This window comes from Paraburkholderia fungorum (genome assembly GCF_046027215.1).
In the GTDB taxonomy this organism is placed as follows: Bacteria; Pseudomonadota; Gammaproteobacteria; order Burkholderiales; family Burkholderiaceae; genus Paraburkholderia; species Paraburkholderia fungorum_D.
Genome location: NZ_JAQQEN010000001.1, coordinates 3,045,791 through 3,161,133, shown reverse-complemented (window position 1 = coordinate 3,161,133; position 115,343 = coordinate 3,045,791). Strand labels below are relative to the sequence as shown.

The window sequence follows — 115,343 nt, the reverse complement described above, 5'->3', positions numbered from 1 at the left end:
TTCGTGCAGGCCGTCGTGGTCGCCGCGCTCGGGATACCATACTTCAGACTATCCCGGCGCGTACGCGCGACTTTTGTCGCCGATTGAAGCGGCCGCATCAGCCGTCGATCAGTCGATCAGATCGCCCTCAGGCTCGTAAAACGGATACGGCCCATCCGCGGCGTCGACATACGCATGATGCGTGACGATGCCCGTGGCCGGATCGTAGCGATGCAGCGCATACGCGGGCGGTTCCATCACGAACGCGGACGGCGCATCCTCACGCAGATCGAGCGCGACCTGATGCGCGGGCGCCGGCACCGCTGACGCGATCGTGCCGCCAAAGCGTACGAACATCGGCCGGTGCACATGTCCGCAGATCACCCGCTCCACATTCGGATAGCGCGCAATCAGCGCCGCGAGTTTTTCGGCCGCAGCCGGGTCGAGCCGCAATTCATCCATATGCCCGATTCCGCAGACGAACGGCGGATGATGCAACGCGACCACCGTCGGCTTGCCCTGCGCGGCATCGAGTTGCGTGGCGAGCCACGCGAGCCGCGGCTCGCACAGATTGCCGGCGCTTTCGCCGGGCACCAGCGAATCCAGCGCGATGACGCGAAGCGGACCGATATCGACCGCGTAGTGCACGAACTCGCCGCCGCTACGCAATTCCGCGCGATCGGGAAACGCCGCGCGCAAGGCGGCACGTTCGTCGTGATTGCCTACCAGCAGGAAGTAGGGAATCTCGAGCGGCGCGAGGAGCGTCTTGAGATGCTCGTATTGTTCCGGATCGCCCTGATCGACCAGATCGCCGGTCATGATCACCGCGTCGGGGCGTGGCTCCAGCGCGTTGAGCGCGGCAATGCAGCGTGCGAGGTAGGCGCCGGTGTCGACACGCCGGTAAGCGAGCGCGCCGGGCCGTTTGATATGCAGGTCGCTAATTTGAGCCAGCAGCATGGGGAAGTCCTTTTTTTGTGGCGCGCAAAAAGCCGGGCGCAGCCTTATTACGATAGCGCAATCAGCGCATCCTGCGCGATCGAAATACCGACCGGCGTGCCGCGCGCCAGTTCGACACGGCCCGCCACGTCGATCAGCAACGGGTCTGGCGCGGCGCCGCCAATCGTCAAGCGGGTACGCTCGCCGAGAAACGCCGTGCTTTCGACGTTACCGCGCAGTTGCGCGTTGGCCGGGTCGGCGAGATAGGCGTCCTCGGGACGGAAGAAGAATTCGTGCGCGTCGCTCGCGTTGGCACGGCCGGAAGGCAGCGGCACAGCGCCGCCCGTCGTCGTCAGAAGGCCATCGCGCCGCTCGCCGGCCAGCCGGTTGATCGTGCCGATAAACTGCGCGACGGTGCGATTCGCGGGGCGGTAGTAGATGTCGCGCGGCGTGCCGCTCTGCTCGATACGCCCGGCGCTCATCACGACAATGCGGTCGCCCAGTTCCATCGCTTCAGCCTGATCGTGCGTCACATAGACGGTCGTGATGCCGAGTTCGCGCAGCAGCGTGTTCATCTCGCTGCGCAAGGTGTCGCGCAAACGCGCATCGAGCGCGGTGAGCGGTTCGTCGAGTAGCAGCACGCGGGGTTGGACCGCGAGGGCGCGAGCCAGTGCAACGCGTTGGCGCTGGCCGCCGGAAAGTTGCTCGATCGGTTTGTCGGCATGAGCGCTCAGCCGCATCATCGCGAGCAATTCGTCGACGCGTTGCCGCGCGGTGTCGGCCGGCACGCGTTTGATTTTCAGTCCGTAACCGATGTTGCCGCGTACCGTGAGATTCGGAAACAGCGCATAACTCTGGAACACCATGCCGACCTGGCGCTTCTCGATCGGCAGTGTGGTGACGTCTTCGTCGCCAAATGCAATACGTCCACCCGCATCGGGTGTTTCGAGTCCCGCGATCATGCGCAGCGTGGTGGTCTTGCCGCAACCGGACGGGCCGAGCAGCACCAGCGTTTCGCCGGCGCCGATCTGCAGATCAAGCGGTTCGAGTACGCGGGTGCCGCGAAACGTCTTCGCGCACTGTGTGAGCGTGATGGGAATGGAAGCGAGTTTCATGGCTTGGGCGTGGCCTGTGAGCGAGAAGCATCGACGCGTTTCTTTGCCGCGCTGCGCTGGCCGGTTGCATCGACGCCGAGCCATTGCATGGCGACGAGTAACGGCATCGTCATGATAAAAAACAGAATCGTGTATGCGCTGCCGATTTCGATGCGCAACGACGCGTAAGTATCGGCAAGGCCGACCGGCAGCGTTTTGGTATCGGGCGTATGCAGCATCCACGTGAGGTTGAATTCGCCGATGGAAAGCGTCAGCACCGCCAATGCGCCGGCCACGATGCCAGGCCGCGCATTCGGCAATACCACGGTCATGAAGCGCTGCAAGAAGCTCGCGCCGAGGCTCGCCGCACCTTCTTCGAGCGTACGCAGATCGCTGCTCGCGCACACCGCGGCGACCGCGCGGACCATGAAGGGCAGCGTGAACACCACATGCCCGACCACAATAAACGCGACGCTCATGCGAAACATCGTGAAACCGCCGTAGACCACCAGCAGTGCGAGTGCCGAAGCGAGACCGGGCAGCGCGATCGGCAGCACCAGAAATTCTTCGATGATGCGCGACAGGCGTGTCTTGCTGCGTGCGAGGACGTAACCGGCCGGCACACCCGTCAGCAAGGTAATCAGCAGGGTCGCCGCCGCCACTTCGAGCGAAAGAAAAACCGAGTCGTGATATTGCGTCCACACTTCGGCGAGCCAGCGCAACGTGAGTCCGCTCGATACGCCCTTGAAGTAATTGACGGTCAGTCCGGCCACGATCGACATCGCGACCGGCACGATCAGAAACGCGCACAACAGTAGCGTCACGAGCCACTGGCCCGCTGCGAGCCACGTCCTCGCGTTTGACAAGCTGAGCCACCAGCGCGGCTTCGCAGCCGGCTCGATGGAGGCAATGACGGCGTTCATCGAGGTCCTGTCGTCTGGTTTGGAAACACCGCTTATGCGCTGGCCGCCACCGCCGAGCCGCTCACGCTGCGCGCGAACGCCAGCACGAGCCAGGTGACGATGCCGAGCACGATCGACAGGCCCGCTGCCGTCACCATGTTCGCGTTCAGCGTGAACTCGGTATAGATGGTCATCGGCAGCACGTCGATGTCGGTGGCGAGCGTGAAGGCCGTGCCGAATGCACCCATTGCGGTTGCGAAGCACACAGCGCCCGCCGCGATCAAACCGGGTGACAGCGCGGGCAACACGATATCGCGCGTAATGCGCCACGGCGACGCACCCAGCGAGCGCGCCGCTTCTTCAAGCGAGGCGTCGAGTCTGGTTGCCGACGCCATCACGGTGACGATCACGCGCGGAATCGAGAAGTACAGGTAGCCGAGAAAGAGGCCGCTCATCGAGTACGCGAACACCCAGCGTTCGCCGGTGAGCTTGAGCGACAGCGCACCGATCAAACCCTGGCGTCCCGCCAGCATGATCACCATAAAGCCGACCACGACACCTGGGAATGCCAACGGAAAAGTCAGCAAGGCGAGCAAGGTGCGTTTAAGCGGAAACTCGCGGCGCGCCAGCAGCAATCCGGCAATAACAGAAAGCACCAGCGTCACCGCGGTGACCATGGCGGATAACACCACCGTCGCGCCGAGGCTCGACATGTAGCGCGGGTTCGTCAGCATCGCGCGGTAGGTTGCAAATGCGTGGCCGTCGCCGCTGATCTGTGCGAGCGCGCCCATCGGCAGCAGCCAGAACGCGATGAAAACCGCCAGCGCCGGCGCGATCAAGGCGATGCGCCAGCGTAGCGGAAACGTGATGTCGTTCAATGCATCACCTGTAGATAACGCTCGCCGAAGCTCGACTGCTTCTCGGCCATCTTGCCGAAGTCGACCGGCCTGGCGCGCGCGTATTCGCTTGCAGGCAGGAATTTCGCGGCGGTTTCCGGGCTCATCGCATTCGCGCGTACCGGGCGCAGATAGGCTTCGGCCCATAGTTTCTGGCCTTCGTCGGAGAGCACGAAATCCAGCACCTTCTTGCCGTTCGCATCGTGCGGGGCGCCCTTGACGAGGCTCATCACGTACGGCACCGAGATCGTGCCTTCCTTCGGAATCACGAATTCGACGTTCGCATGGTCCTTGTATTTTGCACGGTAGGCGTCGAAATCGTAGTCGAGCAGGATGGGAATTTCACCGGACATCACGCGCGCGTAGGCGGTCTGCTTCGGCACGATTGGCGCGTTGGCTTTCAGCTTGCGGAACCAGTCGAGGCCCGGCTCGAAGTTGTCGAGCGTGCCGCCGAGCGCCTGATTCACCGCGACCGCCCCGGCATAGCCGACAAACGCGCTCGACGGGTCGAGGTAGCCGATCATGCCTTTGTATTCGGGTTTCAGCAGGTCGGCCCACGAGCGCGGCACCGGCTTGCCTTCGAGTGCGTCCTTGTTGACGAAAAAGCCCAGCGTGCCCGAGTGGATCGTGAACCAGTAGCCTTGCGGGTCCTTCAGGTTCGCCGGAATGTCGTCCCAATGCGCGGGCTTGTATGGCTGGATCACGCCTTTGTCTTTTGCCTGGAAGGCTGACGACACACCGAGATACACGACGTCGGCGACCGGGCTCTTCTGCTCGGCCATCAGTTGCGCGATCGACTGGCCGGAGTTCTTGTTGTCGAACGGCACGCGAATCCCCGTCTTTTGCTGGATCGCCTTGATCTGGCTGGCCCAGTCGGCCCATTCTGGCGGGCAGTTGTAGCAGATCGCGGTTTCTTCGGCGTGGGCCGTTTGCGGCAGGGTGAAGCTGGTCAGCGCAACGGCGACGGCAGCCGTGGCCGACAGGGCGGCCGCGGTCGTGCGGACGAGTTTGCGCAGGTCGGATGCGAGGCGTGAGCTAGGGTGGATCACTGCGGGTCTCCAGATGAGCAAGTGCAGGTGGTTCAGATTGGAATGTGGGTCAGGTAACGTGCTTCGCCGCGGCCACGCTGGAATGCGCCGGGACGGCCTCGTCGTGATTCGAAATCGCCGCGATGGTGGCGCCTTCGCGCAAGCTGTGCGGCAGCGTCAGGGCAAGCGATGGTTCGCCGAACGCATCGTAGGTGCCATTCACGCGGGTCAGCAGACGCTGCCACGCCGCGCAGCCGATCTCGCGGTTCGGCGCACGGACGCTGGACAGAGGCGGCGATAGCAATTCACCCATGCCAAGGCCGTCGAAGCCGAGAATCGACATGTCGCGCGGAATCTGCAGACGCGCGCGGCGCAGGCCGCGCATCACGACCATGGCGAGCAGATCGTTGCTGCAGAAGAGGGCGGTCGGGCGGTTCGGGCCGTTCGTCAGATGCGCGAGCACGGACGGCGCCAGTTCCTCGGCATTGAAATCGACTTCGAGCGCCGGCGCGGGCGTGAGGCCGGCTTGCTGCATCGCCTGGGCGTAGCCGAGATGGCGCTGCCGGGCGCGGTCCGAGGCGGCCAGCGTTCCGGCCAGCATCAGGATGCGGCGATGGCCGTGGGCGATCAGCATGCGTACGCCATCGAACGCGGCGAGGCGGTTGTCGACCGAGACTGACGGGCGCCGCACCGTGTCGTTGTGCATCAGCACGTAGAGCAGGCCGGCGCGGTCGAGGTCGTCGAGCAGCGGGTGCGTGTCGGCATCGGCAACGGTCAGGATCAGGCCTTCCACGCGATGTTCGCGCAGGGTTTCGATCGCATGGCGTTCGCGATCGGCGTCGTATTGGGTGGTCATCAGCATCAGCCGGTAGCCTTGCGCTGACGCGAGTTCGTCGATGCCTTGCAGGCATTCGGCGAACACCGGGTTGGCGAGCGTCGGCAGGATTACGCCGATAAGGCGCGTGCGCTCGCCGCGCAATTGCCGGCCTAGCGGGCTTGGGCGGAAGTTGAGGGCGTCGATGGATTGACGCACCTTTTCGAGCGTGACGGGATTCACGGTGTGGGGCGCGTTGATGGCGCGCGAGACCGTGGCGATGGAGAAGCCCGCGTGGGCGGCGACATCCTTGATCGTTGGGATCATTGTTTCCGCTTTGGGTGTAAACGTTTTCGTGAGCGGATTATCGGGAAGGTTTGTGACTGCCGAATGACGTTGGATTTTGTTCCGGGGCGGGCAGGGGACCGGGGTGGGGGCGCCGCTGCGGGGTTGATTTTCGCGCGTTTGGTGCGGGTGCCGGGCAGTGGTAGAATTCGCGTCCACACGCGGTTCTGACCCCTGCCGGGGTGATGAAATTGGTAAACATAGCGGACTTAAAATCCGCCGCCTCACGGCTTGCCGGTTCAAGTCCGGTCCCCGGCACCACGCTGCTACCCGAGCTCTCCCATCATTTTGGCAACAGCCGCCAGGCATGCCTCTGTCGGCCGATGCCGGCACTGGCGTCCAATTAAGGTAGATTGGGTGTTCATGCGATCGCTACAGAGCGGAGAGACCAATGAAAAATGGAAAGCCGAAGCTCACCCGTCAGAATGCGGACGGACTGTTCCCCGACTTGAAGCCTAGTGGCGCCCACGTCGGCAGCCGGCCTGATAACCCGTTCGGAGACGCGCCATTCGAGGCCGTGGAGCGGCGCGATCGTGGCGAAAAAGCGCTCTGGAAAGAGAACCTCGTCAGCCTGCCCATGGGAATCGAAGTGCCACCCGGATATGAGTCGGCCGCACGCGTGCGCGAGGCGATGGAGCGAGCCTGGCGTATGAAATGGGTCAGGGAAGCCAAAAACGAGCTCGTCGCGGAGTTTCCGGAGGGCTGGTCGGCCGTCAGGCCCGCAAGCGGTCCGGTGGAGTTGCGGGACGCGACCGGGGTGGTCCGTGGGTTGTACGGTTGGGCGGAAGATGCCGAGTTCAGGATCATGCCGCGCTATCGGGTGGAATCGCAGGAAAACAGTTCGAACGGTCTCGGCAGCCTGCTTATACGTGATCGCGAGAACGGCCACATTCTCGAGCGATCGTCGATCTGGTCTGCGCAAACCGGTACCCATCATCCGGATTGGGTCAAACTTTCGGCGTGGCTCGACAGGCAGTATCCGCTTCATCGGGATCCGCTGCGGCTCTGGACGGATTGCGAGAACAACCTGCGCTGACCGGGGCGCCTCGCCGCCAGCAGGCGAACTGATAACGTCGTCGCCCAAGCGGCAAGAATCCCATCATGCACCACCTGAAATATCTGACCGGCTATCCATCCCCTCTGCAAGAGAAGGTGAAAAAGCTGATCGCCGACGAGCAACTGGGCTCCTACCTGGCGCGCCGCTATCCCAACACGCACGAGATACAAACAGACAAAGCCCTGTACGCCTACTGCGCTGAGCTCAAACGTGAACATCTCCGCAGTGCGGAGCAGATCGACAAAGTCACCTACGACAGCAAGCTCGACGTGTTGCGCCACGCGTTAGGCCTGCACACGAGCATTTCCCGCGTGCAGGGCGGCAAGCTGAAAGCGAAGAAAGAAATCCGGATTGCCTCGCTGTTCAAATCGGCTGCACCGGAATTTCTGAAAATGATCGTGGTGCATGAGCTCGCGCACCTGAAGGAAAGCGATCACAACAAGGCCTTCTACCGCCTCTGCGAATTCATGCAACCGGGCTATCACCAGATCGAATTCGATCTGCGTCTGTACCTGACGCATCGCGATCTGTCGAAGCACCAGGCCTGAGCGTCAAGCGGCAGGCCTGAAACCCCAACCGTCGGACAGCCAGCCTCAGGCCGCAACCGCCTCAGCGACCGACGCCGTCAACAGCACCGGAATCGACTTCGAAGTCGGCGTCCCCGCGCCGTCGGCAACCGACGACAACGGCACCAGCGGATTCGTCTCGGGATAATAAGCACCCAGACAGCCGCGCGGAATGTCGTACTCGACCAGCAGGAAACCATTGGCGCGACGCTCGACTCCGTCCGCCCACACGCTCGTGATATCCACGCGCTGCCCCGCAACGAAACCCAGCATCGCCAGATCGTCCCGGTTGGCGAACAGGACACGCCGCTGGCCGTACACGCCGCGATAACGGTCGTCGAGGCCGTAAATCGTCGTGTTGTACTGGTCGTGCGAACGGGTCGTCATCAAGGTCATCAAGCGCTCGCCATGTTCCGCGCGCGCGCGATGAATCGGCGTGTCGAGGGCAATCGCGTGAACCATGAACTGCGCCTTGCCGCTCGGCGTTTTCCAGATTCGCTCGCGCGAGGCCACGCCGAGATGGAAGCCGCCTGGGTTCTTCAGGCGCTCGTTGTAGTCCTGGAAGCCGTCGATCACCTTCGCGATGCCGTCGCGGATCAGCGCGTAGTCGGCCGCCTGCGCGAGCCAATCGACCTTGCCGCTGCCCAGCGTGGCGTGCGCCATCCTCGCGACAATCGCAATCTCCGACAACAGATTCTCCGAGGCCGGTTTGTTCATGCCGTACGAGATGTGCACCATGCTCATCGAATCTTCAACGGTCACCCCCTGCGCCACGCCATTCTGCAAATCGATTTCGGTGCACCCGAGCGTCGGCAGAATCAATGCGTCGCGGCCGTGCACGAGGTGGCTGCGATTCAGCTTGGTGGTGATATGCACCGTCAGATCGCACGAGCGCATCGCGTCCCACGTGCGCGGCGTGTCCGGCGTCGCGATCGAGAAGTTGCCGCCGAGTCCGATGAACACCTTCACGCGCCCGTCGAGCATCGCCTGGATCGCATTGACGACGTCCAGACCGTGTTCGCGCGGCGGCTCGAAATCGTAGACTTCACCGAGGCGGTCGAGAAACGCCTGAGTCGGCTTTTCTTCGATGCCGACCGTGCGGTCGCCCTGCACATTCGAATGTCCGCGCACCGGGCACAAGCCCGCGCCGCGCCGGCCGATATTGCCGCGCATCATCATCAGGTTCGACAGCAGCTGGACCGTCGGCACCGAATTCTTGTGTTGCGTGAGGCCCATGCCCCAGGTCGAAATCACCGCGCGACCCTTCACATAGATGTCGGCGAGCTTCAGCACCGCTTCGAACGGTACACCCGCTTCGGCGACGATGGTGTCCCAGCTTTCGGCGCGCAGATCGTCGGCAAACGCTTCGAAGCCGACCGTGTGTGCGGCGATGAACGCGACATCCAGCACGCGCTCGAGACCGGAGAGCTGCGCTTCGTCATCGAGCTCGATCACGCGTTTGGCGACACCCTTGATGAGCGCGAAATCGCCGCCGACCTTCGGCCGGATGAACACCGAACTGATCTTCGTGCTGCCCATGGTCAGCATTTCCACCGGATGCTGCGGGCTCGCAAAACGCTCCAGGCCACGTTCCTTCAGCGGATTGATCGACACGATGGTCGCGCCGCGTTTGGCGCACTCGCGCAGTTCGCCGAGCATGCGCGGGTGATTGGTCGCCGGATTCTGGCCGAAGATCAGCAGCGTGTCGGCGTGTTCGAAGTCGTCGAGCGTAACCGTGCCCTTGCCGATGCCGACCGTATGCGGCAAGCCGCGGCTAGTCGCTTCGTGGCACATGTTCGAACAGTCGGGGAAATTGTTGGTGCCGTACATGCGCACGAACAACTGATACAGGAACGCGGCTTCGTTGCTGGCGCGGCCCGACGTGTAGAAGGCGGCGCGGTCCGGATCGTCGAGGCGCTTCAGGTGGTTCGCAATCAGGTCGAAGGCTTCGTTCCAGCCGATCGGCACGTAACGGTCGCGCATCGCGTCGTAGACGAGCGGGTCGGTCAGGCGGCCGTGTTGTTCCAGCTCGAAATCCGACTGGTCCATCAGTTCGGCGACCGTGTGCTCTTCGAAGAATGCCGGCGTCACGCGTTTGCTGGTCGCCTCGGCGGCGACTGCCTTGACGCCGTTTTCGCAGAACTCGAAAGTCGACGCATGTTCGCGATCCGGCCACGCGCAGCCTGGGCAATCGAAGCCGTCCGGCTGATTCTGCTTGAGCAGCGTGCGATAGTTGCCGCCCGTGACCTTTTCCTTGATCAGGTTGATCGCGACGTATTTGAGCGCGCCCCAGCCTGCGGCCGGGTGCGTGTACGGTTCGATGCGAGCTTCGGGTTTCTTCATGATGGTGCCGCCGGAGTGGCCAGGACAAGGCGTATGCGCCGATAAACCCAAGCCTACTGTGTTCCAAAAGCCGCGCAGCATACAGAAAATCGGAAAGAAGAGGGGTACAGTTGCTCCATATGTGTCATAGACTGATGCCCCGCCCACGCTTACGTCTGAGCCAGGTCCTTGAAACTGTACGAAAAACTTGCCGATGAAATGACCGAAGCCGTGCGCCGCGGCGTCTTTGCGGCGGGCGAGCGGATTGCGTCGGTGCGGCAGGCGAGCCAGCAGCACGGCGTCAGCATCAAGACGGTGCTGCATGCGTACGCGCTGCTGGAAAGCCGCGGGATCGTGGAGAGCCGGCCGCAGTCAGGCTATTTCGTGCGCGACACCGTGGCTGCCGCAACGGCGCCCGACGAGCCGCACAAGGGCCGCAAGGGCGCGGCGCACACACCGCCGGTGGCGGCCGCCGTCGACGTGAGCCGGCTCGTGCTGTCGACCCTGCGCAGCATTCGGGCGCACGACGCGATGCCGCTTGGCTCGCCGTATCCCGATCCTTCGCTGTTCCCGTGGCGGCGTATCAACCAGTACGCCAATGCGATCGCGCGGCGGCACGCGAGCTGGAATCTCATCGACGACCTGCCGCCGGGCAATCCCGAACTGATCCGGCAGATCGCGCGACGCTATGCGGAAAACGGCGTGCCGGTCGATCCGGACGAAATCATTATCACGCTCGGCGCGACGGAGGCGATCAACCTGAGCTTGCAGGCGGTCGCCAAACCCGGCGACACGGTGGCGGTCGAATCGCCGACCTATTACGCGATGCTGCACGCCATCGAGCGGCTGGGCATGCGCGCGATCGAGGTGGCGACGCATCCGGTTCACGGCATCGACATCGAGGCGCTGGCCGAGGTGATCGCCAAACAGAGGATTGCCGCGTGCATGGTGATGCCGAATTTCCAGAATCCAATGGGCTTCCAGATGCCGGACGCGCGCAAGCGGCAACTGGTCGAACTGCTTGCCGCGCACGAGATTCCCGTGATCGAAAACGACGTCTATCAGGAGCTTTATTTCGGTGACGCGCGGCCGTCGACGCTGAAGAATTTCGACGCCCAAGGCCTCGTGCTGCACTGCGCATCGTTCTCGAAGAGCCTGACCGCGTCGTACCGGATCGGCTGGGCGATGCCAGGGCGCTATCGTGCGCAAGTCGAGAAGCTGAAGTTTCTCAACACGCTGACCACGCCGTCGGTGCCGCAAGTCGCCGTCGCCGATTACCTCAGGCAGGACGGCTACGACCGCCATCTGCGACATGTGCGCAAGGTCTACCGGCAGCAGGCGAGCATCATGACGGCAATGGTGCAGCGGTTTTTTCCGGCCGGCACGCGCACCTCGACACCGCAGGGCGGCTACGTGCTATGGGTGGAATTGCCCGAACGCGTCGATTCGATGCGGCTCTATCAGGCCGCACTCGCGCGCGGCATCACGATCGGGCCGGGCATGATGTTTTCGACGCGCAACGATTTTCGCCACTTCATCCGGCTCAATTACAGCTACCCGTGGACGGCCCAGACCGAAGCGGCATTGAAGACCCTGGGCGAACTGGTGGCGCAGATGGCTTGAAAGGAGATGCCTATGAACGAAGATGAAATTGATCCGGTGCTGGTGGCCGTATTGGCACAACTGTGGCGCGCGCATCGGGAGACGCCAGGCGGCGCGTGGTCGCTCGCCAAACTGTCGAAGCAGGCGGGCGTGCCGATGAGCGGCTTGCGGCGGCAGCTGACGGCGCTGGTCGACGGCGGTCTGGTCGAGACCACCTTCAACGAGGAAGGGGCAGGTACCGCGCGGCTGAGCCAGGTCGGCCAGGGTCTATGCGCGGAACTGTTCGGCGCTGACGACGGGCCGCCCGACGATCATCAGGCGGACCCGCCGACACGGATTCATTGAACCGCGGCCGCGGCCACTGTTACCGTGCGGGCACCAGGAACTTCAGCAAGGTTTAAAGCTGGCTCATGCCCCCGTCGACGATGATTTCCGTGCCGACGATAAACGCCGATTCCGGCGCGCTGAGATGCAGCACGGTCGAGGCGATTTCCTCTGGCGTGCCGAAGCGGCCGGCCGGGATCTGACCGAGGATGTGCGCGGCGGTCGCTTCGAGCGTGGCGGCGTCGAGGCCGAGTTTGCCGTAGAGCGGCGTTTGCACCGGGCCGGGGCTCACGACATTGACGCGCACGCCTTGCGGCAGCAATTCAGCGGACAGGGTCCTGGCAAGGGAGATCACGGCCGCCTTGCTGGCTGCATACACCGAGGAGGCAGGCATGCCGATGTGCGCGTTGATCGAGCCATTGATGACGATCGACGCGCCACGATTGAGCAGCGGCAACAGTGACTGGATCTGGAAGTAGGCGCCTTTGACATTGGTATTGAAGGTTGCGTCCCAGAGGGCTTCGTCTACGTCCGCGAAGGGTGCGAATTTTGCGGTGCCGGCATTCACAAAGACGGCGTCAAGATGGATGTCGGCGGCGCTAAGGGTGGCCGCCAGGTCGCGGGCCGAGGCGATGGAGCCCGCGTCATTGCGTATGGCAATAGCGTTTGGGCCGAGTGTGGCTTTGGCGGATTCGAGCGCGGTGGCGTCGCGGCCTGTGATGATGACGCGGGCGCCTTCGTTTGCGAAGGCTTGGGCAGCGGCGAAGCCGATGCCGCTGCTGCCGCCAGTGATGAGTACGGATTTACCTTGGAAGCGGGTCATTGTGTTTCTCCGAATGTGTGGTGCGGGTTGATGTGGTGGATTGTGCGCTTGTGGAGTGGGGGTGCCGTGCCATGTTGGCGATGTACTTGTTCGATGTTTTCGAATATCTTTTTTTGCCTTTGGCGGCGGCATTGTCTGTGCGCCTGCGGTGTTGGCCTTTCCTTGTTTTGTTATTGGTCTATTAGCGTCGCCCCTGTGCGGGGCACGCACTTACTTTCTTTGCCGCCGCAAAGAAAGTAAGCAAAGAAAGCGGCTCACACCGCCAACATTTAAGTGGGTCTCCTGGCTTGGAGGGGCTGGTGGTCCGATTAACGGATCACACCTCGGTCGGTAACCGTCAGTGACACAGCCGTCATTCGCTCCCACTCCGCACTACGTGCGTCGCGGACGGGTTCACCAGGGAAACCAGTGGTTTCGTCTGTTTGCGGCGGGGCCATCGGCTTCGCCTCGGCGAGGCGCCGGAAACTGCGGGGGCTTTGGAAGTGTTGATATAGTTGGATGCCGGTGCGCTCACATAGAAAGTCGGCGCGTTGCACCAGCGTATGTAATTACAAGCCGCCGCGGCGGGCAAACCGCACGCGCAAAACCCGGCGGTCGGTTTTATGAAGGACCGCTTCGGCGTGCGTAGCGCCGCCGCGCATGACAGTCTGGTCAGGCAGACAAGGTGCGCAGGCCCAATCTCCACGGAGGCACGATCTCCTTCAGGTCAGGGGATCGCTAACAATGTGCGGTTCGAGCCGCTTTCTTTGCCTTTTCTTTGCGGCGACAAAATGCTTTCAGGTACACGCTGTGCGTGCGCTCCAAGACCAACGCTTTGCGAAACGAGCCGGCCTGGAGGGGTTGCAAAACCTGATGCGCGCGACGTGTGCTCGCAAACAGCAGGGCGTAAAACGGGAGAAAGAATGAAACAACAACTCGTTCGATGGATGTGTGTCTCGGCCGGCTTGCTGGCGCTGCCTGCCGCGGCCCTGGCGCAGTCGCAGGCTTATACGAACGGCACGGTCAACGTACGCGCGGGCCCGGCTCCTGACTATCCAGTCGTGACGCAATTGCCCGGCGGCGTGCCAGTCACCGTGATGGGCTGCATCAGCAACTATCAATGGTGCGACGTTGCCGCGCCCAACCTGCGCGGCTGGGTCTATGCGGCACGGCTCAGCTATCCTTATCAGGGCAGCAATGTGCCAGTGATGAACTACGGCACAGTGATCGGCCTGCCGATCGTGACATTCTCGATCGGTACCTACTGGGGCAACTATTATCGCGGCCGACCATGGTACGGCCAGCAGTCGCGCTGGGCCCATCACCCGCCACCGCCACCGCCAAGACCAGGCGCCGGACGACCCCCAGGACCGCCGCCGGGTCACGGAAGTGGACGTCCTCCAGGCGGGCCGCCGCCGGGTCACGGAGGCGGTCGTCCACCGGGTGGTCCGCCGCCGGGGCATGGAGGCGGGCGGCCTCCAGGTGGTCCGCCGCCGGGGCATGCCGATGGTCGGCCGCCGGGTGGCCCGCCACCGGGTCACGGAAATGGCCGTCCGCCGGGAGGCCAGCCACCGGGTAATGGAGGTGGGGGAGGTGGGCGTCCGCCGGGAGGCCCGCCGCCGGGTAGTGGAGGTGGGGGAGGTGGGGGAGGTGGGGGAGGTGGGCGTCCACCGGGAGGTCCGCCGCCGGGTAATGCAGGTGGACGTCCACCGGGAGGGCAGCCGCCGGGTAATGCAGGTGGCCGTCCGCCGGGCGGGTCGCAAGGTAACGGCGGTGGTCACCCGCCAGGTGGTTCTCCACAAGGTGGTTCCCCACAAGGCGGTGGTAGCCGACCGCCAGGTGGCTGAAACGGTTGAGGCGGGAGTGGCGGCGCGAGGCGTCGCCCTAACCAGCGCGCAGCAGGCCGACTTCGATCCACTCCGCCTCCTTCCTCAGTCAATAGGCAGCATTCAGAAACGCCGAACTGACCGCTCGCAGTGTCTCCTGCGAGCGCGGATCGGCCAGCCGCGTATGCAGCACGACTTGCGAGTGCGGCAGTGGCGGCAGCCCCAGTTGCTCGCCGACATCGATTGCGCCCGGCGGCGCCACGCGTTGTGCCAAGGCGGCGACGGCGAGTCCAGCGCTGACCGCCGCGCCAACCGCCATCACCCCTCCGCCGACAAATACCTCGGTCCAGGCAATCCCGGCGGCATCGAGCACGTCCGTGGCGATCGCACGGATGCCGCACGGCGCGGCGAGCGTGGCGAGCCGCAGCGGCTGACCTTCGCGATGCTGCCAGCCGGGCGCAGCGAACCAGCCAAGCCGCTCTTCAGCCAGCAACTGACCGTCGCGGCGATCGCCCTCGCGCCGACCGATCGCGGCGTCGATTTCGCCGCGCTCGAACCACGTCAGCACATCGCGCGACGCGGCGATCCGCACCTCGATGACAAGCAGCGGATCGTATGCCGCAAGCCGTCCCAATAGCGCCGGCAGATTCGGTCCCGCCACATGATCGCTAATGCCGAGTTTGAGGCGACGCTCCGGTGCATCGGCGGAACCCGCCAGGGCGCGTTCATGCGCGAGCAGTAGTTGGCGCGCGGCACCGATGAATACATCGCCACGCGGCGAGAGCCGAACCACCCGTGGCGTGCGTTCCAGCAGCCGGTAGCCCAGACGTTCTTCGAGGCGTTTGAGTTTGAGGCTCATCGCGGCTTGCGATGTATCCATGAGCTCGGCCGCGCGCGTGAAGCTGCCAAGGTCCGCCACCAGCACAAAGGCCCGGATGGCATCCAGATCGAGAGGGCGGGAGAGTGCGGCCATATCGAATCTTTATCGCAGATATAAAACACCATATCTTGATGTAATGGATGCGCAGGTGCAAGCTGACACTCAACAAACCTGCAAGGAGTCCGTGATGTTTGCCAAACAGTATTCGCACCGCCTGCCTTCCAGCTACGACATGGGGATCATCCGCGAGCGCGCGGCGCAACGCGGTCCGCAGTGGAACGAGACGGAAGGGCTCGGTTTCAAGGCCTTTGTGGTTCGCGAGCGGGGCCGCTATGGCGCAACCGCGAATGTGTACGCGGCGGTCTATCTGTGGCTGGATCTCGCGCAGACCGCCGATTTCTTCATGGGCTCGCGCTTTCAGGCCGTGATCGACGACTTCGGCCGGCCGCAGGTCGAGACCTGGCTGCCGCTCGACGCGCGCAAAGGACCGGCGCAGCAGGCGCTCGCGCTATATCGCGACGAGCAGCCGATCGGCGAGCACGAAAACCGTGCCGAATTGCGCGCCGCGCATGCCGCCCAGAACCGCCGCATTGCCGAACAGGACGATACGGTGGCAGTCGTTTCCGCGCTCGATACCATCAACTGGCGGTTGATTCGTCTGACCTTGTCATCGGCGGCGCCGGTTGAAACGGCGGGCCGCACGGTCTACGAGGTGCTGCATCTCGCACGACCCGGCATCGCGCGTCTGGCGTGAGCGCATGCGGCGCCCGCTGTACGTTCGAGCGCCATTCGCAACCGACCTCCCGCGACGCTGCAGCGTCTCAAGTCAGCCTGCATGCTACGCATCGAGATTAAAGTACGTTTGCTTGGCGTAAACCCCCGTGCGCCGCGTACACTAACTTGCCGATGTCGGGTTAGGGGGCGCACATATGACTTGCGAAGCGACATTAAAAAGTACGCTGGGAGCAACGCCTGAAGGCACCCACTACCGGCCGAATCTGGCCGAGGGTGTGCTGGCGTCGGAGCGCACGGTATTGAGGCTGATTACCCGCAACACACCGCTACCGGAATTGCTTGCCGAGGTATGCCGCCGCGCGGAAGCGCTGCTCGGCGAGGGTGCGTCCTGTTCGATCCTGCTGCTGGACCCGGACGGCGTGCATGTGCGAGTCGGCGGCGCGCCGTCGTTGCCGGCGCACTTTAGCGCCGCGATCGATGGCGTCGCGATTGGCCCGAACGTGGGTTCATGCGGCACCGCGATGTACGAGCGGCGCATGGTCGCCGTCGAAGATATCGAAACCGATCCGCTGTGGGCCGATTTCAGGCACCTTGCTTTGCCGCTCGGCTTGCGCGCGTGCTGGTCCGTGCCGTTTGAAAACGATACCGGCGCTGTGCTCGGCGCGTTCGCGGTCTACCACCGTGCATCGCGCCGTCCGAGTGAAGAAGAAGAAGCGGTACTGCGCGACATCAGCCATAGTGTCGGACTTGCGGTCCATCAGGACACCATGGCGCAGCGGCTCGCGCAGAGCGAGGAACATAACCGGCTGGTCGTCGAACACCTGAACGAGGGCATCGTCGTGCAGTCGCGCGCGGGCGTGGTGCTTGCGTGCAACCCGAGCGCGCAGCGCATTCTGCGCGCGAGTCCGCAACTGGTCGGCCATGACATTCAGACCGTGATGGTGCGCGCCTATCATGAGGACGGCTCCATCATCACCGACGCCGATCGTCCGACCGCGCGAGTGCTGGCGACCGGCAAACCCGTGCTCGCCGTCACGATCGGGCTGGAGCTGACCGATGGCGAGATGATCTGGATTACCGAGAATGTCGTGCCGATCATCAAACCGGGCGACACCGAACCGAGCTCGGTGCTGATTTCGTTTACTGACATCGGTCCGGTGCGCGAGGCGCAGCGGCAACTCAAGTTTCTCGCGACCCGCGATTCGCTTACGGGTCTATACAACCGAGCCTATCTGACCGAGCGGATGCGCGATCTGTGCGCGCCGGGTGCAGCGGTGCGTACGGGGGATCTGGCGCGCGTCGCGGTGCTGTTCGTCGATCTGGACGGTTTCAAGAAGGTCAACGATACCGCGGGCCACGAGGCTGGCGATGCGCTTCTGTGCAGCGTGGCGGAGCGGCTGTCGGCATGCGTGGGGCTCGACGATACGCTCGCGCGCGTGGGCGGCGACGAGTTCGTGATTGTGGTCAGTGCTTACGAAGACACTGACCATCTGATCATGCTTGCCCGTCGCATTCTTGACATGATCGCGGTGCCGTTCGCGGTGGCGGATTACGAGTACTACCTGGGCGCATCGATCGGCGTCAGCCTGTTTCCGGAAGACGGGCAGGACGTGCCTACGTTGCTGCGCAATGCCGATTCAGCGATGTACTACGCGAAGCAGCGTGGCCGCAACAATTTCCAGTTTTTCACGGCTGAGTTGAATCAGCATCTGCAACGCCGCTTTACGATCGAGCAGTCATTGCGGCGCGCGCTTGCCGGTGACGAGCTGAGCCTCGTGTACCAGCCGATTGTCGATAGCCAGTGCGGCCGTACGATTGGCGCGGAGGCGTTGCTGCGCTGGTACAACAGCGAGTTGGGCAATGTCTCGCCGGTGGAATTCATTCCTGTGGCCGAAGATGCCGGCCTGATCGTCGAGATTGGCGACTGGGTTCTGGCACGGGCTTGCGAGCAGGTGGCGCAATGGCGGCGCACTTTGGCGCCGGAGTTGATCGTCGCGGTGAATCTGTCGCCGCGCCAGTTCAATGATGGGTTGGTGGAACGGATCGAGCGGTGTCTGGTGCGCTCCGGGCTCGAGCCGGCGGCGTTGGAACTGGAGATTACCGAGCGGTTATTGATGAGTGACAGTGACACCGTATTGCCGATGTTGAGCGCGCTGAACGGCATGGGGGTGAAGATTTCCGTCGACGACTTTGGGACGGGGTATTCATCTTTATCGTATTTGAAGCGCTTTCCGCTGCATAACCTGAAGATTGACCGCTCCTTCGTCGCGGGGTTGCCGGATCATCGGGATTCGATTGCTATCACGCAGGCGGTGGTGGCGATGGCTCATTCATTAGGGATGAATGTTACGGCCGAAGGGGTGGAGACGGCTGAGCAGGCGGCGTTTTTACGGTCGATCGATTGTGATAAGCAGCAGGGATATCTTTATAGTCGACCCGTTGGCGCGAATGCTTATGCCAGGAGTTTGAGTGAAGGGCAAATTGGGGTTGTTACCTGACGGGTTTGCCTTTGGCGGCGGCATTTCCTTGTTCTTGCCTCTTTGGCCTTTCCTTGTTTGCTTAATGGTTTATTAGTGTTCCCCCTGTGCGGGGGGGCACCTACTTTTCTTTGCCGGCCGCAAAGAAAAGTAGGCAAAAGAAAGCGGCTTCAAACCGCTAATTTTTAAGCGGCTCCCTTGGCTTGGAGGGTGTCGTGGCTCCGTAGAGATTGGGCCCGCGCACCTGCTCTCGTGAGTGACCAGGCCGTCATGCTTCCGGCGGCGCTGCGCGCGCCGGGGCGGTACTTCACAAGACCATCGGTATTTTTCGGCGCGTCGCCGAGGCGAAGCCGATGGCCCCCGCTCCGCGCAAACGAAGCGCCTGGTTTCCCTGGTGGACCCATCCGCGACGCACGCAGTGCGGAGTGGGAGCGAATGACGGCTGTGTCACAGACCGTCATAGACCACGATGTGGTCCGTTAATCGCACCACCGGCCCCTCCAAGCCAGGGGACCCACTTAGATGTTGGCGGTTTTGAACTGACCCCGCAAAGTTGGACAGTTTGCGTTCAGGTTTGAGAGGGCTGGGTTCTGTACATCACAGGACTCAGCCCGTTTAGTTTCAGCTTGATGCGTGTGTGGTTGTAGTAGTGAATGTATTGTCTGATGCCAGCCTTCAACTCGTCGATACTTTCAAACCTGCTCAGCCGGAAGAACTCCGCCTTGAGCGTGCCAAAGAAGCTTTCCATTGCCGCATTGTCGTAGCAGTTTGCCTTGCGCGACATGCTCTGCGTCAGGCCGTGTTGATCCAGCAGCCGTCGATAAGCAGGCATCTGGTACTGCCAGCCTTGGTCCGAATGCAGCAGCGGGGTCTCCTGAGGACCAAGCTTTGCCAGCGCTTTTTTCAGCATGCCGCTGACCAGATCGAAGACCGGTCGCGTGTTCATCTGATAAGCCACGATCTCGCCGTTATACAGATCCATGACCGGTGACAGATACAGCTTCTGCCCCAGCACGTTGAACTCCGTCACGTCCGTCACCCACTTCTGATTGGGCTGCTGTGCGCTGAACTCGCGGTTTAACAGGTTCGGCGCAATACGCCCGACTTCGCCGCGCCATGAGCGGTATTTCTTTGCGCGCACCAGCGATTTCAGTTTCAGTTGTCCCATCAGACGTTGCACCGTCTTGTGGTTCACGCTCTGGCCCGCCTGCCGGATCGCCGCCGTGATGCGCCGGTAGCCATAACGGCCCTTGTGGCGTTCATACACAGTCTTGATGCGGGTTTTGAGGTCCTTGTGCCGCTCACCGGCATCCGGCACGCTCAACTGGTAGTAGAACGTGCTGCGCGCCAGACCCGCTGCCTTGAGCAAAGCGGGCATCGGATGGTGCTGCCGGAGCTCCTGCACTATTTGCGCTTTTTCTTTTGCGCGCCCTGCTTCTTCGCCTGAAGCAGGGCATCGAGCTTTTTTAGATAGGCCACCTCCGCGCGCAGGTACTCGTTTTCCTTGAGCAACTGCTCACGCGTGCGCTTATCTGGCGCACTGACTTCGGTTGGCTTTTCAGGAACTGGCTGGGTCATTGTTTTGCGGCGCCCTCGTGGACGAGGCGCCAGTGCGTCGATACCGCCATCATGATACCGGCGTTCCCATTGCGCTATGCAGCCCGGACTGCGGATGTCGAACACCGCAGCCACCTGCCGGTATGGCAAATTCTTCTGCCACATGTGCATGAGTACCGACATCCTGAACTGCGCGTCATAGTGACTGAATTTCTTGCGCAGTCCGTCCCGTCCATGTTGCTCGTAGGCCGCAATCCAGAGCTGCAAAACCGAGCGGCTCACTCCGTACCGCTTTGCAAGTACCTCGACACCAGCCGAACCGGTCACGTACTGCTTCACCAGTTTCAGCTTTAACTGCTCACTGTACTTGGCCATGAAAAACACCCCAAAGGTTGGATCGGTGTCCAACTTTTGGGGTGCAGTTCATTTGAGCCGCTTTCTTTTGCCTACTTTTCTTTGCGGCGGCAAAGAAAAGTAGGTGCTGCCCCGCACAGGGGCGACGCTAATAGACCAATAAGAACACAAGGAAAGGCCAAAAAACGCCGTAGGCAAACAGAACCAGACCAATACCGTAGTCCCAACCCCAAATAACCCCACCCGCCGCAGGCCCATCTCCAAACAGTCAGATTGTTCTATTTCCCAGACAAGTGACTTCGCGCTAGCGCTATTTATCCAAGGTCCCGATCTCCCTAGAATAGCCACCATCGATCCATATTCCAGCACGAGACCAAAGCGGCCCACGTGCAACGTGAGCACACCAGCCATGCCAGCCCTGATCAAAAACCAGCTTTACCGACCATCGGTCGTCCTCCCGATGGTTGCCCTCATGCAAGTGATGGTCTCGCAGGATTTCAACCTCGGCCAGGTCGGCTGGGTAGTCGCGACCCGCGGCGCGCAAGCCGCACTGCAACGCTCGCGCGAACTGATCTGCGCAGCACACTGCCACGACTGAGCACCGACTGGGCACAATCAGAAGTAAGACGGGACGTCCACCACAACGTGGTGACCCGGGGCGCTAAGGGTAAGATGCTACGACCTGCAGCCAGCCTCGGGAGAATCGCCATGCCGCAGCATTTCGATGCAGTTGTAATCGGTACAGGCCAGGGCGGCTCGCCGCTAGCGGTCCGTCTTGGGCAAAGCGGTCGGAAAACCGCAGTGATCGAGCGCGCAGCGTTCGGCGGCACCTGCGTGAATGTCGGCTGCACGCCAACCAAGGCGTATGTGGCCAGCGCCCGCACGGCACATGTGGCACGCCATGCCGCGGAGTGGGGCGTGCAGGTAGGCGGAGCGGTCAGCGTCGACCTCGCTGCAGTCAAGGCGCGCAAAGATCTGATCATTGGCCAGTCTCGCGTCGGCGTCGAAAAATGGCTGCGTGGTGCGGAAAATGTCACCGTGTTCAACGGCCACGCACGCTTCACCGGCGCGCACGCGCTCTCGATCAGCGGTCCCGACGGCGCCGTCGTGGAAGACATCACCGCGGACGAAATCTTCATCAATACCGGCACACGCGCCGTCGTGCCGCCGCTAGACGGTCTTGAGCGGATTCAGTACAACACCAACTCAAACCTGCTCGAATTGACGGAATTGCCGTCGCATCTGGTGATCGTCGGCGGCAGCTATATCGCCCTCGAATTCGCGCAGATCTTTCGCCGTTTCGGTAGCCGTGTGACGGTACTGGTGCGTGGCGAACGCGTGCTCGCGCGCGAAGATGCGGATTTCGCCGAGTCTGTGCAGAAGGTATTGGCGCGCGAAGGCATCGAGTTTCGTTTCGGTGTGCAGCCCTCGCGGGTCGAGCCGCATCCGCATCATGCGAACGAGGTATGCATCGGCTTCGAGCAGAACATTCCCGCGCTCGAAGCGTCGCATCTGCTGTTCGCCACCGGCCGCGAGCCGAATACCTACGACCTCGGCCTTGCCGCCGCCGGCATCGCAACGGACAAACACGGCACGATTCCGGTCGACGGTCAGTTGCGCACCAACGTGCCAGGCATCTGGGCAATCGGCGACGTCAACGGTCGCGGCGCCTTTACCCACACTTCGTACGACGACTTTCAGATCGTCGCGGCCAATCTGCTCGAAGGCGGAGCGCGCAGCGTCGATACGCGGATCATGGCGTATGCGGTGTTTGTCGACCCGCCGCTCGCGCGCGTCGGACTCTCGGAGGCGGACGTGCGCAAAACCGGCCGCGACGCGCTGATCGCCACCATGCCGATGACGCGCGTAGGCCGCGCCCGCGAACGCGGCGAAACCGACGGCTTCATGAAGGTGATGGTCGACGCACAGAGCAAGCAGATCCTCGGCGCGGCAATTCATGGCGTCGACGGCGACGAAGCGATCCACACATTCATCGACATCATGACGGCGGGTGCCCCGTATCCGACCCTGCAATACGCGATGCACATTCATCCGACCATCAGCGAACTGGTACCAACCTTGCTCGATGGCCTGAAGCCGATGAAGTGAGCGGCGAATCCCGTCATGAAACACGCCATCAGTCGCGGCAACCTGTTCGATCGCGTTGCGCCGGCAAGCGCCGACGAGCAGGTCGATGCGCTGGTTGAACAAGGCGGCGTGAGCATCGAGCGGATCGTTTCGAGGGGCCACGCAAGCCCGCCGGGATTCTGGTACGACAGTCCGCGCGCCGAATGGGTCGCGTTGTTGAGCGGCGCGGCGACGCTCGAATTCGAAGGCGATCCGCAGCCGCATCCGATGAAACCGGGCGACCATGTGCTGATTGAAGCGCATTGCCGCCATCGGGTTGCCTGGACGAGCGACACGGAACCAAGCGTGTGGCTCGCGGTGTACTACCCGAGCGGCATTGCGGGTTGAGCACGGCTTGAGGCTCACGGACGTTTCATCCGCTAAAGGTGATTCAAAGGTGGGTGAGCAGGAGCGTCAGTCGCATCGACAAAGCGTCGCGCCATCGCGGATAATCGGCAGCGGCGCGGGCATTCCGCAGGATATTGGCGATGTCGCGCGCCTAACCGCATTCATCCTCAGGAAACCGACCGATGGGCAAAGGACGCGTCGAAGCCTTCAGCGATGGCGTAATCGCCATCATCATCACGATCATGGTGCTCGAACTGAAGGTGCCGGACGGCTACGATCTTGCCGCGCTGCGCCCGGTGGCGCCCGTGTTCTGCGCGTACGTGCTGAGCTTCATCTACGTCGGCATCTACTGGAACAATCATCACCACATGTTCCATGCCGTGCAGAAGGTCAACGGCGCGGTGCTGTGGGCCAATCTCCATCTGCTGTTCTGGCTGTCGCTGCTGCCCGCCGTCACGCACTGGGTCGGCGAAAAGCATCTGGCCTCGTGGCCGACCGCGATGTACGGCGTCGTGCTGTTCATGTCGGCCATCGCCTATTTCATTCTGACCCGTGTGCTGATCCGCGAACACGGCAAGGAGTCGACGATCGCCAAAGCGCTCGGTAACGACTTCAAGGGCAAGGTCTCGGTCGTGATCTACCTCGCGGGCATCGTGCTCGCGTTCGTCGCGCCCTGGTTGTCGGCCGTACTCTATACGGGGGGCGCCGCATGGTGGCTCATACCTGACCGGCGCATCGAACACTTGATGGAAGCGTAAGCGTGCTGCTTGCGCTCAAGCTTGCGCTGGTACCCGCGTTCCTCGCCGCGCTGACGGTTGCCGGGCGCGTCTGGGGACCGTCGGTCGCGGGATGGCTGGCGGGACTGCCGGTCGTCGCCGGGCCGATCGTATTGCTGCTCGCGCTGGAGCGCGGGCCGGCATTCGCGGCGCAGGCATCGGCGGCGTCGATTGCGGCGATTGCCGCATCGGAAGCATTCAACTTTGCGTATGCGTGGACCAGCCGTCGCTTGGCGTGGCCGCTCGCGTTAGTCATCGGCATGGCAGGGTGGGTGGGTGTCGCGATATGTCTCACCCAATTGCCGAGCGGACTCGCGTACGCGCTGGCGGCAGCCTGCGTTGCGGTTGCAGTGTCGCAAAGCGGCTTGCCGCGTGTGACCGGCCACGTGCCGGCTACGCGCTTGGGGCTCGGCGATCTCTCACTGCGCATGCTCGCTGGCGCGCTGTTAACACTTTCGGTGACGACGCTGTCGGCTTCGATGGGCGCGACCTGGAGCGGGCTGCTGTCGGTGTTTCCATTGCTCGGCATCGTGCTCGCCGTGTCGGCGCAGCGCGCGCATGGCGCGGACTTTGTCGCGCTGCTGATGCGCGGCATGGTGATCGGCCGCGGCTCCTTCGCCGCGTTCTTCGCCGTCACTGCGACAATGCTCCCGCATAACAGCGTGTGGCTGAGTTTCGCATGCGCGTCCGTCGCGTCGGTGTTCGTGCAAGGCGCGACGAAACGGATGCTCGGCGGCGCGCGGCACTTGCCCGCAACGCATGCGCCGGCGCGCGAACTGGCTGAACAGTCTCAAGCGGATTGAGCGCGTTCGGCCGATACTGTTGCCATGACATCGCCCACACCTGCCGCTCGCATCGGCCTGATCTCCGACACCCATAACCTCGTGCGTCCCGAGGCGCTGCAATACCTTGCCGGCTGCGACGCGATCATCCATGCCGGCGACATTTGCAATCCTGCGGTGCTCGACGCGCTCGCGCGGATCGCACCGGTCACCGCCGTACGTGGCAACAACGATACGGGCGACTGGGCAGCCGCCTTGCCGACGCACGCAAGCCTCACCGTGCAACAGGTGACGATTTTGGTCGTGCACGATATCGCGGATGTCGGCGCCGATCCGCGCAGCAAAGGAATCGGCGTAGTGGTGACCGGTCACTCACACAAGCCGTCAATCAGCGAGCGCGATGGCGTGCTGTTCATCAATCCCGGCAGCGCCGGACCGCGGCGTTTCAAGCTGCCCATTTCGGCGGGCATGCTGATCGTCGAAGGAGCCCGCGCCACCGCACGCTTCGACTCGCTGCTGGCATAAAAAAACGGGCCGGCAAATGTCTGCCGGCCCGTTTTCGGATCACGCTAGCGCTCAATATAGCGCTCATTGCTCAGCGCATCATCAGGCACGCGCGGTTGCTGTCGCCGCGTAAGCTTCATCCATTTCCGCTGCTTCGCGTTCGCCGCGCAGCACCGCATGCGCTTCTGCGCGCGTCGCGACACACGGACCCGAGCCGAGCAGCGGCTTGGACGCCGTTTCGCGCAAAGCGAACACGGACACGATGCCGATCAGCGACGCACCCATCAGGTAGTACGCGGGCATCATCAGATTACCGGTGCTGTTGACCAGCCATGCCGTCACGAGCGGCGTGGTACCGCCGAACAGCGACACCGAGATGTTGAAGCCGATGGCGAGCGCGCCATAGCGGATCCTGGTCGGGAACAGCGCCGGCAGCGCCGACGGCATCACGCCGGTAAAGCACGACAGCAGCACGCCGAGGATCATCAGGCCGCTGAACACCGGCAGGACCGTGCCCATGCGGATCAACAGCAGCGCCGGAATCGACAGCGCGAACAGGCCCACGCAACCGAACAGCATCACCGGCTTGCGGCCGATCGCGTCGGACAGATGGCCGGCTGCGAGCGTCATCGGCATCATCAGCAGCATCACGAGCAGCACGAGGAACAGGCCGTGCGTTTCGTTGAAGTGCAGGGTGGCCGACAGATAGCTCGGCAGATACGACAGCGCCATGTAATCGGTGACATTGAAGATCAGCACAAGGCCGACGCACAGCAGCAGCGGCTTCCATTGCTGGACCAGCAACTCACGGAACGATTGCTTGGGCAGCGCCTTGTCTTCGGCTTCCCGTTGCTCAGCCTGCTTCTGGAACGCGGGCGTTTCTTCGAGCTTCATCCGGATATACAGACCCACGAGGCCGAGCGGACCCGCGATCAGGAACGGCACACGCCAGCCCCATGACAGCAGCGCCTCGTTCGGGAGCGTCGCGGTCAACACGGCAACCGTGCCGGCGCCGAGCACATAGCCGATCAGCGTGCCGAATTCGAGGAAGCTGCCCATGAAGCCGCGGCGCTTATCCGTCGAGAATTCAGCGATGAAGGTCGCCGCGCCGCCGTATTCGCCGCCCGTCGAGAAGCCTTGCACGAGACGCGCAACCAGCAGCAAAGCCGGCGCGAGAATGCCGATTGACCCATAGCTCGGAATCAGACCGATTGCGAAGGTGCCGAGCGCCATCATGATCATGGTCATCGCCAGCACGCGTTGACGGCCAATGCGGTCGCCTAGCGGCCCGAACACCATACCGCCCACCGGCCGCACGAGGAATGCCGCGGCGAACGTGCCGAAGGTGGCGATCAACTGGGCAGACGGGCTCGATGACGGGAAGAACACTTTGCCGAGTGTGACAGCGATGTAGCTGTACACGCCGAAATCGAACCATTCCATGGCGTTGCCGAGTGCCATGGCGCCGACGGCCCGCTTGAGGAGGGATTTGTCGACAACCGTGATGTCGTCGAGGGAAAGGCGTTGTTCTTCTTTGTGGTGTCGCCAGAAGCCGTTGCTGGAAGCGGTCAAGGTGAAAACTCCAATGACTGCGACGAAACTCATGAAAACGCGCATGAATGTTCCGCCACGGGTGCTGGGGGAGTGCAGTTTCGTGAGCAGGGCGAGGGCATTTTTTCGCCGGATGCCGATGGCGAAAAATCAGGGCGCAAAAAAGCAAACAGAACGCCCGTGCCTCGCGAACGATTCGCGAAAAAACACTCGTCTAAATTGTGCTGACTGTTGCATCTGCGTGGCCGTGGAAGGGGGGCAGATGCATGAGGACGCTGGGGGCTGGAAGCATGCCCATGCGCCGCTGAAAGGCTTGAAACGAAAAAGGCCGGTGCTTGATTCGCCGCTCAAAAAAACGAGATCAGGCGAGGAAATGACCGACAAGCCTTCTTGTATAAAAAATGTTCAATTCCGCTTGTGCCGCGCACGGCGAGCCAAGTCTGAGCTGAACGTGATGCAGAGTGTAATGCAGGTAAATTGCAGGTGAATTGCTGTTGGAACGTTGCACATGATAGCACGATGACAGAGGATCGTGCAAACCCGGCAGCCGGAAAGGTCTGCGCGGAGGGCGCGCTATCCCTTGCCGGGCGGGGGGTTCGGCGGATCGAACGGGTATGAAAAAGAGGCTTAAAACCTGCTCGGAATGTACCGTTTGGAGAGTCCGCCGAGCGTCACGGGACGAAAAAAATCCGCGCATGTAGCGCGGATTTTTTGCTCTGGCCCGCTTTCGGCAAACGTGCCGCCAAAAGAGGCGCAAACGTGGCTTACTCGGCCGAAGGCGGTACGTAACCCTGCGCCGTGTCCGCGCCTTCGCCGAAGAAGAATTTTTCGGTTTGCTTCATCAGATATTGGCGTGCGCGCGGATCGGCCATGTTCAGGCGGTTTTCGTTGATCAGCATGGTCTGCTGCTTCAACCAGGCCTGCCACGCTTCCTTCGAAATGCTTTCGTAGATCCGCTTGCCGAGTTCGCCCGGCAGCGGCGGGAAATCGAGGCCTTCGGCTTCCTTGCCGAGCTTCGCGCATTGAACCATACGAGTCATGCTGTGCTTCTCCTGTGTCGACCGGAGTTAGTGCTTTAGCACTTACTCCGGTCCCATGAAAAATAGTTGCGATAGTTAGTGCTTTAGCACTTACTCCGGTCCCATGAAAAATAGTTGCGATAGTTAGTGCTTTAGCACTTACTCCGGTCCCATGAAAAATGGTTGCGGTAGTTAGTGCTTTAGCACTTACTCCGGTCCCATAAAAAATGGTTGTTGTGTCAATGTCGGGACGGACGGTCGCTTTATATGAGGCCGTTCAGAGCTGTTTCATCAGCACCAGCGACTTGCGCTGCCAGTTATAGAGCCGGCGGCGGTCTTCCGGCAGGTCGTCGACGGTGACCTTGACGAAGCCGCGCTTGAGGAACCAGTGTTCAGTACGCGTGGTGAGCACGAAAATACGCGTGAGGCCGCGGGCCCGCGCGCGTTGTTCGATGCGCTTGAGCAGGCGCTCGCCGTCGCCGGTGCCTTGCGCTTCCGGCGCGACGGTCAGACACGCCATTTCGCCGATGCGCTCCTGCGGGTACGGATACAGCGCCGCGCAACCGAACAGCACGCCATCGTGCTCGATCACCGAGAAATGGTCGATGTCGCGTTCGATCTGGTGGCGGCCGCGCCGCACCAGCGTACCGTCCGACTCGAGCGGCTCGATCAGCGAGAGAATGCCGCCGACGTCGTCCGGCGTCGCTTCGCGCAGGCTTTCGAGGTTCTCGTACGAGATCATCGTGCCCACGCCGTCGTGCAGGAACAGTTCGAGCAGCAGGCTGCCGTCGAGCGCGTAGGGAATGATGTGCGCCCGCGCCACGCCGCCGCGGCAGGCGCGGATCGAGTGCTTCAGGTAGAAGCCGGCGTCGCCGGTAACCTCGCCGCTCTCATGCAGCTTGTAGGCGTCGTCGAGCGACAGTTCGCGGACCAGCTCGGGACCGTCTTCACCGGCCTCCATCAAACCTGGCGTTTCAGTCAGAAACACGATCTTGTCCGCGCGCAGCGCGATGGCGGCCGCCGAGGCGACGTCTTCCATGGCCAGATTGAACGCTTCGCCGGTGGGCGAGAAGCCGAGCGGCGAGAGCAGCACCAGCTTGCGGCTGGCGAGCGAATGGCGGATCGAATCCGCGTCGATCTTGCGCACCACGCCGGTGTGGGCGAAATCGACGCCGTCCAGAATACCGACCGGGCGGGCCGTGACGAAATTGCCCGACACCACGCTGATGTGCGCGTGCGCCATGGGCGTGTTCGGCAAGCCCTGGCTGATCGCGGCTTCGATATCCAGACGCACTTCGCCGGCGGCTTCTTTCGCCGACTCCAGCGCGCGGGCGTCGGTGATACGCATGCCGTGCGAAAACTCGGATTCGACGCCGTGCAGGCTCATCTGTTCTTCGACCTGCGGTCGCGAGCCATGCACCAGAACGATCTGGATGCCCATGGCCTGCAACAGCGCGATATCGGAGACGAGCGCATTCAGGAGCCCCTGATGCACCACTTCGCCGCCGAACCCCACGACGAAGGTCTTGTTACGGAATGCATGGATGTATGGGGCGACTGAGCGCATCCAGTCGACGAATTGCGCGTGCTGGGCGAGGTCTTCCGTTGCTCCGGCGGGGGCCGGAACGCTCGCGGGCGCGGGGACGAGGTCGGTTTGGGAATTCATGCCGGGGATTATAATGCGCCCCCATGTCGAACGTACCCAAAAGTCCCGCTGCGGCGAACGAGAATGCGGCGCCGGACGCCGATCAGTTGAAGTCCGGCGACGCCGCGCGTCGTGTGGCGCGAGACGCAGCCCGCAACACGCCGCCAACGGCGCGTGAGCCGCAACGCGCGGCGCAAAAGCCGCAAGCGTCCGCGCAAAATAATCCGCAGGCGCAGAAAAGCGCTCAGGAGGGCCGCAAACACAAAGCGCAGCCGCAAGGCGATGCAGCGCGCCGTGCCGAACCGCGCCCGCCGCGAACTCAGCGCATTGTCGAACCGAACCCGATCCCGCCGATCACGTTCCCCGAAGCGTTGCCGGTTTCCGGCCGCCGCGAGGAAATCGCGCGCGCCATCGCGCAGAATCAGGTCGTGATCGTGTGCGGCGAGACCGGTTCGGGCAAGACGACCCAACTGCCGAAAATCTGCCTCGAACTCGGGCGCGGCCTCGGCGCCGGCGGCACCGGTCTGATTGGCCATACGCAGCCGCGCCGGATCGCCGCCTCGGCGACAGGCCGCCGGATTGCCGAGGAACTCGGCACGCCGTTCGGCGAAGTGGTCGGCTACAAGGTGCGCTTTACCGACAATCTGTCGCCCGGCGCGTCCGTCAAACTGATGACGGACGGTATTCTGCTCGCCGAAACGCAGACCGATCCGCTGCTGAAGGCGTACGACACGCTGATCATCGACGAAGCGCACGAGCGCAGCCTGAACATCGATTTTCTGCTTGGCTATCTGAAGGAAATTCTCGTCAAGCGCCCCGATCTGAAGCTGATCGTGACCTCGGCGACGATCGACGCGGACCGTTTCGCGCGCCATTTCGGCAGCGACGACAAGCCCGCGCCGGTGATCGAAGTGAGCGGCCGTCTTTATCCGGTCGAGGTGCGCTACCGGCCGGTCGCGGAAGACAGCCCGGCGGTGAAGGCGGCGGAAGGCACATCGCCCTCGTCGCGTGAACGTGACCGCGAGCGGCCGAAAACGCAGCGCGAGACCGACCGTGATCTGATGGAAGCCATCGTCGACGCGGTCGACGAACTGTGCCGCGAAGGCCCCGGCGATGTGCTGGTGTTCCTGCCTGGCGAGCGCGAGATTCGCGACGCCGCCGAGGCGCTGCGCAAGCATCATCCGCCGCATACGGAGATTTTGCCGCTGTTCGCGCGCCTGTCCGCGGCCGAACAGGAGCGCGTGTTCCGCACGTCGAACGCGCGGCGCATTGTGCTGGCGACCAACGTCGCGGAAACTTCGCTGACGGTGCCGGGCATTCGCTACGTGGTCGATACCGGTCTCGCGCGTGTGAAGCGCTACTCGTATCGCAACAAGGTCGAGCAGTTGCAGGTCGAATCGATCTCGCAGGCGGCCGCCAATCAGCGGGCAGGGCGTTGCGGCCGCGTCGCGGATGGCATCTGTATTCGTCTGTACGAGGAAAGCGACTATCAGGGCCGCGTGCGTTTCACCGACCCGGAGATTCTGCGTTCGTCGCTCGCGTCGGTGATTTTGCGGATGAAGTCGCTGCATCTGACGGCGATCGAAACCTTCCCGTTCATCGAGCCGCCGCCGGGCCGCGCGATCGCCGACGGCTATCAACTGCTCAACGAACTGGGCGCCGTCGACGACGACAACCAGCTCACGCCGCTTGGCCGCGAACTCGCGCGCCTGCCGCTCGATCCGCGCGTCGGCCGGATGATTCTCGCCGCGCGCGATCAGCAGGCTCTGAAAGAAGTGCTGATCATCGCCAGTGCGCTGTCCGTGCAAGACCCGCGCGACCGGCCGATCGAGGCGCAGGAACAGGCCGACCAGGCGCATCGCCGGTTCGCCGATGAGCGCTCGGAATTCCTGCAGTGGCTGAAAATCTGGAACTGGTTCGAAGAAGCGATCGCGCACAAAAAGTCGAACAAGCAATTGCATGAGGAGTGCCGCAAGAACTTTCTCTCGCAACTACGTTTGCGTGAGTGGCGCGACGTGCACTCGCAATTGCTGACGGTGGTGCGTGAACACGGCTGGCGTCTGAATGAGGCGGAAGCGACGTTCGAGCAGATTCACCTCGCGTTGCTGACCGGCCTGCTGGGTAATATCGGCCTGAAAGCCGACGACGAACCCTATTACCTCGGCGCGCGCAGCATCAAGTTCTATCTGTGGCCGGGCTCGGCGCTGGTGAAGAAGGCCGGCAAATGGGTAATGGCCGCGGAGCTGGTCGAGACGAGCCGGCTTTACGCGCGTTGTATTGCGAAAATCGAGCCGGAGTGGATCGAGAAGATCGGCGCGCATCTGTTGAAGAAATCGCTGTCCGAGCCGCATTGGGAGAAGCGCGCGGCGCAGGTATCGGCGTTCGAGCGCGCGATGCTGTACGGCCTGCCGATCTATCACCGGCGGCGCGTGAGCTTCGGCAAACAGGACCCGGCGCGCGCGCGTGAACTGTTCATTCGCGGGGCACTCGTCGAAGGCGAGTTCGATACCAGACTCGCGTTCTTCGCGCATAACCGCAAGCTGCTCGCTGACATCGAGCAACTCGAACACAAGTCGCGCCGCCAGGACGTGCTGGTCGACGACGAGCTGATTTTCGGCTTCTACGATCAGGCGTTGCCGCAAGGCATCTATACGGGCGCGTCGTTCGAACGCTGGTATCGCGATGAAGTGAAAAAGAGCGGTCAGGCGGAAGACAAGCTGCGCCTGTTGTATCTGTCGCGCGACGATTTGATGCGGCATGAAGCGGCCGGCGTCACCACCGACCTGTTCCCGAAACGGATGACGATGGCGGGCGTCGAGATGGCGCTCACGTATCACTTCGAACCGGGTTCGCCGCGTGACGGTGTGACGCTCGCGGTGCCGCTGTATGCGCTGAACCAGGTCGACGCGCGGCGCTGCGAGTGGCTCGTGCCCGGCATGCTGAAGGAAAAGGCGCAACTGCTGCTGAAATCGTTGCCGCAGAAGCTGCGGCGGCATTGCGTGCCGCTGCCGGAATTCGCCGCGGGTTTCGTCGACCGGCATAGCGGGCCGCGCTTCGGCGCGGGCGGTGTGCTCGAAGCGCTGATTGCCGACGTGCGCGAGCAGACGCAGGTCGCGATGAAGCAATCGGACTTCAAGCTCGAGACGCTGACGCCGCATCTGTTCATGAACTTCAAGGTCATCGACGAGCATGGCCGGCAATTGGCGATGGGCCGCAATCTGTCGCAACTGCGCGCCGAGCTCGGTGGCCAGGCGCAGCAACATTTTCAGAAGATCGCTTCGGGCGCGGCTGGGGCGGCGCTCGCGGATGCGGGCGGTGGCGGAGCGGCTGTGCCGGCGGCGTCGGCGGGCGCTGCTGCGGCGCGTGGCACGGGCGCCGCCGGCGGCCCGCACACAGCGCCGCAGGGCGGTGCGGCAGCCACTGCGCTGTACGAAAAACTCACGACGTGGAATTTTGGCAAGCTCCCCGAGTTGCTCGAGATCCGCCGCGGCGGACAGACGCTGTTCGGCTATCCGGCGTTGGTGGATCGCGGCACGCATTGCGACGTCGAAGTGTTCGATTCGCCCGACGAAGCCGCGCGTATTCATCGCGCGGGGCTGCGGCGTCTCTTTGGGTTGCAACTGAAGGAGCCGATCCGGTATCTGGAGAAAAACCTGCCGGGGCTGCGTGAAATGGCGATGCAGTTCATGACGCGTGGCACCCAGGAGGAATTGCGCGATCAACTGATCGACACCGCGCTCGACCGCGCCTGCCTGCAAGACCCGCTGCCGGACGACGACGTCAGTTTCCACACGCGCCGCGACGAAGGCCGCAGCCGTCTGACGTTATTGGCTCAGGAAATCGCTCGCCTGGTTGGACAGATTCTCAGCGAATACGCGACGGTGACGAAAAAGCTGGTGCAGGCGAAAACCTTCACGGCCGCCTACGCGGACATGCAGAACCAGCTCGACGGGCTGATCGGCAAGCGTTTCTTGGTCGACACGCCGTACCCGCAACTCGCACATTTCCCGCGCTATCTGAAAGGTATCGCGCTGCGCATCGACAAACTGAAAGCGGATTCCGCGCGCGATGCCCGGCAGTTCGCCGAATTCCAGCCGCTATTGCAGAACTATCAGCGCGCGCTCGCGCAGCGCGGCGGCGTGCTGGATACGCGCCTGTCGGAATTCCGCTGGCTGCTGGAAGAGTTGCGTATCTCGTTGTTTGCGCAGGAGTTGCGCACGCCGATGCCGGTCTCGGTGAAACGTCTCTATAAGGTGTGGGAATCGATGCAGCGCTAGGGTGTGCGGCTCACGTGTGTGAGCCGGCGCGGCACAGGGTGGGACAAGCTCTTTCCAGCACGCGAAAAAAAGCGCGCGACCCCCTTCCTTTTGAGAACGACATCGCGCGCAAAGGGTGCGGGCCCTGATGGCCCCGCACCCGCTCGCTGCTATAACAGATACTCACGTATGGTCGAGCATGACCGTGTCTTACCAGTGCATACCGGCGCCGACCGAGGCGCCGAACTGGCCGCGCGAGTCACTCGTGCCTTGCACCTTGTAGACCCACTTGCCGGTTTCCGACAGTTGCGAGACGCCGATGGCGATCGCCGACTGGCCGCCATACGTGCCGGCGCCCATCGCCACCATCCCGTGACCCGGCAGAACCGCCTGCGGCAGACCCGCGACGGCGAGTGCCGCCGCCGTGCCGCCGTAGCTGTCGCGGCGGGCCGAGCGGATCTGGTCGTCGGTATAGCTCTTTGCCTGGCCGACCGCGCCGCTCACCGACTGGTTCAACTGGTTGACGTTGACGGCGTCGGTGCCTTGCACGCCGGCAGCAACGTTGGCGATCTGGCGTTCCTGACCCGCTGCGCCGACCGACACGGTGTTCGCGCGATCCGCGACCGAGCCTTGGCCCAACGCCACTGAGTTGTCCGCGCTGGCGTTGGCATTTGCGCCGAGGGCCGTTGCGTTGCTTGCGCTTGCAACCGAGTTCGCACCAATAGCGACCGCATTGGTGCCGGTGGCCTGCGCATTCGCACCGGACGCAACCGAGTGCGTGCCGGTTGCCACCGCGCCTTCGGTATCGCGATCGCCTTCGGCGCTGAAGAACGGGTTGGCGGTGTTGACGGTGATGTTGCTGACCGCGCCGCTAATCGCCGCGTTCAACTGGCCGAGGTTGACGGCGTCGGTGGCGTCCACGCCGTCGGCGACGTTGTGAATCGCGGTGCCCGCATCGCCGCCCAGCGTGACGCTGTTCTTGTTGACGCTGCCGTCGGCGTTCTGGTCGTACGTGAGCGCGCCGTCGAGTTTGGCCGCGGTGGCGGCGCCCTGGTCGCTGACGGCTTTCAGCTGGGCGACGTTGACCGCGTCGGTATCGGCGGTGCCGGCTGCGACGTTGGTGATCTGGCGTTCCGCGCCGGCGGCGCCGACGGAAACGCTGCTGGCGCGATCGGCGATCGAACCCTGGCCGAGGGAGACCGAGTTGTCGGCCTGAGCGTACGCCTTGTAGCCGAGCGCAGTGGCGTTCGTGGCGAGGGCTTGCGCGCGGGAGCCGATTGCGGTGGCGCCGGCGATGTTCTCGTCGCTGAGCGACAGCGGATCGCGGCCGGCGACGGCGTTGGCGCCGATGGCCACTGATGTGTCGCCGTTGGCCGTCGAGAGATTGCCGACTGCGATGCTATTGTCGCCGCTGGCCAGCGAGGCATTGCCGCCGGCAAAAGCGTTCTTGCCCGAAGCGCTTGCGGCAGTGCCTACGGCGACAGCGCGATCGCCGGTGGCGGATGCGTCATCGCTGCCGTCGTTGGCGCCATTTGCCTTGAAATGGCGCGATCCGCCAGCCATGGCGGCAGCCAACTGGCCGACGTTGACGGCGTCGGTGGCGTCGGTGCCGGCCTTCACGTTGGTGATCTGACGTTCGCTGCCGGCTGATCCGACCGAGACGGTGTTCGCGCGATCCGCTACCGAGCCCAGGCCCAATGCGACTGAACCGTCCGCACTGGCGTCGGCCAGATTGCCAAGTGCCGCGCTGCCGAATCCTGACGCCGAGGCGTTGCTACCAATTGCGGTGGAGAGTGCACCCGTCGCGGTCGCGCCGCCGCCTACCGCGGTGGCGCCGACGTCGCCGGCAATAGAGTTTGCGCCCACGGCAGTCGAGATTGTGCCTTCTGCGGTGGCGAGCGTGCCGACCGCCGTGCTGGCCTTTCCCTCCGCCCATGCAGAGGTACCGGCTGCAAAGGATGTATCGCCCGAGGCGCTCGAGCCGCTTCCGATCGCGACCGAATGATCGCCGTTCGCGATGGCATCGTCTCCGCTACCGTCGATGCCCGTCGCCTTGAAATAACGCGATGCACTGGCCGTGGCTGCAGCGAGCTGGCTGACGTTGACGGCATCGGATGCTTCGGTGCCGGCAGCGACATGAGTGATCTGGCGTTCGCTGCCTGCGGAGCCGACTGAAACGCTGTTCGCCCGATTTGCGATAGAACCTTGACCCAAAGCAACGGAGCCGTCCGCGAATGCGTTCGACGACGCGCCGATGGCGACTGCGTTGACGCCGGTAGCGCGCGACATGTCGCCGAGCGCGGCGCTACTCAATCCGGTTGCGGATGAGAATGCGCCAATCGCAGTGGCCGTCTCGCCTTTCGCTTCCGCTCCAGTACCAACCGCGGTAGCGCCCATTTCGCCGGCAACGGCGCTGGCGCCGACTGCTAGCGAGTAGTCGGCCGTAGCTTTGGCGTTTGCGCCTGCGGCGATCGCTTGCGTGCCGGTAGCTACGGCGTCATCCGTACCATTGTTTGCGCCGTCGGCCTTGAAGTAGTGCAGGGTGCCGCTGCTGGCGACGGCATTGACCTTGCCATCGACTGCGCTGAGTTGGCTGACGTTGACAGCATCGGTGGCGGAGGCGCCGGCGGCGACGTTGGTCACGCGGCGTTCGCTGTTTGCAGAGCCAACCGAAACTTCACCCGTTGCAGTGGCTGCGGCGATTGTCGGCAAGGGTGTGCCGTCCAACGGTTTTGGTACATAGGCCGATGTAGTCAGATCTGTGGCCGTGGTCGAGCTTGCACCCAGCGCGACACTATTGTCGCTCGTTGCCGTGGCCTTATAGCCGATCGCAACGGAGTGGGCCCCGTCCACCTCTGACAAGGCGCCTATGGATGTCGAGCCCACTCCCATCACCGTGGACACGTTGCCAATAGCTGTGCCGAATTCTGCCCCGGCGTTGACTTCAGCCCCACCGCCCGCTGCAAACGCCCCTATGGCGTTGGCCTGAGCCATATAGCCGAACGCGCTGGTGCCATCGACGCTTGCGTTGGCTCCATAGCCAACCGCAGTTGAGTTTTTACCAGACGCGGCGGCATTCGCGCCTGCAGCGACCGCGCCTGGTTGGCTTGCGTTTGCAGGGCGGTCTACGCCTGGGATGAGTTCTTTGGCGTCGAAGTAATATTCCGCCCCCGCCGCATACGCCCCCGACGCCCCACCCACCAACGCTGCCCCAGCCAACACCACGCGCGCCACCGCCAGCTTCCGCGCCGTGCCGCGCTTCGTCTTCGAGCGTGCCGTTTCCGACGTGGCCACCCACGTTCCCGTCGCTTCACACCAGACCGATTTATAGATTTTGTTCATGTTTTCAGAAAACTCCGCGGAAATACGAGCGTGGACAGAGCGTGAAAACATTCGATTCGGATCAGGTATCACCACCCTTAAATATTTCGCGCACAAAATAAACATGTCGACCGCGGTTTCTCCGTTGTCCGTTTTTTCGTGTCCTTCTGAATTTCTCGCGCGTCCGAACTTCATGCGTCACGCCCGCAAGTCCACAGGATTAAGTGCATGGGCGATGATCGGCGGCATTCTGTCGGCTGGCGTGATACGGACGATATAAGCCAATTCCTAAACGACGGAGGAATAAATGGTTTCCTACAATTAAATGTAAAGTGATGTGTTTAAATAGGTCGAGCAAAGAATAAACTCAATTATTCTTATGTAATTTATCTGATTATGAGAATGAAATAATCTGTCGTTTTATGGGGTGACGATATTTTGTTAAAATTCCTGCTGCCGATTTTCTTGCCTGAAGTGCGATTAATCTGTCATCGATTCGGATTGGCCAAGTTCGCATTGTGCGAATGACCCGTGTTCCGGACGTTTTCCCCCGTGTCACGGCCGCTTCCACGTCAACCGCTGGGACGGACAAACGTTCTACAATGACGGTTGTTCTCCGAAGTGAGTTTTCATGCGTAAATTTTTTCTTCCCGGCTTGACTGCCACGTTCGCCGCGGGCGCGGTGCTGGCCGCCGCCGCAGGCTTTTTTTCTCCGGCGGCTCTCGCCAACAACGTGATCGTGCTCAACTCCGGCGAAGCCACGCTGAGCCTGATTGACGAGACCACCCGCCAGGTTGTCGGCACCGTGCCCACGGGCAAGGAACCGCACCATTTGATGGCCACGCCGGACAATTCGTCGCTGATCGTCGCGAATTCGGTGTCGAATAACCTGATGTTCGTCGATCCGAAGTCGGGCAAGGTGCAGCGCTGGGTCGAGAACATCGAGGATCCATATCAGATCGGGTTTTCACCTGACCGCAAGTGGCTCGTCACCACGGGCCTGCGTCTGGATCGTCTCGATATCTATCACTACGATCAGCAGAACCAGATGACGCTGGCGTCGCGCCTGCCGCTCGCGGTGATGCCGAGCCACATGGCGTTCACGAACGACAGCAAAACGGTATTCGTCACGCTGCAGGTCTCCGGCGAACTGGCCGCGATCGATCTGGCCACGCAAACCGTGAAGTGGAAAATGAAAGTCGGTAAGGTGCCGGCGGGCCTGTGGATGACACCGGGCGACAAATACCTGCTGATCGGCATGACCGGCGCGGATTACGTCGCGGTGGTGGACTGGCGCAACCAGAAAATCGTCAAGACGATCCAGACGGGCAAGGGCGCGCACAACTTCCGTTCGCTGGCTGACGGCAAACACGTGGCGGTGTCGAACCGTGTCGCGAGCACCATCAGCATCATCGACGAAGACACGCTCACCAATGTCGGCGACATCACCGGTTTGATGCCGGGGCCAGATGACATGGAACTTTCCGCTGACAAACGCTATCTGTGGGTTACGTTCCGCTTCGCGAAGCACGTCGGCATCATTGACCTGAACACGCGTAAGCTGATCCAGACGATTGCCGTCGGCCGTTCGCCGCACGGTATCTATTTCTTCAATCGCGCGCCGGTCACGGCGCCGAACGGCGCGTAGAGTGATACAGGCGAGCCGCCACGGATGAAGTAACCAGACCAGCACCATGTTCCATCTGATTTTTTCTTCTCTCGACAGTTTCGTCTCCGCCGTGCAGACGCTGCTGTACGTCGACGTGGTGCAGCCGCTGCTGTTCCACTTCAATCTGATGGATTACGACGAAGACACGTACGACAGCCTGTACTGGCTGATCGTCGGCGTCTTCGAGGTGCTGGCCATGTACGCAATCCTGCGCCCGCTCGAGGCGCTGCGCCCAGTGGAGCAGTGGGAAAACCGCAAGGCGGTGCGCGTCGACGTGATCTACACGTGGATCGCCAAGCTGGGCATCCTGAACCTGTTTTTCTTCTTCGCGCTGCAGCCGTTCTTCGACAACGTGCAGGCCTGGCTGCGGCTGCACAACATCGCGAACATCGAATTCGACAATCTGTGGCCGGGCGTGACCACGCAACCGCTTGTCACGTTCGTGATGTATCTGCTGGTGCTCGATTTTGCCGGTTACTGGTATCACCGCTGGGAGCACCGGATCGGCGTGTGGTGGGAGTTGCACGCTGTGCATCACAGCCAGCAGCAGATGTCGCTGTGGTCCGACGACCGTAATCATCTGCTCGACGATCTGCTGCAGGCGTCGTTTTTCGCGGTGATCGCGCTGGTGATCGGTGTGCCGCCGTCGCAATTCGTCGTGCTGGTGGCGATCACGAATCTCGCCCAGAGCGTGCAGCACGCCAATATTCGCATGTACTTTGGCTGGCTTGGCGAGCGCCTGCTCGTCAGCCCGACTTTCCATCGCCGCCACCATGCCATCGGCTACGGCCATGAAGGCCTGAAATACGGCTGCAACTTCGGGGTGCTTTTCCCGTGGTGGGACATGCTGTTCCGCAGTGTGTCATGGAGCCGCGAGATGGAACCGACCGGCATTAGCGATCAACTCCAGGGCCGTCGTTATGGCGACGGCTTCTGGGCGCAGCACTGGCTCGCTTTCGTGCGCATCGCCGCGCGGCTCTCGCCGAAGCGCCGCACCGAACGCAACGACACGGCCGCAGTCTAGGCATTCTTCCTCGTTCTTCCTTTCACGCCGCCGGTTTCCCCGGCGGCGTCTCGCGTGGTTTATCCTGTCCACGTTTCGGCGCATGTTCCCGGTTCGCTAGTGGGTCCGCTGTCTGGCTCGCGCCCAGGTTCGTTGCGCCGCTCTCCTTATTCCATCGTTTTGTTCACCGGCACTGGCTCGCATGAATGATCTGTTGCGCTCGTTCGGGCGTGCGCTTACAAGCGCGCTCCACCCGCGCATGCTCTGGCTGACCTTCGTGCCGTTTCTCGCGGCAACGGTCGGGTGGGGCGTGATCCTGTGGTTTTCCTGGCAGACGCTGATCGGCGCGACCCGCACGTGGCTCGAAAGCTGGGCGTTTACCGTCACGCTTTATCATCTGTTCGACTGGCTCGGCTTTTCGTCGCTGCACACCGCGATCGCGCCTTTCATTGTGATTGCGATGGCGATTCCGCTGATTGTGGTATCGGTGCTGTTGCTGATCGCCACGCTGTCGATGCCGGCGGTGATCCGCTTCCTCTCGGCGCGGCAATTTGCCAGCCTGGAAATGCGCCGTGGCGGAACGTGGTACGGTAGTCTCGGCCAGGCGCTGTGGACCACGCTGGTCTGTTTGCTGCTGCTGATCGTGACGCTGCCGCTCTGGCTGGTGCCGCCGTTCTTTGCGCTGATTCCGCCGCTGCTGTGGGGCTGGCTGACCTATCGCGTCATGAGCTACGACGCGCTTGCGCTGCATGCCACGCGTGACGAGCGGCGTGCGCTGGTGCGGCGATTCCGGCTGCCGCTGCTGTTGATCGGTATCGCGAGCGGTCTGCTGGGTTCACTGCCGACGTTGCTGTGGGCGTCGTCGGTGTGGGCGATCGTGCTATTTCCGGTGATCACCGCGGTGACCATCTGGATCTACGCGTTCATCCTTGTCTTCTCGGCATTGTGGTTCGGCTACTACTGTCTGCGCGCGCTCCAGCGCATGCGCGCGGAAGAGCACGGTCCGCGGCACGCGGCGCCGGTTCCTTACTGACTAAACGAAAGAGGCGGCAATGGCATTTGGCGTCATCATCATCGGCGACGAAATCCTGTCGGGCAGACGTATCGACAAGCATCTGCCGAAGGTCATCGAATTGCTGGGCGCGCGCGGGCTGTCGCTCGGCTGGGCGGAGTACATCGGCGACGATCCGGAGCGCATCACGGCAACACTGCGCCGTACGTTCGCCTCGGGCGACATTGTGTTTTCGACGGGCGGCATCGGCGCCACGCCGGACGACCATACGCGCCAATGCGCGGCGGCCGCGCTCGGCGTGCCGCTCGAACTGCATCCGGAAGCGGCCAGGCTGATCCAGGAGCGTATCCGCGACATGTATCCGGCGAATTCGACCACGCCGCTCGATCTGGAGTCTCCGGAGAATCGCCACCGTCTGAATATGGGCACGTATGCACGGGGTGCGTCGATCATTCCGAATGGCTACAACAAGATTCCGGGTTTTTCGATCAAGGGGCACCATTTCGTGCCGGGTTTCCCGGTGATGGCATGGCCGATGATCGAGTGGGTGTTGGATACGCAATACGCGAATCTGCATCACGCCATGCCGCACGCGGAAAAGTCGCTGCTGGTGTTCGAATTGCCGGAGTCGCGGCTCACGCCCTTGATGGAAAAGATCGAGCACGATTTTCCGGGCGTGCGAGTGTTCAGTCTGCCGAGCATCGGTGACGCGGAGCGCGGCGGCGTGTATGCGCGCCATCACATCGATCTGGGTGTAAAGGGCGAGCCGGAAGCGGTAGCGGCGGCCTTCGTGAAGCTGCGCGAAGGCGTGCATCTACTGGGCGGCGATATCGTCGAACCCGAGACGGCCGCCGCTAAAGCGCGCGGTTGACCCCGCCAGGTCGCAAGGTTCGCGCGCAGGATTGCGTCAGGCGCCGATCCACGGCAACCCGCGGAAGCACCAGCCCGACACGGTTTTCCGATGCCCCTGACCGTCCTTGTCGCCCTCGAAACCTTCCAGCAGGTCATACGCTTTCGTGAAGCCGGCCTGGGTGGCGGCGATCGCCGCGAGCTTGGAGCGCGCGGCGCTGCGGCATAGAAACAGCACCGGCGTATCGGGCGAGGCCGCCTGACTTAGTTGCTGAAGGAATTCCTGATTCGGCACGGCGCCCGGATAACGCGTCCACTCCACATGCGCATATTGCCCGTCGCCGATCACCGGCCGGCCGACCCAATCGAGTTCGGCGCGGGTGCGCACGTCGACAAGACGCGTGCGCGGATCGAGTTGCAGCAGTTCGAAGGCTTCGGCGGGGGATACCGCGCCCGCATAGGGCAACTGGTTCTCGGTGCGGCGCTTGTCCGCCTGGGCGTACAACTGTTCGAGCGTGCTCATGAGCGCAAATCTCCTTCGGACCAAATGATCATTCTAGCGCGCGGCGGGCGGCCTGCATGCGGTCTGGAGCAGACGTCTGCCGGCAAGGGCAGTCGCCAGGTTATGCATCGAAATGGTGCGAATCTTCGCGAATGCACCAAAACGGAGATGCACGCCGTTGCTGATTTTGAGAATGCACGCACATGGTGCATTGTTCGGTTCAAAGATAGTGGGGCCGCATGCGCTTCGGTGCGCCGGCTCCCCGCAAACGCGCGTGTGCAGTGGTTTTGCGCCGTGCTGGCGCATACATGGCATGGAAGCTGCTTTATTGGTGCCGATCGATTTGCCCCAGCAGGCTTTGATGTTCCCCATTACCAAACCAGGGGTGGACGCGCCGGGGCGGGTCAGCTAGATTGGGCGGCGGCTGAATCCGCCGAATTCGTTAATCAGGAGAAAAGGTTATGAGTAAATCCGTGGCCGACGTCGTTCAACTCGTCAAAGACGAAGACGTCAAGTTTGTCGACTTCCGTTTCACCGACACGCGCGGCAAAGAGCAACACGTTTCGGTGCCGGTGTCGGCATTCGATGAAGACAAGTTCGAAAGCGGCCATGCGTTTGACGGTTCGTCGATTGCCGGCTGGAAAGGCATCGAAGCATCGGACATGTTGCTGATCCCGGACGCGAACACGGCCTTCATCGACCCGTTCTATGAAGAGTCGACCCTTGTCCTGACCTGCGACGTGGTCGAGCCGGCTGACGGCAAGGGCTACGAGCGCGACCCGCGCTCGCTCGCCAAGCGCGCTGAAGCGTACCTGAAGAGCACGGGTCTCGGCGACACGGCATTCTTCGGTCCGGAACCGGAATTCTTCATTTTCGACTCGATCAAATGGGGCACGGATCAATCGGGCACGTTCGTCAAGATCGGTTCGGAAGAAGCACCGTGGTCGTCGTCGATGGACTTCGAAGGCGGCAACACCGGTCACCGTCCGGGCACGAAGGGCGGCTACTTCCCGGTCGCTCCGGTGGACACGTTCCAGGACATCCGTTCGGAAATGTGCCTGTTGCTCGAACAGATCGGCATCCCGGTCGAAGTGCATCACCACGAAGTCGCGGGCCAGGGCCAGAACGAAATCGGCACCAAGTTCTCGACGCTGGTGCAACGCGCCGACTGGCTGCAGCAAATGAAGTACATCATCCACAACGTCGCGCACACGTACGGCAAGACGGCAACGTTCATGCCGAAGCCGGTGGTCGGCGATAACGGTTCGGGCATGCACGTTCACCAGTCGATCTGGAAGGACGGCCAGAACCTGTTCGCAGGCAATGGTTATGCAGGTCTGTCGGAATTCGCGCTGTTCTACATCGGCGGCATCATCAAACATGCTCGCGCGCTGAACGCGATCACGAACCCGTCGACGAACTCGTACAAGCGCCTCGTGCCGCACTTCGAAGCACCGGTGAAGCTGGCTTACTCGGCTCGCAACCGTTCGGCATCGATCCGCATTCCGCACGTGTCGAACCCGAAGGGTCGTCGTATCGAAACGCGCTTCCCGGATCCGATGGCGAATCCGTACCTGTGCTTCTCCGCGCTGATGATGGCGGGTCTGGACGGCGTGCAGAACAAGATTCACCCGGGCGAAGCTGCCGACAAGAACCTGTACGACCTGCCGCCGGAAGAGGATGCAAAGATCCCGACCGTGTGTGCCGGCCTCGATCAGGCGCTGGACGCACTGGACGCGGACCGCGAGTTCCTGACGCGCGGTGGCGTGTTCACGGATTCGATGCTCGACGCGTACATCGAACTGAAGACGGGCGAGCTGCAACGCTATCGTCAGTCGGTGCACCCGATCGAATTCGAAATGTACTACTCGCTGTAAGCGGCAATGACGCTTCGCCCTTCAAACGGCGAAGCGCTTTGCCCGACGCTCGCGATCGGTCACGAAGGGACGGCGGCGCCGTCCCTTTTTTGTTGGGCCGAAGACTTATCACCATCTCCTATCGGCCAGACTGCAAGATGGTTCTCAAGAATCTGATCAAGGCAAGAAAAGGGCACGAGCAGACGCTCTCGGACGACGCTCAACTGGTCAGTTCCGGTTTGCTGCCCGGCTTCGAGGCATTGCCCACGGTCGTGCTGATCCTCGACAAGCGCACGCTGCGCGTCGCGTTCGCGAACCCGTCGGCGGAATCGATGCTCGAGCTCTCGCGCAAGCAACTCACGCAGATGGCGTGGCCGGATATTTTCTCGAACGCGGCCGAACTGGTCGCGACCATTACCGCGATCGCCGCCCACCGGTTTCACGCGACCCATCTGGACGCCGTGCTCGAGCGTCCGGGCCACGAGCCGCTGCATGTGCATGCGATCGTCGGCTTTCTGGAAAGCGCGCAGGACTACGTGCTGCTGGAACTGTTCGAGAACGAGCGGCATCTGCGCACCGACCGCGAGGAGCGCATCAACGACCTCACGGCGGTCAACAAACAACTCATCCGTAATCTCGCGCACGAAATCAAGAATCCGCTCGGCGGGATTCGCGGCGCGGCGCAACTGCTCGAGTTCGAACTCGGCGAGCGCCAGCGCGATGAATTGCGCGAGTACACGCAGGTCATCATCAAGGAATCGGACCGGCTGCAAACGCTGGTCGACCGCCTGCTGGAGCCGCATCGTCATCCGCATATTGTCGGCGACGTGAATATTCACGAAGTATGCGAGCGCGTGCGCCAGGTGATTCTCGCGGAGTTTCCGCGTGGTCTGACGATCGAACGCGATTACGACGTGAGCGTGCCGGACCTGCGCGGCGACAAGGAGCAACTGATCCAGGCGCTCCTGAACATCGTGCGCAATGCGGCTGAAGCATTGCGCGAACGTATTTCGCAAGGCGACGCGCGCATCGAATTGCGCACTCGCATTGCACGCAAGATCACGGTGTCGAAACGTTTATGTAAGCTGGCACTGGACTTGCATATCACTGACAACGGCCCTGGCATTCCCGAGGATATCCGTGACCGCATTTTCTATCCGCTCGTGTCGGGGCGCGAGGACGGTAGCGGTCTCGGTCTGACGCTCGCGCAGACCTTCGTGCAACAACACGACGGTCTGATCGAAGTGGATAGCCGGCCGGGCCACACCGAGTTTCAGATTCTGCTGCCGCTCGACTGCTAACCTCTATATGCCTTTCAAGACTTCTGACCGACCTATATGAAGCCGATCTGGATAGTAGACGACGATCAATCGATTCGCTGGGTGCTCGAAAAAGCGCTCGCCCGCGAAAACTTCGCGACGCGTAGCTTCGCGAATGTGCGCGAGGCATCGGCGGCGCTCGATCACGACAGCCCACAGGTGCTGGTGTCCGACATCAGGATGCCTGGCGGGTCCGGCCTCGAATTGCTGCAAACCGTGCGTGACAAGGTGCCGGGCTTGCCCGTCATCATCATGACGGCATTCTCGGATCTGGATAGCGCGGTCGCCGCATTCCAGGGCGGCGCATTCGAATACCTCGCGAAACCGTTCGACGTCGACAAGGCGGTCGAGTTGATCCGGCGCGCGGTCGACGAAAGCATGCGCGGCGAACAGACGTGGGATGACCGCGTCGCCGATGCACCGGAAATGCTCGGCCAGGCACCGGCGATGCAGGATATGTTTCGGGCGATAGGCCGGCTGTCCCATTCCGCGGCAACCGTGCTCATTACCGGCGAATCAGGCACCGGAAAGGAACTGGTTGCGCGTGCCTTGCACCGACATAGCCCACGCGCGAACGGTCCGTTCATCGCGCTGAACACGGCGGCGATTCCGAAAGATCTGTTGGAATCCGAACTGTTCGGCCATGAGCGCGGTGCGTTCACGGGTGCCCAGGCGATGCGCCAGGGGCGCTTCGAGCAAGCGGAGAATGGCACACTGTTTCTCGACGAAATCGGCGATATGCCGTTCGATTTGCAAACGCGTCTCCTGCGCGTGCTGTCGGATGGGCAGTTCTATCGCGTCGGTGGCCACAATCCGTTGCGCGCCAACGTGCGCGTGATCGCGGCGACCCACCAGAATCTCGAGTCGCGCGTGCGTCAGGGCCTGTTCCGCGAGGACTTGTATCACCGGCTCAATGTGATTCGCTTGCGCTTGCCGGCGTTGCGCGAGCGCAGCGAAGACATTCCGCTGCTGACGCGCCACTTCCTGCAGAAAAGCGCGCGCGATCTCGGCGTCGAACCGAAACGCGTGTCCGAAGAAGCACTGGCGCATCTGGCCTCGCTGCCGTTTCCGGGCAACGTGCGGCAACTGGAGAATCTCGCTAACTGGCTGACGGTGATGGCGCCGGCGCAAACCATCGAGATCAAGGACTTGCCGCCCGACCTCAGCCCCACGCAGTCGGGTGCGACCGATCTCGCCGGTGGTGGCGGTGCGATTGGCACCGGCGAGGTGGGTCTGGCAGGCGCTGCGCCGGTCAATGGGACCAGCGCCGCGGCGCATCCGGCGAGCGCTGCTGGCGCGCCGGTGCCAACGACAGTGAGCGCCTGGGAAGGCGGCTTGCGTACCGAAGTCGCGCGCATGCTGCGCGAGAACGCGGCCGACGTCATGGACGAACTCGCACGCCGTTTCGAAGCGGCGGTGATTCGCGAGGCGCTGGACTTCACGCGCGGACGCAAGGTGGAGGCGGCTGAGCGACTTGGCATCGGCCGCAATACGATTACGCGCAAGATTCAGGAACTCAATCTCGAGCCCTGAAAGGGTTGGCCTGGCCGGTCATCCCGTTTGCACCGATGTCAATGCCCCGCATCATGCGCACGTTGCGCGCGTGATGCGGCATGGCGTCGCCGTTACGACTCAGCGCGCATACTGCGCGGCATAATCGGTTCTCCTTTCTATTGCGGGAGCCGTTATGCCTACCACATTTTCCTGGCCTCTATCCCCCGATACCTTTCTCGCGCTCGAAGTGCTCGACGATCCGGCGGCGCTCGAATGGGTGGAGCGGCAGAACGTGCGTACGGTCTCGGCATGGACGAGCGGAGCACGCTTTGACGCGCTCAAAAAGCGGCTTGCGGAAGTCTATTTGCCGGCCGAGCGGCCCGTCATCGCCTCGCGCTGGGGGCATTGGGCTTACGACTTCTGGCAGGACGCGCAGCATCCCCGCGGCATCTGGCGGCGCACATCATGGGCGAGTTGGCGTTCGCGCCAACCGGATTGGCAAACCTTGCTTGACTTCGATGCGCTTGGCGCGGCGGAGGGCATGTCGTGGGTGTGCGTCGACTGCCCGATTCTTTATCCGGATGGTGACCGGGCGCTGATTTCCCTGTCGGACGGCGGCTCGGATTCGATCATCGTGCGCGAGTTCGATCTCGATACCCAACGCTTCGTCGACGGCGGCTTCGTGATTGCCGAGCCGGGTAAGCACACGATCTCGTGGATCGACCGCGACACCGTCTATCTCGGCTGGGACAACGGCGGCACGAGCCTGACGCGTTCCGGCTATCCACGCGAAGTGCGGCGCTGGACGCGCGGCACGCCGATCGCGGATGCATCGGTTGTGTTCAGCGCCGGATTTGACGATATTGGGGTCGCTGCGGGTTACTCTCCCATCGAGCGGCGCCATGGACTAGCCGTTGGGATCGATTCGTTTGATTCGCATAGCTACTATCTGGACGGCTCTCAGGTTTGGCAGCGTTTCGACGTGCCGGCGCACGTGACGGTCGGAGCATGGGAAGGCTGGTTGCTGCTTTCGCCCCGGCTGGATTGGGACTGCGGCGGTGTTCACTACACCGGCGGCGCATTGCTGGCGATTCGCGAAGCAGAGTTTCTGCGTGGCGGGCGCAATGTCGTCGCGCTTTTCACGCCGGGGTCGACAACTTCGGCATGTGACTACGACTTTACGCGTCACCACCTGATCGTCTCGTATCTCGACCATGTGCAGCAGCGTACTGTTCTATGGCAGCCCAAGCGATTGGATGACGGCAACTGGCAGTGGATCTCACGCGAGTTTCCAGTGCAGGAGAACGTGCAGGTCGGCGTGTCGCCGATCGAGGCGACACTGGGCGACGAGGCGTATGTCAGCGTCGGCGACTATCTTCAGCCGCCCGGCTGCTGGATCGTCGATCTGGCGCAGGACGATCTCACGCAATGGGAATTGATCGATCGTTGGCCGGCAAACTTCGACGCCACGCCTTTCGCCGTGATGCGCGCTCACGCGGTGTCCGCGGACGGCACCCGCGTGCCCTACACCGTGATCGGTCCGCGCGACGGTGGACAACAGACGCGGCCCTGTCTCCTGATCGGCTATGGCGGCTTCGAGATTGCGCTGACGCCGGAATACCTGGCCGGGACCGGCGTCGGCTGGCTGGACGCCGGCGGTGTCTATGTGGTCGCGAATATTCGTGGCGGGGGAGAGTTCGGCCCCACATGGCATACGGCCGCGGTGGGGCCGAACCGCCAGCGCGCATTCGACGACTTCATTGCCGTCGCGCAGGCGCTGGTTGACACGGGAGTGACGACGCCTGCGCAGTTGGGCATCCAGGGCGGTAGCAACGGGGGATTACTGGTGGCGGCATGCATGATGCAACGGCCCGAATTGTTTGGTGCCGTGGTGAGTCAGGTGCCGCTGCTGGACATGAGCCGTTACCATCTTTTGCACGCGGGTGCATCGTGGCTCGACGAATTCGGCGATCCGGACATTCCCGAGCAGGCGCGGGTCCTGGCCGAGTATTCGCCGTACCATCAGGTGTCAGCTGGCCGGGCGTATCCGCCCGTGCTATTCATGACATCCGCTGGCGACGACCGCGTGCATCCCGGCCATGCACGTAAGATGGCCGCGCGAATGCAGGCGCTCGGCACCGACACGGTCTGGTACTTTGAAGACACGCAAGGCGGCCACGGGGCCGCGGACGGTCTGCACATGGCGGCGCAGGACGCCCTGGTGTTTGAGTTCCTGTGGTCTTGTCTGGGTGAGCGCGAAGGCGCGCCGTCCGCGGACTGGCGCTTCGGCTCATTGGCCCGTCAGCCGATCTGCGCGACGACCGGCGCGTGATCCGACGGCTGGTCCCACTTGCGCGGCACCTTGTCGACTTCGCAGGATGAGCAGATTTGCGCCAGCGCTTTCGACAACAGAATATGGTCGATTCGCAGGCCCGCGTTGCGGCGGAACGCCATCATCCGGTAGTCCCACCAGGAGTAGATCTTCTCCGGCTGATCGAACTGACGGAACGCGTCGACGAGACCGAGTTCGATCAGCCGCACGAACTCGGCGCGCTCCTCGGGCGACACCAGATTCTGGCCTTCCCATGCTTTCGGATCGTGCACGTCGCGATCTTCCGGCGCGATGTTGTAGTCGCCGAGCAGCGCGAGTTTCGGATACGCCGTCATTTCGCGCGCAACCCAGTCGTGCAACTCAGCGAGCCAGCGCAGCTTGTACGCGAATTTTTCGGTGCCCGGCGCCTGGCCATTCGGGAAGTACGCGGAAATGATGCGCACGCCTTCCACCGTGGCGGCAATCACGCGTTGCTGCAGGTCTTCGAAGCCGGGGATATTCCGCACAACACTGCTTTCATCGACGTGCAGTCCCTCGCGCACGACGATGCCGACGCCGTTATAGGTTTTCTGGCCGGCGAACCAGCTCCGGTAGCCTTTGGCTTCGAGTTCGGCGCGCGGGAATTTTTCGTCCGGCAACTTCAGTTCCTGCAGGCACAGCACGTCGGTCTGACTGGTTTCGAGCCAGTCGATCACGTGCTGCTGGCGAACTTTGAGGGAATTGACGTTCCAGGTGGCGATTTTCATGAATTTTCAGGAATCTGCGTATTTCCGATAGTCCCGCATCTTATCGCGCGAGACGATCGACCGCGGAAAAAGCCCCGGCGGCCAGTAAAAATAAAACCGCGGGCGAGGTTTCCCGCGGCGTATAGTGAGACCACATTCACGCGCCTCGGGGGTGCATCATGGCCGAACTTTACCCAGCCCTTTATAAGGACTTCGAAGTGCATCCGCTGGTGTTTTCGCGGGAGTTCGACAAATTCGACGGCCACAAGCGTCACGCCGAAGGTTACGACGTCGCGGTGCGCGTCTGCCGGCCGGGCGCGATCAGCGGCTCGAAGGCAAGCCGCGTGTTTCGTCTCGTGTTGCCGGCCACGTTCTCCGATTTTGGCGTGGCAAAACGCAGTGCGAGCCAGTACGGCGCGGACATCATCGACGGCAAGGTGGAAGGCGCGACGGTCAACGATCTTTGAGCTTGTTGATGAGCGCGCATGCGCCCAGTACGGTTCGTTCCGAAATAATTTCGGATGATTGTTTGACGCCCTGCGAACATCTCTATACAATCCGTTTTCTCTGACGCGGGGTGGAGCAGTCTGGCAGCTCGTCGGGCTCATAACCCGAAGGTCGTAGGTTCAAATCCTACCCCCGCAACCAAGCATTGTTGAAAGCCCGCTGGCGCAAGCCAAGCGGGCTTTTTAACTTATGGCGCGGGTTCGTACGCGGCATTGCCGCCTGCGCATGTCATTCCGTATCGATTGCCCATTCCACTGCCGCTTGCGCATGCAATGCCGTCGTATCGAAGACGGGTAGCGCGGAATCTTCCGGCTTGATGAGCAGCGTGATTTCGGTGCAGCCGAGAATCACCGCCTGCGCTCCGCGCGCGGCTAGTCCTTCGATGACCCGTTGATATACCGCGCGCGAGCTATCAGCCACGGTGCCGTGACAGAGCTCGTCGTAAATGATGCGGTGCACGTCCGCGCGTTCGGCTTCATCGGGAATCAGGGTTTCAAGACCGTAGCGCTCGCTCAGGCGCCCCGTGTAAAACGTCTGTTCCATCGTATAGCGCGTGCCGAGCAAGCCCACTCGCTTCACACCTGCCGCGCGCAGCGCGTTCCCGGTCGGATCGGCGATATGCAGGAACGGCACGCCGATCGCCTGTTCGATGGACTCGTACACGCGATGCATCGTGTTGGTTGCCAACATGACCAGATCGGCGCCGCCACGTTCGAGCTGGCGCGCGGCATCGGCCATCTGTTTGCCGAGCGCGGTCCAGTCGCCGGCGCGCTGGTTGGCCTCGATCGGCGCGAAGTCGACCGTCAGCATCAGGCTGCGGGCGTTGTGGTGCCCGCCGAGGCGCGCCTTCGCGTGGCGGTTCAGAAGCTTGTAGTACTCCGTGGACGATTCCCAGCTCATCCCGCCGATCACGCCGATCGTTTTCATGTACTTGCTCCGTGGTGGTGGATGTATCGTATGGCGCGACGCGCCCAGGCGGCTCATGTCAAACGTCGAGTATAGGCGGCGGGTGCGCGGCGCAGCCGATACGGATGCGCCGCTGCGCGCCGGTACGGCGCCTTGATAATTCGCCCGCACGCACATTCTGACGCCGATAGAATCGATAGCAGTCAAAAAGCGGTCAAAGGGAACCCCATATGGATCTGATCATCCGCCGTGCGATGCTGCCGCCAGGCGCCGCGCCGCAGCAAAAGCAGCCCGTCGACATCGGTATCGACGCGGGCCGCATCGTCGCCGTCGAGCCGAATCTGCTCGCGAATGCGGGCGAAGAAATCGATGCCGCTGGTTCGCTCGTCACACCGCCGTTCGTCGACCCGCATTTCCATATGGACGCGACCCTGTCGTACGGTCTGCCGCGCGTGAATGCGTCGGGCACGCTGCTCGAGGGCATCGCGTTGTGGGGCGAACTGAAGCCGGATCTGACGCAGGAGGCGCTGATCGAGCGCGCGTTGCAGTACTGCGACTGGGCCGTTGCGCGCGGCCTGCTGGCGATCCGCAGCCATGTGGATGTGTGCGATCCGCGCCTGCTCGCAGTCGAGGCGCTGCTCGAAGTGAAGCGCCGCGTCGCGCCGTACCTGGACTTGCAGCTGGTCGCGTTCCCGCAAGACGGCGTGTTGCGCAGTGCCGGCGCGTTCGAGAATCTCAAGCGTGCGATCAGCATGGGTGTTGACGTGGTCGGCGGGATTCCGCATTTCGAGCGCACCATGGCGGACGGCGCGCAGTCGGTGCGCCTGCTGTGCGAATACGCGGCGGAGCAGGGCTTGCGTGTCGACATGCATTGCGACGAATCGGACGATCCGATGTCGCGTCATATCGAAACGCTCGCCGCCGAAACGCATCGGCTCGGCTTGCAGGGGCGCGTCGCCGGTTCGCACCTGACCTCGATGCATTCGATGGACAACTACTACGTCAGCAAGCTCTTGCCGCTGATGCGCGAGTCCGGCGTTGCCGCCATCGCCAATCCGTTGATCAACATCACATTGCAGGGCCGCAGCGACACCTATCCGAAACGGCGTGGCATGACGCGGGTGCCCGAGATGATGGCGGCCGGCATTACCGTCGCGTTCGGCCACGATTGCGTGATGGACCCGTGGTACAGCCTCGGCTCGGGGGACATGCTCGAAGTCGCGCACATGGGCCTGCACGTCGCGCAGATGACGGGCGTCGACGGGATGCGGGCATGTTTCGATGCGGTCACGGTCAACGCCGCGCGTATTCTCGGTCTCGAAGGCTACGGCATCGCGCCGGGTTGCGCGGCCAATCTCGTGCTGCTCGACGCACGCGATCCGGTCGAGGCGATCCGTCTGCGCGCCGCGCGGCTTGCGGTGGTGAGCCGCGGCAAGGTAGTGAGCCGCGCGCCCGCCGCACGGGCGGCGCTGTCGCTCGAAGGACGTCCCTCGGACGTCGATTTCAAGCTGCATCGCGCGTAGCTGCGCACTCAGCAATCGCGAATAGAAAAAGCCGGCGCTTGCGTTAAGCAAGTCACCGGCTTTTTTAATCGGCGTATCTGTGTCCGAATCCGCGTGCGATACGCCGACCCATCAACGTATCATCAATGCGTCGCGGTGGGCGTCATGCCGTTGTGGCGCAACAATGCATCGATACTCGGCTCGCGGCCGCGGAAGGCCTTGAACGATTCCATCGCGGGACGGCTGCCGCCCACTTCCAGAATCTCCTTGCGATAACGCATGCCGGTCGCCACATCGAGCACGCTGCCGCTCGCTGCCTGCGCCGCTTCTTCGAATGCCGCGTAGGCATCCGCGGACAGCACTTCGGCCCACTTGTAGCTGTAGTACCCAGCCGCGTAACCGCCCGCGAAAATATGGCTGAAGGTATTCGGCCAACGCGAGAATTCCGCTTGCGGCACGACGTGGAAACGTTCGTTGATCTCGCTTGCGAGCTGCGTGGCGTTCTGCGTGCCGGACGCGTCGAAGCCAGTGTGCAGTTGCATGTCGAACATCGAGAACACGATCTGCCGCAGCGTGCCCAGACCGCTCTGGAAGTTCTTCGCGGCGAGCATCTTGTCGAACAGGTCACGCGGCAACGGTTTGGCTGTTTCCACGTGCGCGGTCATGTCGCTCAGCACGTCCCACTCCCAGCAGAAGTTCTCCATGAATTGCGAGGGCAGTTCGACCGCGTCCCATTCAACGCCGTTGATACCGGAGACGCCCAGTTCATCGACACGCGTCAGCATGTGATGCAAGCCGTGGCCGAACTCGTGGAACAGCGTGATCACCTCGTCGTGCGTGAAGCAGGCGGGTTTGCCGCCGACCGGCGCCGAGAAGTTGCAGGTCAGATACGCAACCGGCGTCTGCACGCTGCCATGCGTGTGCTTGTGACGGCCGCGTGCGTCGTCCATCCAGGCGCCGCCGCGCTTGCCTTCGCGTGCATAGAGGTCGAGATAGAACTGTGCCACGAGGCCGCCGTCCTGGTTCTCGACGCGGAAGAAGCGTACGTCCGGATGCCACACGGCCGCTTCGTCGCGACGGATACGTACGCCGAAGAGCGTCTCGGTCACCTTGAAGAGGCCCTTGAATACGGCGTCTTCCGGGAAGTACTGTTTGACTTCGTTCTCGGAGAACGAATAGCGCTTCTGGCGCAGACGTTCAGCGGCGAACGTCATGTCCCACGGTTGCAACTCGGTCATGCCGAGTTCGTTCGCGGCGAATTCGCGCAGCTCCTGCCAGTCCTGTTCCGCATGCGGACGCGCACGCGTGGCGAGGTCTTCGAGAAACGCCATGACCTGGGCGGGCGACTCCGCCATTTTCGGCGCAAGCGATACCTCGGCGAAGTTGTTGTAGCCGAGCATGTGCGCTTCTTCAGCGCGCAGCTTCAGTTGTTCCGCGAGTACCGCCGTGTTGTCCCATTCCGGCTTGCCGTTGCCATATTGCGGACCGAGTTCGGAGGCGCGCGTCACATAGGCGCGATACATCGTTTCGCGCATCGCGCGGTTTTCCGCGTACTGCATGACCGGGAAATAGGACGGGAAGTGCAGCGTGAACTTGTAGCCCGTCTTGCCTTCACGTTCGGCGGCTTCCTTGGCGGCTTCGATCACGTCTTCGGGCAGACCGGCCAGCTGTGCTTCAGCGCCGGCTTCGACGATGTAAGCGTAGCCGTTGGTCGCGTCGAGCACGTGATCCGAAAAGGCTTTCGACAACGCCGCCTGGCGCTCCTGCAATTCGGCGAAATGCGGCTTCTGGTCTTCCGGCAGTTCCGCGCCCGAGAGGCGGAAATCGCGCAGCGCGTTGCCGAGGATTTTCTTGCGCTCGCCGGTCAGCGACGAGAAATCGCTGCTGGCGTTCAGCGCCTTGTATTTTTCATACAGCGCGAGATTCTGGCCGACGCTCGACCAGAATTCGGTCACGCGTGGCAGATTTTCGCCGTACACAGCGCGCAGTTCAGGCGTATCGGCGACCGCGTTCAGATGGCCGACCACGCTCCAGGCGCGGGAAAGCGGTTCAGTGGCGCGCTCGACCGGCTCGACCACGTCGGCCCATGAAGCGGGCGTAATCGGCTGGGCGGCGCGTTCGACGGCCGCGCTCGCGTCGGCAAGCAGCACATCGAGCGCAGGGGTGATGTGTTCGGGGCGGATCTCGCCAAAGCGCGGCAGGTCGGAGAAATCGAGGAGCGGATTGTCGTGAGTCGAGAGGGTAGTGGACATAAGGCTTCCTGTCTGACGCGGGTGAACGGGTAATCGTGGGTAATCGGTGCATCGACGGGCGCCCACCAAGGGGACTTCCTTCGGGGCGCCCCCCAAGGGGACTTCCTTCGGGGCGCGCGATGACGGCCCGATTGCACCCGATACAAGGACATTATTGGGGCAGGGCGCGCCGATTCCAATCCGTCGGCTGACAAATTATCAGATGTTGCGGCGCGATGCGCGTATGCCGGCAAACGCGCTTCGCCGGCATACCGTTCAAGCTTTACGCCTGTGCCGCTGCTTCGCGCTCGGCGGCTTCGATCGTGTTGACGAGCAGCATGGTAATGGTCATCGGACCGACGCCGCCCGGCACCGGCGTGATGTAGCCGGCCACTTCCTTGACGCCCGCAAAATCGACGTCGCCGCACAGTTTGCCGGCATCGTCGCGATTCATGCCGACGTCGATCACCGCCGCGCCCGGTTTCACCATGTCTGCGGTAAGAATGTTGCGCAGGCCGGTAGCGGCGACCACCACGTCGGCATGGCGCGTATGGGCGGCCAGATCGCGCGTCTTGCTATGGCAGATCGTGACGGTGGCGCCTGCCTCGAGCAGCAGCAGCGCCATCGGTTTGCCGACGATATTCGAGCGGCCGATCACCACCGCATTCGCGCCTTTCAGCGGAATGTCATAAGCCGCCAGCATCTTCATCACGCCGTACGGCGTGCAAGGGCGGAACAGCGGCTGCCCGGTCATCAGCGCGCCGGCATTGGCGACGTGAAACCCGTCGACGTCCTTTTGCGGGGCAATCGCTTCGATCACCTTGTGGCTGTCGATATGCGGCGGCAGCGGCAGTTGCACCAGAATGCCGTGGATACGCGGATCGCGGTTCAGTTCGTCGATGCGCGCGAGCAAATCGGCTTCCGGCAAATCGGCCGGATAGCGATCGAACGACGAACCGAGGCCGTTGTCGTGGCACGCCTTGACCTTGTTGCGCACATACACTTCGCTCGCCGGATTGTCGCCGACCAGCACGACCGCAAGGCCTGGCTGATGCCCGCGGGCGGTGAGGGCGGCGGCGCGGGTGGCGACTTCGGCGCGCAGGGTCTTGGAAAGGGCGAGGCCGTCGATCAATTTGGCAGTCATGGTCGGGTCGAGATGGGCGGTTTGGAAAGCGGGCAGGGCGCAGGCGCGTATGCGCGTCATACGCGAGGGCGCTTTTCGACGGGAACGGGTCGGCACGTGAAAAGCGTGCAGCGCGAATCAGGGCTCAGCGCCGCTGAAGAGCGACATTATACCGGCCCTGGATGGCACGCCACGGGTGGATTCGAGGCTGCGCGGGGGAGTGCGGTGGATGCGCCCGACGCCGCGGGATGCCGGTGCCGGGCGGTCGCAAATGGCCTGTGCGTCGCCGCGGCCGGTCGGGCAATGATCGCGCACCGCTCGGGTACGGTACAGGCGCCTCTATTACTGGATCGCCTGCCAGCTATCGTCCGGATCGAATGATTTGATGGCGGCCGCAGCGTGTGCGGTTTGCGACCCGAGGTTCTTCTGATAAACCTGACCGTCCTGATTGACGATGAAGGTCATCACGCCCGTTTTGCCGTATTCGGCTGGCGAGGCGATCAGGCCGAACCCTTTGGTCAGTACGCCGTTTTCGATGTAGTTCTGGGCGCCGCCTTTCGCGTGCTGGCCTTGTGCCGTCAATATCCGGTAGTGGTAGCCGTGGTAGGCCTCTTTCGGCAGGGTGCCGTTCGGCATGGTCGCGGCGAGCGGACCGAGCGGGCTGTCGGGCTCGCCGGGCGCGGTCGCCCAATACAGGCCGTCATGCTGGCCGGGCGTACTGACAAAGCGTTGCGCGTAATGCTGGGTCAGGTTGTGATAATCGCGCTGCGCGTCGAGGTAGGCGAGCGAGGTGAGGATCGCCGCACGTTCGTTGCGGCCGAGACGGCGCGTCAGCATCTCGTCCTGCGCGGCGGGCGGATCGAAGCGCCAGCCGTGAGCGGCCTGCACGATGGGAATCGGCAAGGTCCAGCCGCTGTCGCCGACCGCGAGGTGTGCGGTGGCGTGGCCCTTGCTTTTCACCGGGTCGTTGACGATCTGATGGCCCTTCGACCATGCGCCGAGGAATTCGTAGATATCGTCGCTACCGATGCCCTCGGTCGGGATGAAGGTATGAAAGTCGTTGCCGAGCACGTGTTTGAGCGCGCCTTCGTCATTGCGGGCGAGAGCGTCGACGAGCGCGTTGGCGGCCGCGTCGGCACTGGGGTAGACCGCCTGGGCGTGTGCGGCAGTTGTGCCGAGCATCAAGATCGGCGCCACCAGCAGGGTGCCGGTAGTGCCAAGGGCAACGGCGAGCGTCAGAACGTGGGCGCGCAAGGCGCCGCGTGGGAATAAGCGCATCATCAGAGACTCCTCCTGATCGTTCAACGGGTGCGGCCGAGGTGACGTTCGCCACCACCGCCGCCGCCAAGCCTGCCACCACCGCCGCCGCCAAGCCTGCCGCCGCCGCCGCCGGCTCCGCCGCCGCGCTGGACGCCGCCGCCATTCGCGCCCAGGCCACCACCCGCGCGTGGCTGACCGGCGCCGGCGCGCTGCTGGCCGCCGCCGTTGGCGCCCAGGCCTCCGCTGGCACGCTGCTGGCCGCCGCCGTTCGCGCCGGACGCGCCGCCGGAGCGGTTCGAGAGCGCTTCGCGGCTCGCCTGGCCACGCTGCGTGTCCTGGCGTGCGGTGTTGCCGTCGCCGGCGCCGCGTAACGCGTTATCGCGATTGACGTTTTGCGCGCGGTTTTGCAGATTGGCGTTCGGCGTGCCGCCCTGGTGGATCCCTTGCACGCGCTGGCTTGCGCTGCCGCTCAGGTTCTGGCCGGTGCGATTCTGCAAGGTCTGCTGCGCCTGGGCACGAGCGGCGTCGTCGCGGCCCCGATAGGCATCGCGCTGCGCACCGCTGAGGTTACTGTTGACGTTGCGGTTGAGGTTCGCATTGTTGACGTTGCGGTTCAGGTTCGCATTGTTGACGTTGCGGTTCAGGTTCGCATTGTTGACATTGCGATTGACGTTGGTGTTGCGGTTCCAGTTCGTCGTACTGCTATTCACGTTGAGCCGGTTGTTCACATTGATGTTGTTGTACCGGTTGACGTTGATGTTCACGTCATGCGTGTTCCAGTTGAAGCCGCCCCACAGCGAGTTCGCAACCGCGACACCGGCGCCGAACGCCAGGCCGGCGGCCAGTCCGCTGGCGATGGCATATCCGGGCGGAGGCGGCACATACACCGGCGGGTAGGCCGGATAGGGCCACGCGCCGTACACGACGGTCGGGTTATAGGTCGGCACATAGACCACCTGCGGATTGGCCGGCACGATCTGAATCGTGCTTTGCTCGACCACGACCTTTTGCTGCGAATTCGTGTTCAGGTTGCCCGCCGTCTGCGCCTGCTTGCGCAAGCGTTGCACCGAGTCCATCACGTCGTTGGGCTGATTGAGAAAGGCGGTCCCGAGCTGCGTGACCCAATCGGGCTTCGAGGCCATGGTCGCGAGGACCTGCGGGAAGGCGACCAGCGATTGCACGCTCGGGTCCCACGGCTGGGATGCGACGGCCTTGACGGCGGCGTCGCCTTGCAGCTTCGAGTTCGCGTTGGACCATTGCGCCGCGGCCTCCACGTCCTGTGGGAAGGTCGCGGCCATCAGCACCTGCGCGAGTAGCGCATCGGGGTACAGCGCAATGGGCGCGGTCAAGGAGTCGAGCTGCTGGTTGGACATTTTGGCGGCGCTTTGCGCGTTGGCGACGCCCGGTGCGGTGAGCCCGATGAAGAGCGGCGCACCAGCGAGTGCGGCACAGAGTAGCAACACACGCGAGCGGTGTGTTCCGGATCGTTTCACGATGAAATCCTCCCTGCTGCGTTAGGCGCGCGAAGTTGATGCGCAGCGCATGCTGCGTGGTTTCGGCGCGAGGAAATGGAGAAGGAAGTGGAGAGCGGATAGGGCTGCCGCCGAGGCGGCCGAACCAGTCGACATGACGGTAACGCGGCTGATCCGCCTGACATGCCTTGCACTGCCTTGCGACACCAGGTACGACATGCGCAGCGCATCAGTCCTGCGGTGGTCGGGGATCAGCTCGCGCATCGGCGATTCCTTGCCAAGGACTTCTGCCTAAATTAAGGGGCAAAGCTGACCTTGTCAATCTTATCAGACGAAACAGGCTATTACTTTCGGCGGTAAGCGAATGCTGATCAACGGCTGCAATGATCTATCGACGCAGACGAGAAAATCGTCTGGCCAGGCGGTATTGCGATGCGGCAGAAATGAAATGCGAGGGTGACAGCGGAAGGGGGCGGGCCGGACTGACGAAAGGTCCGGCCGCGTGACAGCAGCAGTGCTTATTGCGCCTGTTGCGGCTTGTTCGACAGCGCCAGTCGCAGCAGATCGGCGACCGTGTTGACGTTGAGCTTTTCCATGATGTTCGCGCGGTGCGCTTCAACCGTCTTGATGCTGATACCGAGGTCGTCGGCGATCTGCTTGTTCAGACGTCCGGCGATGATGCGCTCGAGCACCTGATGCTCACGCGCGGTCAGCTTGCCCAGACGTTCTGCCGCAGCGCGTTGCTGCTGCACGCTGGTGCTTTCACTGCGCGCCTTGTCGAGCATGCGCTCGACCAGCTTACGCAGTTCGGCTTCGTCGAACGGTTTTTCGATGAAGTCCATCGCGCCTTTTTTCATCGTCGATACCGCCATCGGCACATCGCCGTGGCCCGTCACGAAGATGATCGGCAGCGACGCGTTGTCGGCGATCAGGCGTTCCTGCAACTCGAGCCCGCTCATGCCGGACATCCGCACATCGAGAATCAGACACGCGATCTGGCCCGGATGCGTATGCGGCTGCCATGCGTCGATAAACTGCTCGGCGCTGGAGAAGCATTGCACGCGGTAGCCGTTCGCCTCCAGCAGCCAGCGCAGCGAATCTCGCACGGCCTCGTCGTCATCGACGACAAAGACTGTTTCCTGTGTGGTGACTGGGCTGTTCATAGCTCTCCCGTAACGGTTTGTGGTGTCGGCGCCTCTGACCCGCCGTTGCTCGGGCCGTCAGGCTCTCCAATAGGCAGACTGCAATGGAACGTGGCGCCCGTGATGTGGCCGTCAGATTCGACGTTGTTGACCACCCACAGACGGCCGCGGTGCGATTCGATAATCGAACGGCAAATGTTCAGCCCCATGCCCATACCATCGGACTTGGTGCTGTAAAACGGTTCGAACAGACGCTCGGCTGTTGCCTCGTCGACGCCAGGTCCCTGGTCGACGACGCTGATGCAGACAAACCCGCCCTCCAGGCGAACGACCACGCGAATCACCGGATCGACCGCGTTCGGTCGTGCTTCGGCCATCGCTTCGGCGCCATTCTTCAACAGATTGACCAGCACCTGCTCGATCAGCACCGGGTCGACGTAGATCACCGGCAGACGCGAGCGCAAATCCGTGACGATGCGGATGCGGCGCTTGCGCGCCTCGAGTTCGGCGAGACCCACCGCGTCGGCGACGATATCGGCCACGCGCGTGGCCTGCCGTTTCGGCTCGCTGCGCTTCACGAACTCGCGGATGCGCTTGATGATCATGCCGGCCCGCACCGCCTGCTGAGCGGTTTTCTCGAGAACCGGCAGGAGATTGTCCGGAGTCGTCCGACCGGATTTAACCAGCGCGACGGTTCCGGAGCAATAGTTATTGATCGCGGCGAGCGGCTGATTCAGCTCATGGGCGAGCGAGGAGGCCATTTCGCCCATGGTCATCAGGCGGCTGGTGAACTGCAGCTTCTCGTCCTGCTGGCGCGAAAGTTCCTGGGCCTGCTTGCGGGTCGTGATGTCGGTCGCGATCTGCATCTGCGCGAGGTGGCCGTCCACCCACTGGATGTACTGACGGCGCACTTCGAACCACTTCTGGATGCCTTGCACGTAAACCTCCTGTGCGTCGGCGGTACTTTCGGTCAACGCAGCAGCGGGCAGGCCCGCATAGGCATCCACCATATCGATCGAGTCGGACGACGCCTGTGCGCTATCGAACCCGCCGCCCGCCAATTCCAGATGCCCGTCCGGGCGAATGCCGAACAGGTGCCGGTAGTAGCGGTTGGCGAACAGCAGTTCGGCTTCGTCGGCGGCGAGCACGGAGACCGCCGCGTCGAGGCTTTCGAGGACGGTAGTAAAGCGCTCGTGCGCGGCGGCGAGTTCTTCGCGCGCGCGTTTCGGCTCGGTGATATCGGTCATCGACGACATCCAGCCGGTCTGGCGGCCCGAACTGTCGATCAGCGGCGAAACGTAGAGCCGCGCATGAAACAGCGAACCGTCCTTGCGGCGCACCCGCAACTCGAACCCCGAGGAGGGCGCCTTGCCGCGCAGCGTCATGTCGAGCTGGCGCTGCATCTCGGGGTAGGCGTCGCGCGGCCAGTACGCGAACGGCGCGTTCTTGCTGACCAGATCGCTTTCGTCCCAGCCGGTCATGCGGCAAAACGCCGGATTGACGTGGGTGATGCGGCCATGCATATCGAGCACGCGCATGCCGATCAGCACGGAGTTTTCCATTGCGCGGCGAAAAAACGCTTCGGCGTACAGCGCCTGCTGCGCTTCGAAGCGTTGCCGCGTGTGTTTCCACAAGCTCCACAGACTCCACAACACGAAGCACGACAGGCCCGCCACCAGCCAGACCAGCGTGTTGTTGGTGAAGTTGGTCATCTGCGGGAACGCGTACACGCGGACTGAGACGCCCTGGCCCGGCGGGTCGAGCGGCAGATCATAGAACATGTCGCGCGGCAGGCGCGGGCGCGTCGACGTGGTGGTCAACTCGCGGTTGTTCACGTCGATGATCGAGATTTTGTATTTCGCCGACAACTCGGGCGGAATGTCGTGCTTCAGTATCCCTTCCACCGAGAACACGGCGGCAATCGTGCCGAGGAAGTCGCGGTCGCGATAGACCGGGGTTTGCAGCGTAATGTAGCCGTTGCCGACGTCGTCATAGATCAGCGGCGAGTATACCTGGCGGCGTGTATTGCGTGCCTCGTTGAAGGCGGCCTTGACGGCTTCGTCCATCTGCGCGTCGTTCGGCTTGGCGAGGCGCTGGCCGAACACGGGCAATGCAGTATTGGGCCAGCGTGGCTGCTGCTGGCTCGTATACCAGTTCATGTAGAGGATCTCGGGGTGCCCCTGCATGATGTCCGTGGTGGACACCTGGAATGAATGCGGATCGGCGTGGCCGGCCACCAGATCGCGGGCCAGCGCCTGGATCTGCTCCTGCGCGCCGGTCATGGACAGGCGGATCTGCTGCTGCGCCCAGGCGACGTTACGATAAAGCGTGTCTTCCTGCTGCTGCTGTTCGCGCCGGTTCAAACTCCACAGGATCAGGCTCATGACGACCAGGAAAACCAGGATCGACAGGAGCGGCGTCAGCAAATAGGAGTTCGACCACCATGGTCCATGGTGCCAGCGAGAGGACGGCGTCGAATCCGCCGGCGAACCAGCGGTGCGCGCCGAGCGTGCGAAAAGCCGTTCGGTCAACATGCGTGGCATTGTAGCGCAGCGTGTGACTAGCAAATGGCGCAAAAAAGCGCGGAAAGTGCGATTAATCGGCGCAAACTAGCCGACGTATCCGGCGATTGGCAGTCAGATCAGGGTGCGCCGCAACAATTTTCCGCATTATGAGAATTGATCTCGTAATTTGAAAATTTTGTTGCACGGACGTCGGGACCCTTATTACAATCGGCCGCAAGCTGCCGCGGTCGTGCTTCGCCCGCGCCGTCTGTCCAAAGAGCGTTCCTCTACATCCAGGAGACGAGCATGTCCGCTGTACCCGACGAAGTCATGAAATATGTCGCCGCCGCCAAAGACGACGATCCCCAGGAAACCGGTGAATGGCTGGAAGCGCTGGATGGCGTGATTTCTGCTGTGGGCCCCGATCGCGCTCACTACCTGATCGAGAAGCAGATCGAATTCGCCCGTGTCCATGGCGAACATCTTCCGTTTTCTGCGAACACTCCGTACATCAACACGATCCCGGTCTCGCGTCAGGCGAAGATCCCCGGCGACCAGGACATCGAGCACCGTATCCGTTCGTACACGCGCTGGAACGCCATCGCCATGGTGCTGCGCGCGGGCAAGGAGACCAACGTCGGCGGCCACATCGCCTCGTTCGCTTCCGCGGCTACGCTGTATGACGTCGGCTACAACCACTTCTGGCATGCGCCGTCGGCTGAACATGGCGGCGACCTCGTATTCGTGCAGGGTCACTCGTCGCCGGGCGTGTACTCGCGCGCGTTCCTGCTGGGCCGCCTGACCGAGAAGCAGCTCGACAACTTCCGTCAGGAAGTGGGCGGCGAGGGCATCTCGTCGTACCCGCACCCGTGGCTGATGCCGGACTTCTGGCAATTCCCGACCGTCTCGATGGGCCTCGGCCCGATCATGGCGATCTATCAGGCGCGCTTCATGAAGTACATGCAGGCGCGCGGCATTGCGAAGACCGACGGCCGCAAGGTCTGGGCCTTCCTCGGCGACGGCGAAACCGACGAACCGGAATCGCTCGGCGCGATCGGCATGGCCGGCCGCGAACGCCTCGACAACCTGGTGTTCGTGATCAACTGCAACCTGCAGCGCCTGGACGGTCCGGTGCGCGGTAACGGCAAGATCATCCAGGAACTCGAAAGCGAATTCCGCGGCGCCGGCTGGAACGTCATCAAGGTCATCTGGGGCAGCCGCTGGGACGCGCTATTCCAACGCGACAAGTCGGGCGCGCTGATGCGCCGGATGATGGAAGTGGTCGACGGCGAGTACCAGACGTACAAGTCGGAGTCGGGCGCCTTCGTGCGCGAGCACTTCTTCAACACGCCGGAACTGAAGGCGCTGGTCGCCGAATGGTCCGACGAGGAAATCTGGAACCTGAACCGCGGCGGCCACGATCCGCACAAGATTTACGCAGCGTTCCAGGAAGCGTCGAACTCGCAAGGCCAGCCGACCGTCATCCTCGCGAAGACGATCAAGGGCTACGGTATGGGCGAAGCCGGCCAGGCGATGAACATCACCCACCAGCAGAAGAAGCTGCACGTGGATCAGCTGAAGAAATTCCGCGACCAGTTCCGCCTGCCGATCGCCGACGAAGACCTCGTCAACGTGCCGTACCTCAAGTTCGAAGAAGGCTCGAAGGAACTCGAGTACATGCGCGCCCGCCGTCAGGACCTCGGCGGCTATCTGCCGGCGCGTCGTCAGAAGGCCGAGTCGCTGCCGGTGCCGGCACTGTCGGCATTCGAGCCGTTGCTCAAGGGCACGGGTGAAGGCCGCGAGATCTCCACGACCATGGCGTTCGTGCGGATTCTGAACATCCTGCTGAAAGACAAGGCGCTCGGTAAGCGCGTCGTGCCGATCGTGCCGGACGAGTCGCGTACCTTCGGTATGGAAGGTCTGTTCCGTCAGATCGGTATCTGGAATCAGGATGGCCAGAAGTACGTGCCGGAAGATTCCGACCAGCTGATGTTCTACCGTGAGTCGGAAACCGGTCAGATTCTGCAGGAAGGCATCAACGAAGCCGGTGGTATGGCCGACTGGATCGCAGCCGCGACGTCGTATTCGACGCACGGCGAGATCATGATCCCGTTCTACATCTTCTACTCGATGTTCGGCTTCCAGCGCATCGGCGACCTGGCATGGGCGGCGGGCGACATGCGTTCGCGCGGCTTCCTGCTCGGTGGTACGGCGGGCCGCACCACGCTGAACGGCGAAGGTCTGCAGCACGAAGACGGCCACTCGCTGCTGTGGGCGGCTTCGGTGCCGAACTGCATCAGCTACGACCCGACCTTCGGTTACGAACTCGCGGTCATCATGCAGGACGGCCTGCGCCGCATGGTCGCGGAGCAGGAAGACGTGTACTACTACGTCACGGTGATGAACGAAAACTACGAGCACCCGGCGATTCCGCAGGGCGAGTCTGTAGCGGCCGACATCATCAAGGGTATGTATTCGTTCCGCAAGGCCGAAGCCGACAAGAAGGCGCCGCGCGTGCAACTGATGGGCGCGGGCACGATCTTCAACGAAGTGATCGCCGCCGCCGAGCTGCTGAAGAGCGACTGGGGTGTCGCCGCCGATCTGTGGAGCGTGCCGAGCTTCACCGAACTCGCGCGCGAAGGCCACGAAGTGCAGCGCTGGAACCTGCTGCACCCGACCGAAGAAAAGAAGCTCTCGCACGTCGAGACGCTCCTGAGGGACGCACAAGGCCCGGTCATCGCTTCGACCGACTACGTGCGTGCGCTGACCGAGCAGATTCGCGCGTTCGTGCCGCAGAAGTTCGTCGTGCTGGGCACGGATGGCTACGGCCGTTCGGACACGCGTGAAAAGCTGCGTCACTTCTTTGAAGTCGACCGCTACTGGGTCACGGTTGCCGCGTTGAATGCCCTGGCAGATGAAGGCACGATCGAACGCAAGGTCGTCGCCGAGGCGCTCAAGAAGTACAACCTTGATCCCGCCAAACCCAACCCGATGACCGTCTAAGGCATCATTCCCCGTGTGCCATGGCGTACGCGACTGCCCTGATCGACAGGGTAGGCCGCGTACGCGGCCCAGGAGACACTAACAATGAGTCAAGCGATCGAAGTCAAAGTGCCGGACATCGGCGATTACAAGGACATCCCTGTGATCGAGGTGCTGGTGAAGGCGGGTGACACCGTCGAGAAAGAGCAATCGCTCGTTACGCTGGAGTCCGACAAGGCGACCATGGACGTGCCGAGCTCGGCTGCCGGTGTCGTCAAGGAAGTGAAGGTCAAGGTGGGCGACAACGTGTCGGAAGGCTCGTTGATCGTCGTGCTGGAAGGCGCGGAAGGCGGCGCTGCTGCTTCGCCGGCTCCGGCTCCGGCGCCTGCTGCGGCCCCGGCGCCCGCTGCTGCGCCTGCGCCTGCCGCCGCTGGCGGTGGTCTGCAGGAAGTCAAAGTGCCGGATATCGGCGACTACAAAGACATTCCCGTGATCGAAGTCTCGGTGAAGGTCGGCGATCGCGTCGAAAAAGAGCAGTCGCTGGTGACGCTCGAATCCGACAAGGCGACCATGGACGTGCCGAGCTCGGCCGCCGGCGTCGTCAAGGAATTGAAGGTCAAGGTGGGCGATACCGTGTCGGAAGGCTCGGTGATCGTCGTGCTGGAAGCCGACGGCGTTGCCGCTGCGCCGGCACCGGCACCTGCGGCGAAGCAGGAAGTCGAGAAGCCGTCGGATGCGCCGGTGGCGCCGTCGCCCGCTCCGGCCTCGCCGTCAGCGCTGGCGCAAGCGCCGGTGATCCCGGCCGGCGAGGGTGGGGCACGGCATGCGAGCCATGCGTCGCCGTCGGTGCGCAAGTTCGCGCGCGAACTCGGCGTCGACGTGGTGCAGGTGCAGGGCACGGGTCCGAAGGGCCGGATTACGCAAGCCGACGTGACCGCATTTATCAAGGGCGTGATGACGGGCCAGCGCGCTGCGCCGGCAGGTGCCGCGCCGGCTGCCGCGGGTGGCGGCGAGTTGAATCTGCTGCCGTGGCCAAAGGTCGACTTCACCAAATTCGGTCCTGTCGATCCGAAGCCGCTGTCGCGCATCAAGAAAATTTCGGGCGCGAATCTGCATCGCAACTGGGTCATGATTCCGCACGTCACGAACAATGACGAAGCGGACATCACCGACCTCGAAGCGCTGCGCGTGCAGTTGAACAAGGAAAACGAAAAGGCCGGCGTGAAGTTCACGATGCTGGCGTTCGTGATCAAGGCGGTCGTGGCTGCCCTGAAGCAGTTCCCGACGTTCAATGCCAGCCTCGACGGCGATAACCTGGTGTTCAAGCAGTACTACCACATCGGGTTTGCCGCGGATACGCCGAATGGTCTGGTCGTGCCGGTGATTCGCGACGCGGACAAGAAGGGCTTGATCGATATCGCGAAGGAAATGGCCGAGCTTTCCAAGGCTGCGCGTGATGGCAAGCTGAAGCCGGATCAGATGCAAGGTGGCTGCTTCTCGATTTCGTCGCTGGGCGGGATTGGCGGCACGAACTTCACGCCGATTATCAATGCGCCTGAAGTCGCGATTCTGGGTTTGTCGCGTGGCGCGATGAAGCCGGTTTGGGATGGCAAGCAGTTTGTTCCGCGTCTGATTCTGCCGCTGTCGCTGTCGTATGACCATCGGGTGATTGATGGGGCTGCGGCTGCGCGGTTTAATGCTTATCTAGGTGCGATTCTTGCCGATTTTCGGCGTGTGATTCTTTGATCGGTTGATGATTGCCGGTGGCGCGGATTTGATTTTTGAGTTGGTTATCCGCGCGTGTCGTTGAACCTGTTTTCTTGTCGGTCTATTGGTGTCGCCCCTGTGCGGGGCGGCACTTACTTTTCTTTGCACCCCAAGGGTACTTCCTGCGGGGCGTCTTCCAAAGAAAAGTAAGCAAAAGAAAGGCGCGTCCTTGGGCGGACAGCAAAGGATGCTTCTGTCCAGCACGTTGCCAGCTTTTAGGCCGATTTTTTTCGGGTTCTTTGCTTCATCACGATCAATAAGAGAAGGGGACACTAATGAGTCTCGTCGAAGTAAAAGTGCCGGATATCGGTGACTTCAAGGACGTCGATGTCATCGAAGTCAATATCAAACCGGGCGATGTCATCGAGAACGAACAGGCTCTGATGACGCTCGAGTCCGATAAGGCCTCCATCGAAGTGCCGAGCGATACCGCCGGCACGGTCAAGGAAGTACGCGTCAAAGCAGGCGATAAAGTCTCGCAAGGCACGGTCATCGCGCTCGTCGAAGTGTCGGCAGACGCGGCACCGGCTAAAGATGCACCGAAAGCCCCGGCTAAAGAACCCGAGAAAGCCGCCTCGGCACCGGCACCGGCCGCTGCTGCGCCCAAGGCCACGGCGCCTGCGCCTGCACCGCAAGCGGGTAGCTTCTCCGGTAACGCGGACATCGAGTGCGACATGCTCGTGCTCGGTTCGGGTCCCGGCGGCTATTCCGCTGCGTTCCGTTCGGCCGACCTCGGCATGAAGACAGTGCTCGTCGAACGTTATGCAACGCTCGGCGGCGTCTGTCTGAATGTCGGCTGTATTCCGTCGAAAGCGCTGCTACACACGGCCCTCGTCATCGATGAAGCAGAAGCGCTCGGCGCGCACGGCATCACGTTCGCCAAACCGCAAATCGATCTCGACAAACTGCGCGACTTCAAGTCGGGCGTCGTCAAGAAGCTCACCGGCGGTCTTGCCGGCATGGCGAAGATGCGCAAGGTCGAAGTCGTGACGGGTAACGGCGCGTTCGTCGATCCGAATCACATGGAAGTGCAGACCGAGGGCGGCAAGAAGGTCGTCAGGTTCAAGCAGGCGATCATCGCCGCGGGCTCGGAAGCGGTGAAGCTGCCGTTCATTCCGGAAGATCCGCGCGTGGTCGATTCGACCGGCGCGCTCGAACTGCGTCAGATTCCGCAACGGATGCTGGTGATCGGCGGCGGCATCATCGGGCTGGAAATGGCGACGGTCTACGCGACGCTCGGCGCGAAGATCGACGTGGTCGAAATGCTCGACGGCCTGATGGCCGGCGCGGATCGCGATCTGGTCAAGGTCTGGGAGAAGTACAACAGCAAGCGTTTTGCCAACGTCATGCTGAAGACCAAAACTACCGCGGCAGAAGCGAAAGACGACGGCATCTACGTGTCGTTCGAAGGCGAAAAGGCCCCGGCAGAAGCGCAACGCTACGACCTCGTGCTGGTCGCCGTCGGCCGTACGCCGAACGGTAAGAGGATCGGTGCGGACAAGGCCGGCGTGACGGTAACGGATCGCGGCTTCATCGACGTCGACAAGCAGATGCGCACCAACGTGCCGCACATCTTCGCAATCGGCGATATCGTCGGTCAGCCGATGCTCGCGCACAAAGCGGTGCACGAAGCGCACGTCGCCGCCGAAGTTGCACACGGCGAGAAAGCGTATTTCGACGCCATGCAGATTCCGTCGGTGGCCTATACCGATCCGGAAGTGGCGTGGGCCGGCAAGACGGAAGACCAGTTGAAGGCCGAAGGTATCAAGTACGGCAAAGCGGTGTTTCCGTGGGCTGCGTCAGGCCGCGCGATTGCCAACGGCCGCGATGAAGGCTTCACCAAGCTGCTGTTCGACGAAGAAACGCATCGCGTGATCGGTGGCGGCATCGTTGGTCTGAATGCGGGCGACCTGATCAGCGAAGTCTGTCTCGCAATCGAAATGGGTGCGGATGCAACGGATATCGGTAAGACGATTCACCCGCATCCGACGCTCGGTGAATCGATCGGGATGGCCGCCGAGTTGTATGAAGGCGTCTGCACGGATTTGCCTCCGCAAAAGAAGAAGTAACGCAGGCACTGGCAGAACCCGCTTTCCATTCGAGCGGGCTTCCGACGTGAGCAGGTGGCAAAGAAAAACGGCGCATCCCGTAAAAGGATGCGCCGCTTTTCATTTCGCAGCAGGCTAGAACGCTGCACCGTGCAAGACAGATGATTCGTGCACGAAGCACATGAGGCAGCGGGAAAAAAAATCCCGGCCTTTCGCCGGGCAAACGATACGCCGTTCAACGTATCGGAGCGTTCGGCCATGTGAAACCGTGTGAGCGGCAACGGGACGACGCTGTTGCTTACAGTAACGCCGGCCAGACAGCGTGTGCCGGGCCGGCGCAAGGTGTAACGCCTACGTGATGCCTGAAACTTAGACCGTCTTCTTGGCCGAGCGCGATGCTTGCGCAGCGGCTTGCGATGCTGCCTTCGATGCGGCCGTTGCAGCTGCATTGAAGTTGCTTTCAGCGATTTCGACAGCTTGCTTGGTCGCCTTGTGAACCGTTTCGTACGTGGTGTTGGCGGCGGTGATAGCCGACTTCATCACGGCAACAGCGGTTTCCGAACCAGCCGGTGCATTCTTCGCGACGTTTTCGACGAGCGATTGCACCTTGCGGTTTTGCTCTTCGAATTGTGCTTCAGCGACGCGGGTGAATTCGCCTTGCGTTGCCGAAACGATTTCATACACGTGACGGCCGTACGACAGCGCCTTTTCAGCCACCGGCTGTGCGAGGCTCGCTTGCAGTGCCAGCAATTCCTGCGCATCCTTCACCGACAGTGCGCGCTGGGCATTTTCCTGGCTTTCCGCGAGCGTCGATTTCACGACTTGCAGGTTCAGCTCAACCAGCTTTTCGACGCCTTCAAATGCCTTGGTCGTCAGGCCGAACAGCGTTTCAAAGTTGGCTTTCTGGGCTGCAGCGAATTGCTCAGGGGTCAGCAGAGTCATGGTTTACGCTCCTGGATCGCGGTCTGTCTGTGCGGACCGCATTGGGTTAGTGGCGAGAGGCCTTAAGGACTTCTCCCCGGACCGCGATGTTTTGTGCATCGCAGCAATGGTTCCCATTTTAAGATGGCCACAAAGAATGTCAAGCCCTTTTTGTGCATTGCACAATATTAAGAATTTACTGATAAAACAATACGTTATGCAGTGAGCATGTCATTCATGTGACGCAAGTCGAATTTATTCGACGCACTGCGATGGTGCGCAATGAAATGCAACTTTTAGCCCGCCTGGTGGCGGATTTCAGCTGCTTATGTGGCGTGAGGAGAGGGTTCGGGAGCCTGCGACACTCACAAAAATTCACGCTCCTGCACATTCGATGTAAACCGGAAAGTGTCACGGAACGTTAACGCTCCATGCCGGTCGAATGCGCGTGGTCGTTTGCAGCAGGCGTTTAACAACCTGCGGCGAGTCTCCTGCAAGGTTCCGGCACGCGGGCAATGCCTGATGCGCCTGCGCTCTGACCGTATTTCCCCTGATCAAGGTTGTCTCGAAATTGCCGTTATGCTGAAAGGATCACGTCGATTCCGACGGATATCGGCAAAGGCGGGACCGAAGTGCGCCAGCGATCGTTTTTTTCGATCGATGCGCGACACTTATTCGTGTTTTTGCGATCGGAGCTTACAAGCCGGTTTAAGGAGCGCTTATAAGTGCTTCAAATTGCTAATTTTTCGTTGTTTTACTACACTTGCGGAAACCTCTTGCCGCTCCCTACCGAACACCCATGAAAACCGACATGTTTTCGTCGCTAAAAGTGATCCACGGCGCGGCCCGCAGCACCGCTCTGTCGGTGGCCGCCTCCATGGTCATCGCAGCGGCGTTCGCCACGCCCGTCAGCACTTTTGCCGCAACGCCTGCTGCACCTGCAAAAACCTCCAAACACGCGAAAGCAGCCAAAAAGCCTGCCGCGGCTGCCGACAAAGCGTCGAGCAAGTCGACGCAAGCCGGTAAAGGCGTCGCCGCCAAGACCGTAGCAGCTGCTGATGACGACGCGCCGCGCGCGAGCGCCAAGCGCAAGCGCGTCGCGTACACGATGAACGGACGCCACCGCTCGGTAGTGCGTCGCGTCGCGTACGAACCGCGCCAGCCGACCGTCGGCCAGGCTTTCGGTTTGCACGAAACGCCGGACGCGTTGATGCTGCGTTCAAGCGTTGCCTATGTGATCGATCAGAACACCGGCGAATCGCTGTTCGACAAGAACTCGCGCGCCGTGGTGCCGATCGCGTCGATCACCAAGCTGATGACCGCGATGGTGGTGCTCGACTCGAAAGAGCCGATGACCGATCAGATCGAAGTCACGGACGAAGACCGCGATTACGAGAAGAACACGGGTTCGCGTTTGTCGGTAGGCTCGGTACTCTCGCGTGACGACATGCTGCACATCGCGCTGATGGCCTCGGAAAACCGTGCGGCTGCGGCGCTGTCGCGTTATTTCCCGGGCGGCCGCCCGGCGTTCCTTGCAGCCATGAACGCAAAGGCCAAGCAGCTCGGCATGACCGACACGCATTTCGAAAACCCCACGGGTTTGACGAGCCAGAACGTGTCGAGCGCGCGTGACCTCGTGAAGATGGTCAACGCGGCGTATCAGTATCCGGTGATCCGCAAGTTCTCGACCGATCACAGCTACGAGGTCTACACCGGCAAGCGTTCGCTCGCGTACAACAGCACCAACGCGCTGGTACGTAACCCCACGTGGGATATCGGTCTGCAAAAGACCGGTTTCATCAACGAGGCGGGCGAGTGCCTCGTGATGCAGGCGACCATCCATGGCCGTCCGATGATCATGGTGCTGCTCGATTCGTCCGGTAAGTATTCGCGTTTTGCGGACGCTACGCGTCTGCGTACGTGGCTCGACAACGGCGGCGACCAGCCGCGCATTACCAGTGCAGACGCTGGTGGCTCGGGCACCTGAAGTGTTTGGATGGCCGGTACACGGACCGGCCACGGAAAACGAAAAAGCCTCGCAATTTGCGAGGCTTTTTTATTGGGCAGGAGACTCGCCGGCTTACACGTGGTGGCTATGCGAATGGTCCTGGGCAACTTGCGGCCGATAACCGAGCGAGGCGGAAATCATCAACGCCGTCTGGCTAAGCTGGCCAAGCCACGAATCCTGCAAGCGATCAGCCGGGGCCGACAGAGACAGACCCGCAACCAGCTTACCCGTGTCGTCGTAAATGCCGGCCGCGATGCAGCGCACACCCAGCTCGAGTTCTTCGTTGTCGCGCGCGCAGGCCTGCTGGCGTACATGCGACAGCTCACGCTCCAGCTTGGTCAGATCGGTGATGCTGTTCTGCGTGTGGCCCGATAGGCCGGTGCGTGTGGCGTAGGCTCGCACCCGCGTCGATTCGTCGGCGGCGAGAAACAGCTTGCCCACCGAAGTCAGATGCAGCGGGGCTCGCCCGCCAATCGCCCGCACCACCTGCATGCCGGAGCGTTCAGAATACGCGCGCTCTATATAGACGATCTCGTCGCCCTGACGCACCGACAGATTCACTGTCTGGCCAGTCTGACGATGTAGTTCGCGCATTGGCGTGAGTGCCGCGTCGCGCACCGAGAGCCGCGCCTTCACCAGATTGCCCAGTTCGAGCAGACGCATGCCAAGACGGTAGGTGCCAGGATCCGAACGGTCCACGAGCCGGCACATCACCATGTCGTTCAGGATGCGGTGCGCCGTGGACGGATGGAGTTCCGTGCGGATGGCGAGTTCTTTCAGGCTGACCGGGTCGCTATGCGCAGCGAGGGCGTCGAGCAAGCGCATCATGCGTTCGATCACCTGGATCGAAGTTTTGGGATCCGGGTTCGTATCGCTCATGGGGAAAAATCGGTTGACGCGTCAAACAGCGGAAAAACGATTGTATCTCGTATTGTGAAAAAAGCGAACGTCGTTGGACGTGCTATTCCAATATGGCGTGGCATTCGTCCTATGCCTTCCGGCCGTTGGTATTGGGCGGCAAACAGCGGATAATCAGGCACGTTTTTCCGAAGGAGGGCTCATGCGAGTTGGATTGTTCGTCACCTGCCTGATCGACCTGATGCGTCCGGAGATCGGTTTCTCGGTCATCAAGCTGATCGAAGGCGCCGGTTTCGAGGTGATGGTGCCGCCGGCGCAAACCTGTTGTGGGCAGCCTGCGTACAACTCGGGCGAGCGGCGCATCGCGCGCGATCTCGCTGAGAAAACCTTGCGTGAGTTCGAGCAGTTCGACTATGTCGTCGTGCCTTCCGGGTCGTGCGGCGGCATGATCCGCGCCCATTACGGCGACCTGTTCGCGAATGATCCTGAAATGATGGGCCGCTTTGGGCGGCTGCGCGGCAAAGTATTCGAGTTGACCGATTTTCTCGTCAACGTGGCCAAGGTGCAGTTGCAGCCTGGCGAGTTTTCCGGCCAGGTGACGTACCACGATTCCTGCTCGGGGCTGCGCGAGCTCGGCGTCAAGGCCCAGCCGCGCGCGTTGCTGGCGCAGGTTGGCGTGGCGGTGACCGAAATGAAGGATTGCGAGCATTGCTGCGGCTTCGGCGGCACCTTCGCGGTCAAATATGGCGACATCTCGACGGCGATCGTCGACGAAAAATGCGCGAACATCGGCGCGAGCGGCACCGGCGCCGTGGTGCTCGGCGACCTCGGCTGCATGCTCAATATCGAGGGCCGCTTGCGGCGCACCGGCGACACCACCACGCGCGTGCTGCACATCGCCCAAGTGCTGGCTGGCGACGCGTAACGGGCCGCCGTCGCGCTCCATAACCCGCACTCCATTTCCGGCACTGCATACCGCGCAACTCCTTTGCGCCGGTCAATCCAGGCAGTTCGGTTCGCGCAGATCAGTCCTCGCAGTTTCGAATACGCAAAAGGCCGCCATGCAAGTTCAAACCATGCAATTCAAGGCGCGCGCCGGTCAGAAGCTCGCTGACCAGCGGTTGCAGCAGAACCTCACCAAGCTGTCGACCAAGTTCGTGTCGGCGCGTGCCTCAGCTATCACCGCGATCGATTTTCCGGCCACCCGCGCCGCGCTGAAGGAGCGTCGCAACCGCGCGCTGGAAAATCTGGACGTCTGGCTGGAGGCTTTCGAGCGGGAGGCCACCCGGCGCGGCGTGACCGTGCTGTTCGCCGAAACCACCCAGGAGGCGGCGCGTCTGGTCGGCGACATTGCGCGGCGGCACGACGTGAAAAAAGTGATCAAGACCAAGTCGATGGTCACCGAGGAAATGCGCCTGAACGAAGTGCTCGGGCAGATGGGCGTGCAGTCGATCGAAACCGATCTGGGCGAATACATTCTGCAGATCAACGACAACGAGCCACCGAGCCACATCATTGCGCCAGTGGTCCACAAGGATAAAGACGAGATCGCCGATCTGTTCGCGAAGGCGCATCACCGCCCGCGTCTGACAGAGATCACGGACATGACCCGCGAAGCGCGCGAGGTGCTGCGCCCGCACTTCATGACGGCGGACATGGGTGTGACGGGCGGTAACTTCGTGGTGGCGGAAACCGGTTCGGTCGCACTGGTCACGAACGAGGGCAATGAAGGCATGTGTACGGTCATGCCGCGTGTACATGTCGCCGTGACCGGTATCGAGAAGGTGCTGCCCACGCTCGAGGATCTCGCGACGGCGATGCGTCTGTTGCCGCGCTCGGCCACCGGGCAGGCCACGTCGAATTACTTCTCGGTGCTGACCGGCCCACGCGGCCCGGAAGATCAGGACGGCCCCGAGCACATGTACGTCGTGCTGGTCGACGGCGGGCGCACTGGGCTGATCGGCGGAGACTTTCAGGAGATGCTGCGCTGTATCCGCTGCGGTGCGTGCATGAACCATTGTCCTGTCTACCAGAAGGTGGGCGGCCACACGTACGGCTGGGTGTATCCGGGACCAATGGGTTCGGTGCTGACGCCCAGCTATGTCGGGCTCGACAAGACGCTGGACTTGCCGCAGGCGGCGACCTTGTGCGGCGAGTGCGACAGCGTCTGTCCGGTGGGCATTCCGTTATCCGGTCTGCTGCGCAAGTTGCGCGAGAAGCAGGTCGAGCGGCGTCTGCGTCCCTGGCGGGAGCGGGCCGGGCTGGCGGTGTGGGGTTTTCTGGCGCTGCATCCGGATGCTTACGCGCTGGTCACGAAGCTCGCGGTTCGTGTGCTTGAAAGGATGGGTGGGCGTAACCGGTCGATCGCAAAGTTGCCGATGGGCGGCGCAGGCTGGACCAATACCCGGGAGATGCCCGCGCCGGTGGGGCGCACCTTCAGGGAACTATACGCGGCGCAGCGGAGCCACATTGGCTAATCCAAGGCCGCGCACTCACTTGTGACCATGCATTCGGATGGCGGGCTCTGTTGCGAGAGCGGCTGGCGCGCAATTACGCCTACGTGTCATTAGTGCACTGCCTGATCTACGCCAGCGCTACGCCAGCGCTACGCCAGCGCTACGCCAGCGCTACGCCAGCGCTACGCCAGCGCAGCTCCTCCAGAATCAATGATCCGTCATTCCTCCGCCCGATTGGTGGCCGGGTATAGGTGCAGGTCTCGCAGGCGCGCCGTTACCGCGCCCCCCGCCGTTACCACCCGCCTGCTGCTGCGGCGGCGGGCTGCTGGGGCCGGGAGGACGGGCCGCCACCGATCCGCTGGGACCGCGAGGCCCGCCGGCGGCGCCTTGAGGCGGAGGTCCGCCACGCGGGCCGCCGCCGTTCGGCTGACCATGCCAGTTGCCGTTGTTCGGCTGGCCGCGGTCCGGATAACCAGGGTTGCCCCGGTAACCCGGACCCGGTCCGTAATAGCGTCCCGGGCCGTCGTAGTAGGCGGGTCCCGAGTAGTTGCTATATCCCATGTAGACGTTGGCTTGCGGCACCACGGGCACGCCGGTCGCATACCCGTCATAGCCATCGTAGCCGCTGTAGGCGCCGCCATAGTCGTTGCCGTACATCGGCGTACCGTCCGGATAGACCGCGCAGCCGCTCAGCAGGGCAGCGACGGCAAGGGCGACGAATGAGGCAGTGCGTTTCATAGCGAGGATCACTTGCGGAGATTACGTGACAGTAAGACCGCTATTATCACCAACTGTCGCACCGGCTTTGTATGTGTTTGTAAGGATTTCTTTTTCGTGCCATGACGAGGTGCCCAGGTCGCGATGCGTATGTCGGGTCAATAGACTGTTCCGTTCAGCGCAACGATCTATCTCATATAGGTGGGTTTTTCCCGATTGCGAAATCCTATAGCATTTCGACTGGGCATAGTGGGTCACGAGCTCACGAGCCCCTAATCGGAAGAACGACATCATGAAAAAGACAATATCGGTGTACTGGCCCCTCGCCATCGTCGTCGCGCTTGCCGCGGCAGCCTATCTGCACATTGGCCGCGACGCCGCTTCGCGCGTCTCGCAAGCTCCGCTCGCCACTGAGCAGTTCACTGCGGAACTCGCGCGCGCTGTCTCGTACGGGATGGTGACTGGCGATACGTCGCTGCCGGCCAAGCCGATGCGCGCGGTCGCGGCGATGCCGCTGCCGCAGGCGTCCTGAGCGCGGTTACGCCGTGACCCCAGCGTTTTGCGTCGCAGGGAGACGTGGCGTCCCCTGGCGCGGCAGTCGCCGCAGCAGCGCGGCGCCGGGCGAGATTTGAGACAGCTTTGTATAATCGCGGCACCGTCGCCTAACCGTCCGTTGAACCAGGCGAACACCGCCCCGGAAAGCATCTGATGAAAACTGTGTCGATCTGCTTTGTCTGCCTCGGGAACATCTGCCGTTCACCGACAGCAGAGGGCGTGATGCGTCATCTGGTGGCGAAGGCGAAGCTTGCGGAGCGCATTCAGATCGATTCCGCCGGCACGGGCGACTGGCACATCGGCGAGCCGCCCGACGAGCGGGCGCTGCACGCGGCTGGCAAGCGCGGTTATGAACTGGCCACCTTGCGCGGCCGCCAGATCGCTGCGGCCGATTTCGAGCGCTTCGATCTGCTGATTGCGATGGACGACAAGAATGTGGCGGCCTTGCGCGAGGTGTGCCCGTCTGGACAGCGCGACAAGATTCGCCTGCTGATGGAATTCGTGCCGGAGGCGGACAGCCGTTGGGGCGGCGCCCGTGAGGTCGTCGATCCCTATTTCGGTAGCGCCGAGGGCTTCGAGCAGGTGCTGGATCAGTGCGAAGCCGCCTGCCGCGGACTGATCGCGGCACTACGCCCCCAATTGATCACGTAACGCGCTGAGGCGGACGATCTGTCCGAATTCAGTAATTAAGCAAATGACCCAAATCACGGTAGGGATACTTGACTAAATCGCTCATGTATTTATACTTGACCAAACTTGTCGAGAATTGCGATTCCCACACTATATGAGACTCACCACAAAAGGCCGTTTCGCCGTCACGGCGATGATTGACCTGGCGCTGCGCCAGGAGCAGGGCCCGGTGACGCTTGCGGGTATCAGCCAGCGCCAACACATTTCCCTGTCCTACCTCGAGCAGCTGTTTGGCAAGCTGCGTCGTCACGAAATCGTCGAGTCCGTGCGCGGACCGGGCGGCGGCTACAATCTGGCCCGCCGTGCTGAAGACGTGACCGTGGCCGACATCATCATCGCTGTCGACGAGCCGCTGGACGCCACCCAATGCGGCGGCAAAGGCTCGTGCGAAGGTACGAAACAGCACGACGGCCACTGCATGACGCACGAACTGTGGTCCACGCTGAACCAGAAAATGGTCGAGTACCTGGATTCGGTGTCGCTCAAGGATCTGGTCGATCAGCAGCGTTCGCGTGAAGGCGCCCCGGCGGTCCTGCGCGACCGGCGCAATGAGACCGCGACGGTCGAACCCGCGCGCGTGGTGCCGAAAGGGCCTAATTCCGTTTTCAACATGGCCGGTTCCTAGGCGCGGACATCTGCAGCAGCCGCAGCCTGATCAGGAACCCAGAAGCCAGAGCAATGACGTCCCCGGAGCAATTGATGAACAACGACACTCTCCACCTGCCCATTTACATGGACTACAGCGCGACGACGCCGATCGATCCGCGCGTGGTGGACAAGATGATTCCGTACCTGCGCGAGCAGTTCGGCAACCCCGCATCGCGTAGCCATTCGTATGGGTGGGATGCGGAGCGTGCGGTCGAAGAAGCGCGCGAGAACGTTGCCGCGCTGGTGAACGCCGACCCGCGCGAAATCATCTGGACCTCGGGTGCAACCGAATCGGACAATCTCGCCCTCAAGGGTGCCGCGCACTTCTATAAGAGCAAGGGCAAGCACATCATCACGGTGAAGACCGAGCACAAGGCTGTGCTCGACACCTGCCGCGAACTCGAGCGCGAAGGCTTCGAAGTCACGTATCTGGATGTGAAGGACGACGGTCTGATCGACCTCGAGAAGTTCAAGGCCGCGCTGCGTCCGGATACGATTCTGGTCTCGGTCATGTCGGTGAACAACGAGATCGGCGTGATCCAGGACATCGAGGCGATCGGCGAAATCACCCGTGAAAAGGGCATCATTTTCCATGTCGACGCCGCGCAAGCCACCGGCAAGATCGCGATCGACCTGCAAAAGCTGAAGGTCGACCTGATGTCGTTCTCGGCGCACAAGACGTATGGTCCGAAGGGCATTGGCGCGCTGTACGTGCGTCGCAAGCCGCGTATCCGTATCGAAGCGCAGATGCACGGCGGCGGTCACGAGCGCGGCATGCGTTCGGGCACGCTGGCCACGCACCAGATCGTTGGCATGGGCGAAGCGTTCCGTATCGCACGTGAAGAAATGGCGACGGAAAACGAGCGCGTCCGCATGCTGCGCGACCGTCTGCTGCGCGGCCTGTCGGACATGGAAGAAACGTATGTGAACGGCGACATGGAAAAGCGTGTCCCGCACAACCTGAACATCAGCTTCAATTTCGTCGAAGGCGAGTCGCTGATCATGGCGGTGAAGGATGTGGCGGTGTCGTCGGGTTCGGCGTGCACGTCGGCTTCGCTGGAACCGTCGTACGTGTTGCGCGCACTGGGCCGGAACGACGAACTGGCGCATAGCTCGATCCGCTTCACCGTGGGCCGCTTCACGACCGAGCAGGATGTCGATTACGTGATCAACCTGCTGAAGACCAAGATTTCGAAGCTGCGCGATTTGTCGCCGCTGTGGGAAATGCACAAGGACGGGATCGATATTTCGACGATCCAGTGGGCAGCGCACTGACGCGCCAGGTTTGGTGTCGAATTCATCGAATTGCAGGTTGAAACGAATCAAGGAGTGTCATCATGGCTTATAGCGACAAGGTTCTGGACCACTACGAAAACCCGCGCAACGTCGGTTCTTTCGCGAAAGACGACGACGCAGTCGGCACCGGCATGGTCGGCGCACCGGCCTGCGGCGACGTGATGAAGCTGCAGATCCGCGTGGGCGCGGACGGCATCATCGAAGACGCGAAGTTCAAGACTTACGGCTGCGGTTCGGCCATTGCGTCGAGCTCGCTCGTCACCGAATGGGTGAAGGGCAAGACGCTCGATCAGGCCATGTCGATCAAGAACACGCAGATCGCCGAAGAACTGGCGCTGCCGCCGGTGAAGATCCACTGCTCGATCCTCGCGGAAGACGCGATCAAGGCAGCGGTCGCCGACTACAAGCAGCGTCACGGCGAAGCAGTGGTCGAAAGCGACAAGCAGCACGCGTAAGCGCGGCTGAGTGACGCAATTGAGTGAATCCGGTCGGACGGGTACGGCATGAAAGCGCACCGTCCGGCATGAGCGATATTTGATGCAGGCAGGGTCGCAGCGCGTCGGTAGGCACAGGAGTGACGAACACGCGCGGCGCAATGAGAAACGCTATGGCAATTACGTTGACCGAAAAGGCAGCACAGCACGTCCAGAAATATCTGACGCGTCGCGGCAAGGGTGTCGGACTGCGCGTGGGCGTGCGCACAACCGGTTGCTCGGGTTTGGCCTACAAACTCGAGTACGTGGATGAACTCGCGCCCGAAGACGAAGTGTTCGACTGCAACGGCGTGAAGATCATTGTCGACCCGAAGAGCCTCGCCTATATCGACGGCACCGAACTCGACTTCGCCCGCGAAGGGCTGAACGAAGGCTTCAGGTTCAACAACCCGAACGTGAAGGACGAGTGCGGTTGCGGCGAGTCGTTCCGCGTATAACGGGTTCACGCCGCGTGCAGCGGACAAAAGGCGGCGCGGGCCGCCTTTTTAATTTGATCCGCGCTTTATCTGACCCGCACTCCGGTGCGCATCCTGAACGGACTCCTTCTATCCGATGGCCTCGCTGAACGACAGCCACTTCGACCTGTTCGATCTGCCGGCGCAATTCGCGCTGGATGCAGCCGTGCTCGATCACGCTTACCGCACGGTGCAGGCGCAAGTGCATCCCGACCGCTTCGCGGCGGCCGGCGACGCGCAGAAGCGCATCGCCATGCAATGGGCGACCCGCACCAACGAGGCGTATCAGACGCTGCGCGATCCGTTAAAGCGCGCGACCTACCTGTTGCATCTGCGCGGCATCGACGTCGGCGCGCATGACAATACGGCGATGGAGCCGGCGTTTCTGATGCAGCAGATGGAGTGGCGCGAAGGCATTGAAGACGCGGCGGCGGCAAAGAATGTCGATGCGCTCGACGCCTTATTGACCGAGCTGCGCGACGAAGAGCGCATGCGTTTCGACAAGCTCGGCGCGCTGCTCGATAGCGGCGCGAACCAGCCGGCGGGAGAAGCGGTGCGGCAGTTGATGTTCATTGAACGGGTCGCGGCGGAAATCGACACCCAGATCGAGCGGCTCGAAAACTAACGCGGTGCGTAGTGTCATGAGCACGCGAAACGAGCCGTAGCATTACCATCCAGCAACGTGAAAATTCAGGACGGGGCCCAGCGGCCCCGAGAAGATCCAGATGGCTTTACTGCAAATCTCCGAACCCGGCATGGCGCCGGCGCCCCACCAGCGGCGTCTCGCGGTCGGTATCGATCTCGGCACCACCAATTCCCTCGTCGCCGCCGTGCGCAGCGGTGTGCCCGACGTGTTGCCCGACGAAGACGGCCATGCGCTGTTACCCTCGGTGGTGCGTTACCTGGCAAAGGGCGGCCGCCGGATTGGCCGCACAGCCAAGGCTGAAGCCGCCACCGATCCGCGTAACACGATCGTGTCGGTCAAGCGCTTCATGGGCCGCGGCAAGGCGGAAGTGGAAGGCGCCGAAAACGCGCCCTACGATTTCGTCGACGCGCCGGGCATGGTGCAGATCCGTACCATCGACGGCGTGAAGAGCCCGGTCGAGGTGTCGGCGGAAATTCTCGCCACCTTGCGTCAGCGCGCCGAAGACACGCTCGGCGACGAACTGGTCGGCGCGGTGATCACGGTGCCCGCGTACTTCGACGAAGCACAGCGCCAGGCAACCAAGGACGCGGCCCGCCTGGCCGGTCTGAACGTATTGCGCCTCCTGAACGAACCGACCGCGGCCGCGATCGCCTATGGCCTCGATAACGGCTCGGAAGGTCTCTACGCGGTCTATGACCTCGGCGGCGGCACCTTCGATCTGTCGATTCTCAAGCTCACCAAGGGTGTGTTCGAAGTGCTCGCGGCGGGCGGCGATTCCGCGCTCGGCGGCGACGATTTCGACCATGCGCTGTATCGTCACGTGCTCGAGCAGGCCGGGATCGCGCCGCAAACGCTCGCACCGGAAGATGTGCGTCTGTTGCTGGACAGCGTGCGCGTGACCAAGGAGGCGCTGACGGACGCGCCGAATGCGAAGGTGCAAGCCGCGCTCTCGAACGGCACCCAGATCGATCTGACGGTCGACGAGGCCACTTTCGAAGCCATCACTCAGGCGCTGGTGCAGCGTACGCTCGGGCCCACCAAAAAGGCACTGCGCGACGCCAAGGTCACCACCAAAGAAATCAAGGGCGTGGTGCTGGTCGGCGGCGCGACGCGCATGCCGGTGATCCGCCGGGCGGTCGAGTCGTTCTTCGGCCAGCCGCCGCTCATCAATCTCGATCCGGATCAGGTCGTGGCGCTCGGCGCGGCGATCCAGGCCGATCTGCTGGCCGGCAACCGCGGTGCGGACGGTGACGACTGGCTATTGCTCGACGTGATTCCTCTGTCGCTCGGCGTCGAAACGATGGGTGGGTTGACCGAAAAGATCATCCCGCGCAATTCGACGATTCCGGTTGCGCGCGCGCAGGATTTCACGACCTTCAAGGACGGCCAGACGGCCATGGCGATCCACGTCGTGCAAGGAGAGCGCGAGCTCGTCAGCGATTGCCGTTCGCTCGCGCGGTTCGAGCTGCGCGGCATTCCGCCGATGGCGGCCGGCGCCGCGCGCATTCGCGTCACGTATCAGGTGGATGCGGACGGGTTGCTGTCCGTGTTCGCGCGTGAACAGGGCTCGGGCGTGGAAGCATCGGTGGTGGTCAAGCCGTCCTACGGTCTGGCCGACGACGACATCGCGAAGATGCTCGAGGACAGTTTTTCGACCGCCGAGGTCGATATGCGCGCCCGTGCGTTGCGTGAAGCACAAGTCGAAGCGCGCCGCCTCGTCGAAGCCACCGATACCGCGCTTGCCGCCGACGCCGAACTGCTCGACGACAGCGAACGCGCCGAACTCGACGCGCTGCTCACCGCCTTGCGCAACGTCGCGCAAAGCGAGGACGCCGACACGATCGAAGCGGCCACCAAAACGCTCGCCGAAGGCACCGACGAATTCGCCGCCCGCCGCATGAACAAGGGCATTCGCCGCGCGCTGGCCGGCCGCAAGCTCGACGAGATCTGAGCGCTGCGGCGCTCCTTTGCGCCCACCTGCCGGCAATCAAACGCGCCGCGCGGACTTAAAAAGTGCGCGCGGCGCCAGTAAAATGGTACGGAGCCTGTTTGCGGCGGCCGTGCCCCAGACCCAAACGGAAAATGTATGCCTCAAATCGTTGTGCTGCCTCACGTCGAACTGTGCCCGGAAGGCGCGGTGATCGATGCCGTGCCCGGCAAGAGCATCTGCGACGTTCTGCTCGAGAACGGCATTGAAATCGAGCACGCCTGCGAGAAGTCCTGCGCGTGCACGACCTGCCACGTGATCGTGCGTGAGGGTTTCGCCGCCTTGACGCCGTCCGAGGAAGACGAGGACGATCTGCTTGACAAGGCGTGGGGGCTCGAACCGGCCTCGCGTCTGTCGTGCCAGGCGATGGTGCCGGCCGAGCAGGATCTGGTCGTCGAAATCCCGCGCTACTCGATCAATCACGCGAAGGAAAACCACTAACAGGAGGATGCAGCCATGAAGTGGACCGATACGCAAGACATCGCGATGGCCCTGACTGACAAGCACCAGGACGTCGATCCGCAGCAGGTGCGCTTCACTGATTTGCACCGCTGGGTGACCGAACTTGAAGGTTTTGACGACGATCCTGAGCGCTCGAACGAAAAGATCCTCGAGGCGATTCAGGCTGCATGGATCGAAGACGCGGATTACTGAGCTTCCCCGAATTTTGCATGCGCAGCGTGGGTTCATGCCCGCTGCGGCGACGGCAAAAAGAAAAAGGCGATTCCAGCGGAATCGCCTTTTTTTATGCCTGATGAATCTGCAGGCAGCCTTTATATTCTCTCGGTCAGCTTGCCACCAGCGAGCCGTTCTCGACGCGCACGCGCTGGCCTTGCTGGAACGGCGGCGCCTCGTGGTAGGTGAAGTAGCGCGTCTTGCCGCTTTCCATCCGCACGCGCACCGAATACGAAGTCGTGCTGCGAATATGCTTTTCAACCGAGTTACCGGCGAGGCCGCCGCCGAGCACGCCTAGCACCGTCATCGCGGTGCGGCCGTTGCCGCTGCCGAACTGATTGCCGACCACGCCACCGGCCACGGCGCCGCCGACCGCACCGATACCGGTGCCGTGACCTTCCTGACGCACCGCCGAAATGCCGACCACCGTCCCGCAACTCGAGCAGTAGGCCGGTTGTGACGGCTGCTGCTGCGCGTATTGGGGCGCCGGCTGTGCCTGTTGCTGCTGGGCGTACTGTTGTTGTTGCTGCGCTGGCGTCGGCGCAGGCTGCGGCGCACGCTGAGCCTGTTCCTGTTGAGCCTGCTGCTGCGCTTGTTGCGCTTGCTGTTGTGCCGCTGCCTGTTGCGCGGCGGCATTGGCGGGCGCGGCGGAATCGACCACGCCCGGCTGCGTCGCGACTTGAGCGGCCTGGGTTTGATCCGTCTGCGCGCCGCCACTCGACGCTTTCGGGAACAGGCCGGTGACGGCCGCCGTGGCGGCCAGGCTGGCGATGATAACGGCGCCCGCAGCCGTGGCTACGAGCGGGTGAATACGACGTTGTTGCGCGGGTTTGATCTCTGGATTGTCCATAATGGCCTCCGTCTTAAGCAGAGTCGACTGTTATTAAGACAGAGTGTCAGGTAAATCGATTCCCGGAGGGTTTCAATTTGTAACCATTTCCGGGCAATCATCTTTGCTCTGAAGCGTCGAAGCGCGTCCGGGGCGCCTTACTCCTTGAGCATCCGTAGCCGACGGAACTGGGGCGGCATGGCCGTGCGCGCGCAGCTTTTACCGATGGTTACAAACCGTCAGGTGAAAGACGAGCCGTTTCCTCGCGGCCGACAAAGAAAAAACGCCCGGCATCGAGCCGGGCGTTTTCCGTAAGCGCGGAGCGAGACGATCAGTCTTCGCGGCGCAGATGCGGGAACAGAATCACGTCGCGAATGCTCGGGCTGTCGGTGAGCATCATCACCAGACGGTCGATGCCGATACCGCAACCGCCCGCCGGCGGCATGCCGTATTCCAGCGCGCGAATGTAGTCGGCATCGTAAAACATGGCTTCTTCGTCGCCGGCGTCTTTCTGGTCGACCTGCTTCCTGAAGCGCGCGGCCTGGTCTTCCGGATCGTTCAACTCCGAAAAACCGTTGGCGATCTCGCGGCCCGTGATGAACAGCTCAAAGCGCTCGGTGATGCCGGCCACGTTGTCTGAGGCGCGCGCGAGCGGCGACACTTCAATCGGGTAGTCGATGATGTAGGTCGGTTCCCACAGTTGCGACTCCGCGGTTTCTTCGAACAGGGCCAGTTGCAGCGCGCCGACGCCGGCGTTCAGGAATTGCGGCTGCGATGCATCCACGCCGAACTTCTTCAATTCGGTACGCAGGAAGGCGTCATCACCCAGTTGTGCGTCCGTGTACCGCGGCGCGTACTTCTGGATCGCCTGGCTGATCGTCAAACGATGGAACGGCTTGGCCAGGTCCAGTTCGCGACCTTGGTAGCTGATTGTGGCGGTGCCGAGCGCGTCGATGGCCGCCTGGCGGATCAGCTGCTCGGTGAAGTCCATGATCCACTTGTAATCGGTGTACGCCGCGTAGAACTCGATCATCGTGAATTCCGGATTGTGGCGTACGGAGACGCCCTCATTGCGGAAATTCCGGTTGACCTCGAACACGCGCTCGAAGCCGCCGACCACGAGGCGCTTCAGATACAGCTCCGGCGCGATGCGCAGGTACATCTGCATGTCGAGCGCATTGTGGTGCGTGGTGAACGGCTTGGCCGCGGCGCCGCCCGGGATCGGGTGCAGCATCGGCGTTTCGACTTCCATGAAGTCGGCGTCGGCCATGAACCTGCGGATCGACGAGATCGCCTTGGTGCGCGCCATGAACGTCTTGCGTGTTTCCGGCGTGACGATCAGGTCGACGTAACGCTGGCGGTACTTCATTTCCTGATCGGCCAGACCGTGGAACTTGTCCGGCAGCGGACGCAGCGACTTCGACAGCAGACGCAGTTCGGTACAACGCACCGAAAGCTCGCCCTTGTTGGTACGGAACAGCACGCCGCGCGCCGCGACGATGTCGCCCATGTCCCACTTCTTGAAGGCGTCGTACGTTTCCTGGCCGACGTCGGCGGGCGTGATGAAGAACTGGATCTGACCCGAACCGTCGCGCACGGTGGCAAAGCTCGCCTTGCCCATCACGCGCTTGAGCATCATCCGGCCGGCGATCGCGACTTCGAGCGGATTGGCTTCGAGCGCTTCCTTGTCGGACTGCTCGTACTTCGACTGCAGATCCTCGGCGTGATGCGTGGGACGGAAATCGTTCGGATAGGCGACGCCTTGCTCACGCAGTTCGCGCAGCTTTTCGCGGCGCTCGGCCATGATCTTGTTGTCGTCTACCTCGGGCGCGACGTTCGGCTGGGCCGCATTCGGCTGGGCCGCATTAGGCTGGGTCGGTTCGGTCATGATGGTTTGGTATTCGGTGGCCCGCACCAGGATGGTCCGCATGCGGGTGGCCAGTCAGTAAAAACCTCAGGCGCTATGACAAAGATGCAAAGATACGGCGCGGCGATGCCATGCATGCCGCGCCGGTTGCGCTTAAACGCCCTGTTTCAGGCTCGCGCTGATGAACGGATCGAGGTCGCCGTCGAGCACGCTCTTGGTATTGCTGATTTCGACGTTGGTGCGCAGATCCTTGATGCGGCTGTTGTCCAGCACGTACGAGCGGATCTGATGACCCCAACCCACATCGGTCTTGCCGGCTTCGAGCTTGTCCTGCTCGGCCTGACGCTTGCGGATTTCCGCTTCGTACAGGCGCGATTTCAGCATGGCCATGGCTTCGGCACGGTTGCGGTGCTGCGAACGGTCGTTCTGGCACTGCACGACAATGCCCGACGGCATGTGCGTAATCCGCACGGCCGAATCGGTCTTGTTGATGTGCTGACCGCCCGCGCCGGACGCGCGGTAGGTGTCGACGCGCAGATCGGCCGGGTTGATGTCGACTTCGATCGAGTCGTCGATTTCCGGGTACACGAACACCGACGAGAACGACGTATGACGGCCGCCCGACGAATCGAACGGCGACTTGCGCACGAGGCGGTGCACGCCGGTTTCGGTGCGCAAAAAGCCGTACGCGTATTCGCCTTCGATCTTGATGGTGGCGTTCTTGATGCCGGCGACGTCGCCGTCGGTCTGCTCCAGTACTTCGGTCTTGAAGCCCTTGCGTTCGCAGTAGCGCAGGTACTGGCGCAGCAGCATCGAGGCCCAGTCGCACGCTTCGGTGCCGCCGGCGCCGGCCTGGATATCCAGGAACGCATTGTTCGGGTCGGCCGGGTTCGCGAACATCCGGCGGAATTCCATATCGGCGACGCGTTGTTCGATGCCTTGCGCGTCTGATTCGCAGGCGAGGAGGGTTTCCTCGTCGTCTTCTTCGCGGGCCATGTCGAACAGATCCTGCGCGTCGCGCAGGTCGTTATCGAGCGAGGTGAGCTTGCCGACGGTGTCGTCGAGCAGCTTCTTTTCCCGGCCGAGGGCCTGGGCATGCTTCGAGTCGTTCCAGACGTCCGGGTCTTCGAGTTCCCGGTTGACTTCGATTAGACGCAGTGCTTTGTCGTCGTAGTCAAAGATACCCCCGTAGCGCACCCGCGCGCGCGCGCAGGTCCGCCAGTGAGGCTTCGATCGCGTTGAGACGTTCCGCTTCCATGTCGATCTTTTATAGCTTCGTAAAAAGGGGAAATTATAGCCGATCGGCGCGCCGCGCCGATGGCTTGTCGGCGATCCGGCGCGCGTTTGGGGTTGATTTGGCGGGGATTTTTGGTGCTTCGCGTGCGAGGCGGGCAGAACGGTGGCTGCGCGTAAGCCGCACACGAGAGCCGCGCCCGCGGCAACCTTGCGGCCGCTTCAGCTCGCGGCGTGCTCGACGATCAACTGTACCCGCGACACGCCGTTCCAGGTGTCGCTGGCCAGTCTGTATGCAACCGTGGTGCGGGCAGGCAGCGTGTCGGTGTGGTTGAACCAGATCGCGTTGAAGCGCTGGCGGCCGCGCACGAGTTGCAGCTTCAGGTGTTTGTCTTTCACCAGCGCCTGCGAGGCGATGTCGAATTCGCCCGAAAACACCGGCGCCGGGAAGCCCTGACCCCAAACGGCAGCATCGAGCATCTCGACGAATTGCGGCGTGAAGTAGGCGTCTTCGAGTTCGCCGTCGGTTTCGACCGTGCGCGAGAGCGCTTCTTCGGAGAGCCATTCGCGGCCCACTGCCTCGAAGGCGGCGGTGAAGCGCGGCACGTCGGCGGCGGCGAGCGTCAGGCCCGCGGCCATCGCGTGGCCGCCGAATTTAACGATCAGGCCGGGCGCGCGCTTCGAGATCAGATCGAGCGCGTCGCGCAGATGGAAGCCCGCGATCGAGCGGCCCGACCCTTTGACGAGTGTGCCGCTGTCGTCGGCGAGCGCGAAGGTGAACGACGGCCGGTGAAATTTCTCCTTCAACCGTCCGGCGACAATGCCGATCACGCCCTGATGCCAGCTCGGGTTGAACAGCGTGATGGTGGTCGTGCCCTCTGGATTGATCGCCGAAAGATCGTCGAGCGCCTGTTGCTGCATGCCGGCTTCGATCTCGCGGCGTTCGCGGTTCATGGTGTCGAGTTGCTGCGCGAGGTCCCACGCGCGGCCGATGTCGTCGGTGGTCAGGCATTCGATACCGAGCGACATGTCCGAGAGCCGTCCCGCCGCATTCAGCCGCGGTCCGAGCGCGAAGCCGAGATCGAAGCCCGACGCGCTGCGGGCGTCGCGCGCGGCGGCGCGAAAGAGCGCGGCGATGCCGGGTTGCATCTTGCCCTTGCGAATCCGCTGCAGGCCTTGCGCGACCAGAACGCGGTTATTGCCGTCGAGCTTGACCACGTCGGCGACCGTGCCGAGCGCGACCAGATCGAGCAGGCCATCCAGACGCGGTTCGGGAAAGGCGTCGTTGAAGGCGCCGCGGCGGCGCAACTCCGCGCGCAGCGCCAGCAGCACATAGAACATCACGCCGACGCCCGCGATGCATTTGCTCGGGAACGTGCAGCCCGGCTGGTTCGGATTGACGATCGCGCGCGCGGCGGGCAGTTCGTCGCCGGGCAGGTGGTGATCGGTGACCAGCACGTCGATGCCGAGCGCATTGGCGGCTTCCACGCCGTCGACACTGGCAATGCCGTTATCCACTGTAATCAGCAATTCCGGCTGGCCCGATGGGCTGCGGGCGGCCAGCGCGACGATTTCGGGCGTCAGGCCATAGCCGTATTCGAAGCGGTTCGGCACCAGATACTCGATCTGGCCGCCGAACATGCGCAACCCGCGTACCGCGACTGCGCAGGCGGTGGCGCCGTCGCAGTCGTAGTCGGCGACCACCAGCATGCGGCGCTTGCCCTGAATCGCATCGGCGAGCAGCACGGCGGCGTCTTCGCAGCCCTTGAGCCCGGCTGGCGGCACGAGCCGTGCGAGACCGGTTTCGATTTCATCGGGCATGCACACGCCGCGTGCCGCATAGAGGCGCGCGAGGACCGGATGCAGGCCGTGGCGGGTGAGGATTTCGGCGTCGACTGGAGAGCCGGCGCGCGTCACGATTCGAGTCATACGGAAAGGCCGTGGATCATTCGATGAGTCATTCGATAAACAGCGAGGCGAGCACGCGCCGCCGCCAGAATTTGCGCAGATCGCCGCGGGTGACGCTCAGCGTCACCGAGCCGGTGTCGCCGCACAGCGTCAGGCCGAGTTCGCCGAGCTGGCCGGTTTGCAGCGCGTTCAGCGCCGGTTCGACCCAGTCGGTTTGCAACGCGGCGAAGGCATCGTTCCAGCGCGCCCAGTCCTGTTCGATATACGGCGCCGAGAACGGGTCGAGTTCGACCAGCGTCACGTTGTCACTGCCGTTCGACGCGCCGGAGCCGACGGGCAGGGCGCCGAACGAAGCCGGCGGTGCGGCGGTCTCGGCCCCGGCTGTCAGCGCGAGACCCCGGGTGGCCGCCGCGTCGGTGAAGACCCGCGCGAACGGGCTTTTCACCGGTTGCGCCGCACCCTGGGCATGAAACCAGATCGAGTTGACGGCCGGCAGCCCGCGCGCCTCGCGCGCCTCGTTGACCGGATGCTCGAACCATGCCATCTGCACTTCGTTCTGCAGCTTCATCCATGCGCGCGAGCGTTCGCCCGAGTGTGCCTCGTGCGGCAGCCAGATTTCGATGTTGCGGCCGCTCGCGCGCAGCGGCGACGCGCCCGCCAGTGTGCCGAAGCCGTCCCCCGACAGATACCAGCGCGCGGGCTTCGGCGCCTCGATGCGCACGCCGAGTTCCTCGATCAGCGGCCGGGCGACGGCCAGCAGCGCGGCGGCCTCGTCGTCGGAGAGTTCGAGCGAGGCGGGGTCGATCAGCACCAGATGGTCATGCGCGATGCGCACATGCACCGGCTGCACACAGGCCCACGTCGCGTTGCCGGGTTCGCCGCCGTCGGCGCGCAGCATGTAGGGCGCGAGCGGCGCTTCGTCGGCGGCAGCCGTGCCGCTGGGCAGCGCGCCGAACTGGCGGGCCACCCAGCGCTCGTGCGGCAGGGTGCGCTGAAAGTCCTCGCCGACGACCCGCTCGACCAGCGTCGCGCGGGCAATCAGCCGGTCGAGGGCCGGACTCTGGATATCGTGTAAGGCGGTGGAGGCGTCCGCTGCGGCGGGCAGCGCGAAGGGCAGGAGAAGATGAAGACGGTTGGCGTGCATGATGCTGCGCATTGTAGGGCAAAGAGTGCGAGTATTCCGACCATATCGGCGGATTCGGGTCGCGCACTTCAGTCCTGCCGATCGCAGCAGCCGCGCGCGGCGGCACCGCGCCCACGAGGTTGGAGACCGACATGTCGCGTGAACTCAAAACCGAGCAGGAATTGCTCGGGCTGGTCGTCAGGGCACTCAACGCCGACCCGGCCACGGCCGGCTGGATCCCGACCGGATTCCACGAAACCGTCGATGACGAAGAAGGCTGCAACTGGGATATCACCCACCTGCACCGCGACCGCAAGGATGCGGATGTGCGCGAAGTCGCCAGCAGCGCGGCGGCCCGCATCATCAATGAGCTGCGTGGCCGCTACAACCTTCGCTAACAGACGCTTGAACTCGGCTGCGAGCCGCCCGTGAACCCCGCACGGAAGGCGTTTGCGCGAGTGCGCGGCATTGTATGGCAAACTTCGCGCTTGATCGGCGGCCTGGCTGGCGCGGGGTTTGCTAATGGCACCGGATCGTCTTACCGGAACCATCCGCGTTGCGGCGACACCAATGATCACGACGCTCGGGGCGCATGACCGGCGCGCCAGGTGAAACTTGCCGCCGTCAGACGCGGCAGGACGCCCGGTAGGAGCCGAAGAACGCAGAAAAGGATTCGCTTGAAATTTCCCTACGAATGGCAGATTGGCTGGCGCTACACCCGCGCCGGCAAACGCACGACCGGCAACGGCTTCATTTCGTTCATCGCGCTGGTCTCGATGTCGGGCATCGCGCTCGGCGTCGCGGCGCTGATCGTCGTGTTGTCGGTGATGAACGGCTTCCAGAAGGAGGTGCGCGACCGCATGTTGTCGGTGCTCGCGCATGTCGAAATCTTTTCGCCGACCGGGTCGATGCCTAACTGGCAACTGACCGCGCAGGAAGCCCGCCAGAACAAGGAAGTGATCGGCGCGGCCCCGTACGTCGAAGCGCAGGCGCTGCTCACGCGTCAGGACGCCGTGAGCGGCGTGGCATTGCGCGGCGTCGATCCGACGCTCGAGCCGCAGGTGTCCGACATCGCGAAGGAAATGAAGGGCGGCAAGCTCGCCAATCTCGTGGCGGGCGACTTCGGCATTGTGCTGGGCGCGGATCTCGCCGCCAATCTCGGCGTGCAGGTGAACGACAAGATCACGCTGGTCGCGCCCGAAGGCACGATCACGCCGGCCGGCATGCTGCCGCGCTTGAAGCAGTTCACGGTGGTCGGGATCTTCGAGTCCGGGCACTACGAATACGACAGCACGCTTGCGCTGATCAACATCAAGGACGCGCAGGCATTGTTCCGGCTGCCCGCGCCAACCGGGGTGCGCTTGCGCCTGAAGGACATGCAGCGCGCGCCGGAAGTCGCTCACCAGCTGGCGCGAACCCTGTCCGGCGATCTGTATATCCGCGACTGGACCCAGCAGAACAAGACCTGGTTCTCGGCGGTGCAGATCGAAAAGCGCATGATGTTCATCATCCTCACGCTGATCATCGCGGTGGCGGCGTTCAACCTCGTGTCGTCGCTGGTAATGACGGTGACCAACAAGCAGGCTGACATCGCGATTCTGCGCACGCTCGGCGCGCAGCCCGGCTCGATCATGAAGATTTTCGTGGTGCAGGGCGTGACGATCGGCTTTATTGGCACGGCAACGGGCGTCGCGCTCGGCTGTCTGATCGCCTGGAGCATTCCGTGGCTCGTACCGATGATCGAGCATCTGCTCGGCGTGCAGTTCCTGCCGCCGTCGGTGTACTTCATCAGCGAGCTGCCGTCTGAACTGGTGCCCGGCGACGTCGCGCGGATCGGTGTGATTGCGTTCGCGATGTCGGCGCTGGCCACGTTGTACCCGAGCTGGCGTGGTGCGAAAGTCCGTCCCGCGGAGGCACTGCGCTATGAATGACCATTCCGCTACCCTCTCCATGCCTGCTGAAGAAACCACGCTGCATCCCTACGTGCTGGAAGCGACCGGCATCTCCAAGTCGTTCGTGCAGGGCGGTCTGAATGTGCAGGTGCTCAACAACGCGCAACTGAACGTGCGGCGCGGCGAAAAACTGGCGATCGTCGGCGCGTCGGGTTCGGGCAAGAGCACGCTGCTGCATGTGCTGGGCGGCCTCGACGATCCGAGCGCGGGACATGTCTCGGTGATGGGCAAGCCGTTCACGAAACTCTCCGAGCGCGAACGCAACGATCTGCGCAATCGCGCGCTTGGATTCGTGTACCAGTTTCACCATCTGCTGCCGGAGTTCACCGCGCTCGATAACGTTGCGATGCCGCTGCGGATTCGCCGCATGACGACCGAGGCTTCGCGGCACGAGGCGCTCGCGGTCCTTGAGCGGGTCGGCATGGGGCATCGGGCGAAACATCGTCCGGGCGAGTTGTCGGGCGGCGAGCGCCAGCGCGTGGCGATCGCCCGCGCACTGGTGACCAGGCCCGCCTGTGTGCTGGCCGACGAACCCACCGGCAATCTCGACGGCGGCACCGCCGACACCGTGTTCAATCTGATGCTCGAACTGTCGCAAACGCTCGACACCAGTTTCGTGATCGTCACGCACGATCCGGAACTGGCCGGCCGCTGCGACCGGATCATGCGGCTGCGCGACGGCGTGTTGCACGAAGAGCCGCCAGTGCCGGTATAAATCGCGCCGCCATGTGGATCGATACGCACTGCCATCTCGACGCTTCGGAATTCGACGTCGACCGTGACGCGGTCGCGGCGGCGGCGCGTCATGCGGGCGTGGGGCGTATCGTGATTCCCGCGGTCGGCCGGAAGAATTTCAACGCGGTGCGTGAACTGGCGCATCGCGTCGAGGGCGGCGCGTATGCACTTGGCATCCATCCGCTATTCACGCCGCAATCGCAGGAGAGTGATCTCGACCTGCTGCGCATGGAAATCGAAGCGAGTCTGGACGATCCGCGGTTTGTCGGAATCGGTGAGATCGGCCTCGACTATTTCGTTGACGGTCTCGACGACGCGCGCCAGCAGTTCTTCTACAACGGTCAACTCCAGCTCGCGCGCGAATTCGATCTGCCGGTGATCTGCCACGTGCGTAAATCGCAGGATCAGGTCATCAAAGGGCTGCGGCGGCACCAGATTCACCGCGGCATCGCGCATGCATTCAACGGCAGTTTTCAGCAGGCAGAGGCGTATATCGACCAGGGCATGCACCTCGGTTTCGGCGGCAATCTGACCTTCGAACGGGCGCGGCAGATCCGCCGGCTTGCCGGGCAATTGCCATTCGATGCGCTGGTGGTCGAAACCGACGCACCGGACATCGCGCCGTCCTGGCTGTACAAGCAGCGCAACTCCCCCGATCAGATTCCCGCCATCGGCGCGGGTCTCGCGCAACTGCGCGGCATGGCCGCCGACGAAGCCGCCCTAGGCACAACGGCTAACGCGCTCGCCGCGCTGCCGCGGCTCGCACTTTCCTCTGCATAATTGACCTCCATGGTTTGAGTGGTTCGCGCCGGGCGGAGCACGCGGCCGGCGGCTTCGCGCGCGCTGTGCATTGCGTTGTCCGGCGTAGTGAACGGAGGGCGAATGCGGGCGTGGTGGTGCGGATTTGCATTGGGTGTGATCGGCTTGCAGCAACAGGCGGCATTGCCGGATTGGCGTGGCTGGGGCGCGTTGATATTGCTGGGATGTGCCGCGCTCGGGGTGGCGGCCTGGGGCTTGCGCGGTATTGCGTCGGTCGCCGTGGATTTGCACGCGATGTCCGGTTCTCCGATTCGCCGCGTCTGGTTCAGCGCGCGCATGCGTTCATGCATCGGCTGGAGCGCGCTGTGGATCGCGGCCAGCTGCGCAGGCTTCGGCTATGCCGCCTCGCGCGCGGAAACGCGGCTTGCGGTGGCCTTGCCGAGCGCCTGGGAGGGGCGGGATATTGAAGTCGTCGGCAGCATCAAGGGCTTGCCCACGCGTGACGACAAGGGCGCGCGTTTTCTCTTCCAGATCGAATCGGCCCACGCGCCAATCGCCGCTTTCCCGCGCGTCATCCAATTGTCCTGGATTGCCGAAGACTCGCCGCCGCCAGCGCTCGAACCGGGCACGCGCTGGCAACTGACGGTCCGGCTCAAACGGCCGCATGGCAATGCGAATTTCGGCGTACGCGATGCCGAAGCGAACCTGCTCGCGCGCAATGTGCGCGCCACCGGCTACGTGAGCGCGCCCGCCACGGCAGTGCGGTTGCTGGGCCACGCGCGCGGCGTGAGCGTTACCGTCGACCGCTGGCGTGCGGCGCTGCGTGCGCGGATCGACGCGGTACTGGCCGACGCGCCGCATCGCGGCATCGTGGTGGCGTTGGCAATCGGCGCACAGGACGAAGTCAGCGCCGTCGACTGGCAACTGATGCGCGGCACCGGCACGAGTCATCTGGTGGCGATTTCGGGGCTGCATATCGGTTTCGTGGCGGGCCTGGCCGGTTGGCTCGCCGCTTCGGTATGGCGGCGCTCCGGGTTCATCGGTCGCAACTGGCCGCTGCGGCTGCCCGCGCCGATCGTCGCGGTGACCGCCGGCGCATTGTTCGCCGCGATGCATGCTGCGTTGGCCGGCTTCAACATACCCGCACAGCGCGCGCTGTGGATGGCGGGCGTGATTGCACTCGCGTTTATCAGCGGACGCAGCCTGGCGCGCTCAGCCGTGCTGGCGTGGGCATTGGGACTCGTGCTGCTGGTCGATCCCTGGGCGGTGGTGTCGGCCGGTTTCTGGCTGTCGTTCTGCGCGGTGGCGGCGATTCTGTTTGCGACTTCGGGACAGCCCCGTGTGCAGCAGCACGAACAGCATCGCGACGAGGAGGGCGGCGACGCCGCGGTGACCCGTTTCGCGCGCTGGCGGATCGCCTTGCGCCGTCGCGTTCGCGCGTTCGGCGTGCGGCTGCGCAGCGCTGCGCATGTGCAGTTCGCGGTGACGGTCGCGCTCGCGCCGCTCACCGTCTACTGGTTCGCGCAGATTCCGCTGATCGGCCCGCTCGCGAATGCCTTCGCGATTCCGTGGGTGAGTCTGCTGGTTACGCCGGCGGTGCTGGCCGGTGTCGCGTTGCCCGTCCCTTTCGATGCCTACGCGTTCCACGCCGCGCACGCCTTGCTCGAATATCTGGCGGCTGCTTTGCGGATGCTCTCGGGCCCTGCATGGACGCTCTGGCGCTTACCGCAACCGGACTCATGGGCGCTGGCTGCGGCGGCGGTCGGCGTGCTCTGGTGTCTCGCGCCGCGTGGCTGGCCACTGCGCTGGGCCGCGCCGCTGACGTGGCTGCCGCTCCTGATGCCGGCGCCCCCCGGGCCGCCGCCCGGCAGTGTTCGGCTGACGGCGCTGGACGTCGGTCAAGGCACCTCGGTGCTGGTCGAGACAGCGCATCATGCGTTGCTATTCGATACGGGACCGGGCCCGGAATCGACGCATGCGGGCGAGCGGGTGGTGGTGCCGTTTCTGCAGTCGCATGGTGTCACCGCGCTGGATACGCTGATTATCAGTCACGCCGATTCCGATCATTCCGGCGGCGCGCCGGCCGTACTGGACGCGATCGAGGTCCGTCAAATGGTGGCGGCACTCGCGCCGTCGCACGCATTGTGGGCAAGCGCGAGGCAACACGGTGCCGACACGCTGCCCTGCGCGGCCGGGCAGCGCTGGCAGTGGGACGGCGTCGAGTTCGCCATGCTCTGGCCGGATGCCGGCCCGCTGCAAGGCAAACCGAATGCGCATTGCTGTGTGCTGCGGGTGAGCGCCGCGCCTGCTGCGGCGCGCGGTTCGGCTGGGGCTTTTCAAACAGAGCTGCCCCGTACGGCCGCCTTACTGGCGGCGGACATCGAGGCGCCAGTCGAACGCGTTCTGCTCGCGCGCGATCGCGACGCGCTGCGCGCGCAGGTGCTGGTCGTGCCGCATCACGGCAGCAAGACCTCGTCGACCGAGCCGTTCCTCGACTCTATCGAGCCGCTGATTGCGCTATTTCAGGTAGGCTATCGCAACCGGTTTCATCATCCGAATGCGGGGGTGTTCGAACGCTACAAGGCGCGGCAGATCGAGCTTGCGCGCAGCGATACCGACGGCGCGGTGCGGGTCGACCTCGACCCTGGCATCAACCCCGGCATCAGTCCGCAAGCCGGTCCGGACATGAAGGGCGCCACGCTCACGCTCGAGCGCTATCGCGACACGCGCCGGCGCTACTGGATGGATCGCTGACGGACTGCTCAAAGACGGCCCATCTACCAGTCGCAGGCAGGTCTGGGCGAACAACGAAACGAAACGCACCGCGAGGCCGGCGGCTCGCGCGCATATTAGAACGGAGACAGCCGCAGTTGAAAAACATCATCCACTTCTCGCACGCGAACGGGTTTCCCGCGTCCACGTACCGGACCATCTTCGCCGAACTGTCCGACGACTACGAATTGCGGTCGATCGAGCGCATCGGTCACGACGCGCGGTTTCCGGTGACGCAGGACTGGCCGCATCTGGTCGAACAGTTGCTCGACGACGTCGCCCGGTCATATGAGCAACCGGTATGGCTGGTGGGGCATTCGCTGGGTGGCTATCTGTCGCTGATGGCGGCGCTGAAAAAGCCGCAGTGGGTGAGGGGCGTGGTGATGCTCGATTCGCCGGTGATCGCCGGCTGGCGCAGCAGCATGTTGCGCGTATCTCAATGGACCGGTCTCGACGAGAGGCTCTCGCCCGCGGCCGCCACCCGCACGCGACGCACCCGATGGGCGAGCCGCGACGAGGCATGGCGGCACTTCCATTCGAAGCCGGCGTTCGCGCGCTGGGACGAGCGCATGCTGTCCGACTACATCGACTTCGGCATTCCGCAGAGCTCACCCGACGGCGCCCGGTCGCTCAGCTTCGACCGCCGCACCGAGTATCAGATATATCGGACCTTGCCGCATACCCTCGGCTCGCGTCTTGCGCGCGGCGCGCCGGTGCCAGTGGGTTTCATCGCCGGAACGCGGTCGAAGGAAATCCGCCAGGCGGGGCTCGACGCGACCCGCCGCGCGACCGGCGGTCATGTGGAATGGATCGAGGGCAGCCATCTCTATCCAATGGAAAAGCCAATCGAAACCGCGCGCGCGGTGCAGCGGATGTTGCGCGAACTGGAGCGGCGCCCTTGACGCATTGACGCGAAGCGGGAGCCGGGCACCGCGAAAAACGGTGCATGATCGGCGGGCGGCGATTGCCGCCGCGGCGGCACAAGCACGTGCAGATGTCGCTCGGATTTTGCTGGGTTGAGACCCTGCTTTACGGTATAATCCGTTTTTCCCGCGAGCATCCAGCGATGACCAAATATGTTTTCGTCACCGGCGGCGTAGTATCTTCCCTCGGCAAGGGTATTGCCGCCGCTTCCCTCGCCGCGATCCTCGAATCGCGCGGTCTTAAAGTCACCCTCCTCAAGCTCGATCCCTACATCAACGTCGACCCCGGCACGATGAGCCCGTTTCAACACGGCGAAGTGTTCGTAACGGAAGACGGAGCGGAGACTGACCTCGACCTCGGCCACTATGAGCGCTTCATCAGTACGAAGATGCGCAAGGCCAATAACTTCACCACAGGCCAGATTTACGAATCGGTGATCCGCAAGGAACGCCGCGGCGATTATCTCGGCAAGACGGTGCAGGTCATCCCGCACATCACGAATGAAATCCAGGCGTTCATCGAACGCGGCGCGGCTTCCGCAACGTGCGGCGAGCCTGATGTCGCGATCGTCGAAGTGGGCGGCACGGTGGGCGATATCGAATCGCTGCCGTTCCTCGAAGCCGCTCGGCAGATGAGCCTGCGCATGGGTCGCAACAGCGCGTGCTTCGTGCACCTCACGCTGGTGCCCTGGGTCGCCACCGCTGGCGAACTGAAAACCAAGCCTACGCAACACAGCGTGCAGAAGCTGCGTGAAATTGGCATTTCGCCGCACGTGCTGCTGTGCCGTGCTGACCGCCGCATTCCGGACGACGAACGCGCGAAGATTTCGATGTTCTCGAACGTGCCGGAAGACGCGGTGATTTCCGTGTGGGACGCGGACAGCATCTACAAGATTCCGCAGATGCTGCACGACCAGGGGCTCGACGCGATCATCTGCGAAGAACTCAAGCTCACGCCGAAGCCGGCCGATCTGTCGATGTGGTCGAACCTCGTCGAAAAGCTCGAACACCCGAAGCACGAAGTCACGATCGGCATGGTCGGCAAGTATGTCGATCTGACCGAGTCGTACAAGTCGCTGATCGAAGCGCTGCGCCATGCGTCGATGCATACGTCGACCAAGGTCAACATCGAGTACATCGACTCGGAAGAGGTCGAGACGCAAGGCGTCGAAAGCTTCAAGCATCTGGACGCCGTGCTCGTGCCGGGTGGCTTCGGCCGCCGCGGCACCGAAGGCAAGATCGCCGCGATCCGCTACGCACGCGAAGCGAAGGTGCCGTATCTCGGCATCTGTCTCGGCATGCAACTCGCCGTGATCGAATTCGCCCGCGACGTGGTGGGGCTGAAGGACGCCAATAGCACTGAGTTCGACCAGGACACCGAAAACCGCGTAGTCGCGCTGATCACCGAGTGGTACGACCGTGAAGGCCGTGTCGAGAAGCGTACTGAAGAATCCGATCTGGGCGGCACGATGCGCCTCGGTTCGCAGCGTTGCCCGATCAAGCCCGGCACGATGGCCGAAGAGATCTATGGCAAGGATGTGAACGAACGCCATCGCCACCGTTATGAAGTCAATAACCGCTTCGTGCCCCTGCTCGAAGCCGGCGGCCTTATCATCAGCGCCCGTACCCCGAGTGAAGATCTGCCGGAAATGATGGAATTGCCGCGCAGCATGCACCCGTGGTTCGTCGGCGTGCAGTTCCACCCGGAGTTCACGTCCACGCCGCGCGACGGGCATCCGCTGTTCAAGTCGTTCGTCGAAGCGGCGCTCGCGCGTCAGCAGTCGCGCGTGGTCAATGAGGTCGGGGAGAAAGCATGAAACTGGGCGATTTCGAAATCGGGCTCGACAAGCCGTTTTTCCTGATCGCGGGCACCTGCGTCGTCGAATCCGAACAGATGACGATCGACGTGGCGGGCCGCCTGAAGGAAATCTGCGCGAAGCTGAACATTCCGTTCATCTACAAATCGTCGTACGACAAAGCCAATCGCAGTAGCGGCAAGTCGTTCCGCGGTCTGGGTATGGACGAAGGTTTGCGCATTCTGTCGGAAGTGAAGCGCCAGCTCGGTCTGCCAGTGCTGACCGACGTGCACGCCGAGCACGAAATCGAGCAGGTCGCCTCCGTGGTCGACGTCCTGCAAACGCCTGCGTTCCTGTGCCGTCAAACTGATTTCATTCATGCTTGCGCGCGTTCGGGCAAACCGGTCAACATCAAGAAAGGCCAGTTTCTCGCACCGCACGACATGAAGAACGTGATCGACAAGGCGCGTGATGCAGCGCGTGAAGCCGGTCTCTCGGAAGACCGCTTCATGGCGTGTGAGCGCGGCGTGTCGTTTGGGTATAACAATCTGGTGTCGGACATGCGCTCGCTCGCGATCATGCGCGAAACCAACGCGCCGGTCGTGTTCGACGCTACTCACTCGGTGCAGTTGCCGGGCGGGCAGGGCACGAGCTCGGGCGGTCAGCGCGAATTCGTGCCGGTGCTGGCGCGGGCCGCGGTGGCGGTCGGGGTTTCGGGTCTGTTCATGGAAACCCATCCGAATCCCGCGGAAGCCAGGTCGGACGGTCCGAACGCAGTGCCGCTGCATCGCATGGCCGATCTGCTCGAAACGCTTGTTACGCTCGACCAGGCCGTCAAACGCGCGCCGTTCCTCGAAAGCGATTTCAACTGATTCAGGTGTTCGCGGCGTGTCATGATCGGCACGTGGCGAATGCACGCAATGGTCGTCGAAAGCGTTGGGGCGCAATTAGTGTGCTGGGGAGACCGGCATGACCCTCGCGCAGTTTCACAGTAAAGAATTCAACGTCATTTCTTGAGGAAACCATGAGTGCTATCGTAGATATCATCGGTCGAGAGATTCTCGATTCGCGAGGCAACCCCACCGTCGAATGCGACGTGCTGCTCGAGTCAGGCACGATGGGCCGCGCTGCGGTGCCGTCGGGCGCGTCGACGGGTTCGCGTGAAGCGATCGAACTGCGCGACGGCGAAGCCGGCCGTTACGGCGGCAAGGGCGTGCTGAAGGCTGTCGAGCACATCAACACCGAAATCTCCGAAGCGATCATGGGCCTCGACGCTTCCGAGCAGGCTTTCCTCGACAAGACCCTGCTGGAACTCGACGGCACGGACAACAAGTCGCGCCTCGGCGCGAACGCGATGCTGGCTGTGTCGATGGCCGTCGCCAAGGCTGCCGCTGAAGAAGCCGGCCTGCCGCTGTACCGCTACTTCGGCGGCTCGGGCGCCATGCAACTGCCGGTGCCGATGATGAACATCGTCAACGGCGGCGCGCACGCCAACAACAGCCTGGACATCCAGGAATTCATGATCGTGCCGGTCAGCCAGCCGACCTTCCGCGAAGCACTGCGCTGCGGCGCCGAAGTGTTCCACGCGCTGAAGAAGATTTTGAGCGACCGCGGCATGAGCACGGCTGTCGGCGACGAAGGCGGCTTTGCGCCGAACTTCGGCAGCAACGACGAATGCCTGTCGACCATCCTGCAAGCCATCGAAAAGGCCGGCTACCGCGCCGGTGAAGACGTGCTGCTCGCGCTCGACTGCGCAGCGAGCGAGTTCTACCACGACGGCAAGTACCAGTTGGCTGGCGAAGGCCTGCAACTGTCGTCGACGGAATTCGCGGACTACCTCGCGAACCTGGCCGACAAGTTCCCGATCGTTTCGATCGAAGACGGCATGCACGAAAGCGACTGGGCCGGCTGGAAGACGCTGACCGACAAGCTCGGCAAGAAGGTCCAGCTGGTGGGCGACGACCTGTTCGTCACCAACACGCGCATCCTGAAGGAAGGCATCGAGAAGGGCATTGCCAACTCGATCCTGATCAAGATCAACCAGATCGGTACGCTGACGGAAACCTTCGCGGCGATTGAAATGGCCAAGCGCGCGGGCTACACGGCCGTGATCTCGCACCGTTCGGGCGAAACCGAAGATTCGACGATTGCGGATATCGCAGTCGGCCTGAACGCCGGTCAGATCAAGACGGGTTCGCTGTCGCGCTCGGACCGCATCTCGAAGTACAACCAGTTGCTGCGCATCGAAGAAGATCTCGGTGATATCGCCAGCTATCCGGGTAAGTCGGCGTTCTACAATCTGCGCTAAATGTGTAGTTTGCTAGTGCTGACCGATGAACCGGTTACCCTTCGCTTCTGATTGACCCCGCCGCCCTGCGTATAGCGCAGGGCGGCGTGTATTTATTGTGCTTACTTCATGCGGCTTGTCACTGCTGTCCTGATCGTTCTGCTGGCGCTGATCCAGTACCCGCTCTGGTGGGGACACGGGGGCTGGTTGCGCGTGCACGAGTTGCAACAGCAACTGGCGCAGCAACTGCAGAAGAACACCGATTCGAAGTTACGCAACGAGCGGATCCAGGGCGAAGTCCAGGATTTGCAGAGTGGCACGGCCGCAGTGGAAGAGCGGGCGCGCTACGAAATGGGCATGGTGAAGGACGGTGAAGTGTTCGTGCAGTTTGTCTCGCCGAACGCGCCGTTGCCGAACGCCAACACGCCATCGGCGACTACTTCTACGCGCGGCGAGGTTTCCGCTGCGCCGCTGCATATGGTGCCGAATCCGGAATCGCGCGCCAAGCCGGATCGCAAGCACGGCAATAAGGGCACGAAAGAGGTCGCGAAAGACAAGAAGGCCGCGCAGCACTAATAACGTGCCGTTACCAGCGCCCGCCGTTACCAACCCCAGTACGGCCCGTATCCGACGCCGACACCCGTACCCCAGCCGCCGCCGTAGTAACTGCCGTACACGGTGACAGGCGGCGAGTAGTAGCGTGAGTACGCCTGTGCGGCGTTCTCGGCGGCAATGGCCTGATTCTGATCGGACAGCACCTGACGGTCGATTGCATCGTAGCGTTCACGTTCTTCAGGCGTGAGCGGTCGAGCGGTGCTGGCCATCCCCGACTGGTCCGCCGGCAAGCGGCTATAGATTGGCGACGGCCCCGGCGGGTCCATCATGCAACCCGCCAGCGCGGCACTGCCGGCGACGACAGCCAGCACGGTGAACGTGCGCGCGCAGCGCTTCAACGAAGTAGGGGTGTTCATTTTCGATCTCCATCGGTCGGACGCCTAAACAAAACACGTACGACGCGCACCGCCAATGATCCAACGCAACGATCAAAGATACTGCGCCGCCCGAGCCCTGAAAGGCGGCGGGCGGCGCGATATTTTATTGCCGTCATGCTGGGCACGATGCGCCGTGCCACCAAGCCGTTTAGTGCCGCTGGTCGGCCGCCGGACTCACTCCTTGTGAGAGCGCGTGGGCGACAAAAAGTTGCGCCACATCGACCGGATCGAATTCGTAGCGTTGATTGCAGTATTCACAATGAATTTCAACGTGACCGCGTTCTTCGAGCACGCTATCCACCTCCCCGCGGCCCAGCATCTTCAGCATCGCGCCGACCTTTTCACGCGAACAGGTGCATTCGAAGCGCGCCGTGGCCGGTTCGAAGTGCTGGACGTTTTCCTGCCAGAAGAGGCGCCGGAAAACCGTTTCCGGTTCTTCCTTCAGCAGTTCGTCCTGCGACAGCGTGCCGCCGAGCGTGCAGACGCGCTCCCACGTATCCGCATCCAGATCGCCCGGGTGCGGAACAATGCCGCCGTCGCCGGGCAGCTTTTGCAGCAGCATGCCAACCGCGCGCTCGGTGTTCGCCGCGAGCCACAGGCGCGTGTCGAGCTGCTCGGAGTGATGCATATAGTGCTCGAGCACTTCGGCCATTGATTTGAGCGGACCGTCTTCACCCGACAGCGGCACGATACTTTGATACGGTTGCTGGCCGGGCTGCTTGTTCGCCGGATCGAGTGTGATCACGCAGCGGCCATGGCCACTTGCGTTCAACAATTCGATCAGGGTCGCGTTGTCGCCAATCGTGTTGTCGGCCTCGCCGGAAAACTTGGCGGTGGCGCGCATCGACAGGTCGGAGCTGCACTGCACCACCAGCATCTGGGCCGGGCCGTCGCCGAAAATCTGCATGATGAGCGTACCGTCGAACTTGAGATTTGCCGACAGCAGCGCGCAGGCGGCCATCATCTCGCCCAGAATCGTCCGCACGGGCGCCGGGTAATCACGGCGCGTCAGCACTTCCTGCCAGGTATTGCGCAGCGAAACGATCTCGCCGCGTACCGGTGCCGCGCTGAACATAAATTTTTGCAACTGGTCGCTCACAACTTTTCCTCGGTCGAATGACGCAGCCTGATGCCGCGTCTTGCGCGCCGCGCGCTACGGCTTTTAGCCGATACGCACGAGCTGCGCCTTGAAATATTCGCGGCGCTCGGCATAGCTTGCCGCGCCGCGCTGCATATTGGCGATATCCGTCTCGGTCAACTCCCGCACCACTTTGGCGGGCGCGCCGAGAATCAGCGAATTGTCGGGAAACACCTTGCCCTCGGTGACGATGGCGCCCGCTCCGACCAGACAGTTGCGGCCGATTACCGCGCCATTCAAGACCACCGCCTGAATTCCGATCAGCGAGCCTTCCTTGATCGTGCAGCCGTGCAGCATTACCTGGTGGCCGATTGTCACGTTCCGTTCAATCGTCAGTGGAAAGCCCGGATCGGTGTGCAGCACCGCGTTTTCCTGGACATTGCTGCCCGCGCCTACCGTAATCCGTTCGTTATCGCCGCGAATCGTCGCACCGAACCAGACGCTTGAATTTTCCTCGAGCGTCACATTGCCGATGATGTTCGCCGAATCCGCGACGAACACGCTTTCATGGATGGTCGGGGCTGCTTCGCCAAGCTTGTAAATGGTCACAGTGTCTCCTGTAGGTCGGTCGCTGCGGGGCCGCGTCCCGCCGGGCCATGCGATGGGCGCGCGAGATGGTCGAATCGGGTATTGTAAACGGTTGTGTGGTTGGAGCGCCTGGCGTCGCCCCGGACCGTCCAGCCGCGCTGAGTGGCTTCTGTCCTCCCTTTCCCCGCTCCCTTGCCGATCTGCTTGCCATGAGTTTCGCTGCTCCGTCTGTTGGGCTGGCCCAGTCCTCGTCGAATCGTCCGTCATGCGCACGCACGGAGGCGCTTGCCGCATTGCGCGAAATCGACCCGGCGACCAAGGCCGCCGCAACACGCGCGCTGTACGCGGCAGTGCTCGACGGCGATCTGGCATGCGCCGCGGACTTCGATCTGGCGGAACCGGTAGACTTGCCGGGCCGCCCCGCGCGTCCCGACCTCGTCGATCCGCGCAAACTGAAGCGCCGTAGCATGCAATCGCCGCAAGGGCGCGCGGTGCTGCTGCATGCGCTCGCGCACATTGAATTCAACGCGATCAACCTCGCGCTCGACGCCGTCTGGCGCTTTTCCGGCATGCCCGCCGCGTTCTACACCGACTGGCTCAAGGTGGCAGCGGAGGAAGCCCATCACTTTTCCTTGCTGGTCGCGCGGCTCGCGGCATTCGGCCACGTATACGGCGACTTCCCGGCGCACGACGGCCTGTGGGACATGTGCGAACGTACCCGAGGCGACGTGCTGGGGCGCATGGCGCTGGTCCCGCGCACGCTCGAAGCGCGTGGCCTCGACGCTTCGCCACCGATCCGTGCCCGCCTGCAGCAGGCCGGCGACCATGCCTCCGCGGCGATTCTCGACGTGATCCTGCGCGACGAAATCGGCCACGTGCTGATCGGCAATCGCTGGTTCCGCTATCTGTGCGAGCAGGATGCGCTCGACCCGCACGCCACCTACCTGCGTCTCGCGGACCAGTATCACGCACCGAAATTACGCGGTCCGTTCAATTTCGAGGCGCGCCGCGACGCCGGCTTCGACGAAGCCGAACTGGCCGCGCTGGTTGCTCTCGCCGGGCTGGATCAAAGCCCGTCCGCGCCGGACTGAAGCCTCCTTCCACCCGCAGACACCGCGCACGGTCCCGCTATCTCGTTATAATCGAACGACCATTCTTTTTTGGGGCTCGCCGTTCATGAATACCTCCCAGTCCGATTTCATCGCCGTGCACGGCGTTCGCCTGCACGTGCGCCGTTGGGGCAATCCTGACGCGCCGAAGTTATTCATGCTGCACGGCTGGATGGACGTGGCGGCATCGTTCCAGTTCGTCGTCGATGCGTTGGGCGGCGATTGGCAGGTGATCGCGCCCGATATGCGCGGCTTCGGTTTGTCCGACTGGCCGGTGGCCGAGCGCGGCGGCGGCAATTACTGGATGCAGGACTATCTCGCCGATCTCGACGCGCTGCTCGACCACTACGCGCCGCAGGGCGAAGTCAATCTGGTCGGTCACAGCCTGGGCGCGAACATAGTCTGTCTGTACGCAGGGGTGCGCCCGGAACGGGTGCGGCGCGTGATCGATCTGGAGGGCTTCGGGCTGGCGCCGTCGCACGCGGCGCAGGCGCCCGGGCGTCTGCGCAACTGGCTCGACGACTTGCGCGATCCGCCGCAACTGAAGCGCTACGCGTCGCTTGAGGACGTCGCCGGACGTCTCATCAAGACCAATCCGCGCCTCGCCCCGCAGCGCGCGCAGTTCCTCGCGCAACACTGGTCGAAGCCGGATGGAGAAGGGTGCTTCATGCTGCTCGCCGATCCGGCCCACAAGCTGCGTGGACCGACGCTGTACCGTCTCGACGAAGTGATGGCCGTGTGGCGCAAAGTGAGCGCCAAAGTGCTGCACGTCGAGGCCGCCAATTCGCCGACGCTCGCGCAGATCGCCGGCGGGATTCCACTCGACGAATTCAAGGCGCGCTTTCAGGCGTTCCCGGACTGGCGCGAAAAAATCATCGATGGAGCGGGACACATGGTTCACCACGACCAGCCTGAGCAGATCGCCGCGCTGATCGAGGGTTTCTGCGCGTAGTTCTTACAAAGGGCGCGCTCGGCGGGCCGGCGACAGGAGATAGGTCTGCGTCCACTTACTGCGTTGCAGTAAAATGAACGTAGATCCTTTTCAATACACAGATGAACGCCGACCTCCACTGTCATTCCACCGTTTCAGATGGCCAGTTTGCGCCGGCCGATGTCGCGCAGCGCGCGCACGCCGGCGGCGTCACGCTGTGGGCGTTGACCGACCACGATGAGCTCGGCGGCCAGCGCGAAGCGCGCAGCGCCGCGGAGGCGCTCGGCATGGGCTACCTGAGCGGTGTGGAAATTTCCGTGACGTGGGCTTCGCGCACCGTACACATCGTCGGCCTTGGCATTGACCCGACCAATTCGATCCTGATCGACGGCCTTGCGCGTACCCGCAACGGCCGCGCGGCGCGTGCCGAAGCGATCGGCGAGCAGCTCGCCACGCTCGGCATTCCGGACGCTTACCAGGGCGCACTCAAATACGTCTCGAACCCGGACATGATTTCGCGCACGCACTTCGCGCGTTTCATGGTCGAAAGCGGCTACGCCAGCTCGACACAAGACGTGTTCACGCGCTACCTCGGCGACGGCAAAGCCGGCTACGTGCCGCACCGCTGGGCCAAGCTAACCGACGCGGTGGGCTGGATCCAGGCCGCCGGCGGGGAGGCGATCATCGCCCATCCAGGCCGTTATGCGTATTCGCCGGTTGAATTCGACGCGTTTTTCGCTGAATTCATCGATCTCGGCGGCAAGGCGATCGAAGTCGTGACGGGCAGCCATACGCCCGATCAGTATCGCGAATACGCAGACGTCGCGCGCCGTTTCGGTTTCGAGGCGTCGCGCGGTTCCGATTTCCACGCGCCCGGCGAAGGCCGCGTCGATCTCGGCACGCTGCCGCCGCTGCCTTCCGATCTCAAGCCCGTCTGGGAACGCTGGCTGTGACCGCGCGCCGTGCCGCGGCGGCACGAACTGCGCGAACGCCATCCGCCTGGGCGCGGGCCGCCGGCCGATCCTCCTTCTGCCGTTATTGAAGTCACCCGCAGCCACCGCAGCCACCGCAGCCACCCGTAGCCACTGTTATTCACCATGTCCCAATACTTTCGGCTTCATCCGGATAACCCGCAGCCACGGCTCGTCAAACAGGCTGCCCAGATCATCAACGACGGCGGGATCGTCGCGATGCCGACCGATTCGAGCTACGCGCTCGCCTGTCGTCTCGACGACAAGGACGCGGCCGAACGCCTGCGGCGCATTCGCGGGCTCGACGAGAAGCAGTTGCTGTCGCTGCTGGTCCGCGACCTGTCGGAGCTGGCGAACTTCGCGATGGTCGACAACCGGCAATACCGTCTCATCAAATCGGTGACGCCGGGTCCTTACGTGTTCGTATTGCAGGCAACCAAGGAAGTGCCACGGCGCCTGTCGCATCCGTCGCGTAAAACAATCGGACTGCGCGTCCCGGATCATGCGATCACGCTCGCGATCCTCGAAGAACTCGGTCAGCCGATGCTGGGCTCGACGCTGATCATGCCGGGCGAAACCCAGCCGCTGAACGATCCGGAAGAAATTCGCGAGCGCCTCGAAAAACAACTCGAACTGGTGATCGACGGTGGCGCCTGTGTTTGCGAGCCGTCGACGGTGATCGATCTGACCGGCCCCGAGCCGGTGCTGGTACGGCCGGGGCGTGGTTCGCTCGCGCCCTTCGGCCTCGAAGAGACGGCATGAGTGAAAGCGGACAGACGCACGCAATCGCGTTGTTACAATAGCGAGTTATGGATTCTTCCCTGATACAGACCATTGCGGTGTACGCGCTGCCGGTGATTTTCGCGATCACGCTGCACGAGGCCGCGCATGGCTATGTCGCGCGCTGGCTGGGCGACAACACCGCGTACGTGCTCGGCCGCGTTTCCATCAATCCGATGCGGCACATCGATCCGCTCGGCACGATTGCGATCCCCTTGCTGCTGTATTTCGCCACCAGCGGCGCCTTCATGTTCGGTTACGCGAAACCGGTGCCGGTGGCCTTCGGCAATCTGCGCAATCCGCGCTGGGGCAGCCTGTGGGTCGCGCTGGCCGGGCCCATGTGCAACTTCGTCCAGGCGCTGGTGTGGGGTTTGGTCGGCGTGGCGCTCGCGGTGCTGAGCGTCGACGAACCGTTCTTTACCCGCATGGCGGCCGCGGGCGTCGGTGTGAACCTCGTGCTTGGCGTGCTCAACCTGTTTCCGCTGCCGCCGCTCGACGGCGGCCGTGTGGTGATGGCGCTGTTGCCGCCGCGCCAGTCAATCGCGCTTTCGCGCCTCGAGCCATACGGCTTTTTTATCGTGATGGCGCTGGTCATGACCGGCACGCTCACGCGTTACTGGCTCAGCCCGCTCGTCACGCTCGGCTACGGTGCGATTACCGCCATCCTGACTCCTCTTGTCTCGCTTTTCTAAATAACCATGTTCCCAGACCGTATCTTCTCCGGCATGCGGCCCACCGGGTCGCTGCACCTCGGCCACTATCACGGCGTGCTGAAAAACTGGGTGCGGCTACAGTCCGAATACCCGTGCTTCTTTTGTGTGGTCGACTGGCACGCGCTGACGACGCACTACGAAACGCCCGAAGTGATCGAAAAAAACGTCTGGGACGTGCTGATCGACTGGCTCGCTTCCGGTATCGACCCGGCTCAGGCTACGCTCTTCATCCAGAGCAAGGTGCCCGAGCACGCGGAACTCGCGCTGCTGCTCGGCATGAGCACGCCGCTCGGCTGGCTCGAACGCGTGCCGACCTATAAGGAACAGCAGGAGAAGCTGAAAGACAAGGACTTGTCCACCTACGGCTTTCTCGGCTATCCCGTGCTGATGGCGGCCGACATTCTGCTGTATCGCGGCTCGCTCGTGCCGGTCGGCGAAGACCAGGTGCCGCACGTGGAAATGACGCGCGAAATCGCGCGCCGTTTCAACTATCTGTATGGCCGCGAGCCGGGCTTCGAGGAGAAGGCGAACGAAGCCGCGAAGAAGCTCGGCGGCAAGCGCGCCAAGCTCTATCACGAGTTGCGCAACGCCTATCAGCAGGAAGGCGACGACGAGGCGCTGGAGCAGGCGCGGGCGATGTTGCAGGAATCGCAGAGCCTGTCGATGAGCGACCGCGAGCGTCTGTTCGGCTACCTCGAAGGTTCACGCAAGATCATTCTGGTCGAACCGCAGGCCATGCTGACCGAAGCGTCGCGTATGCCGGGGCTGGACGGCCAGAAGATGTCGAAGTCGTACGGCAACACGATCGGTCTGCGTGAAGGCGCGGAGACGATCACCAAGAAAGTCCGCACCATGCCGACCGATCCGGCACGTGTGCGCCGCACCGATCCGGGCGATCCGGACAAGTGCCCGGTGTGGCAACTGCATCAGGTCTACACGGACGAAACAACGCACGAGTGGGTGCAGAAGGGCTGCCGTTCGGCTGGCATCGGCTGTCTCGAGTGCAAGCAACCGGTGATCGAAGGCATTCTGCGCGAACAGCAGCCGATGCTCGAGCGCGCGCAGAAGTATATGGACGACCCGTCGCTGCTGCGCGCGATCGTCGCCGACGGTTGCGACAAGGCCCGCAGGTACGCTACGGAAACGATGCGCGACGTGCGTGAGGCGATGGGCCTGTCGTACAACTGACGCTGACGCCCGCGTGATGAGTACGCCCTTTATTCCCGCCGTCGCGTCGCATGGAAACGGTGAGCCGTCGCGCTGGGTGCGCCATTGGGCGCATCTGGCGGCGGCGGGCGGCCCGGTGCTGGATGTGGCGTCGGGTGCCGGGCGGCATGCGCGTTTCTTTGCCTCGCTGGGTCATCCGGTGACCGCACTCGATCGCGATGCGGCTGCGCTCGAGACGATGCGCGACGAGCCGCTCATCACCACCGTTACCGCTGATCTGGAAAGCGCTGCGTGGCCGTTGTCCGGCGCTATGAAATTCGCCGCGATCGTGGTGACGAATTACCTGCATCGGCCGCTTTTTCCGCAGCTGTTAGGCTCGCTGGCGCCCGGTGGCGTACTGGTTTACGAGACCTTCGCGCAAGGCAATGAAAGGGTCGGCAAGCCGTCGAATCCGGCGTTTTTGCTCGCCCCCGGCGAGTTGCTCGACGTGGTGCGCGGCCATCTTCGCGTGGTCGCATTTCAGGACGGATATCTCGCGCAGCCGCGCCCGGCTTATGTCCAGCGGATCTGCGCCATTCTGGAGGCGGAGCGCTCAGGCGACCGTGCGCAGGCGGCGTCCCCGCCGTGTTACGAGTTGGCTGGCTAATCCGCTACAATCGCGGTTTACCTGATCAAATTCATGGCGTTTCATGACTAACGGCAACCAAAGCGGCAACCAAGGCAGCGTTCAGATTCGCGGCAGTATTCCCGCCATCATCACCCCGATGCTTGAAGACGGCAGTCTCGATCTGCCGGCGTTTCGCAAACTGATCGACTGGCATATCGCAGAGGGCACGAACGGGCTGGTCGTGGTCGGCACGAGCGGTGAATCGGCCACGCTGTCGGTCGAAGAACACGTGCTGATGGTCAAGACCGCGGTCGAGCACACCGCGGGCCGGATTCCGGTGATCGCCGGCTCGGGCGGCAACTCCACCACCGAAGCGATCGAACTTACCCAGCAGGCTAAAGAAGTCGGCGCGGACGCTACTTTGCAGGTCGTGCCGTATTACAACAAGCCGACTCAGGAAGGCATCTATCGCCACTTCGCGAAGATCGCCGAAACCGTCGATCTGCCGGTGATCCTGTACAACGTGCCGGGCCGCACGGTCGCGGACATGAGCAACGAAACCATTCTGCGTTGCGCGCAGGTGCCCGGCATCATCGGTGTGAAGGAAGCGACCGGCAACATCGATCGCGCCGCGCACCTGATCAAGTCGGCGCCGGCGCACTTCGGCATCTACAGCGGCGACGATCCCACGGCGATCGCGCTGATGCTGCTCGGCGGCCACGGCAATATTTCGGTCACCGCCAACGTCGCGCCGCGCGCGATGAGCGAGCTGTGCAAGGCCGCGCTCGCTGCGGACGCCAAAACCGCCCGCGAGATTCATCTAAAACTCCTGTCGCTGCATAAGAACCTGTTCATCGAATCGAATCCGATTCCGGCGAAATGGGCGTTGCAGCAACTGGGTCGTGTGCAGGGCGGAATCCGCCTGCCGCTCACGCCGCTCGACGCGCAATACCACGAGGTGGTGCGTGCCGCGCTGCGCGAAGCGGGCCTGCTGGGCTAAGCGGATTCAAGCCGCCAGCACTCACCAGCGCTAATGAAAGCCTGCCACCGGCACTCCCTTAACCGACGTCGATCCAGCCCACGTTCCCGGCACACAGAACCAGGCACCGCGTTTTAGCATCACGAAGGACCTCATGAAACGTTCCGCACTTTCCCTCCACGCAACCCGCATGGCGGCGCTGGCGCTTGCCCTCACGACGCTCGCCGGCTGTGACACGCTGAACGACTGGTTCGCCTCGGACCGCGTCAACTACAAGGGCGCGGCCAGCGCGCCGCCGCTTGCCGTGCCGGGCGACCTGACCACCACGCCGACCGATCAGCGCTACGTGGCGCCGCCGGCCAATCTGGCGCTGGGCGGCTCGCAGCAACGCGCGGTCACGGCAGCGGGCAATACCACTGAAGGCCAGCCGACCGCGCAGGACCCGTATGGCATGCACGTCGAACGCGACGGCGATCGGCGCTGGCTGGTAGTCGACGGCCGTTCGCCGGAACAACTCTGGCCGCAACTGCAGGAGTTCTGGCAGGAAAACGGCTTCGCGGTGAAGACTGATGCTCCGGCCACCGGCATCATGACGACCGACTGGGCTGAAAACCGTGCCAATATTCCGGACGACTGGTTCCGTCGCACGGTCGGCAAGGTGATCGACTTCGCTTACTCGTCGGGCACACGCGACAGCTTCCGCACGCTCGTATCGCGCGGTCCGGATGGCGCCACGGATATCTCGATCACGCATAGCGCGATGGAAGAAGTGCTGACGGGGCAGGACAAGACCTCGTCGCGCTGGGAAGAGCGTCCGCGTGATCCGGCGCTGGAAGCGCTGTTCATCACCAAGCTGATGCAGAAGTTCGGCCTGACCGAAGCGCAATCGAAGCAACTCCTGACGGACGCCCGCTCGGCCACCGCGCCGACCACGATCGATCAGAGCGCGGGTGCCTCCACGCTCGACTTGCAGGAGTCGTTCGACCGCGCATGGCTGCGCGTGGGTCTTGCGCTCGATCGCACCAACTTCACCGTCGACAACCGCGATCGCTCGAAAGGCATCTACTACGTGCGTTATGCGGACTCGATGCAGGAGCTGAAGAAGGAAGGGCTGTTCGGCAAGCTGTTCTACAGCGGAAATTCGTCGAAGAAGCCGGCCCAGGAATTCCTCGTCAACGTTCGCTCGAAGGGTGACACGCTGACGCAGGTGGCGGTGCTGGATGCGAACGGGCAAGTGGATAACTCGTCCGACGCGCAGCGCATCGTGTCGTTGCTGCACGCGCAACTGAATTAAGCGGGCCGTGCGGTTCGCCAGTCTTGGCAGCGGCAGCGAGGGCAATGGCATGCTGGTGGAAGCGCAAAGCGGCGCAACCACCACACGCGTGCTGCTCGACTGCGGCTTTTCGGCTAAGGAAGTCGAGCGGCGTCTCGCGCGGCTGGGCGCCGGCGCCGAGGGTCTCGACGCCATTCTCATCACACACGAACACAGCGACCACATCGGCAGCGCCCTGACGCTGGCGCGCAAGTGGTCGATCCCGCTGTATATGAGCTGGGGCACAGCCCGCGCGGTGGGTGCCGACGATGCCGCAGTCGATCTGCAGGTGTTGTGGGGCGACGAAGCGGTGACGATCGGCGACCTCAGCATCCTCCCTTTCACGGTTCCTCACGACGCCCGCGAGCCGCTGCAATACGTCTTTTCCGACGGCGCAAGCCGGCTTGGCGTGTTGACCGATGTCGGCACGTCGACGCCGCATATCAGCGCTGTGCTGAGTGGGTGCGACGCGCTGGTGCTCGAATGTAATCACGACGTGCGAATGCTGGCAGGCAGCCGGTATCCGCAGTCGTTGAAGGCGCGCATTGGCGGCAATCATGGGCATCTGAACAACGAGGCGGCGGCTGAGATACTGGCGTCGCTCGACCGTTCGCATTTGCGCCATCTGGTCGCCGCGCATCTGAGCCAGCAGAATAACTTGCCGGAGCTCGCGCAGGCCGCCATGGCTGGCGTGCTGGGTGCGGCGTCTACCGAAGTCGTGGTGGCCACGCAGGACGAAGGGTTTGCGTGGTTGAGCCTGTAATTTGCAGCTGACGGCTGAACGCGCCGGTGCAATAAAAAAGCCCGTGACGATTGCTCGTCGCGGGCTTTTTCTTTAGGGCGGGCGCTTCGGGCGCCGCGCCCTGGGTCAGACCTTAGTTGCGGTTGCCGCCAAAGATGCCGAGCAGCGCGAGCAGGTTGACGAACACGTTATACAGATCCAGATAGATCGCGAGTGTTGCTGTGATGTAGTTCGTCTCACCGCCGTTCACCACGCGCTGCACGTCGAACAGCATGTAAGCCGAGAAAATCACGATGGCCAGGACCGACACCGTCAGCATCAGTGCCGGCAGGTGCAGGAACACGTTGGCGACCGATGCCAGCAGCAGCACGATCACGCCCATGAAGAGCCACTTGCCGAGGCCGGAGAAATCGCGCTTGCTGACCGTGGCGATGGTTGCCATGGACGCGAAGATCACACCAGTGCCACCGAAGGCGAGCATGATCAGCGACGGGCCGTTCGAAAAGCCGAGCACGAAGCTCAGGATGCGCGACAGCATCAGGCCCATAAAGAACGTGAAGCCGAGCAGCACGAACACGCCAATGGCGCTGTCTTTGGTTTTCTGGATGGCGAACATGAAGCCGAAGGCGATCGCGAAGAACGCCAGCATGCTCATGCCCGGGCTGGTAGCGGCGAACAGCGAGAAGCCGGTTGCCACGCCGACCCAGGCACCGAGCACTGTCGGAATCATGGACAGCGCGAGTAGCCAGTAGGTGTTCCGCAGTACGCGGTTGCGTGTTTCAACCGTGCTGACCGCACCGTTGCGGCCAAAGCTATACGGATGTTCGTTCATGGTCTCTCCTTACGTCAGAAGCGTGATGCGTCGTGGTTGTGCAGCGCCGGCCGGGATTTTTGCCGCCAGTCGCCTGGTATATCCATTCCTAAGATTGGCGCGAGGGCAGGGAGTTTCAATGCCTCGAAATGCCCACAGGCCATACGCTACCAGCAATCCGCCACTCCTGGTTGGAGTCTTTCAATTATGTAAGGGTTCAATCGCAATCATACACGGGAACATGCTACAATAGCGGATTCATTTGAATCTGTAACCTCTTAATTTTTTGGAGTTTTTATGGCGATCGAACGCACCCTGTCGATTATCAAGCCGGACGCAGTGGCCAAGAATGTGATCGGCCAGATCTACAGCCGTTTCGAAAACGCTGGTCTGAAGATCGTTGCCTCGCGCATGGTTCACCTGTCGCGCGCTGACGCAGAGAAGTTCTATGCTGTGCACGCTGCACGTCCGTTCTTCAAGGACCTGGTCGATTTCATGATCTCGGGCCCGGTAGTCGTGCAAGCGCTGGAAGGTGAAAACGCGATTCTGAAGCACCGCGACCTGATGGGCGCCACCGACCCGAAGAAGGCAGAAAAGGGCACGATCCGCGCCGATTTCGCTGACAGCATCGACGCTAACGCGGTGCACGGTTCGGACGCGGCTGAAACGGCTGCCGTCGAAATCGCTTTCTTCTTCCCGCAAGTCAACGTCTACTCGCGTTAATACCTGGCTGATGTCGGTATGCCCTATGTGATTCGTGTGGCCGATTGATTAATCGCACGAATCGCCTGGCAAAGTAGTAAGGTAAAGCAGCAGGAATGGGCGCGAACGGCATTGCGTTCATGCAGCTTGTTGCATGAACGTAGTCTCGCACTGAATTGGCAGGATTCGATATGACGAGCAGTCCCTCCGTCAACCTTCTCGACCTCGACGCCCAAGGGCT

General features: G+C 62.8%; 100 protein-coding genes and 2 tRNA genes (2 of these 102 running past the window's edge). 66 read left to right on the top strand and 36 right to left on the bottom strand.

What is annotated here, in order from left to right:
• Window positions 1-87: the 3' portion of a DUF2569 domain-containing protein gene (locus PQR27_RS14000; protein WP_408524218.1), read on the top strand. It extends 399 nt beyond the left edge of the window; only the last 87 of its 486 coding nucleotides appear in the window; its start codon lies beyond the left edge, outside the window; its stop codon occupies window positions 85-87.
• A 21-nt stretch (window positions 88-108) separates the two neighbouring features.
• On the opposite strand, the gene PQR27_RS13995 is transcribed toward PQR27_RS14000, so the two are convergent.
• Genes PQR27_RS13995 through PQR27_RS13970 form a run of 6 tightly spaced genes read right to left on the bottom strand, consistent with a single transcriptional unit; the run spans window position 109 to window position 5,976 of the window.
• A complete protein-coding gene (locus PQR27_RS13995; RefSeq protein WP_408524217.1) occupies window positions 109-936 on the bottom strand; it encodes a phosphodiesterase in 828 nt (275 codons plus the stop codon).
• 47 nt (window positions 937-983) lie between these two features.
• Complete coding sequence (locus PQR27_RS13990) at window positions 984-2,030, bottom strand: ABC transporter ATP-binding protein (RefSeq protein ID WP_408524216.1); 1,047 nt, start codon at window positions 2,028-2,030, stop codon at window positions 984-986.
• Window positions 2,027-2,932 (bottom strand): ABC transporter permease, encoded by a 906-nt coding sequence (locus tag PQR27_RS13985; RefSeq protein WP_408524215.1) that lies wholly within the window; start codon window positions 2,930-2,932, stop codon window positions 2,027-2,029. Before PQR27_RS13985 ends, PQR27_RS13990 begins: the two co-directional genes overlap by 4 nt.
• A 32-nt stretch (window positions 2,933-2,964) precedes the next feature.
• Complete coding sequence (locus PQR27_RS13980) at window positions 2,965-3,789, bottom strand: ABC transporter permease (protein ID WP_408524214.1); 825 nt, start codon at window positions 3,787-3,789, stop codon at window positions 2,965-2,967.
• Complete coding sequence (locus PQR27_RS13975) at window positions 3,786-4,856, bottom strand: ABC transporter substrate-binding protein (RefSeq protein WP_408524213.1); 1,071 nt, start codon at window positions 4,854-4,856, stop codon at window positions 3,786-3,788. Before PQR27_RS13975 ends, PQR27_RS13980 begins: the two co-directional genes overlap by 4 nt.
• Before the next feature lie 49 nt (window positions 4,857-4,905).
• Entirely contained in the window at window positions 4,906-5,976 is a 1,071-nt protein-coding gene (locus PQR27_RS13970) for a LacI family DNA-binding transcriptional regulator (protein ID WP_408524212.1), read from the bottom strand.
• Window positions 5,977-6,170: 194 nt separating this feature from the next.
• Between PQR27_RS13970 and PQR27_RS13965 the strand changes: the two genes are divergently transcribed.
• From PQR27_RS13965 to PQR27_RS13955, 3 genes are all read left to right on the top strand, one after another.
• Window positions 6,171-6,255: transfer RNA gene (locus PQR27_RS13965), tRNA-Leu, on the top strand.
• A gap of 130 nt (window positions 6,256-6,385) precedes the next feature.
• On the top strand, window positions 6,386-7,030 hold the full coding sequence (locus PQR27_RS13960; RefSeq protein WP_408524211.1) for a hypothetical protein: 645 nt from the start codon (window positions 6,386-6,388) through the stop codon (window positions 7,028-7,030).
• Between the two features lie 65 nt (window positions 7,031-7,095).
• Window positions 7,096-7,599 carry a YgjP-like metallopeptidase domain-containing protein gene (locus tag PQR27_RS13955; RefSeq protein ID WP_408524210.1) on the top strand — a complete coding sequence of 168 codons (504 nt, stop codon included), beginning with the start codon at window positions 7,096-7,098 and terminating at the stop codon, window positions 7,597-7,599.
• A gap of 45 nt (window positions 7,600-7,644) precedes the next feature.
• Here PQR27_RS13955 and PQR27_RS13950 read toward each other — a convergent pair whose 3' ends face one another.
• On the bottom strand, window positions 7,645-9,960 hold the full coding sequence (locus tag PQR27_RS13950) for an FdhF/YdeP family oxidoreductase (protein ID WP_408524209.1): 2,316 nt from the start codon (window positions 9,958-9,960) through the stop codon (window positions 7,645-7,647).
• Between the two features lie 168 nt (window positions 9,961-10,128).
• Here PQR27_RS13950 and PQR27_RS13945 point away from each other — a divergent pair, with 168 nt between their 5' ends.
• Together PQR27_RS13945 and PQR27_RS13940 are read left to right on the top strand one after the other, a co-directional pair.
• Window positions 10,129-11,562 carry an aminotransferase-like domain-containing protein gene (locus tag PQR27_RS13945; RefSeq protein WP_408524208.1) on the top strand — a complete coding sequence of 478 codons (1,434 nt, stop codon included), beginning with the start codon at window positions 10,129-10,131 and terminating at the stop codon, window positions 11,560-11,562.
• A gap of 12 nt (window positions 11,563-11,574) precedes the next feature.
• On the top strand, window positions 11,575-11,886 hold the full coding sequence (locus PQR27_RS13940; protein WP_408524207.1) for a helix-turn-helix domain-containing protein: 312 nt from the start codon (window positions 11,575-11,577) through the stop codon (window positions 11,884-11,886).
• A 52-nt stretch (window positions 11,887-11,938) separates the two neighbouring features.
• Here the strand turns inward: PQR27_RS13940 and PQR27_RS13935 are convergent, their stop codons facing one another.
• Complete coding sequence (locus PQR27_RS13935; RefSeq protein ID WP_408524206.1) at window positions 11,939-12,688, bottom strand: SDR family oxidoreductase; 750 nt, start codon at window positions 12,686-12,688, stop codon at window positions 11,939-11,941.
• 602 nt (window positions 12,689-13,290) lie between these two features.
• Between PQR27_RS13935 and PQR27_RS13930 the strand changes: the two genes are divergently transcribed.
• Entirely contained in the window at window positions 13,291-14,514 is a 1,224-nt protein-coding gene (locus tag PQR27_RS13930; protein WP_408524205.1) for an SH3 domain-containing protein, read from the top strand.
• An 88-nt stretch (window positions 14,515-14,602) separates the two neighbouring features.
• Here PQR27_RS13930 and PQR27_RS13925 read toward each other — a convergent pair whose 3' ends face one another.
• On the bottom strand, window positions 14,603-15,466 hold the full coding sequence (locus PQR27_RS13925) for a LysR family transcriptional regulator (RefSeq protein ID WP_408524204.1): 864 nt from the start codon (window positions 15,464-15,466) through the stop codon (window positions 14,603-14,605).
• 94 nt (window positions 15,467-15,560) lie between these two features.
• On the opposite strand from PQR27_RS13925, the gene PQR27_RS13920 reads away from it, so the two are divergent.
• Window positions 15,561-16,127, top strand: a complete 567-nt coding sequence (locus PQR27_RS13920; protein WP_408524203.1) for a DUF4865 family protein — start codon at window positions 15,561-15,563, stop codon at window positions 16,125-16,127.
• Between the two features lie 175 nt (window positions 16,128-16,302).
• Window positions 16,303-18,606, top strand: a complete 2,304-nt coding sequence (locus PQR27_RS13915) for a putative bifunctional diguanylate cyclase/phosphodiesterase (protein WP_408524202.1) — start codon at window positions 16,303-16,305, stop codon at window positions 18,604-18,606.
• A gap of 547 nt (window positions 18,607-19,153) precedes the next feature.
• Here PQR27_RS13915 and PQR27_RS13910 read toward each other — a convergent pair.
• A protein-coding gene (locus PQR27_RS13910) for an IS3 family transposase (protein WP_408522330.1) occupies window positions 19,154-20,517 on the bottom strand; the annotation gives its coding sequence in 2 pieces (ribosomal slippage) (window positions 19,154-20,055 and window positions 20,055-20,517; 1,365 coding nt in all).
• 388 nt (window positions 20,518-20,905) lie between these two features.
• On the opposite strand from PQR27_RS13910, the gene PQR27_RS13905 reads away from it, so the two are divergent.
• The 6 genes from PQR27_RS13905 (at window position 20,906) to PQR27_RS13880 (ending at window position 25,054) form a co-directional block, all read left to right on the top strand.
• Entirely contained in the window at window positions 20,906-21,094 is a 189-nt protein-coding gene (locus PQR27_RS13905) for a hypothetical protein (RefSeq protein ID WP_408524201.1), read from the top strand.
• A gap of 110 nt (window positions 21,095-21,204) precedes the next feature.
• On the top strand, window positions 21,205-22,605 hold the full coding sequence (locus PQR27_RS13900; RefSeq protein ID WP_408524200.1) for an FAD-containing oxidoreductase: 1,401 nt from the start codon (window positions 21,205-21,207) through the stop codon (window positions 22,603-22,605).
• A gap of 15 nt (window positions 22,606-22,620) precedes the next feature.
• Window positions 22,621-22,971, top strand: coding sequence for a cupin domain-containing protein (locus tag PQR27_RS13895; RefSeq protein ID WP_408524199.1), 351 nt, complete (start codon window positions 22,621-22,623; stop codon window positions 22,969-22,971).
• 182 nt (window positions 22,972-23,153) lie between these two features.
• Window positions 23,154-23,729 carry a TMEM175 family protein gene (locus tag PQR27_RS13890; protein ID WP_408524198.1) on the top strand — a complete coding sequence of 192 codons (576 nt, stop codon included), beginning with the start codon at window positions 23,154-23,156 and terminating at the stop codon, window positions 23,727-23,729.
• A gap of 5 nt (window positions 23,730-23,734) precedes the next feature.
• Window positions 23,735-24,550, top strand: coding sequence for a hypothetical protein (locus PQR27_RS13885; protein WP_408525487.1), 816 nt, complete (start codon window positions 23,735-23,737; stop codon window positions 24,548-24,550).
• A 24-nt stretch (window positions 24,551-24,574) separates the two neighbouring features.
• Window positions 24,575-25,054, top strand: coding sequence for a metallophosphoesterase family protein (locus PQR27_RS13880; RefSeq protein WP_408524197.1), 480 nt, complete (start codon window positions 24,575-24,577; stop codon window positions 25,052-25,054).
• Between the two features lie 81 nt (window positions 25,055-25,135).
• Here the strand turns inward: PQR27_RS13880 and proP are convergent, their stop codons facing one another.
• On the bottom strand, window positions 25,136-26,638 hold the full coding sequence (gene proP / locus PQR27_RS13875) for a glycine betaine/L-proline transporter ProP (RefSeq protein WP_408524196.1): 1,503 nt from the start codon (window positions 26,636-26,638) through the stop codon (window positions 25,136-25,138).
• On the opposite strand from proP, the gene PQR27_RS13870 reads away from it, so the two are divergent.
• Window positions 26,619-27,071 (top strand): hypothetical protein, encoded by a 453-nt coding sequence (locus tag PQR27_RS13870; RefSeq protein WP_408525533.1) that lies wholly within the window; start codon window positions 26,619-26,621, stop codon window positions 27,069-27,071. The two genes, proP and PQR27_RS13870, sit on opposite strands and share 20 nt — an antisense overlap.
• A 277-nt stretch (window positions 27,072-27,348) precedes the next feature.
• On the opposite strand, the gene PQR27_RS13865 is transcribed toward PQR27_RS13870, so the two are convergent.
• Window positions 27,349-27,624, bottom strand: a complete 276-nt coding sequence (locus PQR27_RS13865) for an oxidative damage protection protein (protein WP_073427523.1) — start codon at window positions 27,622-27,624, stop codon at window positions 27,349-27,351.
• 256 nt (window positions 27,625-27,880) lie between these two features.
• Complete coding sequence (gene argA / locus PQR27_RS13860; RefSeq protein ID WP_408524195.1) at window positions 27,881-29,269, bottom strand: amino-acid N-acetyltransferase; 1,389 nt, start codon at window positions 29,267-29,269, stop codon at window positions 27,881-27,883.
• A 23-nt stretch (window positions 29,270-29,292) separates the two neighbouring features.
• Between argA and hrpA the strand changes: the two genes are divergently transcribed.
• A complete protein-coding gene (gene hrpA, locus PQR27_RS13855; RefSeq protein ID WP_408524194.1) occupies window positions 29,293-33,525 on the top strand; it encodes an ATP-dependent RNA helicase HrpA in 4,233 nt (1,410 codons plus the stop codon).
• 189 nt (window positions 33,526-33,714) lie between these two features.
• Here the strand turns inward: hrpA and PQR27_RS13850 are convergent, their stop codons facing one another.
• Window positions 33,715-36,846, bottom strand: a complete 3,132-nt coding sequence (locus PQR27_RS13850; RefSeq protein WP_408524193.1) for a YadA-like family protein — start codon at window positions 36,844-36,846, stop codon at window positions 33,715-33,717.
• Window positions 36,847-37,456: 610 nt separating this feature from the next.
• Between PQR27_RS13850 and PQR27_RS13845 the strand changes: the two genes are divergently transcribed.
• From PQR27_RS13845 to PQR27_RS13830, 4 genes are all read left to right on the top strand, one after another.
• A complete protein-coding gene (locus PQR27_RS13845; protein ID WP_408524192.1) occupies window positions 37,457-38,473 on the top strand; it encodes a YVTN family beta-propeller repeat protein in 1,017 nt (338 codons plus the stop codon).
• 46 nt (window positions 38,474-38,519) lie between these two features.
• Window positions 38,520-39,518, top strand: coding sequence for a sterol desaturase family protein (locus PQR27_RS13840; RefSeq protein ID WP_408524191.1), 999 nt, complete (start codon window positions 38,520-38,522; stop codon window positions 39,516-39,518).
• A 181-nt stretch (window positions 39,519-39,699) separates the two neighbouring features.
• Window positions 39,700-40,530, top strand: a complete 831-nt coding sequence (locus PQR27_RS13835) for an EI24 domain-containing protein (RefSeq protein WP_408524190.1) — start codon at window positions 39,700-39,702, stop codon at window positions 40,528-40,530.
• 19 nt (window positions 40,531-40,549) lie between these two features.
• Window positions 40,550-41,380, top strand: coding sequence for a competence/damage-inducible protein A (locus tag PQR27_RS13830; RefSeq protein ID WP_408524189.1), 831 nt, complete (start codon window positions 40,550-40,552; stop codon window positions 41,378-41,380).
• Between the two features lie 36 nt (window positions 41,381-41,416).
• On the opposite strand, the gene PQR27_RS13825 is transcribed toward PQR27_RS13830, so the two are convergent.
• Entirely contained in the window at window positions 41,417-41,881 is a 465-nt protein-coding gene (locus PQR27_RS13825) for a rhodanese-like domain-containing protein (protein ID WP_408524188.1), read from the bottom strand.
• Between the two features lie 440 nt (window positions 41,882-42,321).
• Between PQR27_RS13825 and glnA the strand changes: the two genes are divergently transcribed.
• The 4 genes from glnA to PQR27_RS13805 all read left to right on the top strand — a co-directional run bounded on the left by glnA (window position 42,322) and on the right by PQR27_RS13805 (window position 48,861).
• Window positions 42,322-43,737 carry a type I glutamate--ammonia ligase gene (gene glnA / locus PQR27_RS13820; protein ID WP_408524187.1) on the top strand — a complete coding sequence of 472 codons (1,416 nt, stop codon included), beginning with the start codon at window positions 42,322-42,324 and terminating at the stop codon, window positions 43,735-43,737.
• Between the two features lie 137 nt (window positions 43,738-43,874).
• The gene (gene glnL, locus PQR27_RS13815) at window positions 43,875-45,017 is read left to right on the top strand and encodes a nitrogen regulation protein NR(II) (protein ID WP_408524186.1); all 1,143 of its coding nucleotides are present in this window, start codon (window positions 43,875-43,877) and stop codon (window positions 45,015-45,017) included.
• Between the two features lie 36 nt (window positions 45,018-45,053).
• Window positions 45,054-46,568, top strand: a complete 1,515-nt coding sequence (gene ntrC / locus PQR27_RS13810; protein WP_408524185.1) for a nitrogen regulation protein NR(I) — start codon at window positions 45,054-45,056, stop codon at window positions 46,566-46,568.
• A gap of 154 nt (window positions 46,569-46,722) precedes the next feature.
• Window positions 46,723-48,861 (top strand): prolyl oligopeptidase family serine peptidase, encoded by a 2,139-nt coding sequence (locus PQR27_RS13805; protein WP_408524184.1) that lies wholly within the window; start codon window positions 46,723-46,725, stop codon window positions 48,859-48,861.
• On the opposite strand, the gene xth is transcribed toward PQR27_RS13805, so the two are convergent.
• Window positions 48,831-49,607, bottom strand: a complete 777-nt coding sequence (gene xth / locus PQR27_RS13800) for an exodeoxyribonuclease III (RefSeq protein ID WP_408524183.1) — start codon at window positions 49,605-49,607, stop codon at window positions 48,831-48,833. The two genes, PQR27_RS13805 and xth, sit on opposite strands and share 31 nt — an antisense overlap.
• A gap of 158 nt (window positions 49,608-49,765) precedes the next feature.
• Here xth and PQR27_RS13795 point away from each other — a divergent pair, with 158 nt between their 5' ends.
• Together PQR27_RS13795 and PQR27_RS13790 are read left to right on the top strand one after the other, a co-directional pair.
• A complete protein-coding gene (locus PQR27_RS13795) occupies window positions 49,766-50,053 on the top strand; it encodes a hypothetical protein (RefSeq protein WP_408524182.1) in 288 nt (95 codons plus the stop codon).
• Between the two features lie 104 nt (window positions 50,054-50,157).
• Window positions 50,158-50,234 (top strand) — tRNA-Met (locus tag PQR27_RS13790).
• An 87-nt stretch (window positions 50,235-50,321) separates the two neighbouring features.
• On the opposite strand, the gene PQR27_RS13785 is transcribed toward PQR27_RS13790, so the two are convergent.
• Entirely contained in the window at window positions 50,322-51,020 is a 699-nt protein-coding gene (locus PQR27_RS13785) for an aspartate/glutamate racemase family protein (RefSeq protein WP_408524181.1), read from the bottom strand.
• Between the two features lie 209 nt (window positions 51,021-51,229).
• Between PQR27_RS13785 and PQR27_RS13780 the strand changes: the two genes are divergently transcribed.
• Window positions 51,230-52,522 (top strand): amidohydrolase family protein, encoded by a 1,293-nt coding sequence (locus PQR27_RS13780; RefSeq protein ID WP_408524180.1) that lies wholly within the window; start codon window positions 51,230-51,232, stop codon window positions 52,520-52,522.
• A gap of 122 nt (window positions 52,523-52,644) precedes the next feature.
• On the opposite strand, the gene PQR27_RS13775 is transcribed toward PQR27_RS13780, so the two are convergent.
• The 7 genes from PQR27_RS13775 to fixL form a co-directional block, all read right to left on the bottom strand.
• The gene (locus PQR27_RS13775; protein ID WP_408524179.1) at window positions 52,645-54,753 is read right to left on the bottom strand and encodes a M3 family metallopeptidase; all 2,109 of its coding nucleotides are present in this window, start codon (window positions 54,751-54,753) and stop codon (window positions 52,645-52,647) included.
• A 262-nt stretch (window positions 54,754-55,015) separates the two neighbouring features.
• Window positions 55,016-55,876, bottom strand: coding sequence for a bifunctional methylenetetrahydrofolate dehydrogenase/methenyltetrahydrofolate cyclohydrolase FolD (gene folD, locus PQR27_RS13770; protein ID WP_408524178.1), 861 nt, complete (start codon window positions 55,874-55,876; stop codon window positions 55,016-55,018).
• Between the two features lie 321 nt (window positions 55,877-56,197).
• Window positions 56,198-57,136, bottom strand: a complete 939-nt coding sequence (locus PQR27_RS13765; RefSeq protein ID WP_408524177.1) for a DUF2950 domain-containing protein — start codon at window positions 57,134-57,136, stop codon at window positions 56,198-56,200.
• A 20-nt stretch (window positions 57,137-57,156) separates the two neighbouring features.
• Entirely contained in the window at window positions 57,157-58,608 is a 1,452-nt protein-coding gene (locus tag PQR27_RS13760; protein WP_408524176.1) for a DUF3300 domain-containing protein, read from the bottom strand.
• Window positions 58,609-58,629: 21 nt separating this feature from the next.
• The gene (locus tag PQR27_RS13755) at window positions 58,630-58,851 is read right to left on the bottom strand and encodes a hypothetical protein (RefSeq protein ID WP_408524175.1); all 222 of its coding nucleotides are present in this window, start codon (window positions 58,849-58,851) and stop codon (window positions 58,630-58,632) included.
• A gap of 254 nt (window positions 58,852-59,105) precedes the next feature.
• A complete protein-coding gene (gene fixJ, locus PQR27_RS13750; RefSeq protein ID WP_090685570.1) occupies window positions 59,106-59,750 on the bottom strand; it encodes an oxygen response regulator transcription factor FixJ in 645 nt (214 codons plus the stop codon).
• Window positions 59,747-62,263 carry an oxygen sensor histidine kinase FixL gene (fixL, locus tag PQR27_RS13745; RefSeq protein WP_408525486.1) on the bottom strand — a complete coding sequence of 839 codons (2,517 nt, stop codon included), beginning with the start codon at window positions 62,261-62,263 and terminating at the stop codon, window positions 59,747-59,749. Before fixL ends, fixJ begins: the two co-directional genes overlap by 4 nt.
• 276 nt (window positions 62,264-62,539) lie before the next feature.
• Between fixL and aceE the strand changes: the two genes are divergently transcribed.
• The 3 genes from aceE to lpdA all read left to right on the top strand — a co-directional run bounded on the left by aceE (window position 62,540) and on the right by lpdA (window position 69,051).
• Complete coding sequence (gene aceE, locus PQR27_RS13740; RefSeq protein ID WP_408524174.1) at window positions 62,540-65,236, top strand: pyruvate dehydrogenase (acetyl-transferring), homodimeric type; 2,697 nt, start codon at window positions 62,540-62,542, stop codon at window positions 65,234-65,236.
• A gap of 84 nt (window positions 65,237-65,320) precedes the next feature.
• Window positions 65,321-66,961, top strand: coding sequence for a dihydrolipoyllysine-residue acetyltransferase (aceF, locus tag PQR27_RS13735; protein ID WP_408524173.1), 1,641 nt, complete (start codon window positions 65,321-65,323; stop codon window positions 66,959-66,961).
• A gap of 296 nt (window positions 66,962-67,257) precedes the next feature.
• Window positions 67,258-69,051: a dihydrolipoyl dehydrogenase gene (gene lpdA, locus PQR27_RS13730; protein ID WP_408524172.1), complete on the top strand. Its 1,794-nt coding sequence runs from the start codon at window positions 67,258-67,260 to the stop codon at window positions 69,049-69,051.
• A gap of 348 nt (window positions 69,052-69,399) precedes the next feature.
• On the opposite strand, the gene PQR27_RS13725 is transcribed toward lpdA, so the two are convergent.
• The gene (locus PQR27_RS13725; protein ID WP_408422502.1) at window positions 69,400-69,972 is read right to left on the bottom strand and encodes a phasin family protein; all 573 of its coding nucleotides are present in this window, start codon (window positions 69,970-69,972) and stop codon (window positions 69,400-69,402) included.
• A gap of 778 nt (window positions 69,973-70,750) precedes the next feature.
• On the opposite strand from PQR27_RS13725, the gene pbpG reads away from it, so the two are divergent.
• Complete coding sequence (pbpG, locus tag PQR27_RS13720) at window positions 70,751-71,938, top strand: D-alanyl-D-alanine endopeptidase (protein WP_408524171.1); 1,188 nt, start codon at window positions 70,751-70,753, stop codon at window positions 71,936-71,938.
• Window positions 71,939-72,031: 93 nt separating this feature from the next.
• Here the strand turns inward: pbpG and PQR27_RS13715 are convergent, their stop codons facing one another.
• The gene (locus PQR27_RS13715) at window positions 72,032-72,838 is read right to left on the bottom strand and encodes an IclR family transcriptional regulator (protein ID WP_408524170.1); all 807 of its coding nucleotides are present in this window, start codon (window positions 72,836-72,838) and stop codon (window positions 72,032-72,034) included.
• Window positions 72,839-73,019: 181 nt separating this feature from the next.
• Here PQR27_RS13715 and PQR27_RS13710 point away from each other — a divergent pair, with 181 nt between their 5' ends.
• Window positions 73,020-73,742 (top strand): (Fe-S)-binding protein, encoded by a 723-nt coding sequence (locus PQR27_RS13710; protein ID WP_408524169.1) that lies wholly within the window; start codon window positions 73,020-73,022, stop codon window positions 73,740-73,742.
• Window positions 73,743-73,878: 136 nt separating this feature from the next.
• Entirely contained in the window at window positions 73,879-75,294 is a 1,416-nt protein-coding gene (locus PQR27_RS13705) for a lactate utilization protein B (protein ID WP_408524168.1), read from the top strand.
• 186 nt (window positions 75,295-75,480) lie between these two features.
• On the opposite strand, the gene PQR27_RS13700 is transcribed toward PQR27_RS13705, so the two are convergent.
• On the bottom strand, window positions 75,481-76,011 hold the full coding sequence (locus tag PQR27_RS13700) for a hypothetical protein (protein ID WP_408524167.1): 531 nt from the start codon (window positions 76,009-76,011) through the stop codon (window positions 75,481-75,483).
• Between the two features lie 271 nt (window positions 76,012-76,282).
• Here PQR27_RS13700 and PQR27_RS13695 point away from each other — a divergent pair, with 271 nt between their 5' ends.
• From PQR27_RS13695 to iscX, 10 genes are all read left to right on the top strand, one after another.
• The gene (locus tag PQR27_RS13695) at window positions 76,283-76,522 is read left to right on the top strand and encodes a hypothetical protein (protein WP_408524166.1); all 240 of its coding nucleotides are present in this window, start codon (window positions 76,283-76,285) and stop codon (window positions 76,520-76,522) included.
• Between the two features lie 176 nt (window positions 76,523-76,698).
• Window positions 76,699-77,196, top strand: a complete 498-nt coding sequence (locus PQR27_RS13690; RefSeq protein WP_408524165.1) for a low molecular weight protein-tyrosine-phosphatase — start codon at window positions 76,699-76,701, stop codon at window positions 77,194-77,196.
• A gap of 133 nt (window positions 77,197-77,329) precedes the next feature.
• On the top strand, window positions 77,330-77,860 hold the full coding sequence (gene iscR / locus PQR27_RS13685; RefSeq protein ID WP_408524164.1) for a Fe-S cluster assembly transcriptional regulator IscR: 531 nt from the start codon (window positions 77,330-77,332) through the stop codon (window positions 77,858-77,860).
• A gap of 74 nt (window positions 77,861-77,934) precedes the next feature.
• On the top strand, window positions 77,935-79,158 hold the full coding sequence (locus tag PQR27_RS13680; RefSeq protein WP_408524163.1) for an IscS subfamily cysteine desulfurase: 1,224 nt from the start codon (window positions 77,935-77,937) through the stop codon (window positions 79,156-79,158).
• A 62-nt stretch (window positions 79,159-79,220) separates the two neighbouring features.
• Window positions 79,221-79,634: a Fe-S cluster assembly scaffold IscU gene (iscU, locus tag PQR27_RS13675; protein WP_093633555.1), complete on the top strand. Its 414-nt coding sequence runs from the start codon at window positions 79,221-79,223 to the stop codon at window positions 79,632-79,634.
• A gap of 152 nt (window positions 79,635-79,786) precedes the next feature.
• On the top strand, window positions 79,787-80,110 hold the full coding sequence (iscA, locus tag PQR27_RS13670; protein WP_323043884.1) for an iron-sulfur cluster assembly protein IscA: 324 nt from the start codon (window positions 79,787-79,789) through the stop codon (window positions 80,108-80,110).
• Between the two features lie 115 nt (window positions 80,111-80,225).
• Complete coding sequence (hscB, locus tag PQR27_RS13665) at window positions 80,226-80,753, top strand: Fe-S protein assembly co-chaperone HscB (protein WP_408524162.1); 528 nt, start codon at window positions 80,226-80,228, stop codon at window positions 80,751-80,753.
• 100 nt (window positions 80,754-80,853) lie between these two features.
• On the top strand, window positions 80,854-82,725 hold the full coding sequence (hscA, locus tag PQR27_RS13660; protein WP_408524161.1) for a Fe-S protein assembly chaperone HscA: 1,872 nt from the start codon (window positions 80,854-80,856) through the stop codon (window positions 82,723-82,725).
• A 135-nt stretch (window positions 82,726-82,860) separates the two neighbouring features.
• Complete coding sequence (fdx, locus tag PQR27_RS13655) at window positions 82,861-83,202, top strand: ISC system 2Fe-2S type ferredoxin (protein ID WP_408524160.1); 342 nt, start codon at window positions 82,861-82,863, stop codon at window positions 83,200-83,202.
• Between the two features lie 15 nt (window positions 83,203-83,217).
• Window positions 83,218-83,415: a Fe-S cluster assembly protein IscX gene (iscX, locus tag PQR27_RS13650; protein WP_345810922.1), complete on the top strand. Its 198-nt coding sequence runs from the start codon at window positions 83,218-83,220 to the stop codon at window positions 83,413-83,415.
• Between the two features lie 133 nt (window positions 83,416-83,548).
• On the opposite strand, the gene PQR27_RS13645 is transcribed toward iscX, so the two are convergent.
• The 5 genes from PQR27_RS13645 to PQR27_RS13625 form a co-directional block, all read right to left on the bottom strand.
• Window positions 83,549-84,286: a glycine zipper 2TM domain-containing protein gene (locus PQR27_RS13645; protein ID WP_408524159.1), complete on the bottom strand. Its 738-nt coding sequence runs from the start codon at window positions 84,284-84,286 to the stop codon at window positions 83,549-83,551.
• A 310-nt stretch (window positions 84,287-84,596) separates the two neighbouring features.
• Window positions 84,597-86,153 carry a lysine--tRNA ligase gene (gene lysS / locus PQR27_RS13640; RefSeq protein WP_408525485.1) on the bottom strand — a complete coding sequence of 519 codons (1,557 nt, stop codon included), beginning with the start codon at window positions 86,151-86,153 and terminating at the stop codon, window positions 84,597-84,599.
• 132 nt (window positions 86,154-86,285) lie between these two features.
• Window positions 86,286-87,390 (bottom strand): peptide chain release factor 2 gene (gene prfB, locus PQR27_RS13635; RefSeq protein WP_408524158.1). Its coding sequence is split into 2 segments (ribosomal slippage): window positions 86,286-87,308 and window positions 87,310-87,390, totalling 1,104 coding nucleotides; the frame shifts between segments, so codons are not numbered across the junction.
• 197 nt (window positions 87,391-87,587) lie between these two features.
• Window positions 87,588-89,294 carry a single-stranded-DNA-specific exonuclease RecJ gene (recJ, locus tag PQR27_RS13630; protein WP_408524157.1) on the bottom strand — a complete coding sequence of 569 codons (1,707 nt, stop codon included), beginning with the start codon at window positions 89,292-89,294 and terminating at the stop codon, window positions 87,588-87,590.
• Window positions 89,295-89,322: 28 nt separating this feature from the next.
• Window positions 89,323-90,429 carry a regulator gene (locus tag PQR27_RS13625; RefSeq protein WP_408524156.1) on the bottom strand — a complete coding sequence of 369 codons (1,107 nt, stop codon included), beginning with the start codon at window positions 90,427-90,429 and terminating at the stop codon, window positions 89,323-89,325.
• Window positions 90,430-90,548: 119 nt separating this feature from the next.
• Here PQR27_RS13625 and PQR27_RS13620 point away from each other — a divergent pair, with 119 nt between their 5' ends.
• The 10 genes from PQR27_RS13620 to ftsB all read left to right on the top strand — a co-directional run bounded on the left by PQR27_RS13620 (window position 90,549) and on the right by ftsB (window position 102,196).
• On the top strand, window positions 90,549-90,794 hold the full coding sequence (locus PQR27_RS13620; protein WP_408524155.1) for a hypothetical protein: 246 nt from the start codon (window positions 90,549-90,551) through the stop codon (window positions 90,792-90,794).
• Window positions 90,795-91,073: 279 nt separating this feature from the next.
• Complete coding sequence (locus tag PQR27_RS13615; RefSeq protein WP_408524154.1) at window positions 91,074-92,327, top strand: lipoprotein-releasing ABC transporter permease subunit; 1,254 nt, start codon at window positions 91,074-91,076, stop codon at window positions 92,325-92,327.
• A complete protein-coding gene (gene lolD, locus PQR27_RS13610) occupies window positions 92,320-93,063 on the top strand; it encodes a lipoprotein-releasing ABC transporter ATP-binding protein LolD (RefSeq protein WP_408524153.1) in 744 nt (247 codons plus the stop codon). Before PQR27_RS13615 ends, lolD begins: the two co-directional genes overlap by 8 nt.
• An 11-nt stretch (window positions 93,064-93,074) precedes the next feature.
• Window positions 93,075-93,863: a TatD family hydrolase gene (locus PQR27_RS13605; RefSeq protein WP_408524152.1), complete on the top strand. Its 789-nt coding sequence runs from the start codon at window positions 93,075-93,077 to the stop codon at window positions 93,861-93,863.
• Between the two features lie 102 nt (window positions 93,864-93,965).
• A complete protein-coding gene (locus PQR27_RS13600) occupies window positions 93,966-96,596 on the top strand; it encodes a DNA internalization-related competence protein ComEC/Rec2 (RefSeq protein WP_408524151.1) in 2,631 nt (876 codons plus the stop codon).
• 116 nt (window positions 96,597-96,712) lie between these two features.
• The gene (locus PQR27_RS13595; protein WP_408524150.1) at window positions 96,713-97,516 is read left to right on the top strand and encodes an alpha/beta fold hydrolase; all 804 of its coding nucleotides are present in this window, start codon (window positions 96,713-96,715) and stop codon (window positions 97,514-97,516) included.
• 164 nt (window positions 97,517-97,680) lie between these two features.
• On the top strand, window positions 97,681-99,354 hold the full coding sequence (pyrG, locus tag PQR27_RS13590) for a CTP synthase (protein WP_408524149.1): 1,674 nt from the start codon (window positions 97,681-97,683) through the stop codon (window positions 99,352-99,354).
• Complete coding sequence (kdsA, locus tag PQR27_RS13585; RefSeq protein WP_408524148.1) at window positions 99,351-100,205, top strand: 3-deoxy-8-phosphooctulonate synthase; 855 nt, start codon at window positions 99,351-99,353, stop codon at window positions 100,203-100,205. The genes pyrG and kdsA overlap by 4 nt, the downstream gene beginning before the upstream one ends.
• 152 nt (window positions 100,206-100,357) lie before the next feature.
• Window positions 100,358-101,641 carry a phosphopyruvate hydratase gene (gene eno / locus PQR27_RS13580; RefSeq protein WP_042322785.1) on the top strand — a complete coding sequence of 428 codons (1,284 nt, stop codon included), beginning with the start codon at window positions 100,358-100,360 and terminating at the stop codon, window positions 101,639-101,641.
• A gap of 108 nt (window positions 101,642-101,749) precedes the next feature.
• Window positions 101,750-102,196, top strand: coding sequence for a cell division protein FtsB (gene ftsB / locus PQR27_RS13575; RefSeq protein ID WP_408524147.1), 447 nt, complete (start codon window positions 101,750-101,752; stop codon window positions 102,194-102,196).
• Window positions 102,197-102,222: 26 nt separating this feature from the next.
• Here ftsB and PQR27_RS13570 read toward each other — a convergent pair whose 3' ends face one another.
• The 3 genes from PQR27_RS13570 to PQR27_RS13560 form a co-directional block, all read right to left on the bottom strand.
• Window positions 102,223-102,591: a hypothetical protein gene (locus PQR27_RS13570; protein WP_408524146.1), complete on the bottom strand. Its 369-nt coding sequence runs from the start codon at window positions 102,589-102,591 to the stop codon at window positions 102,223-102,225.
• Window positions 102,592-102,760: 169 nt separating this feature from the next.
• The gene (hslO, locus tag PQR27_RS13565) at window positions 102,761-103,711 is read right to left on the bottom strand and encodes an Hsp33 family molecular chaperone HslO (RefSeq protein ID WP_408524145.1); all 951 of its coding nucleotides are present in this window, start codon (window positions 103,709-103,711) and stop codon (window positions 102,761-102,763) included.
• Between the two features lie 63 nt (window positions 103,712-103,774).
• On the bottom strand, window positions 103,775-104,299 hold the full coding sequence (locus tag PQR27_RS13560; RefSeq protein WP_408524144.1) for a gamma carbonic anhydrase family protein: 525 nt from the start codon (window positions 104,297-104,299) through the stop codon (window positions 103,775-103,777).
• Window positions 104,300-104,487: 188 nt separating this feature from the next.
• Between PQR27_RS13560 and PQR27_RS13555 the strand changes: the two genes are divergently transcribed.
• The 10 genes from PQR27_RS13555 (at window position 104,488) to PQR27_RS13510 (ending at window position 113,610) form a co-directional block, all read left to right on the top strand.
• Entirely contained in the window at window positions 104,488-105,369 is an 882-nt protein-coding gene (locus PQR27_RS13555) for a ferritin-like domain-containing protein (protein ID WP_408524143.1), read from the top strand.
• Window positions 105,370-105,454: 85 nt separating this feature from the next.
• The gene (locus PQR27_RS13550) at window positions 105,455-106,339 is read left to right on the top strand and encodes an alpha/beta fold hydrolase (protein ID WP_408524142.1); all 885 of its coding nucleotides are present in this window, start codon (window positions 105,455-105,457) and stop codon (window positions 106,337-106,339) included.
• A gap of 101 nt (window positions 106,340-106,440) precedes the next feature.
• Complete coding sequence (locus PQR27_RS13545) at window positions 106,441-107,271, top strand: 3',5'-nucleoside bisphosphate phosphatase (RefSeq protein ID WP_408524141.1); 831 nt, start codon at window positions 106,441-106,443, stop codon at window positions 107,269-107,271.
• A gap of 144 nt (window positions 107,272-107,415) precedes the next feature.
• Complete coding sequence (locus tag PQR27_RS13540) at window positions 107,416-108,051, top strand: L-threonylcarbamoyladenylate synthase (RefSeq protein WP_408524140.1); 636 nt, start codon at window positions 107,416-107,418, stop codon at window positions 108,049-108,051.
• A 47-nt stretch (window positions 108,052-108,098) separates the two neighbouring features.
• Window positions 108,099-108,761: a site-2 protease family protein gene (locus PQR27_RS13535; protein ID WP_408524139.1), complete on the top strand. Its 663-nt coding sequence runs from the start codon at window positions 108,099-108,101 to the stop codon at window positions 108,759-108,761.
• A gap of 6 nt (window positions 108,762-108,767) precedes the next feature.
• Window positions 108,768-109,970: a tryptophan--tRNA ligase gene (locus PQR27_RS13530; RefSeq protein WP_408524138.1), complete on the top strand. Its 1,203-nt coding sequence runs from the start codon at window positions 108,768-108,770 to the stop codon at window positions 109,968-109,970.
• A gap of 16 nt (window positions 109,971-109,986) precedes the next feature.
• On the top strand, window positions 109,987-110,595 hold the full coding sequence (locus tag PQR27_RS13525) for a class I SAM-dependent methyltransferase (protein ID WP_408524137.1): 609 nt from the start codon (window positions 109,987-109,989) through the stop codon (window positions 110,593-110,595).
• A 43-nt stretch (window positions 110,596-110,638) separates the two neighbouring features.
• Window positions 110,639-111,556, top strand: a complete 918-nt coding sequence (gene dapA, locus PQR27_RS13520; protein WP_408524136.1) for a 4-hydroxy-tetrahydrodipicolinate synthase — start codon at window positions 110,639-110,641, stop codon at window positions 111,554-111,556.
• Between the two features lie 133 nt (window positions 111,557-111,689).
• Window positions 111,690-112,829: an outer membrane protein assembly factor BamC gene (locus tag PQR27_RS13515; protein ID WP_408524135.1), complete on the top strand. Its 1,140-nt coding sequence runs from the start codon at window positions 111,690-111,692 to the stop codon at window positions 112,827-112,829.
• Window positions 112,830-112,836: 7 nt separating this feature from the next.
• Window positions 112,837-113,610, top strand: coding sequence for an MBL fold metallo-hydrolase (locus tag PQR27_RS13510; protein ID WP_408524134.1), 774 nt, complete (start codon window positions 112,837-112,839; stop codon window positions 113,608-113,610).
• Window positions 113,611-113,722: 112 nt separating this feature from the next.
• Here the strand turns inward: PQR27_RS13510 and PQR27_RS13505 are convergent, their stop codons facing one another.
• Window positions 113,723-114,421 carry a Bax inhibitor-1/YccA family protein gene (locus tag PQR27_RS13505; RefSeq protein ID WP_408524133.1) on the bottom strand — a complete coding sequence of 233 codons (699 nt, stop codon included), beginning with the start codon at window positions 114,419-114,421 and terminating at the stop codon, window positions 113,723-113,725.
• Window positions 114,422-114,697: 276 nt separating this feature from the next.
• Here PQR27_RS13505 and ndk point away from each other — a divergent pair, with 276 nt between their 5' ends.
• Both ndk and rlmN read left to right on the top strand, forming a co-directional pair.
• Window positions 114,698-115,123 (top strand): nucleoside-diphosphate kinase, encoded by a 426-nt coding sequence (gene ndk / locus PQR27_RS13500; protein WP_012433533.1) that lies wholly within the window; start codon window positions 114,698-114,700, stop codon window positions 115,121-115,123.
• Window positions 115,124-115,293: 170 nt separating this feature from the next.
• Window positions 115,294-115,343, top strand: partial view of a dual-specificity RNA methyltransferase RlmN gene (rlmN, locus tag PQR27_RS13495; protein ID WP_408524132.1) — the 5' portion only. Its footprint extends 1,102 nt past the window's final position; 50 of the gene's 1,152 nt are visible here — the first part of the coding sequence; it begins with the start codon at window positions 115,294-115,296; the stop codon falls past the right edge of the window.

Coding starts and splice junctions, on each gene's coding strand:
- PQR27_RS13995 (WP_408524217.1), bottom strand. CDS start 936: ATGCTGCTGGCTCAAATTAGCGACCTGCATATCAAACGGCCCGGCGCG.
- PQR27_RS13990 (WP_408524216.1), bottom strand. CDS start 2,030: ATGAAACTCGCTTCCATTCCCATCACGCTCACACAGTGCGCGAAGACG.
- PQR27_RS13985 (WP_408524215.1), bottom strand. CDS start 2,932: ATGAACGCCGTCATTGCCTCCATCGAGCCGGCTGCGAAGCCGCGCTGG.
- PQR27_RS13970 (WP_408524212.1), bottom strand. CDS start 5,976: ATGATCCCAACGATCAAGGATGTCGCCGCCCACGCGGGCTTCTCCATC.
- PQR27_RS13960 (WP_408524211.1), top strand. CDS start 6,386: ATGAAAAATGGAAAGCCGAAGCTCACCCGTCAGAATGCGGACGGACTG.
- PQR27_RS13955 (WP_408524210.1), top strand. CDS start 7,096: ATGCACCACCTGAAATATCTGACCGGCTATCCATCCCCTCTGCAAGAG.
- PQR27_RS13950 (WP_408524209.1), bottom strand. CDS start 9,960: ATGAAGAAACCCGAAGCTCGCATCGAACCGTACACGCACCCGGCCGCA.
- PQR27_RS13940 (WP_408524207.1), top strand. CDS start 11,575: ATGAACGAAGATGAAATTGATCCGGTGCTGGTGGCCGTATTGGCACAA.
- PQR27_RS13935 (WP_408524206.1), bottom strand. CDS start 12,688: ATGACCCGCTTCCAAGGTAAATCCGTACTCATCACTGGCGGCAGCAGC.
- PQR27_RS13930 (WP_408524205.1), top strand. CDS start 13,291: ATGAAGGACCGCTTCGGCGTGCGTAGCGCCGCCGCGCATGACAGTCTG.
- PQR27_RS13925 (WP_408524204.1), bottom strand. CDS start 15,466: ATGGCCGCACTCTCCCGCCCTCTCGATCTGGATGCCATCCGGGCCTTT.
- PQR27_RS13920 (WP_408524203.1), top strand. CDS start 15,561: ATGTTTGCCAAACAGTATTCGCACCGCCTGCCTTCCAGCTACGACATG.
- PQR27_RS13915 (WP_408524202.1), top strand. CDS start 16,303: ATGACTTGCGAAGCGACATTAAAAAGTACGCTGGGAGCAACGCCTGAA.
- PQR27_RS13905 (WP_408524201.1), top strand. CDS start 20,906: ATGCCAGCCCTGATCAAAAACCAGCTTTACCGACCATCGGTCGTCCTC.
- PQR27_RS13900 (WP_408524200.1), top strand. CDS start 21,205: ATGCCGCAGCATTTCGATGCAGTTGTAATCGGTACAGGCCAGGGCGGC.
- PQR27_RS13895 (WP_408524199.1), top strand. CDS start 22,621: ATGAAACACGCCATCAGTCGCGGCAACCTGTTCGATCGCGTTGCGCCG.
- PQR27_RS13890 (WP_408524198.1), top strand. CDS start 23,154: ATGGGCAAAGGACGCGTCGAAGCCTTCAGCGATGGCGTAATCGCCATC.
- PQR27_RS13880 (WP_408524197.1), top strand. CDS start 24,575: ATGACATCGCCCACACCTGCCGCTCGCATCGGCCTGATCTCCGACACC.
- PQR27_RS13870 (WP_408525533.1), top strand. CDS start 26,619: ATGACTGCGACGAAACTCATGAAAACGCGCATGAATGTTCCGCCACGG.
- proP (WP_408524196.1), bottom strand. CDS start 26,638: ATGAGTTTCGTCGCAGTCATTGGAGTTTTCACCTTGACCGCTTCCAGC.
- PQR27_RS13865 (WP_073427523.1), bottom strand. CDS start 27,624: ATGACTCGTATGGTTCAATGCGCGAAGCTCGGCAAGGAAGCCGAAGGC.
- argA (WP_408524195.1), bottom strand. CDS start 29,269: ATGAATTCCCAAACCGACCTCGTCCCCGCGCCCGCGAGCGTTCCGGCC.
- hrpA (WP_408524194.1), top strand. CDS start 29,293: ATGTCGAACGTACCCAAAAGTCCCGCTGCGGCGAACGAGAATGCGGCG.
- PQR27_RS13850 (WP_408524193.1), bottom strand. CDS start 36,846: ATGAACAAAATCTATAAATCGGTCTGGTGTGAAGCGACGGGAACGTGG.
- PQR27_RS13845 (WP_408524192.1), top strand. CDS start 37,457: ATGCGTAAATTTTTTCTTCCCGGCTTGACTGCCACGTTCGCCGCGGGC.
- PQR27_RS13840 (WP_408524191.1), top strand. CDS start 38,520: ATGTTCCATCTGATTTTTTCTTCTCTCGACAGTTTCGTCTCCGCCGTG.
- PQR27_RS13835 (WP_408524190.1), top strand. CDS start 39,700: ATGAATGATCTGTTGCGCTCGTTCGGGCGTGCGCTTACAAGCGCGCTC.
- PQR27_RS13830 (WP_408524189.1), top strand. CDS start 40,550: ATGGCATTTGGCGTCATCATCATCGGCGACGAAATCCTGTCGGGCAGA.
- PQR27_RS13825 (WP_408524188.1), bottom strand. CDS start 41,881: ATGAGCACGCTCGAACAGTTGTACGCCCAGGCGGACAAGCGCCGCACC.
- glnA (WP_408524187.1), top strand. CDS start 42,322: ATGAGTAAATCCGTGGCCGACGTCGTTCAACTCGTCAAAGACGAAGAC.
- glnL (WP_408524186.1), top strand. CDS start 43,875: ATGGTTCTCAAGAATCTGATCAAGGCAAGAAAAGGGCACGAGCAGACG.
- ntrC (WP_408524185.1), top strand. CDS start 45,054: ATGAAGCCGATCTGGATAGTAGACGACGATCAATCGATTCGCTGGGTG.
- PQR27_RS13805 (WP_408524184.1), top strand. CDS start 46,723: ATGCCTACCACATTTTCCTGGCCTCTATCCCCCGATACCTTTCTCGCG.
- xth (WP_408524183.1), bottom strand. CDS start 49,607: ATGAAAATCGCCACCTGGAACGTCAATTCCCTCAAAGTTCGCCAGCAG.
- PQR27_RS13795 (WP_408524182.1), top strand. CDS start 49,766: ATGGCCGAACTTTACCCAGCCCTTTATAAGGACTTCGAAGTGCATCCG.
- PQR27_RS13785 (WP_408524181.1), bottom strand. CDS start 51,020: ATGAAAACGATCGGCGTGATCGGCGGGATGAGCTGGGAATCGTCCACG.
- PQR27_RS13780 (WP_408524180.1), top strand. CDS start 51,230: ATGGATCTGATCATCCGCCGTGCGATGCTGCCGCCAGGCGCCGCGCCG.
- PQR27_RS13775 (WP_408524179.1), bottom strand. CDS start 54,753: ATGTCCACTACCCTCTCGACTCACGACAATCCGCTCCTCGATTTCTCC.
- folD (WP_408524178.1), bottom strand. CDS start 55,876: ATGACTGCCAAATTGATCGACGGCCTCGCCCTTTCCAAGACCCTGCGC.
- PQR27_RS13765 (WP_408524177.1), bottom strand. CDS start 57,136: ATGATGCGCTTATTCCCACGCGGCGCCTTGCGCGCCCACGTTCTGACG.
- PQR27_RS13755 (WP_408524175.1), bottom strand. CDS start 58,851: ATGCGCGAGCTGATCCCCGACCACCGCAGGACTGATGCGCTGCGCATG.
- fixJ (WP_090685570.1), bottom strand. CDS start 59,750: ATGAACAGCCCAGTCACCACACAGGAAACAGTCTTTGTCGTCGATGAC.
- fixL (WP_408525486.1), bottom strand. CDS start 62,263: ATGTTGACCGAACGGCTTTTCGCACGCTCGGCGCGCACCGCTGGTTCG.
- aceE (WP_408524174.1), top strand. CDS start 62,540: ATGTCCGCTGTACCCGACGAAGTCATGAAATATGTCGCCGCCGCCAAA.
- aceF (WP_408524173.1), top strand. CDS start 65,321: ATGAGTCAAGCGATCGAAGTCAAAGTGCCGGACATCGGCGATTACAAG.
- lpdA (WP_408524172.1), top strand. CDS start 67,258: ATGAGTCTCGTCGAAGTAAAAGTGCCGGATATCGGTGACTTCAAGGAC.
- PQR27_RS13725 (WP_408422502.1), bottom strand. CDS start 69,972: ATGACTCTGCTGACCCCTGAGCAATTCGCTGCAGCCCAGAAAGCCAAC.
- pbpG (WP_408524171.1), top strand. CDS start 70,751: ATGAAAACCGACATGTTTTCGTCGCTAAAAGTGATCCACGGCGCGGCC.
- PQR27_RS13715 (WP_408524170.1), bottom strand. CDS start 72,838: ATGAGCGATACGAACCCGGATCCCAAAACTTCGATCCAGGTGATCGAA.
- PQR27_RS13710 (WP_408524169.1), top strand. CDS start 73,020: ATGCGAGTTGGATTGTTCGTCACCTGCCTGATCGACCTGATGCGTCCG.
- PQR27_RS13705 (WP_408524168.1), top strand. CDS start 73,879: ATGCAAGTTCAAACCATGCAATTCAAGGCGCGCGCCGGTCAGAAGCTC.
- PQR27_RS13700 (WP_408524167.1), bottom strand. CDS start 76,011: ATGAAACGCACTGCCTCATTCGTCGCCCTTGCCGTCGCTGCCCTGCTG.
- PQR27_RS13695 (WP_408524166.1), top strand. CDS start 76,283: ATGAAAAAGACAATATCGGTGTACTGGCCCCTCGCCATCGTCGTCGCG.
- PQR27_RS13690 (WP_408524165.1), top strand. CDS start 76,699: ATGAAAACTGTGTCGATCTGCTTTGTCTGCCTCGGGAACATCTGCCGT.
- iscR (WP_408524164.1), top strand. CDS start 77,330: ATGAGACTCACCACAAAAGGCCGTTTCGCCGTCACGGCGATGATTGAC.
- PQR27_RS13680 (WP_408524163.1), top strand. CDS start 77,935: ATGAACAACGACACTCTCCACCTGCCCATTTACATGGACTACAGCGCG.
- iscU (WP_093633555.1), top strand. CDS start 79,221: ATGGCTTATAGCGACAAGGTTCTGGACCACTACGAAAACCCGCGCAAC.
- iscA (WP_323043884.1), top strand. CDS start 79,787: ATGGCAATTACGTTGACCGAAAAGGCAGCACAGCACGTCCAGAAATAT.
- hscB (WP_408524162.1), top strand. CDS start 80,226: ATGGCCTCGCTGAACGACAGCCACTTCGACCTGTTCGATCTGCCGGCG.
- hscA (WP_408524161.1), top strand. CDS start 80,854: ATGGCTTTACTGCAAATCTCCGAACCCGGCATGGCGCCGGCGCCCCAC.
- fdx (WP_408524160.1), top strand. CDS start 82,861: ATGCCTCAAATCGTTGTGCTGCCTCACGTCGAACTGTGCCCGGAAGGC.
- iscX (WP_345810922.1), top strand. CDS start 83,218: ATGAAGTGGACCGATACGCAAGACATCGCGATGGCCCTGACTGACAAG.
- PQR27_RS13645 (WP_408524159.1), bottom strand. CDS start 84,286: ATGGACAATCCAGAGATCAAACCCGCGCAACAACGTCGTATTCACCCG.
- lysS (WP_408525485.1), bottom strand. CDS start 86,153: ATGACCGAACCGACCCAGCCTAATGCGGCCCAGCCGAATGCGGCCCAG.
- recJ (WP_408524157.1), bottom strand. CDS start 89,294: ATGACTCGAATCGTGACGCGCGCCGGCTCTCCAGTCGACGCCGAAATC.
- PQR27_RS13625 (WP_408524156.1), bottom strand. CDS start 90,429: ATGCGCAGCATCATGCACGCCAACCGTCTTCATCTTCTCCTGCCCTTC.
- PQR27_RS13620 (WP_408524155.1), top strand. CDS start 90,549: ATGTCGCGTGAACTCAAAACCGAGCAGGAATTGCTCGGGCTGGTCGTC.
- lolD (WP_408524153.1), top strand. CDS start 92,320: ATGAATGACCATTCCGCTACCCTCTCCATGCCTGCTGAAGAAACCACG.
- PQR27_RS13605 (WP_408524152.1), top strand. CDS start 93,075: ATGTGGATCGATACGCACTGCCATCTCGACGCTTCGGAATTCGACGTC.
- PQR27_RS13600 (WP_408524151.1), top strand. CDS start 93,966: ATGCGGGCGTGGTGGTGCGGATTTGCATTGGGTGTGATCGGCTTGCAG.
- pyrG (WP_408524149.1), top strand. CDS start 97,681: ATGACCAAATATGTTTTCGTCACCGGCGGCGTAGTATCTTCCCTCGGC.
- kdsA (WP_408524148.1), top strand. CDS start 99,351: ATGAAACTGGGCGATTTCGAAATCGGGCTCGACAAGCCGTTTTTCCTG.
- eno (WP_042322785.1), top strand. CDS start 100,358: ATGAGTGCTATCGTAGATATCATCGGTCGAGAGATTCTCGATTCGCGA.
- ftsB (WP_408524147.1), top strand. CDS start 101,750: ATGCGGCTTGTCACTGCTGTCCTGATCGTTCTGCTGGCGCTGATCCAG.
- PQR27_RS13570 (WP_408524146.1), bottom strand. CDS start 102,591: ATGAACACCCCTACTTCGTTGAAGCGCTGCGCGCGCACGTTCACCGTG.
- PQR27_RS13555 (WP_408524143.1), top strand. CDS start 104,488: ATGAGTTTCGCTGCTCCGTCTGTTGGGCTGGCCCAGTCCTCGTCGAAT.
- PQR27_RS13550 (WP_408524142.1), top strand. CDS start 105,455: ATGAATACCTCCCAGTCCGATTTCATCGCCGTGCACGGCGTTCGCCTG.
- PQR27_RS13545 (WP_408524141.1), top strand. CDS start 106,441: ATGAACGCCGACCTCCACTGTCATTCCACCGTTTCAGATGGCCAGTTT.
- PQR27_RS13540 (WP_408524140.1), top strand. CDS start 107,416: ATGTCCCAATACTTTCGGCTTCATCCGGATAACCCGCAGCCACGGCTC.
- PQR27_RS13535 (WP_408524139.1), top strand. CDS start 108,099: ATGGATTCTTCCCTGATACAGACCATTGCGGTGTACGCGCTGCCGGTG.
- PQR27_RS13530 (WP_408524138.1), top strand. CDS start 108,768: ATGTTCCCAGACCGTATCTTCTCCGGCATGCGGCCCACCGGGTCGCTG.
- PQR27_RS13525 (WP_408524137.1), top strand. CDS start 109,987: ATGAGTACGCCCTTTATTCCCGCCGTCGCGTCGCATGGAAACGGTGAG.
- dapA (WP_408524136.1), top strand. CDS start 110,639: ATGACTAACGGCAACCAAAGCGGCAACCAAGGCAGCGTTCAGATTCGC.
- PQR27_RS13515 (WP_408524135.1), top strand. CDS start 111,690: ATGAAACGTTCCGCACTTTCCCTCCACGCAACCCGCATGGCGGCGCTG.
- PQR27_RS13505 (WP_408524133.1), bottom strand. CDS start 114,421: ATGAACGAACATCCGTATAGCTTTGGCCGCAACGGTGCGGTCAGCACG.
- ndk (WP_012433533.1), top strand. CDS start 114,698: ATGGCGATCGAACGCACCCTGTCGATTATCAAGCCGGACGCAGTGGCC.